At 66.0% G+C, this 91149-nt stretch carries 65 protein-coding genes, 5 tRNA genes and 1 pseudogene; 19 read left to right on the top strand and 52 right to left on the bottom strand.

What is annotated here, in order from left to right; translation table 11 throughout:
- Positions 1-185 precede the first annotated feature (185 nt).
- The 10 genes from ligA to smc all read right to left on the bottom strand — a co-directional run bounded on the left by ligA (position 186) and on the right by smc (position 10721).
- On the bottom strand, positions 186-2543 hold the full coding sequence (gene ligA, locus CYU89_RS11560) for an NAD-dependent DNA ligase LigA (protein ID WP_296281174.1): 2358 nt from the start codon (positions 2541-2543) through the stop codon (positions 186-188).
- Between the two features lie 454 nt (positions 2544-2997).
- Complete coding sequence (locus CYU89_RS11565; protein ID WP_296281176.1) at positions 2998-3540, bottom strand: hypothetical protein; 543 nt, start codon at positions 3538-3540, stop codon at positions 2998-3000.
- Between the two features lie 23 nt (positions 3541-3563).
- Positions 3564-3926, bottom strand: a complete 363-nt coding sequence (locus tag CYU89_RS11570) for a GFA family protein (protein WP_296281177.1) — start codon at positions 3924-3926, stop codon at positions 3564-3566.
- Positions 3927-3967: 41 nt separating this feature from the next.
- Positions 3968-4396: a hypothetical protein gene (locus CYU89_RS11575; protein ID WP_296281179.1), complete on the bottom strand. Its 429-nt coding sequence runs from the start codon at positions 4394-4396 to the stop codon at positions 3968-3970.
- Positions 4397-4494: 98 nt separating this feature from the next.
- Positions 4495-4785, bottom strand: coding sequence for a hypothetical protein (locus CYU89_RS11580; RefSeq protein ID WP_296281181.1), 291 nt, complete (start codon positions 4783-4785; stop codon positions 4495-4497).
- Between the two features lie 40 nt (positions 4786-4825).
- Positions 4826-5158 (bottom strand): low molecular weight protein tyrosine phosphatase family protein, encoded by a 333-nt coding sequence (locus CYU89_RS11585; RefSeq protein WP_296281183.1) that lies wholly within the window; start codon positions 5156-5158, stop codon positions 4826-4828.
- A 149-nt stretch (positions 5159-5307) separates the two neighbouring features.
- Positions 5308-5661, bottom strand: coding sequence for a DUF2200 domain-containing protein (locus tag CYU89_RS11590; protein WP_296281185.1), 354 nt, complete (start codon positions 5659-5661; stop codon positions 5308-5310).
- 110 nt (positions 5662-5771) lie between these two features.
- Positions 5772-6344, bottom strand: coding sequence for a hypothetical protein (locus CYU89_RS11595; RefSeq protein ID WP_296281187.1), 573 nt, complete (start codon positions 6342-6344; stop codon positions 5772-5774).
- 107 nt (positions 6345-6451) lie between these two features.
- Positions 6452-7186: a cell division protein ZipA gene (zipA, locus tag CYU89_RS11600; RefSeq protein ID WP_296281188.1), complete on the bottom strand. Its 735-nt coding sequence runs from the start codon at positions 7184-7186 to the stop codon at positions 6452-6454.
- A 31-nt stretch (positions 7187-7217) separates the two neighbouring features.
- Entirely contained in the window at positions 7218-10721 is a 3504-nt protein-coding gene (gene smc, locus CYU89_RS11605) for a chromosome segregation protein SMC (RefSeq protein WP_296281190.1), read from the bottom strand.
- Positions 10722-10996: 275 nt separating this feature from the next.
- Between smc and CYU89_RS11610 the strand changes: the two genes are divergently transcribed.
- Complete coding sequence (locus CYU89_RS11610; protein ID WP_296281192.1) at positions 10997-12199, top strand: amino acid aminotransferase; 1203 nt, start codon at positions 10997-10999, stop codon at positions 12197-12199.
- Positions 12200-12268: 69 nt separating this feature from the next.
- Here the strand turns inward: CYU89_RS11610 and ugpC are convergent, their stop codons facing one another.
- Positions 12269-13351, bottom strand: a complete 1083-nt coding sequence (gene ugpC, locus CYU89_RS11615) for a sn-glycerol-3-phosphate ABC transporter ATP-binding protein UgpC (RefSeq protein WP_296281278.1) — start codon at positions 13349-13351, stop codon at positions 12269-12271.
- A 430-nt stretch (positions 13352-13781) separates the two neighbouring features.
- On the opposite strand from ugpC, the gene glk reads away from it, so the two are divergent.
- From glk to CYU89_RS11630, 3 genes are all read left to right on the top strand, one after another.
- Positions 13782-14789, top strand: a complete 1008-nt coding sequence (gene glk / locus CYU89_RS11620; RefSeq protein ID WP_296281193.1) for a glucokinase — start codon at positions 13782-13784, stop codon at positions 14787-14789.
- Between the two features lie 232 nt (positions 14790-15021).
- Entirely contained in the window at positions 15022-16932 is a 1911-nt protein-coding gene (gene edd, locus CYU89_RS11625) for a phosphogluconate dehydratase (protein WP_296281194.1), read from the top strand.
- A gap of 123 nt (positions 16933-17055) precedes the next feature.
- The gene (locus CYU89_RS11630; RefSeq protein ID WP_296281196.1) at positions 17056-17715 is read left to right on the top strand and encodes a bifunctional 4-hydroxy-2-oxoglutarate aldolase/2-dehydro-3-deoxy-phosphogluconate aldolase; all 660 of its coding nucleotides are present in this window, start codon (positions 17056-17058) and stop codon (positions 17713-17715) included.
- Between the two features lie 117 nt (positions 17716-17832).
- Here CYU89_RS11630 and CYU89_RS11635 read toward each other — a convergent pair whose 3' ends face one another.
- The 13 genes from CYU89_RS11635 to CYU89_RS11695 form a co-directional block, all read right to left on the bottom strand.
- Positions 17833-18495, bottom strand: a complete 663-nt coding sequence (locus CYU89_RS11635) for a hypothetical protein (protein ID WP_296281198.1) — start codon at positions 18493-18495, stop codon at positions 17833-17835.
- Positions 18496-18637: 142 nt separating this feature from the next.
- On the bottom strand, positions 18638-21772 hold the full coding sequence (locus CYU89_RS11640) for a discoidin domain-containing protein (protein ID WP_296281279.1): 3135 nt from the start codon (positions 21770-21772) through the stop codon (positions 18638-18640).
- Positions 21773-21871: 99 nt separating this feature from the next.
- Positions 21872-22693, bottom strand: a complete 822-nt coding sequence (locus CYU89_RS11645; RefSeq protein ID WP_296281199.1) for a carbohydrate ABC transporter permease — start codon at positions 22691-22693, stop codon at positions 21872-21874.
- On the bottom strand, positions 22690-23574 hold the full coding sequence (locus CYU89_RS11650) for a sugar ABC transporter permease (RefSeq protein ID WP_296281200.1): 885 nt from the start codon (positions 23572-23574) through the stop codon (positions 22690-22692). The genes CYU89_RS11645 and CYU89_RS11650 overlap by 4 nt, the downstream gene beginning before the upstream one ends.
- Entirely contained in the window at positions 23571-24851 is a 1281-nt protein-coding gene (locus tag CYU89_RS11655) for a sugar ABC transporter substrate-binding protein (RefSeq protein WP_296281201.1), read from the bottom strand. The genes CYU89_RS11650 and CYU89_RS11655 overlap by 4 nt, the downstream gene beginning before the upstream one ends.
- An 81-nt stretch (positions 24852-24932) precedes the next feature.
- Positions 24933-26546: a glucoamylase family protein gene (locus CYU89_RS11660; RefSeq protein ID WP_296281202.1), complete on the bottom strand. Its 1614-nt coding sequence runs from the start codon at positions 26544-26546 to the stop codon at positions 24933-24935.
- A gap of 120 nt (positions 26547-26666) precedes the next feature.
- Positions 26667-29669 (bottom strand): TonB-dependent receptor, encoded by a 3003-nt coding sequence (locus CYU89_RS11665; RefSeq protein WP_296281203.1) that lies wholly within the window; start codon positions 29667-29669, stop codon positions 26667-26669.
- A 487-nt stretch (positions 29670-30156) separates the two neighbouring features.
- Positions 30157-31680 carry a tryptophan halogenase family protein gene (locus CYU89_RS11670; protein ID WP_296281204.1) on the bottom strand — a complete coding sequence of 508 codons (1524 nt, stop codon included), beginning with the start codon at positions 31678-31680 and terminating at the stop codon, positions 30157-30159.
- A gap of 66 nt (positions 31681-31746) precedes the next feature.
- Positions 31747-34794, bottom strand: coding sequence for a TonB-dependent receptor (locus tag CYU89_RS11675; protein WP_296281205.1), 3048 nt, complete (start codon positions 34792-34794; stop codon positions 31747-31749).
- A gap of 96 nt (positions 34795-34890) precedes the next feature.
- A complete protein-coding gene (locus CYU89_RS11680) occupies positions 34891-35919 on the bottom strand; it encodes a LacI family DNA-binding transcriptional regulator (protein WP_296281206.1) in 1029 nt (342 codons plus the stop codon).
- A gap of 182 nt (positions 35920-36101) precedes the next feature.
- Positions 36102-38363 carry a glycoside hydrolase family 3 N-terminal domain-containing protein gene (locus tag CYU89_RS11685; protein ID WP_296281208.1) on the bottom strand — a complete coding sequence of 754 codons (2262 nt, stop codon included), beginning with the start codon at positions 38361-38363 and terminating at the stop codon, positions 36102-36104.
- Positions 38364-38450: 87 nt separating this feature from the next.
- Complete coding sequence (locus CYU89_RS11690; RefSeq protein ID WP_296281210.1) at positions 38451-38720, bottom strand: BolA family protein; 270 nt, start codon at positions 38718-38720, stop codon at positions 38451-38453.
- On the bottom strand, positions 38717-39016 hold the full coding sequence (locus tag CYU89_RS11695) for a YciI family protein (RefSeq protein ID WP_296281212.1): 300 nt from the start codon (positions 39014-39016) through the stop codon (positions 38717-38719). The genes CYU89_RS11690 and CYU89_RS11695 overlap by 4 nt, the downstream gene beginning before the upstream one ends.
- A gap of 373 nt (positions 39017-39389) precedes the next feature.
- Between CYU89_RS11695 and CYU89_RS11700 the strand changes: the two genes are divergently transcribed.
- The 5 genes from CYU89_RS11700 to CYU89_RS11720 all read left to right on the top strand — a co-directional run bounded on the left by CYU89_RS11700 (position 39390) and on the right by CYU89_RS11720 (position 44952).
- A complete protein-coding gene (locus tag CYU89_RS11700; RefSeq protein ID WP_296281214.1) occupies positions 39390-40295 on the top strand; it encodes a ScpA family protein in 906 nt (301 codons plus the stop codon).
- Positions 40296-40346: 51 nt separating this feature from the next.
- On the top strand, positions 40347-41177 hold the full coding sequence (scpB, locus tag CYU89_RS11705) for an SMC-Scp complex subunit ScpB (protein ID WP_296281216.1): 831 nt from the start codon (positions 40347-40349) through the stop codon (positions 41175-41177).
- Positions 41174-42853, top strand: a complete 1680-nt coding sequence (locus tag CYU89_RS11710) for a pseudouridine synthase (protein WP_296281218.1) — start codon at positions 41174-41176, stop codon at positions 42851-42853. The genes scpB and CYU89_RS11710 overlap by 4 nt, the downstream gene beginning before the upstream one ends.
- 138 nt (positions 42854-42991) lie before the next feature.
- Entirely contained in the window at positions 42992-44104 is a 1113-nt protein-coding gene (locus CYU89_RS11715) for an NAD(P)/FAD-dependent oxidoreductase (protein ID WP_296281220.1), read from the top strand.
- Positions 44105-44172: 68 nt separating this feature from the next.
- Positions 44173-44952, top strand: a complete 780-nt coding sequence (locus CYU89_RS11720) for a ferredoxin--NADP reductase (RefSeq protein ID WP_296281221.1) — start codon at positions 44173-44175, stop codon at positions 44950-44952.
- An 18-nt stretch (positions 44953-44970) separates the two neighbouring features.
- Here CYU89_RS11720 and CYU89_RS11725 read toward each other — a convergent pair whose 3' ends face one another.
- Complete coding sequence (locus tag CYU89_RS11725; RefSeq protein WP_296281224.1) at positions 44971-46038, bottom strand: hypothetical protein; 1068 nt, start codon at positions 46036-46038, stop codon at positions 44971-44973.
- A 142-nt stretch (positions 46039-46180) separates the two neighbouring features.
- Here CYU89_RS11725 and CYU89_RS11730 point away from each other — a divergent pair, with 142 nt between their 5' ends.
- Complete coding sequence (locus CYU89_RS11730) at positions 46181-46951, top strand: alpha/beta hydrolase (RefSeq protein WP_296281225.1); 771 nt, start codon at positions 46181-46183, stop codon at positions 46949-46951.
- On the opposite strand, the gene CYU89_RS11735 is transcribed toward CYU89_RS11730, so the two are convergent.
- The 3 genes from CYU89_RS11735 to CYU89_RS11745 form a co-directional block, all read right to left on the bottom strand.
- On the bottom strand, positions 46936-47331 hold the full coding sequence (locus CYU89_RS11735) for a hypothetical protein (protein ID WP_296281226.1): 396 nt from the start codon (positions 47329-47331) through the stop codon (positions 46936-46938). The genes CYU89_RS11730 and CYU89_RS11735 overlap by 16 nt on opposite strands.
- A gap of 10 nt (positions 47332-47341) precedes the next feature.
- Positions 47342-47824 carry a glutathione peroxidase gene (locus tag CYU89_RS11740; RefSeq protein ID WP_296281227.1) on the bottom strand — a complete coding sequence of 161 codons (483 nt, stop codon included), beginning with the start codon at positions 47822-47824 and terminating at the stop codon, positions 47342-47344.
- 307 nt (positions 47825-48131) lie between these two features.
- The gene (locus CYU89_RS11745; protein WP_296281229.1) at positions 48132-50165 is read right to left on the bottom strand and encodes an amidohydrolase family protein; all 2034 of its coding nucleotides are present in this window, start codon (positions 50163-50165) and stop codon (positions 48132-48134) included.
- 143 nt (positions 50166-50308) lie between these two features.
- On the opposite strand from CYU89_RS11745, the gene CYU89_RS11750 reads away from it, so the two are divergent.
- Positions 50309-52495, top strand: a complete 2187-nt coding sequence (locus tag CYU89_RS11750; RefSeq protein WP_296281231.1) for a M3 family metallopeptidase — start codon at positions 50309-50311, stop codon at positions 52493-52495.
- 334 nt (positions 52496-52829) lie between these two features.
- On the opposite strand, the gene CYU89_RS11755 is transcribed toward CYU89_RS11750, so the two are convergent.
- Positions 52830-53717: a DnaJ C-terminal domain-containing protein gene (locus tag CYU89_RS11755; protein ID WP_296281233.1), complete on the bottom strand. Its 888-nt coding sequence runs from the start codon at positions 53715-53717 to the stop codon at positions 52830-52832.
- Between the two features lie 130 nt (positions 53718-53847).
- Positions 53848-54291, bottom strand: a complete 444-nt coding sequence (locus CYU89_RS11760) for an Hsp20/alpha crystallin family protein (protein ID WP_296281235.1) — start codon at positions 54289-54291, stop codon at positions 53848-53850.
- Positions 54292-54437: 146 nt separating this feature from the next.
- Between CYU89_RS11760 and CYU89_RS11765 the strand changes: the two genes are divergently transcribed.
- Positions 54438-54917, top strand: coding sequence for a peroxiredoxin (locus CYU89_RS11765; RefSeq protein WP_296281236.1), 480 nt, complete (start codon positions 54438-54440; stop codon positions 54915-54917).
- A 78-nt stretch (positions 54918-54995) separates the two neighbouring features.
- The gene (locus CYU89_RS11770) at positions 54996-55670 is read left to right on the top strand and encodes a hypothetical protein (RefSeq protein ID WP_296281238.1); all 675 of its coding nucleotides are present in this window, start codon (positions 54996-54998) and stop codon (positions 55668-55670) included.
- A gap of 2 nt (positions 55671-55672) precedes the next feature.
- Here the strand turns inward: CYU89_RS11770 and pbpC are convergent, their stop codons facing one another.
- The 5 genes from pbpC to CYU89_RS11795 form a co-directional block, all read right to left on the bottom strand.
- Positions 55673-58024: a penicillin-binding protein 1C gene (gene pbpC, locus CYU89_RS11775; protein ID WP_296281239.1), complete on the bottom strand. Its 2352-nt coding sequence runs from the start codon at positions 58022-58024 to the stop codon at positions 55673-55675.
- Between the two features lie 142 nt (positions 58025-58166).
- The gene (locus CYU89_RS11780) at positions 58167-63062 is read right to left on the bottom strand and encodes an alpha-2-macroglobulin (protein WP_296281280.1); all 4896 of its coding nucleotides are present in this window, start codon (positions 63060-63062) and stop codon (positions 58167-58169) included.
- Between the two features lie 138 nt (positions 63063-63200).
- Positions 63201-65891 (bottom strand): DNA gyrase subunit A, encoded by a 2691-nt coding sequence (gene gyrA, locus CYU89_RS11785; protein WP_296281240.1) that lies wholly within the window; start codon positions 65889-65891, stop codon positions 63201-63203.
- A 289-nt stretch (positions 65892-66180) separates the two neighbouring features.
- Positions 66181-66255 (bottom strand) — tRNA-Val (locus tag CYU89_RS11790).
- Positions 66256-66315: 60 nt separating this feature from the next.
- Positions 66316-67938, bottom strand: a complete 1623-nt coding sequence (locus CYU89_RS11795) for a glutamate synthase-related protein (RefSeq protein ID WP_296281242.1) — start codon at positions 67936-67938, stop codon at positions 66316-66318.
- A gap of 143 nt (positions 67939-68081) precedes the next feature.
- On the opposite strand from CYU89_RS11795, the gene CYU89_RS11800 reads away from it, so the two are divergent.
- Positions 68082-68228, top strand: a complete 147-nt coding sequence (locus CYU89_RS11800) for a hypothetical protein (protein ID WP_296281243.1) — start codon at positions 68082-68084, stop codon at positions 68226-68228.
- A gap of 568 nt (positions 68229-68796) precedes the next feature.
- Here the strand turns inward: CYU89_RS11800 and CYU89_RS11805 are convergent.
- The 17 genes and pseudogenes from CYU89_RS11805 to CYU89_RS11885 all read right to left on the bottom strand — a co-directional run bounded on the left by CYU89_RS11805 (position 68797) and on the right by CYU89_RS11885 (position 87454).
- Positions 68797-69240 (bottom strand): hypothetical protein, encoded by a 444-nt coding sequence (locus tag CYU89_RS11805; protein WP_296281245.1) that lies wholly within the window; start codon positions 69238-69240, stop codon positions 68797-68799.
- The gene (locus CYU89_RS11810) at positions 69237-73946 is read right to left on the bottom strand and encodes an RHS repeat-associated core domain-containing protein (RefSeq protein WP_296281247.1); all 4710 of its coding nucleotides are present in this window, start codon (positions 73944-73946) and stop codon (positions 69237-69239) included. Before CYU89_RS11810 ends, CYU89_RS11805 begins: the two co-directional genes overlap by 4 nt.
- A 491-nt stretch (positions 73947-74437) precedes the next feature.
- Positions 74438-74524 (bottom strand) — tRNA-Leu (locus tag CYU89_RS11815).
- A 113-nt stretch (positions 74525-74637) separates the two neighbouring features.
- Positions 74638-74713, bottom strand: a tRNA-Gly gene (locus CYU89_RS11820).
- 29 nt (positions 74714-74742) lie between these two features.
- Positions 74743-74816, bottom strand: a tRNA-Cys gene (locus CYU89_RS11825).
- A 109-nt stretch (positions 74817-74925) separates the two neighbouring features.
- A tRNA-Gly gene (locus tag CYU89_RS11830) sits at positions 74926-75001 on the bottom strand.
- Positions 74992-75639, bottom strand: coding sequence for a CDP-diacylglycerol--glycerol-3-phosphate 3-phosphatidyltransferase (gene pgsA, locus CYU89_RS11835; RefSeq protein WP_296281249.1), 648 nt, complete (start codon positions 75637-75639; stop codon positions 74992-74994). The genes CYU89_RS11830 and pgsA overlap by 10 nt, the downstream gene beginning before the upstream one ends.
- A 7-nt stretch (positions 75640-75646) precedes the next feature.
- Positions 75647-77494: an excinuclease ABC subunit UvrC gene (uvrC, locus tag CYU89_RS11840; protein WP_296281251.1), complete on the bottom strand. Its 1848-nt coding sequence runs from the start codon at positions 77492-77494 to the stop codon at positions 75647-75649.
- The gene (locus tag CYU89_RS11845) at positions 77491-78915 is read right to left on the bottom strand and encodes a redoxin domain-containing protein (RefSeq protein WP_296281253.1); all 1425 of its coding nucleotides are present in this window, start codon (positions 78913-78915) and stop codon (positions 77491-77493) included. The genes uvrC and CYU89_RS11845 overlap by 4 nt, the downstream gene beginning before the upstream one ends.
- Positions 78916-78937: 22 nt before the next feature.
- Positions 78938-79402, bottom strand: a complete 465-nt coding sequence (locus CYU89_RS11850) for a low molecular weight protein-tyrosine-phosphatase (RefSeq protein ID WP_296281255.1) — start codon at positions 79400-79402, stop codon at positions 78938-78940.
- Positions 79399-80160, bottom strand: coding sequence for a 3-deoxy-manno-octulosonate cytidylyltransferase (gene kdsB / locus CYU89_RS11855; RefSeq protein WP_296281257.1), 762 nt, complete (start codon positions 80158-80160; stop codon positions 79399-79401). The genes CYU89_RS11850 and kdsB overlap by 4 nt, the downstream gene beginning before the upstream one ends.
- A gap of 30 nt (positions 80161-80190) precedes the next feature.
- Positions 80191-81207, bottom strand: coding sequence for a tetraacyldisaccharide 4'-kinase (lpxK, locus tag CYU89_RS11860; RefSeq protein ID WP_296281259.1), 1017 nt, complete (start codon positions 81205-81207; stop codon positions 80191-80193).
- A complete protein-coding gene (gene msbA / locus CYU89_RS11865) occupies positions 81204-82958 on the bottom strand; it encodes a lipid A export permease/ATP-binding protein MsbA (protein ID WP_296281260.1) in 1755 nt (584 codons plus the stop codon). Before msbA ends, lpxK begins: the two co-directional genes overlap by 4 nt.
- Complete coding sequence (locus tag CYU89_RS11870; RefSeq protein WP_296281261.1) at positions 82955-83377, bottom strand: biopolymer transporter ExbD; 423 nt, start codon at positions 83375-83377, stop codon at positions 82955-82957. The genes msbA and CYU89_RS11870 overlap by 4 nt, the downstream gene beginning before the upstream one ends.
- 9 nt (positions 83378-83386) lie before the next feature.
- Positions 83387-84052: a MotA/TolQ/ExbB proton channel family protein gene (locus tag CYU89_RS11875; protein ID WP_296281263.1), complete on the bottom strand. Its 666-nt coding sequence runs from the start codon at positions 84050-84052 to the stop codon at positions 83387-83389.
- Positions 84018-86448 (bottom strand): annotated as a pseudogene (locus tag CYU89_RS11880) (DNA internalization-related competence protein ComEC/Rec2); the annotation flags it as partial. The gene CYU89_RS11875 and the pseudogene CYU89_RS11880, both read right to left, overlap by 35 nt.
- A gap of 1 nt (position 86449) precedes the next feature.
- Positions 86450-87454, bottom strand: a complete 1005-nt coding sequence (locus tag CYU89_RS11885) for an integron integrase (protein WP_296281265.1) — start codon at positions 87452-87454, stop codon at positions 86450-86452.
- Positions 87455-88638: 1184 nt separating this feature from the next.
- Between CYU89_RS11885 and CYU89_RS11890 the strand changes: the two genes are divergently transcribed.
- The 5 genes from CYU89_RS11890 (at position 88639) to CYU89_RS11910 (ending at position 91032) form a co-directional block, all read left to right on the top strand.
- Positions 88639-88920 (top strand): hypothetical protein, encoded by a 282-nt coding sequence (locus tag CYU89_RS11890; protein WP_296281267.1) that lies wholly within the window; start codon positions 88639-88641, stop codon positions 88918-88920.
- A gap of 163 nt (positions 88921-89083) precedes the next feature.
- The gene (locus tag CYU89_RS11895; protein ID WP_296281269.1) at positions 89084-89359 is read left to right on the top strand and encodes a hypothetical protein; all 276 of its coding nucleotides are present in this window, start codon (positions 89084-89086) and stop codon (positions 89357-89359) included.
- 413 nt (positions 89360-89772) lie between these two features.
- On the top strand, positions 89773-90273 hold the full coding sequence (locus CYU89_RS11900) for a hypothetical protein (RefSeq protein WP_296281273.1): 501 nt from the start codon (positions 89773-89775) through the stop codon (positions 90271-90273).
- A gap of 66 nt (positions 90274-90339) precedes the next feature.
- Positions 90340-90720 carry a hypothetical protein gene (locus CYU89_RS11905; protein ID WP_296281275.1) on the top strand — a complete coding sequence of 127 codons (381 nt, stop codon included), beginning with the start codon at positions 90340-90342 and terminating at the stop codon, positions 90718-90720.
- Between the two features lie 75 nt (positions 90721-90795).
- The gene (locus CYU89_RS11910) at positions 90796-91032 is read left to right on the top strand and encodes a hypothetical protein (protein ID WP_142126313.1); all 237 of its coding nucleotides are present in this window, start codon (positions 90796-90798) and stop codon (positions 91030-91032) included.
- Positions 91033-91149: the final 117 nt, after the last annotated feature.

Here is a 91149-nt window from a genome sequence, read left to right on the forward strand (position 1 = left end):
GCAGCGCCTCCATCGAAGCGGACGGTTGCCAGCTCATCGCACGCCCACTGTAGGAGCGACGTAAGTCGCGACCGCACGCCAACAGCGTATGCGACCTTCGATAGATGCGTGTCGTACACGCTGCGCGAGCGCGGAATGCTTCCGGTCGCGACTCACGTCGCTCCCACAGAAAAGCATGCGGCTACTCATGCATGCTTCTCCAGAAACGCCAGCAACTGCGCCTCGTCCCAGATCTCGATGCCCAGCTCCTGCGCCTTGGCCAGCTTGGAGCCGGCGGCTTCGCCCGCGACGACCAGATGGGTTTTCTTCGACACGCTGCCGGCGACCTTGGCACCGAGGGCTTCGAGCTTCTCGCCGGCTTCGTCGCGGCTCATCGCCGCGAGGCCACCGGTGAGCACGACGGTCTTCCCGTCGAGCGGACCTGTGGCGGAGGCGATCTCCTCGGGCGTCAGCTGCAACAGGTCGTCCAGCGCCGCGCCGCTGCGCGACAGCAACTGCGCGTTGGCCTCGTCCTCCAGCCAGGCGGCGAAGGCGTTGGCCGAATCGCTGGGCAGGCCGGCGGTGACGAAGTTGTGTACCGGTGCATCCAGCAGCGCCTGCACCGACGGGAACGCGGAGGCCAGTTGTTCGGCGCGCACGCGGGTGACCTTGGGAATCTCCAGGTCAACCAGCAGCGTCGCCAGGTCCAGCGTCGCGCGCAGCTTGCCCGACGGCGGATGCGTATCGCCGATGACGACGCCACGCGCCAGCAGGTCATCGATGGCCTGCTGGTTGCCGGGCTGGTCGAGGAAGTGGCCCAGCGAACGCGCCACTTCACCGCCTATGTCCGGCACGCGCTTGAACAACGGCCACGGCAGGCGGCGGATCAGCTGCAGGTCGCCGAACCACTGCGCCAGCGCCTTGGCCGTGCTTTCGCCCACGTGCTGAATGCCCAGCCCGAACAGGAAACGCTCCAGCGTGGTCTGTCGGCTGCGGTCGATGGCCTCGATCAGGTTTTCGGCCCACTTCGTCGCCACCTTGCCGGCCTTGACCCCGCTCTTAGTAAGTGCGAGCGGGGTGGTGCCGTCGCGCTCATCCACGCGGCGTTTCATCTCGAGCAGGTCGTCGACGGTCAGCTTGTAGAGATCGGCCACGTTCTGCACGAAGTCGAGGTCGCTGAGGTCCTCGACGAAGCGCTCGCCCAGGCCCTCGATGTCCATCGCACGGCGCGAGGCGAAATGGATGATCGATTCCTTGCGCTGCGCCGGGCAGGTCAGCTCGCCGCTGCAGCGCCATACCGCTTCGCCTTCCTCGCGGACGATCTCCGAACCACACACCGGGCACTGGGTGGGCATCTGCCACGGCACGGTGCCGGCCGGGCGACGTTCCGGCACCACGCCGACCACTTCCGGGATCACATCGCCGGCACGGCGCACGATCACCGTGTCGCCGTTGCGCACGTCCAGGCGTGCGACCTGGTCGGCGTTGTGCAGGGTGGCGCGGGTGACGGTCACGCCACCGACATGCACCGGCTGCATCAGCGCCCACGGTGTCACCGCGCCAGTGCGGCCGACGTTGACCTCGATCGATTCCAGCACCGTCATCTGTTCCTGCGCCGGGAACTTGTGCGCGATCGCCCAGCGCGGCGCGCGCGAGACGAAGCCCATCTCGCGCTGCCCTTCCCCATCGTCCAGCTTGTAGACCACGCCGTCGATGTCGAACGGCAGACCGTCGCGCGCTTCGCCGATGCGCTGGTAGTAACCAAGCAGGCCGTCCACGCCTTCCACCACGTCGCTGAGGCTGCTGACCGGGAAGCCCCAGCCACGCAGTTGCTTCAGCGTGGCCGAATGCGAATCCGGCAGTTCGCCGCCCTCGACCAAGCCGGTGCCGTAGGCGAAGAACGCCAGCGGCCGCTGCGCGGTGATGCGCGGGTCGAGCTGGCGCAGCGAACCGGCCGCGCCGTTGCGCGGATTGGCCAGCACCTTGCCGCCGTGCTTGCGCGCGTGTTCGTTGTACTTCTCGAAGTCCGCGCGCGGCATGTAGACCTCGCCGCGCACCTCCAGCACGGCGGGCCAGCCGGTGCCACGCAGCGCCAACGGAATGGCCTTGATGGTGCGCAGGTTGAGGGTGACGTCCTCGCCGGTGGCGCCGTCGCCACGCGTCGCGCCCTGCACGAAGGCGCCGTTCTCGTAGCGCAGGCTGATGGCCAGGCCGTCGAGCTTGGGTTCGGCCGAGAAGCGCAACGCGGGGCGCTTGAGCTTGTCGGCGATGCGGCGGACGAAGTCCTGCACTTCCTCGTCGCTGAAGGCGTTGCCCAGCGACAGCATCGGGATGGCGTGGCGCACCTCGGCGAACTTGCCGGCCGGCGCATTGCCCACGCGCTGGGTGGGCGAGTCGGCGGTGACCAGTTCGGGGTGCGCGGCTTCCAGTTCGTCCAGCGCGCGCAGCAGGCGGTCGTACTCGGCGTCCGGGATGCTGGGCTCGTCGAGGACGTGGTAGCGGTAATTGGCGTCCTCCAGCTGGCGGCGGAGGTCGGCGATGCGGGCAGCGGGGGTCGGCGTCATGGGGGGAATTCTAATGCCGGCGACTGTGACAGGCGGCGCAGCGCCGGTCCTCTGGGGGCCGTGGTTGACCTCGGGCGCCTGCCGGCGGAAAGCAGATGGAGCCGGGAGCCCACTCTGCAAGGCTCGGAACTCCAGGCGCGGGGCCTGTGCGCTCCATCGATGGCACGTTTTGCCCGATCGATCGCCCTCGGAAAGCCATCGGTGGGTTTCCGAAAACGATCGATGGGATCCGGAAAGCGATCGATGGCTTTCGGAATGTGATCGCTGGGGCTCGGGTGCCCCATCGATGGGACCCGGAAAGCGATCGATGGGTCTTTGAGAGCCATCGATGGCTTTCGGAAACCCATCGATGGCATGCCCCTGCCCCATCGTTGGCGTTCAGAGCCTTGCAACTGGGGCTCAGAGCGCCATCGATGGCGCTCTGAGCACGATCTTCAGATGGATATGTGAGACCTCAGGCGTGGAACAGGTAGAGCACGTCATGTTCCATGCCGTGCAGCAGCGTGGCGCGATCCTCGTTGCGGCCGACCCGGCGACGCTCGCGGACCGTCACCTCTTCATCCTCGATGCCGCCACGGTAGAAATGCAGCAGCAGGCCCAGTTCGGCGACCTGCGAGGAGGCAAGGACGGCATCCACGAACGCGAGCCAGCGGGTCAGGTCATCGTCCGCGCGCCGGCGCCGGACACCATCCGTGGCCATCGCGTGTTCCGACCTCTGCGCCATCGCGCGTGCGATCTTGTTTTCGCTCCAGCCCTTGCGTACCAGCTTGCGGGCCATGCCCTCTCCCACGTCACGCATCCCGCGGAGCGCGCCGAGCGGTTCATCGCAATCGCAATGGCCAAGGGTGGTCACGAAGTACGCTTCGCCCGGCGCGAGCTGTCGCGTCACCCAGGGACTCGACAGCCTGAGAAACCGGCGACCGTGCGTACGCGCCAACGCATCCAGCGCCTCATGCGGCGCGGCGGCGGGAAGGACTGCGGTGATGAAGCGGCACATGGGGGCAGTCTATCCGTGCCGTGCTACTGCATGCCGGCGCCGACGGTCATCCGAACCGGGATGCCAGCGGGGTCGAAGCCATCCAGGCAATAGACGTTGATGCCGTAGTAGTCCGGGGTGACGCGCTTGCGGTGGAACGGATAGATGCCGCAGATCGTGCAGAAATGGTGGTGCGCGGTGTGCGTGTGGAACTGGTAGTCGGCGAGCACGTCGGCGCCGGCCAGCAGGCGGAACGCGCTTTCGTGCACCTTCACCATCAGCGCGTTCTTCTTGCGGCAGATCGAGCAGTCGCACTGCGTCAGCTCGGGAAAGTCGGTGTCGATCTCGAAGCGGACGGCGCCGCAGTGGCAGCGGCCGGCGCAGGTTTGGAGGGGGCGCGTGGACATGGGTCGCACGGTATCAGACGGACCCCGACGCGCGGCGGACCTCACTGCCCAATGGAGGCGTTCCGTACCAGGGGCTTACGCGAGGCAGCCAGCAAGAACCAGGCGCGCCCTCGCGGATTGTCGTACACCTCGATGCCCCGGAGGTTGTCCTTGCTGATGTGCAGGTAGTGGACATCTCCCGGGACGAAAGCCTTGAGGTCGCCTACGCCGTTCCACTCCGTCATCGGGAACTCGATGCAGCCGACGACGACCTCCAGCTGCGCACCCTGCAGGCCCGGCGGCCCGTACTGCACTTCGTAGAGCGCGCGGGAACCCACGAACAACATGCCGCAGCCGGGGCCGCGCTCGACAAGCAGCAGGCGTGCCTGCACGTAGGCATCGCGCTCATCCGGCGGCAACGGAAACTCTCCCAGCTTCGACCAAGGAAAGGTTTGCAGCAACATCACGAGGCCACAGGCCAACAACCTCATCGCACTGTCCTCCACTGAGCCCGCTGCAGCAGTACAGTCGGGTCCCGGACGGTGAGCTCCAGCGCGATCATGGGAACATGTCTCGCGGTCATGGGAGGCTACCGCGTGACGACATCGCGCCAGATCAGAAGGATTTCCGCCGCGCGCGCGGCCCGTTCCCGTGTCCCGGGCAATCCCATCGACACCTCTGCGATACCGACAAGATGGGCGATCAGCGTGTCCGCATCCGCTCCGCGCCACAGCAGCCCACAGACGCCACCCACGTAACCGTCGTATTCGTCGCGCGCTTCGGTTGTTCCCGCTACGCCGATGGGATCCCACAGGTAGTGGAGTACTTCGCTGACGGCGCGGTGGAGCGCGGCGACTTCCGGTCCCAAGGTCGAGGTCATGGCGAAATCTGGTGCACGGGAGCGCCAGCGTAACCGCAGATCAGACCGCCCGCAGGAACCGCGATACCTTCTGCTCGAGCAGGCGTACCAGCGCGGGGTCCATGTACGCGTAATCGTCCGGGATATCCAGGCAGATCACCCGCTTGCCGTTGAGGTGGCGCTTGAACTTCGCGGACAGGCGGCTGCGATGCGGTGGCTCCATCACGAAGATAAGGTCCGCCCACGCCAGCAGCTCGGGCGACACGGGGACTTCGGCGTCGTTGCCCAATCCTGCGGACGCCGTCTCCACGGCCGGCCAATCAGCGAACACCTGCTCGGCCGTCGGACTGCGCAGGCGGTTCTGGGTGCAGATGAAGAGGATGTTGCGGGGCATGGAAGGAGTGCGGGCGAAGGCATGACGGCGAGCCAAGGCTGCACGACGGCCGTAGGCTGGGTTGGAGCGCAGCGTAAACCCAGCAGAGCCGTCATCGCGCCTGATGCTGGGTTTCCGCTGCGCTCCAACCCAGCCTACGGTGCATTCCTCTATGTCGGAGACCGCAGGATCTTCTCCATCGCCTTCCCCTTTGCCAGTTCGTCCACCAGCTTGTCGAGGTAGCGGATCTTCTGCATCAGCGGATCGTCTACGACCTCCACGCGCACGCCGCAGACCACGCCCTTGATGAGCGAGGCATGTGGATGGAGCTGCGGGGCTTCGGCGAAAAAGGTCTCGAAATCCTTCTTCGCCTCGATCTGCCGCTCGAGTCCGGCCTGGTCGTAGCCGGTCAGCCAGCGGATGACCTCGTCCACCTCGGCTTTCGTCCGGCCTTTGCGCTCAGCCTTCTGCACGTACAGCGGGTACACGCTGGCGAAGGAGGTGGTGAAGATGCGGTGCGACATCGAAATCACTCCACGAATATGGCGTCGACAAGATCGCTATAGGTGAGGCCAGCTTCGCTCATTCCAACGCGTGCGCTGGGTTCGCGCTACGCTCCAACCCAGCCTACGGTCTACGATATCCACGTCGGCTCCGTGCCGATCACGCGCCAGACACCGTTTTTCAGACGAAGCGTCGATCTCCACCCGCTACCGCAGAGCGGTCCGCAGTGGATGCCGAAATCGACGGTGGCGGACAGGCCCTGCGCATCACTTCGATAGCGCGGCATCTCAAGCGACATCCAGGACGCCAGTCCCGGATAGGTTTCCTGAAGACATGGCAGCGGAGAGTGCAGTTGCTCACGCGCCATCCTGTCCAGGCAACGGTGGACGTTCGCGTCGAACCTCGCCTCATCCTCGAACCGCACGGAAGGACACCCGAGATCCTTGGGGAAAGCCAGCAGGCCCAGCTCACGGCGCCCATCCATCCGGTCGCGCGGTGGCGACGCGACGATGAAGAACTCGCGTTCCATCCGGCAGCGGCCATCCAGCGCAAGCCGCAATACATGCGCGTCGTATTCCATCGCGAACGCCGGCGTCAGTACGAACGGCGGGATTTCAGTCGGAGGTGGCGGCAACAGGGTTGGCCGCGCTTTCAGCAAGGGGAGCGCCAGCGCTACGGCAGACACGCCGAGCAGGAGCAGCATCCATGTCGCGATCCGTTTGCGTGTCATCGCCAGTCTCCCCTGCAAGCCATCCGAGCGAAGATACAGCCATGACCTGGGCCAGCCACTGCGGCCCTACGGTGCTCGGTTCACCACCGCGGCGCCTTCGTCAGCGGCGGCGCTTCATGCTGCCGGTCATACGCGCGCAGTTCTTCCCGGATGTGCTGGATGCGCTGGCGGCCGAGGGTGTTGCGGCTGTCGTCGAGGACCACGCCGCCCAGCAGTTCGGCCATGCGCTCGACGTTGGGCAGCAGTTTTTCCCAGGCTTCCAGCGCGGTCATCGGCGCGGGCAGTGTGAGGAAGAACGCGATGGCCGGGGTTTCCAGCGTGCGGATGGTGGCCATGTCGAAACTGCCGGGCTGCATGATGTTGGCCATGCTGAAGACCGGGCCGCGCTCGGGGTGGCCTTCCACCAGCCGGTGGAAGACGTTCATGTGGCCGAAGGTCAGGCCCGTCTTCTCGGCGGCGACCACGATGTCCTCGCCACGCAGCACCTGCCCGGCCTTGGCCGCGACGTACAGCGAGACGATCTTGTCGAAATCCTGGTTGGGCCGCTTGCCGAGGTCGCTTTCCGCGCCGGCGACCGGCGTGCCGCCGGGCAGGCCGAGTTCGGGCTGGCTGACGCGCTCGCCACTGTAGTCCTGCACCTGCTCGCTCGTGTCGTCGCCGGCAAGGCTGGGCTCGACGCGCGCGGTATCGCGTTCGGAGGGATCCAGCCGGCGGCCCTGGCTGGGTTTCTTGGGACGACCGAACAGGAAGATCGCGACCAGCAACAGGATGCCGGCGACGATGATTCCGATACGAAGCATGGCCATGTCGGACACAGGGGATTCTCCGGCAAGGTGGAATGAAGGGTCAGGCGGCGCCGGCCAGGCGGGCGGCCTCTTCCAGGTCCACCGACACCAGCCGGCTGACACCGGGTTCCCGCATGGTAACGCCACTGAGCTGGTGTGCGGCTTCCATCGTCGCCTTGTTGTGCGACACGAAGAGGAACTGCACCTTCTCGCTCATCTCCTTCACCATGTTGGTGAAGCGGCCGACGTTGGCCTCGTCGAGCGGTGCGTCGACTTCGTCCAGCAGGCAGAACGGCGCGGGGTTCAGCTGGAAGATGGCGAAGACCAAGGCCACCGCCGTCATTGCCTTTTCGCCACCGGACAGCAGCGAGATGTTGGACACGCGCTTGCCTGGCGGGCGCGCCATGATGGCCACGCCGGTGTCGAGCAGATCCTCGCCCGTCAGTTCCAGATAGGCGTGGCCGCCGCCGAACAGGCGCGGATACAGCTGCTGCACGCCCGCGTTGACGCGATCGAAGGTGTCCTTGAAGCGGCCGCGCGTCTCGCGGTCGATCTTGCGGATGGCTTCTTCCAGCGTCTCCAGCGCGGTGGTGAGGTCGACGTGCTGCGCATCCAGGTATTCCGAGCGCTGGCTGGCTTCGCCGTACTCGTGGATGGCGGCCAGGTTGACCGGCTCCAGCCGGCGCATGCGGCCATCGATCTGGGTGACGGCCTGTTCCCACTCGCGCACGTCGGCCACCTCGGGCAGCGTGTTGATGACGTCCTCGAGCACGAAACCACCGGCGACCACGCCTTCGGACAGCTGTTCGGCCTTCAACGCGAGCGCCTGCTGGTCGAGCTTGCGCTGCGAGATGCGCTCGCGCTGCGCCACAGCCTGTTCGTCGCGCTGCTGGCGGGTCTGTTCGTACTTGCGGAGTTCGTTGTCGATGCTTTCCAGCAGGGAGCGGGCCTCGGCAAGCTGGCGATCGGCGGTGACGCGATGCTCCAGCGCCGCCTGGCGCTGCGCTTCCAGTTCCTGCACCGGCGAATCGCCTTCGCTCAGCTGCAGCGTGAGTTCTTCCAGGCGCGAATCGAGGTGGCCACGCTGGCCGCCCATGCGATCCAGTGCCTGGCTCAACGACACGATCTGGGTGCGTTGCGACTCCAGCGTCAGCGCCAGCGCGTGCGCGGCGTCGCGCGAGGCGCGCGCGGCCTCGCGGGCCTGATCGCGCGCGTCGACCAGCTGGCGGCGCTCGCTTTCCAGCCCCTGGCGGGCGGATTCGAGGTCGCCCATGCGGGTCACGGCGTCTTCGAGCTTCGCGCGGGCTTCGCGGGCCTGCTCGCGGCTGGTATCGAGCGTGTCGACCAACTGCGCGATCTCGCCATCGATGCGCTCGAGGCGCGTGCGCGTAGCGTCCACCTTGCCCTGCTGGCTTTGCAGCTGGCCGGCCAGCTCGGACACCCCACGGTGCGCCATGTATAGCGTTCGCTGGGCGTCTTCGCGCTGCTGTTCGGCGGCGAGCAACGCATCGCGCAGCCCGGCCAAGCGTTCTTCCAGCTCCGCTTCGCGTGCCTGCAGGGTTTCGATCTCGGCGCGCAGCGACTGGATGTCGCGCTCTCGCAGCAGGGCGCCCTGCTTGGCCGCGCCGGAACGCAGCACGCGGACCCAGCCGACACCCAGGCGTTCGCCGTTGCGCGTGATGACGGAATCGCCCTCGCCCAGCTGAGACTGCAGACGGCGGGCTTCATTGAGGTCGTCGGCCACGTGCAGGCGGGCCAGCAGGCGGCGGATCGCGGCCGGGCCCTGCACCTTGGCCGCGAGGGACGTCGGCGCGAAGGCAACGTCGCTGCGGTCGTCCGACACCAGCGCGATGCGGCCATCGCCGAGTTCGCCCAAGGCATCGACCAGCGCTTCCGGTGCATCGACCAGCACGCCTTCGATCAGCTGGCCGAGCGCGCCTTCGACGGCGTTCTCCCAACCGGGCTCGACAGTCAGCTTCTCACCGACGCGCGAGGCATTGTCCAGGCCGCGTGCCTTCAGCCAGCTCATCGCGGCGCCCTGTTCCTGGCCCAGCGCAGCGTGCTGCAGGGTTTCCAGCGAGGACAGTCGACCGCGGGCTTCCTGCGCGCGCTTGCGCACGTCCGAGAGTTCGGCCTGAGTGGCGCGCTGCTGTTCCTGCACGTCGGCCGCGCCCTGCTTGCGCGCCTCGACCTGCTCGGTCAGCGACTCCAGCGACTCCTTCTGCGTGTCGTGCTGCAGCTGCAGCTGTTCGAACGCGGATGCCAGCGCATCGAGGTCGAGCCCGGCGCGTTCATTGGCCAGCGCTTCGCGACGGCGTTCGGCTTCCAGCGACTGCCGGTCGAGATAATCGACGCGCGTGCGCTCCACGTCGCCGGCCCGGGAGGCCTCGGCGGAGTCGCGGCTGTGGGTTTCCCAACGCTGCTGCCAGTCGGCCAGCCGGGCTTCGGCCTCGCGCAGCGCATCCTGCCTGAACACGTCCTCCTCGCGCAGCTGCTCGAGCTGCGGTTCGGCATCGGCGACCGATTCACGCAACACGTCGAGGCGGGTCTGGTCGCCGCTGATGTGCTGGCCGAGTTCCTGCAGCGCGTTGTGGGCCTCGTCGCGGGCCCGCTTCAGGCGGTCGGCGAGTTCGCGCTGGTGCTGGATCTGCTGTTCGACGCGGGCCAGCGTGCTGCCGACCTGGTAGACCTCGCCCTGCGCCTTGTTGAGGCCGTCGGCAGCCTCCTCGCGGCGCACGCGGTCGGTTTCCAGCAGGCGTTCGGCTTCGCGCTGCTCGGCGATCAGCTGCTGCAGTTTCGTCTCTTCCTGGGACAACGCCTCGCGCAGGCCCTGCAGCTTGCCGTCCAGGCCGCGGTATTCCAGCGCCTTCCACTCGGCGTCCTTGACCCGGCGCTCTTCCTGCAGCGCCTTGTACTGCTCGGCCTGCTTGGCCTGCCGCTTGAGGTGCTCGAGCTGCTTGCCGATCTCCTCGCGCAGGTCGTTGAGGCGGTCCAGGTTTTCGCGGGTGTGGCGGATGCGGGTCTCGGTTTCCTTGCGGCGTTCCTTGTACTTGGAGATGCCGGCGGCTTCTTCCAGGTACACGCGCAGGTCTTCCGGGCGGGCCTCGATGATCTGGCTGATCATGCCCTGCTCGATGATCGAGTAGCTGCGCGGTCCCAGGCCGGTGCCGAGGAACAGGTCGGTGATGTCGCGGCGACGGCACTTGGTGCCGTTGAGGTAATAGTTGCTCTGACCGTCACGGCTGACCAGGCGCCGGACCGAGATCTCGTTGAACGCGGCGAACTCGCCGCTGATGGTGTGGTCGCTGTTGTCGAAGATCAGTTCGACCGAAGCCTGCGACACCGGCTTGCGCGCCGCCGATCCGGAGAAGATGACGTCGGTCAGCGAGTCACCGCGCAGGCGGCTGGCGGAACTCTCGCCCATGACCCAGCGCACGGCGTCGATGATGTTCGACTTGCCGCACCCGTTCGGGCCGACCACGCCGGTCATGTTGGTCGGCAGGTGGAGCACGGTGGGATCGACGAACGACTTGAAACCGGACAGCTTGATGGTGGAAAGGCGCATGCGGCGGTGTCTTCCGGGCACCGCGACCGGACCGGTCCGACGCGCTGCCGCAAGTATGAAATGGGATCAGCTTCGACTGCCAAGGTCTTGATTCCACGGCAATCCGGCCTGCCTGCTGGCACGCCAACGGATGAGTATAGCCGCCCCCGCCACCGTATGCCCGGGCCTGCCAGGCCCGTACGCCCCTGCGCCGTCCGCGTACGGCGCAAGCGCCCGCCTGTTAGGATCGCGGGCGGCTTCACCCCCCTCCCTCATCCACCAACGGTCCCCACTCCGTGTCTCTTTTTGCATCCGTAGAACTCGTACCCGGCGATCCCATCCTGGGGTTGACCGAGGCGTACAACGCCGATCCCCGCACCCAGAAAGTCAATCTCGGCGTCGGCATCTATTACGACGAACAGGGGCGCATTCCCCTGCTCGACTGCGTCCGCCAGGTGGAGCAGGCGCTGGCCGCCGAGGGCAAACCGCGCGGCTACCTGCCGATCGACGGCCTGGCCGCCTATGACGCCGCCACCCGCGAACTGGTGTTCGGCAAGGACTCCGGCCTGGTCGCTGCCGGCCGCGTCGCCACGACCCAGACCGTGGGCGGCAGCGGTGCGCTGCGCGTGGGTGCGGACCTGCTGAAGAAGCTGCTGCCGCACGCGACCATCGCGATCAGCAACCCGAGCTGGGAAAACCATCGCGCGGTGTTCGGCGCGGCGGGTTTCGACATCGTCGACTACACCTACTTCGACGCCGCCACGCATGGGCTGGACTTTGCCGGCATGCTCGCCGACCTGGGCAAGCTGGAGCCCGGTACCGTCGTGCTGCTGCATGCCTGCTGCCACAACCCCACCGGCGCCGACCTGACGGTCGCTCAATGGACCCAGGTCGCGGCGCTGATGAAGGACCGCGGACTGTTCCCCTTCATCGACATGGCCTACCAGGGCTTCGACAAGGGCATCGCCGAGGATGGCGCAGCCGTGCGCATCGTCGCCGAGGCCGGCATCGACAGCTTCATCGTCGCAAACTCGTACTCCAAGTCGTTTTCGCTGTACGGCGAGCGCGTCGGCGCACTCTCGGTGGTCGGCCCGGACGCCCATGCGACCAAGGCCGTGCAGTCGCAGGTCAAGCGCATCATCCGCACCATTTATTCGAGCCCGTCGACGCATGGCGCGGCGCTTGTCGCGGGCGTACTCGCGAGCAGCGAACTGCGCGCGCTGTGGGAAAGCGAGCTGGGCGGCATGCGCGAGCGCATCCACGCGCTGCGTGCCGGTCTGGTGGACAAGCTGGCCGCCCTCGGCGCGCCGGAGTTCGCCTTCATCCAGCAGCAGGCCGGCATGTTTTCCTACTCCGGCCTGAGCAAGGCCCAGGTGGACCGGCTGCGCGACGAGTTCGGCATCTATGCGGTCGGTACCGGACGCATCTGCGTGGCCGCGCTGAACCAGCAGAACCTGGCATACGTGGCGGAAGCGGTGCGCACGGTCAGCCGCGGCTGACCGATACCGTCGGCGGGCACGGAAAAAGGAGGCCATGGCCTCCTTTTTTCCTTGCTGCGGTGGACGACCTCAGCCCAAGCGCAGGCCGCTGTCCGGATCGAAGCAGTGCAGCGGCGCGTTCTCGACCGTGACCCGCAGGCCCTGCCCCGGCTCCGGCAACACCTGCGGCGGCATGCGCGCCACCAGTGGCTGGCCGACGAAGCGAAGGTTGACGAACACTTCGTTACCCACCGGCTCGATCAGATCGACATGGGCCTCGAACGCGGGCTTGCCGATACCCGCCGGCTGCAGGTGCTCAGGGCGGATGCCGAGCGCGATGCGCCGTCCGATCCAGGCACCGGCGACGGCCGCATGGCCCAGGGAAATCTGGCCACCGCCGTCCAGCGCCAGCTGCAAACCATCTTCCTGCTGCAGCGTGCCATGCAGTACGTTCATCGCCGGGCTACCGAGGAAGCCGGCGACGAACAGGTTGGCCGGCTTCTCATAAAGCGCCATCGGCGTGTCGATCTGCTGGATCTCGCCATCCTTCAGCACCACGATGCGCTGGCCCAGCGTCATGGCTTCCACCTGGTCATGGGTGACGTAGATCATCGTCGCGCCGAGCTGCCGGTGCAGGCGGCCGATTTCGGTACGCACGGAATGGCGCAGCTTGGCATCGAGGTTCGACAGGGGTTCGTCGAGCAGGAACACCGAGGGCTCGCGCACCAGCGCGCGCCCCAGCGCCACGCGTTGCCGCTGGCCGCCCGACATTTCACGCGGCAGCTTGCCCAGCATGTGGGTCATGCCCAGGGTCTGCGCGGCATCGTGCACGCGGCGTTCGATCTCGGCGCGTGGCGTGCCGCGTAGCTTCAACCCGAAGGCGAGGTTCTCGGCCACCGTCATGTGCGGGTACAGCGCGTAGCTCTGGAAGACCATCGCGATATCGCGGTCCTTCGGCGCCACGTCGTTGACGCGGCGGCCGCCGATCGACAGGGTGCCGTCCGAAATCTCTTCCAGGCCGGCGATCATGCGCAACAGCGTGGACTTGCCGCAGCCCGAGGGACCGACCAGCACCATGAGTTCGCCGTCGGCGATCTCGAAACTGGCCCCGTGCACGGCCACCTGGCCGTTGTCGTACACCTTGCGCACGCGGTCGAGTTGGACACTGGCCATCATTGCTCCGGTCGGGCGGCGCCCGTGCTGGTTCGCTGCGTCCCGGCCCTCCCGGGTGCAGGCATGCCTTCACAGGCGATGCGCTCGGCTTCCCGTTCCGTGGGCGGGGAAGGTGCGCTATTCTGCCATGTAACCGTTTTCACGGCGCAAGCGGCATCGCCGCGAAGAACCTGGAGTCTTCACCTCACGTGCCGCCGACCCTGCATTCCCCTCGCCCCTGCACGCGTCCCGCCGCGCACGCGCATGCCGGTACCGCGCATACGTATACGCATCGCGCGGACAGGTTCGCCGCCGTCTTCCCACGATGCGGGTGCGCGCTATCATTCGCCGCCCACACAGCGTGGCCCTCCCACGGCAGCACAGGATCGACCAGGCGAATGCAGCGGACCCGTTTTGGAAGCCACCCCGCCTCGAACAGGATGTTGGCCGCATGAGCAGCGCCGATCGTGTCCTTCTCGCCGATATCGGCGGCACCAATGCGCGCTTCGCGCTGGCCGATACGTCGGCGTCCGTGCCGCTCATCGATGACAGCGTGCGTGAATTCGTCGTCGCCGATTTTCCCTCGCTCGCCGACGCCGCCCAGCATTACCTGGACGAGACCGGCGCCACCGCCCAGAACGGCGTGTTTGCGGTCGCCGGACGGGTCGACGGCGATGAAGCACGCATCACCAATCATCCGTGGGTCATCTCGGTGAACCGCACGCGCCAGGCGCTGGGCTTCCAGGGCCTGAAACTGGTCAACGATTTCGCCGCGCAGGCGATGGCTGTGTCGCTGCTCACGCCGCGCGACGTGGTCGCCATCGGGGGCGCGCGCTGGGCGCCCGCGCCGCTGTCGGTGCCGCGCACGTACGCCGTGATCGGCCCGGGCACGGGCCTGGGCGTCGCCGCATTGGTGATCCGCGACGGACGCGCCTATCCGCTGGAAACCGAAGGCGGCCACGTCAGCTTCCCGCCCGGTACGCCGGAAGAAATCCGCATTCTCGACATCCTCTCGGCACAGTTCGGCCGCGTGTCCAACGAGCGCCTGATCTGCGGCCCTGGCCTGGTGAACCTGTATCGCGCACTCAGCGAAATCGCAGGCGAGGATCCGGGAGGTCCGCTGGAGCCGAAGGACGTCACCGCGCGCGCCGCTGCAGGCGATCCGCGCTGCGTGCGCACGCTGGATGTGTTCTGCGCCGTGTTCGGCGCGATTGCCGGCGATCTCGTGCTGACCACCGGCGCCTGGGATGGCGTATTCCTCACCGGTGGCCTGGTGCCGAAACTGCTCACGTCGCTGCAGCATTCCGGCTTCCGCCAGCGTTTCGAACACAAGGGCCGCTTCTCGCCCGCGATGGGACGCGTGCCCACGCTCGCCAACATGCATCCGCGTCCCGGCCTGCTCGGCGCGGCCGCGTATGCGGTCGAACTGTTCGGACCGAAAACGCCCGCGCACGCCTGAGGTTTTGCGCAGATGCGCGCTGCAACGCAGCACGCGCAGCGCGACCTCACGCAGACTGGTCTGCCTTTGGTCGCTTTCGCGCCTGCGGCAAAGGCGGTAGAAAGCAGCATGCCGTCGCCGTCGTTCGTCGCCCTTCCCCTCCACGCGCTGGAGCTGCAGGAAGGCCGCTCCGCACGGCCCTTTTCCGCCATGCCATGCAGAATGCATCCGTCTGCAGCCTAGTCCTACGCCCATGAGCCTGCACCCCCGCATCCAGGAAGTCACCGAACGCATCCGCCAGCGCAGCGCCCCGTTGCGCCGTGCCTACCTCGACGGCATCGACGCCGCCCACCGCGACGGCCCGCAACGCGCGCGCCTGAGCTGCGGCAACCTGGCGCACGCTTTCGCTGCCTGCGGCCCCACCGACAAGGGTCGCCTGCGCGCGGACGTGACGCCGAACCTCGGCATCATCAATGCTTACAACGACATGCTGTCGGCGCACCAGCCGTTCGAGCATTACCCGGAGATGATCCGCCAGGCCGCGCGCGACCTCGGTGCGACCGCGCAGGTCGCCGGCGGCGTGCCGGCGATGTGCGACGGCGTGACGCAGGGTCGCCCGGGCATGGAGCTGTCGCTGTTCTCGCGCGACGTGATCGCGCAGGCCACGGCGATCTCGCTGAGCCACGACATGTTCGATGCCGCGCTGTACCTGGGCGTCTGCGACAAGATCGTCCCCGGCCTGCTGATGGGCGCGCTGGCGTTCGGCCACCTGCCGGCGGTGTTCGTGCCGGCCGGCCCGATGTCGCCCGGCATCCCCAACAAGGAAAAGGCCGCGGTACGCGAGCGTTATGCCGCGGGCGAAGCCACGCGCGAGGAACTCCTGGAAGCCGAAGCCGCGAGCTACCACGCGGCGGGCACCTGCACCTTCTACGGCACCGCCAATTCCAACCAGGTGCTGCTGGAGGCGATGGGCCTGCAGTTGCCGGGCACCTCGTTCGTCAATCCCGACCAGCCGCTGCGCGATGTACTGACGCGCGCGGCCGCAGAGCGCGCGCTGGCGATCACCGCGCTGGGCGACGACTACCGACCGATCGGACGCCTGATCGACGAACGCGCCATCGTCAACGCCATGGCCGCACTGATGGCGACCGGCGGTTCCACCAACCACACGATCCACTGGATCGCCGTGGCACGGTCGGCCGGCATCGTGCTGACGTGGGACGACATGGACGTGATCGCACAGACCGTGCCCTTGCTGGCGCGCGTGTATCCGAACGGCGAAGCCGACGTGAACCGGTTCGCCGCGGCGGGCGGCACCCAGTTGGTGTTCCGCGAGTTGCTCGACGCCGGCCTGATGCACGACATCACCACCATCGTGCCGGGAGGCCTGCGCGCCTTCTGCGATGAACCCCGCCTGCAGGACGGCAAGCTGGCCTACGCGCCGGGCATCGCCCAGAGCGCGGACGAAGAGGTGGTGCGCCCGGTCTCGCGGGCGTTCGAGGGACAGGGTGGCCTGCGCCTGCTGCGCGGCAACCTGGGCCGTTCGCTCATCAAGACCTCGGCCGTGAAGGCGGAATACCGCTTCATCGAAGCGCCGGCCGTTGTCGTCGACGATCCGCGTGCGCTCAACAAGCTGCACGCCGCCGGTGTACTGCCGCAGGACTTCGTCGCGGTGGTCCGCTATCAGGGCCCGCGCGCGAACGGCATGCCGGAACTGCATTCGCTGGCGCCGTTGCTCGGCCTGCTACAGAACCAGGGCCGCCGCGTGGCCCTGGTGACGGACGGCCGGCTGTCCGGTGCTTCCGGCAAGATTCCCGCCGCGATCCACCTGACCCCGGAAGCCGCGCGCGGCGGTCCGCTGGCCAAGCTGCGCGAAGGCGACATCATCCGGCTCGATGCCGAAGCCGGCACGCTGGAAGCGCTGGTCGACGCCGCGGAATGGGCGGCACGCGAGATCGCACCGAACACGTCGCCCGCGGCGCTGGACCTGGGCCGCAACCTCTTCGCGGTCAGCCGCGACGTGGTCACGCCGGCCGACCGCGGCGCGATGTCGATCTCCTGTGGCCTGCCGTACCACGATGGCACCTGGGAATACGACGCTGAGTACGAACTGGGCGACGCCGCGCACGCCGCGGAGGCACCCCACGAAGCCAAGGATGCGTGACGTCGAATCAGGCTCTTCTTCCGGACATCATTTCCGTGGGAGCGACGTAAGTCGCGAAGCTTCCACCTGACGTCGATCGCGACTCACGTCGCTCCCACAACACGAATCGCCACACTTGCCCCCATGACCATCGAAGCCCGCCAGCAGAAAGCCGAATCCCTCCTCCGCGCCGCCGGCATCCTGCCGGTCGTCACCGTCCACACCCTGGATGAAGCGCGCAAGGTGTCCGAAGCGCTGTTGAAGGGCGGCCTGCCCGCGATCGAGCTGACGCTGCGCACGCCGGTGGCGATGGACGCGCTGGCGATGTTGAAGAAGGAACTTCCGGACATCGTGATCGGTGCCGGCACGGTGCTGACGACCGAGCAGATGCAGCAGTCCATCGATGCGGGCGCCGACTTCCTGGTCACGCCGGGTACGCCGCCGGCGCTCGCCGATGCGCTGGCCGCCGCCGACATTCCGGTGGTCCCGGGCGCGGCCACGCCCACCGAGCTGCTGGCCCTGATGGCGCGCGGCTTCCGCGTCTGCAAGCTCTTCCCGGCCACCGCGGTCGGCGGCCTGGCCATGCTGAAGGGTCTGGCCGGACCGCTGTCGGAGCTGAAGATGTGCCCCACCGGCGGCATCACCGAGGACACCGCGGCCGACTACCTGTCGCAGCCGAACGTCGTCTGCATCGGCGGCTCGTGGATGGTGCCGAAGGGCTGGCTGGACAACGGCGAGTGGGACAAGGTCACCGAGAGCTCGGCGAAGGCGGCCGGTATCGTACAGCGGGTTCGGGGCGGCTGAATTTTTCCGTGGGAGCGACGCAAGTCGCGACCGCAGAAGTGAAGTGCCGTGAGACGCGTGCGCCGTCACGCCATCGCTGCCGGAAACATACTGATGCCGCTCCTGCATCGGATCGCGTCATGTCAGCTCCAGCGCCAGGCCTTGCCGTTTCCAGCCGTATGCCAGCACCGCATGCCAGCCGACCATCAGCAGCCCCAGCCACCACTCAAAAATGTTCTCCCAGCGGTCCTTGGCTGACGGATCATCGACCACCACCCCGGCCACGACGTTCGCCACGCCCAATCCGAGCATCGCGATCGAGATCCACGACATCGCCACGACGATGCCCGCAGGCAGTGCTTTCGTCGCGGCCGCACGCCGCATCAACGCCAGCTGCGCCAGGTAGCCGAATCCGAAGTACACCACCACGCCGTAGCGCCGCAGGAAGCGATACGCCTCGCCTTCGGTGCCGAGGAAGGTCGCGTACACCGCCAGTGCAATGGCCGACATCACGCCCAGCACCACCATGGCGCGACCGCCACGCAGCCAATGCCTGGCCAGCCACCACGCCAGCGCGTGCAGCACCGCGCAGGGGATCACCAGCAACTGGAACAGGTGATTGCCCCAACCGTGCCGTGCAGCGCGACTGATCGACACACAGCCGTCGATGTACGGCACGCATGCCGGGACATGGCCGCCCTGGATCGACAGCAGGTAGGCGACGTGCGCCGCCATCACGAACAGCAACGTCAACAGCAGCGGCAAGGGCCAGAGCGGGATGCGCGGGCTGTCGGCGACCATCGCGGCGAGAGGGGAAGGAACGTGCCGCGCAATGTACTCCGTCCCGCGCCATGACGTAGAGCGGGGCTGGCCCGGCGATGGAAGACCGGTCCGCGTTCAGGGCACGCCGGATCAGCGGAGCAAGCTCCGCTCTACGAGACGGTCAGCGCGTGCGGATGCTGACCTTCGCCGGCAGCGTGGTGATGCGGAGCTCGCCGTCCTTCCACTGCGCGGGCTTGCCGTTGATGCGCGTCTCGCCAGGCGCGGCTTCGTAAGGCCAGGGCAGTACCAGGCCGCCGGCCGGAAGCTTCAGCCCGGCCTTCGCATCGAGGACGACCTCATCCCCCTGCTTGCGCAGCGCGTAGCCAAGTACACCGCTGGGCGTGCGCAGGCCATCGATGGCGATGCCCTCGCCGTCCAGCCAGCCCGTGGGCACGCCGGCCGCCAGCACCAGGCTGTCGTCTGCTTCGCGGGTGTAGGCGAACATGTCCAGCGCCGAGCGCACGAAATCCGACGCCACCCAGGCATGCGGCAGGTCGCCGACGAAGAATGGTTTGCGCGGCGTACGCGACACCACCTCCGCCCACTGGTTCCACGCCTGCGGCGCACGGTCCTTGAAGAAGAAGTCCAGCACGTCCCATGCGCGTTCGCGCCAGCCCAACCGGACGAAAGCCGCCACGTTGCGCCATTCGTACGGCGTGTAGTCCTTCCATTCGCGCTTGCCGTCCCGGCGCTGCACGAACTCGGTCCAGTAGCGCTCGAACGTGCCGTGCAGCAGATCCGCCGGCAGCGCGTCCTGCTCCCCACCCGGCGCCAACGCGATGGTCGTGGATGTCGGGTCGAAGTCGCCGATCTCCGCCGCACCCGGCAGATACGCGATGCCGTGCAGGGCGGTCGCCGCCCGCAGCGAGGCGTAGAGATCGTCGCGGAACTGGTCGCGCGAGGCGGCCATGCGCCGCGAGGCCGCGCTGTCGCCCAGCGCATCGGCGATCTCGACGGCATCCTTGTAGCCGCGGAGGGCCCAGAAATTGTCCCAGTACGAATGCATCGGCTTGGCCGAGTAGCCTTCGTGGCTGATCGAGGCCGGCATCATCCCGTAGAACGCCGCATTCACCGCACGGTTGGCCTCGGTCCGCTCGCTTAGACGCAGCTCTTCCATGTAGGCGAAAGCGCCCTGCACGTGCGGCCACATCTTCTTCAGGAACACCTTGTCGCCGGTATAGCGGTAGTACTCGGCGATGTTGAAGATCAGCTCGCCGTGGCTGTCGTTCTCGGGTACGGGATCGCTGCCACGGTCGTCCACGCAGCACGGCACCTTGCCGTTATCGAACTGGTAGGGCGCGTAGTACTCGACGTACTCCTTCACCACTTCCGGGCGGCCCAGGCGCAGCAGGCCCTCGGAAATCATCGCGCCATCGCGGATCCAGCTGCGCGAGTACGATCGCGTACCCGGCTGCAGGCGCGGACCGATGCGCGAAATCAGCATGTGGGCCAGCGCGGTGCGCAGGGTGTCGGCGATGGCCTGGCCTTCGGCCGGGACCTGCAGCTTCATTTCATCCAGCTTGCCGCGCCATACGGTCGCCATGGCCTGCTGGTCGCGTTCCGCGTCGATCCGGGCGGGTAGCGTGCCTTCGAGCGGAGCGACCCACGCGACATCGCGGCTTTCGCCCGGCGCCAAGGTGATCCGGTACAACACCGCGGCGGAGGCGAGTCCGGTCGATTCTCCTGCCACCTGCGCATCAAGGCCGCTGGCTAAGCCTGCGTCCATCGATGCCAGACGTTCGCGCACCAACCCTTCATCGAACCGCGAGGCCAGCGCCGCATCCGGCTTGGCGAAGCGCAGGCTGGCGCGCCCGTTCACGCTGACCACGCCATCGCGGATCGCGAGATCGTTGATGGGACTGAAGCCGCCGGTCGTGTTGAGGAACTGGCTGGGCGGATTGACCTGCCACGGCTGCACGGCGAGCGCCAGCACATAGTCGCGAGGGGCTTTGCCGGTATTGGTCAGGCGATGGCGCGCGACCAGACGCGCGTCGCCGGGCGTGCCGGCAGCGAATGCCGTGGTCGACAGCGCGAAGTCCGCGTGTTGCCAGGCGACCGTCGGGATCGGCAGGTAACCGTCCTGCAGCGACGGCGTCGCCTGTACGTCCGACCAGCCGACCCAGCGCCCATCGACCCGCACGAACGGCTCGACACTCAGGCCGCCCTTCGCGATCTCGATGGCACCGTCTTCGCCGATCAGGCCCTGCTCGCGTCCGCCATCCAGTCCGACGATGGTCCAGTACGGCTGTTCGCCACTGAAGCCGCGCGGGAACCAGCCCTTCGGGGAGTCGGCCGCCATCGCCTTGATCAGGTCGTTCGGATGCGCGGCGAAAGCCAGCGGCTTCACTTCCACCTCGGCGAGTGCGAACGAGCGGCCGGGCCCATCGCCCACGGTGAGCCGCACGTAGCGCGCTTCGGACTCGGGCAGCGCGAGGTAATCGCGGCCGCCATTGCCGCCGACCACGGTGCGGACATCGCGCCAGTCCACGCCATCGTCCGACAGTTGCACCAGATAATCCGAAGCGTGCTGGTCGGGCTTCCACCGCAGCACCACGCCCCCGAACTCGCGCAGTGTGCCGAGGTCGAGCGTCAGCTGGGGGTCCTCTTGTCCGTGCAGGTCCGCAGACCAGGCGGTATCCGCCTTGCCATCGACGGCCAGCGCCGCAGCGCCGGCCGGAAACGCAACGGAGGCGCTGGCCTTGCCTGTCAACGGAGCACCGTCATCCACCGGCAATGGCCGGAACGTCAGCTGGTCGAAGCAGACCGATCCCTTGCCGCCGACGTTGTTGTAGACGGTGAATTCGAGCGTCTCGCTCCGGCGCAGCACGCGGTCCGGATCCGGACCCCACGCCTTGTCGATGTGGCGCTGCTTGTAACGCACGGGTGTCCACGCTGTCGGGTAGTCGTACTTCGGCCGGTTGACCCACCAGACGTTGTCGCCACTGGCATCGACCACCTTGAACTGCAGGTCGTTTCGCGGTGAATCGCCGCGCAATTGGAAATCGAACCGGTAGTTCTGCGGATACGCGATCGACAGGTCGCGCTGGATACCGGCATGTCCCGATACCCCGTTGAAATCGTAGTCGAGGCACAGGGCCTTGCCTTCCGCGCCGTCGACCTGCCGCAGCGCGCCGCTGACCTGGTTGGACGTCACCACGCGCCACGTCGACGGATCGCTGAAGTCGTCGAGGACGCGCACGCCGTCCGGCGCGGCGAGGACAGGCGTGGCGCCTGCGAGCAGGACGCTACACGCCATTGCCGCGCGGCAGAAAGCGACATCACGGGATTCCCGCTTGCGCGGAAACGACGGTTCGATGTTCATAGTGATTCAAGCTCCACAATGACCCGCTTCGGATCAGCCTTTGACACTGCCCAGCAACAGGCCCTGTATGTAGTAACGCTGCAAAGCGAGGAACAGCAGCAGCACCGGCAGGATGGTCACGACGGAGCCGGCCATCATCAGTTCGTAATCCATCACGTGCTCGCGCGACAGGCCGGCCAGCGCGACCGGCAGCGTCTGCAGGGCATCGTCGCTCAGGACGATCAACGGCCACATGAAGTCGTTCCATGCGCCCAGGAAACTGAAGATCGCCAGCGTCACCAGGATCGGCTTCAGTCCGGGCAGGACGATCTGGAAGAAGATGCGCGCCTCGCCTGCTCCGTCGATGCGGGCCGCTTCGAGCAGCTCATCCGGAATGGAGCGTGCGTACTGACGGACCAGGAAAATGCCGAAGATCGCCGCCATGCCCGGGACGATGGCGCCCGCGTAGGTATTCACCAGGCCCATCTGCTTGAGCAGCAGGAACAGCGGCATCATCGCCACCTGCGCCGGTATCACCAGCGCCGCCAGCAGCGCACGGAAGGTACGGTCCCTACCCTTGAAGCGCAGCTTCGCGAACGCGTAGCCGGCCATCGTGTTGAACAGCAGCGACAGCAGCATGACGCTGGTCGACACGATGAAGCTGTTGAGCAGGTAGCGGCCCATGCCCGCGCGCACGAACAGCTCGCGGTAATTGTCGAGCGTCGGCGCCGACGGCAGCAGCGGCGGCGGGAAGTGCCCCGCCTCGCCGGTCTGCATGAAGGACACCGACAGCATCCACAGCAGTGGACCGATGCTGAGGATCGCCAGCGCGACCAGCAGCGCGTTGACGGTGACGGCGGCAACGCGCTGGTTCATTCGACACCCCGCCTGCGCGCGAACCACAGCAGCCCGCTGGTCACCGCCGTCATCAGCAGGAACAGCAGGAACGCCACCGCGGACGCGTTGCCCAGGTTCCACCACTTGAAGCCTTCTTCGTACATCAGGTACAGCACGCTCTTGGTGCTCTCCAACGGCCCGCCCTGCGTCATCACGTAGGGCTCGGCGAACAACTGGAAATACCCGGCCATGGTCAGGATGCCGACGAGCAGCAGCACCGGCCCCAGCTGCGGCAGGGTGACGTGGCGGAACTGCGCCCAGCGCGAGGCACCGTCGATGCGCGCGGCTTCGTACAGGTCTTCCGGAATGCTCTGCAGGCCGGCGAGGAAGATGATCATGTTGTAGCCGAAGTTCTTCCACACGGCGAACAGGATGATGGTCGGCATAGCCCAGGTGGGATCGCCGAGCCAGTCGATCGGATCGATGCCCACCCACGACAGCCCCCAGTTCACCAGGCCGTACTTGGTGTGGAAGAGATAGCGCCAGATCACCGCGACCGCGACCACGGTGGTGACCACCGGTGCGAAGAACGCAGTCCGGAAGAAGCCCTTGAAGCGGCCGAGCTTCGAGTGCAGCAACAGCGCGGCGCCGAGCGACAGCGCCACGGATAGCGGAACGCCGACCACCACGAAGTACACCGTATTGCCCAGCGACTTCCAGAACATCGGGTTCTGCAGCAGGCCCACGTAATTGTCGAAACCGACGAAGCGGAGGTTGCCGATGTCGGCCAGCGCATAGATGTCGAAGTCGGTGAGACTGAGCGCCAGCGCCGCCAGCACCGGCAGGCCGAAGAACACGACGATGACCGTCAGCGCGGGGGCGGCAAAGAGCCAGCCGGCCAGTGAGTGCGTGGACCTCATGGCGCAGCCCCCGGCTTGCCCGCCTGGTCCAGCATCCAGCGGCGCTTCTCGAGGATGCGGTCGGCGCGTCGGTCGAGTTCTTCCGCGGCCTGGTCGACGGTCAGCCGGCCGTTGGCGACCTGCTCGCCCACCAGGCGCATCTCCGTGGCGATGCGCTCCCACTCCGGCACCTTCGGCGTGGACACGGCACGCTCCAGCTGCTCGCGGAACGCTTTCGCATAGGGATCATCGGCCAGTGCGGGCGTGAGCCACGGCGAACGACGCGGCGGCAGGTCGCCGGTCAGCGCGTGGAACTCGGCCTGCACGTCCGGCGACGACAACCACGCGATCAGCGTCCACGCCGCGTCCTTGTTCGGCGAGTCCCTGAACACGACGAAGCTGGTGCCATTGGCCAGCGATGCGCCCGGGCCACGGGGCCCCGGCAGCGGCATCGTCCCCCAGTCCGCCTGCTGCGCGGCGGGCAGGCGCTCCTTGAACTTGGCGATGTTCCAGGGACCGGAGATGTAGAACGAGTAGAACCCCTTGCCGAACTCGTCCCAGACGTTGGAGATCTGGTTGTTGGTGACGACCGGCGCCCACTGCTGGTCGAACATTTCCTTGTAGAACCCGAGCGACTGCCTGAATCCTTCGCTGCGGAAATTGCCGTAGCGTCCATCGTCGCGCAGCAAGGGCTCGGGCTGCTGGATGGCAAGGCTGAGCAGTGGCTCGAACTCGTTGAGCGGCAGCAGGATCGAATAGTTGCCCTGCCCTGCGACCTGCTTGACCTGCCGCATCGCGACGCGCCATTCGTCCCAACTGGCGGGTAACGTCCGCACGCCGGCCTTAGCCAGCATGTCGCGACGGTAGAACGGCAGGCGCGTCTCGACGTACCAGGGCACGGCATACGCGCGTCCGTCGATCACGCCCGTATCCCACACACCCGGAAAGAAGTCCGGCTGGTCGAAGCCAGGCGTCGCCGCGATCTCGTCGTCGAGCGGCTCGAGCGCGCCGAGCGCCGCGAATTCGGGAATCCAGGTGTTGCCGATGGGGCTGACGTCGGGCAGCGACTCGCCCGCGAACGCGGTCAGGAGTTTCTCGTGCGCCGACAGCCAGGGCACGATCTGCAGGTCGACGTCGATATCCGGGTGCTGGCGTTCGAACTCGGGCAGCAGCCGTGCGACGACTTCGCCTTCATACCCCATCACCCAGAAGCGCACGACGGTGCGGTCGTCGTTCGTGCGCGCACAACCCGCAATCGCCAGCGCGCACAGCAGCATCACGAAAGAACAGCAGCGCACCAGGGCCCTCCTTCCACCGGAGAAGGCCCTGATGCGTGCTGGAGAGACCTTTGCTGGCGCACGCCGATCCATGCGAGCAGCTTACTCCGGCTGCTGCGGACGCGCCGCCTCGGGCTGTGCGGCCTGGTTGGCGCGCGATTCCGCCGTCCCCAGTGCGCGTGCCGCCGCGGCATCGAGATCGGGGGGAGCGGTCGGCGCGGTCGCGGCGCTGGCCGCGGCCTGCTCGGTCTTCGCATCGAGCCAGCCCCCTTCGAAGCCGGCCTTCTTCAGGCCATCGCGGATGTAGGGGTTCTTCTTCATCACGCTCCAGACGAAGTCGTTCCGGTAGTTCGCGATCATCGCCAGGATGGGGCCCTGGTCGATGCCGATGTAGTCGCTGGCCACCCAGCCCTTGCCCGGGACGATACGCCCCGTCTTCAGCGGGATGTCGTAGTCGAAGCTCGGATTGAACGAATCCAGGAAGCCGTAGCTGGAGTACAGGTAGTCGCCGTAGCGACGATGCATTTCCTCGGTCGCGGGAATGACGATCTCCGGGGCGAACGGCAACGAGGCGATCGCCGCGGTCGGCGCAATGGTGCCGTCGTCGAAATTCTCGCGGAAGCCGGCGCCACGGGCAGAGTAATGGCGGAACGAGCGCTGCTCGCCACGGTACTCCTGCTGTGTCTGCTGCGGGCCATCGGACGCGGTCAGGCCCCACACGTTCTCGCCGTAGTCCTTCCACTTCATCGGGTTTTCGATGGCGTAAGCGCGCTGTGCGTACGTGGCGCGGCGGCTGTTCTCGAAATAGTCCATGCCACGCTCGCGCATGTAGTCGTCCTGGATGCCGCGGAAGTCGATCCAGACGTGGCTGTACTGGTGGCCGAAGTGCGGCGCGAACGTCAGGTATTCCTGGCCCTGGAAAACGCCCCACAGCTCGCTGTAGCTGCGCGTCCACACTTCCCAAGCCTCGGGACCGACCGGATGCGTCGGCGATGCCATCGCCAGCACGTACACCATCATCGCCTCGTTGTAGCCCTTCCAGTCATGCGGAATGACGCCGCTCTCGGGGAACCACCCCATCGAGATCAGCGGCTTGTTGTTCTGCAGGAAGGTCCAGTCGACGCGCTTGTAGATCGTGTCGGCGATGTCGCGTATTTCCTTCTCGCGCGCGTCGTCGCGGTCGTAGTAGGACTGCGCGAACAGCACGCCCATCAGCAGCAGCGAGGTGTCGACGCTGGACAGTTCCACCCAGGTGTTGAAGCGCTCGCCGGTGTTCATGTCGAGGAAGTGGTAGTAGAAGCCCTTGTGGCCGCCCTTCCCTTCCTTCTGCGGCCCCTGCGGCACGTCGCGCAGGAACTTCAGCGTCGTCAGCGTGCGGTCCACCGCCTGGGTACGGCTGACCCAGCCGTTTTCGATGCCGATCGGATACGCGGTCAGCGCATAGCCGATGGACGCGATGCTGGCGAACGGGCGCGACGGGTAACGGTCGGGCGTGAGGCCGTTCACCTCGTTGGTGGTGTCCCAGAAGAACTGGAAGGTGCGGCGTTCGATGTCGCGGAAGAGCGGCGGCAATTCCGGCTTTGCCGGAGGCTCGGGCTTGGCCGCCACAGCAGGCACGGCCGGCTTCGCCGCCGGTGCAGGCGCAGCCTTGTCTTCTGGCGCTTTCTGGCAACCGGCGATCAACAGAGTCAGCGCGACGCCGATGAACCAGGACATGCGCGGGGCTGGGGTGATCTTGTTCAAAGCGATTTCCCGTTGTAACCGTTTACAGACGTGTGTGGAAGAAACCCGCCGGTCAGGCGACGCCCGAAGACGTCGCCCGAGGGCGGGTGGGTATTACCAGTCGAAGCCGAAGGAGAGCTTGAAGGTGCGGGTGGGTTCGAAAATCTCGATGCCCGTGCGGTTACCCAGGTTCGGATTGACCGGGCCGCGCCCACCGTTGCCCGTACCGTACGCGCCGTCGTACTGATTCCAGTTCCTCCAGTTGAACGCGTTGATCAGATCGACCCGGACCTTGAAGCTCAGGTCCGTGCCGGTATGCCACCGCTTCTCGGCTGCAAAGTCGAACTGCTTGAAGCCGATGGTGCCATTGGGCGTATACGGATCGTAGAAGCACAAATAATTGGCTGCAGGCGCAGGCAGCGAATTCAGGCAGTTCGTACCGGATTTCGGAATCGGTGTTGCCAGCACCAGTTTGCCGCTGAACACGACATCCCAGCCCGGCGAGTAGATGCCGCTCAGGACAAGGCGATGCTTCGGCACGCCGGTCGAGGTGTACATCTGGTCATTCGCGAAGGCGTAGTCGAAGAGATAGGTCTCGCCAGTCGATGCGTTCGGGCGATTCTCTTCCGCATCGCTGTAGGTATATGCCGCATTGAAGCCCCACGGCGATTCCGCCGTATACGGCTTGTCGATGGAAAGCAGCAGCGAATTCAGGTTGTACTCGAAGCCGTTGTCTCCGAGGATCAGACTGCCGTAACCGGGGATGGCGAAGCCGAACGGCACCCCACCCCATGTCTGGCCCAGCGCCTCGAACTCATGGAACGTTCCATTCGGACGCCTGTTGCCCAAATGGGAGTAAATGCCGTCGCGACTGCGGATATGGGACAGCGTGACCGACGTATTCCAGTCGAGACCCCAGAGCGAGACGATGTTGCGCATGCCCAGGCTGAACTGGTCGGAATACGGGGTCTTGAGATCGTTATTGAGCAGATTGACCTCGCCGCCCGCCGTCGGATTGGCGGCGCTGTACGCGTCCAGGCCTGCCTGTGTCAGCAACGCGGTATTGAAAGGAATGCAACTGGCGCTGGCGGCACAGGGATGCAGTGGCGTCGGGAAACGGATGCTGTAAGTGGTGAACGCACCGCCGTAGTATTCGCGCGCCATGTAGTCGAACAGATTGCGGTCGTACGCGCGGCCTGCACCACCGAAGATCACATGACGCTGATCGCCGGTCAGGTCATAGGAGAAGCCCAGGCGTGGCTGGATGGCCCCCTTGAAGTCCTTGCGATTGCTGCCATCGCTGATGTAATCCTCGATGTCGTAGTCGGTATCGCGGATGTTGGTCCAGCCACGCAACGCGGTGGCGATGCGGGGATCGAGGCGATAGTCGGTGTAACTCGGGATTTCTTCGTAGTCCCAGCGCACGCCGAGGTTGAGTGTCAGCTTGTCGGTGACGGCCCAGTCGTCCTGCAGGTAGATGCCGAACTGCTTGTTGGCGGACTCCACGAACGGGTCACGACCGAGACGCGCTGTCGTGAACTCGATGCGGTATGGCTGCGTCAGGCTTTCGTTGACGTCGTACCAGTAGCGCGGATAGGGCGGGAACTGCTGGAACGCCGTCAGGTCGACCCGCTTGTACTTGATGCCGGCCTTGAGGGTGTGTCCCTCCCACCCGTAGAACGTGAAGTCATTCTGCAGCGACCAGCCTTTCTGGCCTTTGTCCTGGAAATTGGGTCCGCCGCCGGCATTCAGCACGACCAGGTCCAATTGGCTCGGATTACGCGGGTTGACGATGGTGTAACGGCTGCTGGGCGCATTCACCAGCGGAGAGGGGTTGTAGGACGATTCCTCGAAGGTGATGTGCGCGTCATTCATCCAGCGCTCGGCCGAGTAGACCGATCGAAGGTCGTAACGCGTCTCATCGTTGACCAGGCCGGTACCGGCCTCGGGCAGGTTGACGCCACCGATGCCCGAAACACCGACTTCGTCGCGCCGGCGTGCCGAGAACTCCACCAGGTGATTGTCGCTTGCCTGCCAGCTCAACTTTCCGAAGTAGGTATCCTGGTTGAAGGGACGGCTGTAGAGATTGTCGTACGGCGCAAGGATCTGCGACGGCAGGTTGGCGCCGGCAGCGTCCGTGGGCAGCAGCATGAGCGCAGGGCGGAGGATGTCCTTCGCCTCGTAAGTAACGAAGAAATGCAGCTTGTCGCGAATCAGGGGGCCACCGACCGAAAGCCCATACTGCTCCACACGCTCGATGGCTTCGGCCCCCAAACGCTTCTCTTGGGGCGTCGGACTTTGCCATTTCTCGCTGGTGCGATCCCAGAAGAAACTTCCACTGAACTCGTTGGTGCCTGACTTCGTAACGGCAGTGACCGCCGCACTGCTGATCTGGTCGTACTCGGCCTTGTAGTTCGACGTGATGACCTTGTACTCGCCGATGGCGAGTTGCGGGAACGGATTGCCTTCACTGTCGTCCTGTCCGGTGATGCCACCCGGGGTGACGTAGTTCTTCTGGCCCACGCCGTCGATGTAGACATTGATGTTGCTGGCGCCTTGCGCGCCACTGCGAAGTTGGCTCTCCTGCCCGCTCGGCGGCGTGGTGAAGAGCATGCCCGGCACGGTGTCCGCAAACGCGAGGAAATTGCGCGAATTCTGCGGCAGCAGTTCGATCTGCTTGTTGGACACGTAGGTCGCGACCTCCGACGTCTTTGTCTCCACCAGCATCGGCGCGGTCACGCGAACCGTATCGAGCGTGGTGGCGTCGCCGGCGGGCGCCTGGGCGGCGGATCCCTCAAGATTCAAGGTTGCCGTCTGGCCGACCGCCAACGTCACCGCACGGCTGCTGGTCTGCCCGCCGGCCGTCACCTCGATGCGGTACGCACCGGGCGGCAAACCACCGATGTTGTAGCTGCCATTGGTCGCCTTCGCACTGCGGGTGAGACCGGTATCCACGTTGATCACGGTGACGGTGGCATCGCTGGCAACCGCGCCTCGCAGCGTGGCGGACGTCGACTGCGCAAGCGCATGGGGTGCCGCCATCGCCAGGCAACTCGCCAGTGCGCAGGACAACAGTTTGCGATTGAGTTGGAACGTGTTGCGGCCGTGATGCTTCATGCGGTCTCCCCTCCAGGATGGGTACAGCGTTTGCGACACTCATGCCGCGTGTAATCGATTACATCTCTCGCACCAAAAAAGCGGCATCGCTGCCGTGTACCGTGACGCTCCCCGCGCCCGTCCGTCTGATGGATGTGCCGAATACGCCCGAAGGCGTACCACTTCGTGGCGTTGTCGCGTGCCAGAGAAAATCCACGGGATGGGCCATGCGTTGACGGCTCGATGACCAGGCAGGACGTCGCGTCATGACCTGCCACCCTTTGCGCACCTCGCAGGTGAGCCACCCGTGCGTCACGTCCGCCCTCCACGGCTGACCTTCACTGGACGCAATGTAACCGTTTTCAGCAGGGGTGGCAAAAGCGTTTTCGCGATCCCCGTCACGCCGTGCAGGCCGCGGACAAAAAGGGGAAATTCCAGCCGTTCTCTGCTGCATCGCAACGTAGATTCGTGGCGTGTCCAGCGCCCAGCGCTCGCCCCACGCCCGCCCTCACGACACCGTCGCAGGGGCCCGGCAATGACGGTCGATGAAGGCCTGATGCTTGGGCATGGCCTGCACGCATCGCTGGAGCGTCTCGCGGACACTGGCCACCAACCGAACCACATCCTCCTCCGGCATGCGATCCACAAGGGGCGAATACGCATGCGGCACGATCCGCTGCCCCAACATCACCTGCACCCAGCTCTGCAGCGCGAAGAATTCCTCGCCGTCACGGTAAAAGCGCCCGGTAGCGCGGAACAGGTCCAGGTTCGCCTGCAACGTATCGGGAATCGGCATGTCCCGGCATCGCCGCCAGAAAGGCTCGTCGCGTTCGACGGCCTTGTAATGCAGTATCAGGAAGTCGCGGATATGGTCGTATTCGAAGTGGGTACGCGCGTTGTAGCGCGCCACCAGCCCCGGATCCATGTCGCGATGCGGGAACATGTCCAGCAGGCGCAGGATGCCGGTCTGGATAAGCAGCAGGCTGGTGGATTCCAGCGGCTCCATGAACCCGCTGGCCAACCCGATGGCGACGACATTGCGGTTCCAGAACTGCTTACGCTTGCCGGTGACGAAGCGCAGCGGCCGCGGCTCTGCCTGCGGTTTTCCGTCGAGGTTGCCCAGCAGCGTTCCAATCGCCTCGTCTTCGCTCATGAAATCGCTGCAGTAGACCATGCCGTTGCCGGTACGGTGCTGCAACGGAATCCGCCACTGCCAGCCGGCGGTACGCGCGGTGGATCTTGTGTAGGGCGTGGGATCGCCGACGCGATCGCAGGGAACGGCGACCGCACGGTCGCAGGGCAGCCAGTGGCTCCAGTCCTCGTAACCGGTCTGGAGCGCCTGTTCGATCAACAGCCCGCGGAAGCCGGAGCAATCGATGAAGAGGTCGCCGGTGACGCGGCGACCGTCTTCCATTACCACAGCGCTCACGAATCCCGTTTCCGGCACCCGTTCCACGTCGACCACCTTGCCTTCCACCCGCTCGACTCCCAAGCGTTCGGCGAATGCGCGAAGGTAGCGGGCGTACAGCGTCGCATCGAAGTGATAGGCATACGCAACGTTGGCGAGCGGCGACGTCGGCGGTACGTCGTTGGCACCGGGCAGGAACCGGTCTTCGCGCGACGCGAGCGTCTGCAACTGATAGGAGCCGATATCGCCTACGTCCTTGCCTGCCAGCAGCAGCCGCAGCCAGTAGTGATGGAACGCGGCGGGGCCGGGATCGTGGCCGACCGTTCCGAAGCCGTGCATATAGCGGTCGCCGATGCGCGCCCAGTCGCGGAACTCGATGCCGAGCTTGAAGGTGCCCTGCGTGGCACGCACGAACTCGGCCTCATCCAGCCCGAGTGCCTGCGCGTTGAAAGTCCGGATGTGCGGCACGGTCGCTTCGCCGACGCCGACGATGCCGATCTCGTCCGACTCCACCAGCCGCACCTTGCAGCTTCTTTCCAGATGCCGGACCAGTGCCGACGCCGCCATCCAGCCGGCGGAGCCACCGCCCACCACGACGACCTCGCGAATCGCATTCCCGTCCATCTCTCCTCCCCCATATGACGGGACCCGCTTGCGCGGGTCCCGAACATGACCGATGACGCCGTCCTGTTACCAGGTCAGACGTGCACTGACGAACAGCGTACGCGGCGGCGTGTAGCTGGTGACGCCGTTGCCGGTGCTTACCACGCTGGTCTCCGGATCGTATACGCCACCAGAACCCCAGACCGTGCGATACGAGCTGTAGTTCTTCGCGTTGGTGACGTTGATCATGTCCGCACGCACTTCGAATGCCATGTCTTCGGCGATGTCGAAGCGCTTGGACAACGACAGGTCCAATTGCTTCGTGCCGAAGGTACCGGGCGTGTCGGTCGAGACGATGAGCGGCGGGGCGGCGGTGATGCTACCGTAGTCACGCCAGCCGACGACCGCATTAAGCGGGGGCGGCGTTGCAAGCGTGACCTTTGCCGATGCAGTGAAGCCCCACGGCAAATCGTAGATGCCGGTCATCACCAAGCGGTGGCGAGGTACGGCCTTCAAGTCGATGAAGGGATAGCCATCGATGGTGGCGGCATCGAACGAGTAATGCTCATCGCCGCCGCGGTTACCCTTGGCGCGCGAGAACGTATACGCCGCCGTGAAACCCCAGCCCGACTCTTCCGTGTACGGCTTTTCCGTGGACAGCAGCAACTGGGTGGTCTTGGTCTCTATCCCGTTGTCGCCCAAGATGAGCGCACCGAAGCCCGGCGGCTGGTGCTCCCACGGCTGTGCCAGATCTGCCGCATCCCAGGACGGCGCGTCATAGAAGTTGCCATTCGGATAGCGGTTACCCAGAGTGAAGACGAAGCCCTCCTTGCTATGGACGTACGCGACGGTGGCCGACGAATTCCATTCTCCGATGGTGCCGCGAATGCCCAACGAGTACTGGTCCGAGTAAGGCGTCACCAGATCGTTGTTCATCAAGTCGATTTCGCCGTTGCGACGGCGCGTGTCGATCAGCGAGTAGAGCTCATCGATACCGTTGAGGAAGCGCGGGTCCCAGTTGACGCAGGTGCCAGGGGCCGGCGTGCAACCCGAGCTCTCAACGAAACTGATGTCGTAAGTCGCCAAGGCGGCCTTGACTTGTTCCAGGCCCAGATAGTCGTAGAGATTTCGGTCGTAGCTGCGGCCTGCGCCACCGAACAACACCCAGCGTTCGTCGCCAGCCAGATCGTACGAGAAGCCCAGGCGCGGCGCCCAGTTGTTCTTGTCGGACTTGCGGTTGTTGCCCGTGCTGATGTAGTCCTCGATATTGACGCCGCCCGCGCGCAGCTGGTCGGCATAGATGCCGCCCGAATTGCTGCCCGTGCCCGGACCGTACAGGGCGTCGACGACTTCTTGAGGCGTACGGAAATCCACGTAGGACGGGATTTCCTCGTAGTCCCAGCGCAGGCCGAGGTTCAGCTGGAGCCGATCGGTGACATCCCAATCATCCTGGATGTAGATGCCGTACTGCTTGGCGGTGGTTTCTACGATGGGCGAGGCACCCTCGAAGGGCGCATTGAAGCTCACCATGTAGGGAATGCTGTTGGTGCCCACCGGAGAATACGGCGTGACGGCGAGCGAACCGTCGTTGACGGAGTACCGGAATGTCGGGTTGATAGCCGAATTCTCGCTCTGGGTCAGTTCGACCGACTTGTACTTGACACCCATCTTAACGACGTGGTCGCCCATCCACTCAAACGAGTTGAAGGTAAGGTCGTTCTGGAACGCTGGCCCCTTCTGCCCCTTGCGCTGGATCGACAAGGCGCTTGTCGAATCGGCGGTGATCAGTACGTCGTTTCGATTCGGACCGCGGGTGTAGACCGACTGGTTGCCAATCGTGAAAGCCGCCGGATTGAACAGTGAATCCTCGTAGGTAACGCGCGCTTCGTTGAGGAATGTTTCGCCGTAATGCATCCAACGTAGGTCATAGCGCTTGTCGGTGTTGAAGTTGACCTTGGCCGCACTGTCCGTGGTGGTGCCGCCCGCACCGCTGACGCCCTCTTCGTCGCGATACTTGGCTGACAGTTCAAGCCTGTCATTGTCGCCGACATCCCAGCTCAACTTACCGAAGTACAGGTCCTCATTGAAAGGCTGCGTCGTCGGCCCAAGCTGCGCGCGCACGCCCGCAGGCAGGAAGTCCTCGAACGACTCCCACTGACGTTCCGTAGCGACCGGATTGACATTCAGCACGAAATCCTTGGCTTCGTAGCTGAAGAAGAAGTGCATCTTGTCCTGGATGATAGGGCCGCCCAACGCAAAGCCATACTCGTTCTGCTTCGTCTGGGACTTGTCTTCACCCTTGGCCTCTTCGCCGACCGTCGGCTGGCGCATGGAGGTATTGGTGTACCGGGTGAAGAGTTCACCCTTGAACTCGTTCGTTCCCGACTTGGTCTGCGCGATGATCGCCGCAGAACCCACCTGGTCGAACTCGGCCTTGTAGTTCGAGGTAACGACCTTGTATTCGCCGATGGCCAGCTGCGGGAACGGGTTGCCCGCGCTCTGGTCCTGACCTGCTACGCCGCCCGTCAACACGTAGTTCTTCTGGCCGACGCCGTCGATGTAGACGTTGATGGCGCTCGTCTTCTGCGCGCCGCCACGCAGCTTGGACTGGCCGCTGCTCTGGTCTGTCTCGAACTGCATGCCCGGGACCGTGTCGGCGAACTCGAGGAAGTTGCGCGTCAGCTGCGGGACGGTGTTGATCTGTTTGAGCGAGACATTGGTACCGACTTCGGACGTCTTGACCTCCTGCAGCGGCGGTGCGGACACGCGCACGGTGTCGAGCGTGGTCGCGTCACCCGCCGGCGCGGCAGGCGCACCACCCACCAGGTCCAGACTGACCGACGTCGCTACCTGCAGGGTGACGGTGCGTTCGGTGCCGCCCGACGACACCGTATAGGTGCCCGGCGGCAAACCGGCCAGCGCGTAACTTCCGTCGGCATTCGCGGTGACCTGACGCTTGCTGCCAGTAGCGGTGTTGACCGCCGTGACCTGCGCGCCAGCGTCAGCCTTGCCGCGCAGCGTGGCGTTGGACGACTGGGCGATCGCGTGGCCGCTCGCCACGACCAGCACGCTGGCCAGTGCGCACGTCAGCAGTTTGCGCTTGGGTTGGAACATGTTCCGGTTGCGCTGTTTCATTGGCTCTCCCTCCAAAGATTGATGTGGTGCATATCGGCTTGATGCCGCTTGTAATCGATTACATCCCCGCCCAAAAAAAAGCGGTCCTGTCTCTACCTAAGTCTTTGCGTGGCGGCCCTCTCCCACACTCGAAGCCCGGACGATCAGTTCTGGAATCAGCATGGCGGACGGCGCGACGCGCGCGCCGTCGGAATCGATCGCATCCAGCAGGCGGCTCATCGCCTGTCCACCCAGCTCCGCGATACTGACGCGCATCGTGGTCAAGGTCGGGTGAACGAAACGCGCCAGCGGAATGTCGTCGAAACCGGCCAGCGCCACATCCTGCGGGACGCGCACGCCGGCCTCGTTGAAGGCGTACAGGCAGCCCAGTGCCGTCATGTCGTTGGCGGCGAAGACGGCCTGCGGCCGGTCCGCCGACTGCGCCATGCGCTTGCCGGCCTCATAGCCCGAAGACTCACTGAAGTCGCCGGCGAATTCCTGCGGTGGCGTCCCCGGCACGAAACGCGCCATGGCATCGCGGTAACCGCGCAGGCGTTCGCGCGCATCGAAGTTGCCCTCGGGGCCACCGATGAAGGCGATGCGGCGGTGCCCGGCGTTCGCCAGGTGTTCCACCATTGCCACGGCAGCGCCGTAGTTGTCGATGGTCAATGCAGGATAGGACGCATCCTGCACGTCGGTATTGATCAGCACGACCGGCAGGGAGGACGGCAGGTTGTCGACGAGGAAGCCAGGACGGTCGCTGTACGGGGACAGCACCAGCAATCCGTCGACGCGGCCCCGCATCGCACGCAGCGCCTCGCCCTGCTCTTCCGGGTGACCGTGGTAACTGGAGACCAGCAGATGTTGGCGACGCGCGCGGGCGACCTGGTCGATGCCGCGCACCAGTTCCGAGAAGAACTCGCCGTACAGATCGGGCAGGACCACGCCAATGGTCTGCGTGCGCCGGCTGCTCAGGCTGCGCGCAGCGGCGTGTGGCTGGTAGCGGAGGCGGTCGGCGGTGGCGAGCACCTGCTGGCGGACGGACTCGGCGACATTCTCGTGGCCATTCAACGCACGCGACACGGTGGCGACGGAAACCCGCGCCTCACGTGCGACGTCCTTGATGGTGACCGAGGTTCGCGCCATTCCCCGCCCCTCCGCGGTGATGACTGCTGCAAGTGGCGCGGACTGTAACCGTTTTCACGGAAACGTGTAAAGCCCGCGTTATTCGACACGCAAACCCTCGGAAATTCATGCACTTGCATGAACCTCCGAGCGACCGGGAACATTTTGCATTGCAGCATGATCCGCTGCTGCAATTCCCACTTTTACTTCGGCACGACCTCGAATGCGGCATCGCGCGTGCGATCAGAACTGCCACCGACGAAGACCGTGAACGTGCCGGGTTCCACCACCCGCTGCATGCGATCGTCGTACATCGCCAGATCCTCGAAGCCGAGCTCGAACGTGACCACCTTCGACTCGCCCGGCGCCAATGCCACCCGCTGGAAACCCCGCAGCTGCTTCACCGGACGGGTGATGCTGGCAACGTCGTCGCGCACGTAGAGCTGCACCACCTCTTCACCTGCGCGCTTGCCGGTGTTGCTGACGCGCACGCTGACGCGTTGCCGCAGATCGCCGAGCTTCAGCGTCGGCGATGCCACGCTGGGCGCGTCGTAGCGGAACGTCGTATAGCTGAGGCCATGGCCGAACGCGTAGAGCGGCGTCCACGGGACGTCGAGATACTTGCTGGTGTACTTCTCTTCCTCGCGCGGCGGACGGCCGGTGTTCTTGTGCGCGTAGTAGATCGGCACCTGGCCGACGTTGTGCGGGAACGTCACCGGCAGCTTGGCGGACGGATTGACGTCGCCGACCAGCACGTCGGTAATCGCATGGCCGCCCTCCACGCCCGGGAACCAGGCTTCGAGGATGGCCGGCACCTTGCCCTTCAGGCGACCGATCGACAGCGGCCTGCCGTTCAACAGCACCACCACCACCGGTTTGCCGGTCGCTGCCACCGCCAGGGCGAGCTGTTCCTGGACACCCGGCAGGTCCAGCGTCGTGCGGTTGTTCGCCTCGGCACTCATGTCAGGATGTTCGCCGAGGAACATCACCACCGCGTCGGCATTCTGCGCCGCCGCCACCGCGGCGGCGAAGCCGGACGTATCCTGGCCGTCGATCTCGGCGCCCTTCGCCACGGTGATGCGGGTGCCATTGCCGAGCGCGGCCTTCAGGCCTTCCAGCGGCGTGACGGCATCTTCTTCCTTGCCCGCCACCGCCCAGTTGCCCAGCATCGCGCGGCGGTGATCGGCCAGCGGCCCGATCACCGCCAGCGTGCGCACGGACTTGGACAGCGGCAGCACGTCGTTGTCGTTCTCCAGCAGCACCAGCGACTTCTGCGCCATCCGGCGAGCATCGGCGCGATGCGCAGGGGTCAGTGTCATCGCGCGCTCGTGGGAGCCATCCGGCGTGCAGGAGCGGTAGGGATCGTCGAACAGGCCCAGCCGGTACTTCGCGTTGAGCACGCGACGCACGGATGCATCCACTTGCGCCATCGGCACCCTGCCCGCCTTAACTTCGGCGGGAAGATCCTTCACGTAGATCTGGCTGACCATGTCGACATCCACGCCGGCCCGCAAGCCCAGCGCACCGGCCTGCTTGCGGTCCGCGGCGATGCCGTGCGGCATCAGCTCCATCACACCGGTGTAGTCGCTGACCAGCAACCCATCCCAGCCCCACTCCTTGCGCAGCAGGTCCTCGATCAGCGGCCGGTGCGCATGCATCGGGACGCCGGCGATCTCGTTGAAGGCCGCCATGATCGATTGCGCACCCGCATCCACGGCCGCCTTGAACGGCGGCAGGTAGAGCTCGTGCAGCGTGCGCTCGGAGATGTCGGCGACGTTGTAGTCGCGCCCCGCCTCGGCCGCGCCATAGGCGACGAAATGCTTGGCAGTGGCGAGCACCGCATCCGGCTTGCGCAGGTCGTCGCCCTGGAAACCGCGCACGCGCGCGGCCGCCAGCACCGAACCCAGGTAAGGGTCCTCGCCTGCGCCCTCGACCACCCGGCCCCAGCGCGGATCGCGCGAGATGTCGACCATCGGCGCATAGGTCCAGTGGATGCCATGCGCCGATGCTTCGATCGCGGCGACGCGGGCGGCATGCTGCACTTCCGCGGGGTCGAAGCTGGCCGATTCGCCCAGTGGCACCGGGAACACGGTGCGGTGGCCGTGGATGACGTCGTAACCGAACAGCAGCGGAATGCCGAGCCGGGACTCTTCGACGGCGATCTTCTGCAGGCGGCAGGTCAACGCCGCGCCTTGGGTTCCGAGGTACGAGCCGATCTCGCCACGCCGGATCTGGTCCTCGTTGCCGGCCATGGCCGCCGGGCCCGTGTTGTTGCCGACGCCCGGCGGCTGGTTAAGCTGGCCCAGCTTCTCCTCCACCGTCATCTTCGCCAGCAGGGCGTCGACGAACGCCTTCTCTTCGGGCGTGGCATAGACCGGAGGCGTGGCAATGGCGGGCGCCGACAAGAGCGCGGCGAACATCCCGATCAGCAGGGGTCGCGGCGAAACGAGGGGTTTCAGGTTCATGGGGGCCCTCCCGGCCTATCGGAGGGGGGCGAATGTAAACGTTTTCATCGCGCCCTGCATGTCGCGCTGCCAGATGCAGGCAGCCCCTCAGCGCGATTCGTCGGGCGTGCGGGCCTCGATGGCCAGGGCGTGGATGTCGGTCTGCATCATGTCGCCGAGGGCTGCGTAGACGGCACGGTGGCGGGCGAGCGGCAGCTTGCCGGCGAAGGCCTCGCTGGTGATCCGCACCGTGAAATGCCCACGCCCATCGCGGGCGCCCTCATGGCCAGCGTGCTTGTGGCTGTCGTCGTCGACCTCCAGCGCGAGCGGCCGCAGGGCGGATTCGAGAGCTGCCCGGATGCGCTCCACCCGATTCACGGCAGGACCTTGCGGAACGGCCGGACATCGACGCGGGCATAGACGCCTGCGGCTACGTAGGGATCGGCATCGGCCCAGGCCTTCGCGTCTTCCAGCGAATCGAATTCGGCGATGACGATGCTGCCGCTGAAACCGGCCGGACCCGGATCCTCGGCATCGATCGCCGGGCAGGGACCGGCGAGCAGCAGGCGCCCTTCGTCGCGCAGGTCGGTCAGGCGCGCCAGGTGCGCCGGTCGCGAGGCCAAGCGCAACGGAAGTACATCGGTCCCGTCATGGCCTTCAATGGCATACCACATGGTGTTCACTCCCAGGGCGAAGACTGAATTGTACGTGCGCCCCGCGCGGTGGGTGCTGGACACGGTCAGGGCCAACGCTTACCCTGTCCTCCATTGCACGGCCGGAAGCAGCGGCCCGTCCAGGGGAAAACCCGGCCACGCCGGCCTCCCTGCCCTGTCGAGGGACCTCCTGGACGTTCGATTCGCTGCCCCCCTCCGCCCGCGCCCGACGACCTCGCTGTTCGCTCCCCGCATTCCTGCGGTGTGCTTTGCCGGTTGCTGTAAGGGAAGCGTTCGCCCTGCGACGCGTAGATGATGGTTGGTGCATTGCCGGTGCCGCGCCGTCCTGCCTCGGGCAGGCCCGCAGGGTGACCCGCACGATGGCTGTTCCTTGATGAGCCCAGAACTCGCGTCCGACGCGAACCCACAACCCCCGACCACGCGCCCCCAGCAGCAGGAAATGCCGCTGGCGGTGGTGCATGGCCAGCCTGTGCTGCAGATTCCCCAGGACCTGTACATCCCGCCGGATGCGCTGGAAGTCATCCTGGATGCGTTCGAAGGTCCGCTGGACCTGTTGCTTTACCTGATCCGGCGGCAGAACCTGGACATTCTGGACATCCCCGTCGCCGAGATCACCCGGCAGTACGTGGACTACATCAACGTGATGCAGGAACTGCGGTTCGAACTCGCCGCCGAGTACCTGCTGATGGCCGCCATCCTGGCCGAGATCAAGTCGCGCATGCTGTTGCCGCGGCCGGTCAGCGAGGAAGGCGAGGAAGGCGACCCGCGCGCCGAACTGGTCCGCCGCCTGCAGGAATACGAGCGTTTCAAGCAGGCCGCCGAGGACCTGGACGCCCTGCCCCGCCAGGACCGCGACACCACGCCGGTGCACGCCGACGTGCCGGATCGCGCCGCGGTCAAGCTGCCGCCGCCGGTGGAACTGAAGGAAATGCTGCTGGCGCTGCACGACGTGCTCAAGCGCGCCGAGCTGTTCACCGGCCACGCGATCAAGCGCGAGGCGCTCAGCGTGCGCCAGCGCATGGGCGACGTGCTGACGCGGCTGGAGGACGGCAAGTTCCATCGCTTCGAAAGCATGTTCACGCCCGAGGAAGGCAAGCTGGGCGTGCTGGTGACCTTCCTGGCCATGCTGGAACTGGCCAAGGAGCAGCTGCTCGACATCGTGCAGGAAGCTCCGCTCGCCCCGATCTACATCAAGTCGCTGGCACTGAACAACACCAACGAACCGCTGCAGTTCTCCAGCGAATTCGACGACAGCGACGCCGCCAACGACAGCCAGTGAACCCGGCCGGGGCCACGAACGCCCCGCCGCACTTCCGAACGACAGGACCGCATGGATCAATCGCTCATCAACCGCATCGTGGAAGCCACCCTGCTGGCGGCCACCCAGCCCCTGACGCTGGCGCAGCTGCATGGCCTGTTCCCCGAGGACGAGCCGGCGCCGGAAGGCAGCGTCGAGCAGGCCCTCGAGGATCTGGCCGCCGGCTGCGCCGACCGCGGCGTCGAACTGGTGGAGGTCGCCTCGGGCTACCGCTACCAGGTCAAGGCCGACGTGCATCCGTGGGTCGCGCGCCTGTGGACCGAGCGCAAAACCAAGTACACGCGCGCCACGCTGGAGACCCTGGCCCTGATCGCGTACCGCCAGCCGATCACCCGCGGCGAGATCGAACAGGTTCGCGGCGTGGCGGTCAGCAGCAACATCATCCAGGCGCTGGAAGAGCGCGAGTGGATCCGCGTTGTCGGCCACCGCGACGTGCCCGGCAAGCCGGCGCTGTTCGGCACGACCAAGGTTTTCCTGGACTATTTCGGCCTGAAGCGGCTGGACGAACTGCCGCCGCTGTCCGAGCTGAAGGACATCGGCGAACTGGAACCGCAGCTGCCGCTGGATGGCGCGCCGCTGCCGGTCAGCATCGCCAGCGGCGATGCCGTCGACGACGCCGGGCTTGAAAGCCCGCAGGACGCGGACGCGGACGCAGACGTGGGCGACCACGGCGACAAGGACGACGAACAGCAGGACATCCCGGCATCTGTCGATGCCGACGAAGACACCCCCTCGGATGAAACCGGCGACGACGCCGGGGACGACGAAGCACCTCAACCCGAAGATGACGACGCCGCTGCTTCCGAGCAGGAAGACCAGGCACCGTCGGAGCAGAAACAATGAGCAACACCCCCCCGAAGAAAGCCCCCCTGGGCAAGCTGTCGCTGAAGCGCGGCGAAGGCGCCGAGACGCCGGAAACCACCCGCCTGGAGGAACGCCTGCACAAGGTGCTGGCCCAGGCCGGCCTGGGCTCGCGCCGCGCGCTCGAACAGCGCATCGCCGACGGCCTGGTCAAGGTCAATGGCGAAACCGCGCAGACCGGCATGTCGGTCAAGGGCGGCGACCGCGTCGAGCTGGACGGCAAGACGTTCGTCGCCAGCGCGCTGACCGAACCCTCGCGCGTCCTGATCTACAACAAGCCGGAAGGCGAAGTCACCACCCGTGAAGATCCCGAAGGCCGCCCGACGATCTTCGAAGCGCTGCCCGCACTGAAGGGCGCGCGCTGGATCGCCATCGGCCGCCTGGACATCAACACCACCGGCCTGCTGGTGCTGACCACCGATGGCGAACTCGCCAACGCGATGATGCACCCGTCCTACGAGGTCGAGCGCGAATACGTCGTGCGCGTGCGTGCGCCGGAAGGCCAGGAAAGCGTGCCGGACAACATCGTCGACCGCCTGCGCCGCGGCGTGGCGCTGGACGACGGCCCGGCCAAGTTCGACGAGATCGAACGCATCGGCGGCACCGACTCGCACGACTGGTTCCGCGTGGTGGTCAAGGAGGGCCGCAACCGCGAAGTGCGTCGCCTGTGGGAATCCCAGGGATGCCAGGTCAGCCGCCTGAAGCGCGTGCGCTACGGCAAGGTCAGCCTGCCGCAGCCGCTGCTGCGCGGCCAGACGCAGGAACTGCCGGATGCGCAGGTCGAAGCGCTGCGCAAGGACCTGGGACTGGATGTCGGCACCCCCGCCGCCCTGACGCTGCAGCCGGTGATCGGCCAGCGCAAGGCCGCCAAGTCGACCGTGCACGTCGGCGGCGGCCGCAGCGGCAGCGCCTACGTCAACGGCCACAACAGCGCCGACGAAGGCCGCGAGCTGCGACGCTTCGACCACGTGCGCGAAGACCGCGGTCGTGGCGGTCGCGGCAAGAAGCCGCACGGCGGCCTGACCGTCAGCGGCGAGCAGGCGGCCAAGCAGTCGCAGCGCCCGTTCAAGCAGCGCACGCCCAAGGGCCCGAAACCGTTGCCCGATGGCAATCCGGCCGCCTTCCGCAGCTGGTACGTGCCGGACGGCGTGGACACCGGTCCTGCCGGGCATCGCAACGCCGGTCCCGGCGGCCCGAAGAAGCCCTACGGCGGCAAGCCCGGCGGACGTCCCGGTGCCGGTGGCAAGCCCGGTGGCGGCGCTGGCAAGCGTGGCCCGGGCGGCGGCCCGGGCGGCTTCGGCGGCGACCGCTTCGGCAACGAACGCGGCCCCGGATTCGGCGCCGAACGTGGACCGCGTGGCGGCCAGGGCGCCGGCAAGCCTCAGCGTGCGGCGCGTCCGTACGGCCACCCGGCCAGCGCGCCGAGCTTTCCCTCCGACCATGCCAACCCCGGTTTCAATCCGTACGGCCAGCAGCCGCGCGGCCCGCGTCCGCAGGGACGGCCTGGCGGCGGCAATCGCCCGCAGCAGGCCGGTCCGCGTCCAGGGCCGGGCGGTCGTCCTGCGGGCGGCCGTGGTCCTGGCGGTCGACCGGGTGGGGGTGGTGGAAGGCCCGGCGGTGGCGGCCAGCGCGGCCCCCGCGGCGGTGGCCACGGCTGAAGCGACACCAAGAAGGCGCCCACGGGCGCCTTCTTCGCATGTGCGGATCGGAGGCGCGGACTTCATGGCGACTTCATCGCCGCTCCGCGAACGGCCTGCACGCTGCACGCCTTTCCGTGATGGAGCGCGTGCCAGATCATGCAGGATTGCCGTTATGACGTGATCGTCGTGGGGGCCGGCTTCGCCGGCCTCGCCTGCGCACGGGAACTTGCCATGCATGGCCTGCGGGTCTGCGTGATCGACCGCAAGCAGGACCTCGGCGAACGCATGCACACCACCGGCATCCTGGTACAGGAAGCCTGCGATGCGCCGCTGCTGGCCGGCTTGCCGCCGGCACTCGTGCGTGCCGTGCCGCACGTGCGCCTGTACGCCCCCAACCTGCGCAGCGTGCGGCTCGGCGCTGAGGGCTATCGCTTCTACACCACCGATACACCGGCGCTGCTGCGCTGGATGGGCCAGCGCGCCGAAGCCTGCGGCGTCGAGCTGAAACGTGGCCTTGCCTTCCGTGGCGCCACCCGCACGGCAACCGGATGGCGGCTGGACGGCATGGGCGAGGCCCGCGTGCTCGTCGGCGCCGACGGCGCACGCTCGCGGGTCGCGGAGAAGCTGGGGCTGGGTCGTGTGGACCAGTATCTCCATGGCGTGGAATACGAGTTCGACGGCGTCGCCCTGCGCGAACCCGATGCCCTGCACTGCTTCATCAGCAAGCGCTTCGCGCCGGGCTACCTGGGCTGGGTAGCACAGACACCGACCGGCGTGCAGGCCGGTCTCGCCCGGCGATACCGCTCCGGCGGCACGCATGTGCCGGACATGGCAGGCTTCCTGCAGCACGTCGCGCCGATGACCGGACTGTCCGTCACGCGACGACCCGACAGCATCCGCGCGGGGCTGATTCCCTGTGGCGGTCCGGTCCGGCCGATGCAGCGCGACGACGTCGTGCTGATCGGCGATGCGGCCGGCATGGTGTCGCCGCTGACCGCAGGCGGCATCCATGCCGGACTGAGGCACGGTGCGATGGCGGGACGCAGCCTGGCCCGCTCCCTGTCGGGACGCGCCGGGCCGGATGTGGCGTCGCCGCCGCCGGTCCCGGGGTTTGCGTTCAAGCGCGCCCTGCGATGGGCCTTCGACCACGCGCAGTTCGATGTTCCGGTGAATCTGCTGCTGGCGGCACGTCCGATGCGACGCGTCGTCGAGCAACTCTGCTTCCACCGGCGCGGCGATCCGCCCCCTGCCCCGGCGGCGGGCGATTGAGCAGGATCAAGGCCGTCGAATGCGGGTCGGCTACAATGGCGCGTCGCTTCACTCGCCTGACTTCCCCCATGTCCTCTGCGTTCGGCACCGAGACGGTGCTCGACGTCCGTCACTGGACGGACGCCTACTTCAGCTTCACCACCACCCGCGACGACGGTTTCCGCTTCGAGAACGGCCAGTTCGTCATGATCGGACTGGAAGTCGACGGCAAGCCGCTGCTGCGCGCCTATTCGATCGCCAGCGCCAACTGGGAAGAACAGCTCGAGTTCTTCAGCATCAAGGTGCAGGACGGCCCGCTGACCTCGCGCCTGCAGCACATCAAGCCCGGCGACACCGTGCTGATCGGGCGCAAGCCGACCGGCACGCTGCTGATCAGCGACCTGCATCCCGGCCGCAACCTCTATCTCCTGGGCACCGGCACCGGCCTGGCGCCCTGGCTGTCGGTGATCAAGGACCCGGAGACCTACGAGCGGTTCGACAAGGTCATCCTGACCCATGGCGTGCGCCATGCCGAGGACCTCGCCTATCGCGACTATTTCGAGAAGGAACTGCCGCAGCACGAGTTCCTCGGCGAGACCATCCGCGAGAAGCTGCTGTACTACCCGGCGGTGACGCGCGAGGACTTCGTTCACCAGGGGCGCCTGACCGACCTGATGGCCAGCGGCGCGATGATGGACAGCCTGGGCATTGCGCCGCTGGATGCGGAACACGACCGCGCGATGATCTGCGGCAGCCCGCAGATGCTGGCCGATTTCCGAGCCCTGCTCGATGGCCGCGGGTTCACCGCCGCGCCACGCATCGGCACGCCGGGGCAGTACGTGTTCGAGCGCGCTTTCGTCGAAAAGTAAGCGCGACCCGGTGGCGACTCACCGAGCTCTGCAGGTCTCGCTGCCGCGCAGTACATCGCCGCCCAGGCGTGAAGCCAACTCCTGGGACGTGATGGGCGTGATGCCGGCGCCGAAGCGCCGGTTCACCACGTGCACGAGCGCTTTCGCCCACAAGGCGTTCCAGACCGTGCCGGCGTGCCCGTCCGACAGGATCGCGTGGCAGGGCGCATCGCCCTGCGTGTTGGTGACGACCAGGTCCTCGCCGATGCGGACGGCCTTGTATGCGGGGCGAGCCGTCGCGTCGCGGCCACCCCACAGCGCTGCGAACCAGGCCCGGTCGTCGAAGAAGGCGATGCGGGGATCCCGCACCGCCATGGCCTTCAGCGCGGCGTCGTAGCGATCCAGTGCGCGGGTGATGTTGGCCTGTTCGCGTGCTGACGACCAGCGTCGTACGTTCTCGCCGATGTTGGCGTTGTCGAAGATGCCGACCAGCACCACCCGCGTATCGGGATGGTGGCGATGGAGGTACGACACCGCCGCGCGTACATCGTCGATGCATCCATCGATCTCCGCTGCCACGGCAGGATCGTCGGCGGAGGCGGCCAGCCGGTCGAGGTGCTCACGCTGGCCGAAGCTGTTCACGCCGATGCGGACGACGACGATGCCTCCCCGCCACGCGGCGGGTGCTTCGTCCATCTGCTGCACGAGGTGGGGCACCTGGCGCTGTATATTCATCAGGTCGTTGCAGACCGCGCCGGACACGGCGAAGTTGTAGGCGAAGTCCTCCTTCTCCGGCGTCCGCGCCGGCAGGCCCAGTGCCTCCTCCACCATCGCAACGATCCGTCGGCTGCCGGAACGGCCCCAGTGCCCCTGGTCGACTTCGCCGCCGCGCAGGCGATGCAGCCACTCGGTCCATTGCCATGTCGTGTCGTGGAAGGCGCCACCGCGCGTGCCGTCCTCACCCGTGAACTGCGTGCGGTCGTGGTAAGCGTGACTGTCCGAGTCGCCCACCACGGCCAGCGGCACCGGCGCCGCGAACGATGCGTCCGCACACATGCTGGCCCACGCCAGCAACGCGAACGCCCACGCCTTCTTGACCACCGTCATCTCCCGGAAACTTGTTTCCCGCATGACGCATAGAACGCCAAGCCCGTCGCGGTCGGGACATGGCGCTGCGTCCAGCCCCGCGTGCACGCGCGCGTCGCCTGGCCGATGCTAGTCTCCGTGCATCGCACGCGGGGAGCACGGCATGGCAGGCACGGGGAAACGGTGGGTCGTGATCGTGATGGCGCTGGCGCTCGCGGGCTGCCTGCCGGCGATCGATACCAGGGCGCCCGTGCCGCAGGCGCTGGTGCCGGCGGCGTCACCACCCACGCGTCTGGTGGTGGTGCTGCCCGGACGCGGCGACGACGTGCAGGCGCTCCGCGAAAGCGGCATCGCGCCGGCCATCCAGTCGGCGTGGCCCGATGCGGATGTCGTGCTCACCGGGCTTGGCTTCGCCTACTACATGCAGGGACGCGCGCCGCAGCGGCTGCACGATGAAGTGATCGTGCCCGCCCGTGCCCGCGGTTATCGCGAGGTCTGGCTGATCGGAGCCTCCATGGGAGGCATGGGCACGCTCATGTACGACCGCGCCTATCCCGGCGACGCCGATGGCCTGGTGCTGCTGGCGCCCTATCTGGGCGACCGCTCGCTGGTGAAGGACATCCGCACGCGGGGCCTGCGGCAGTGGGACGCGGGCCCCGTACCGGCCGAGGTGGATGCGGGCAACTACCAGCGCGAACTGTGGCGCCACCTGCAGGGCTGGCAAGCCGATCCGGCACGTACGCGCTCCGTCTGGCTGGGCTATGGCGCGGAGGACCGGCTGGCCGACGCCATGCCGCCGCTGGCCGGACTGTTGCCGGCGGACCACGTGGTCGTGGCAGAGGGCGGCCATGCGTGGAAGGTGTGGTCTCCCCTCGCCCGGCGCATGCTCACGGACGCCGGCCCTGCACGCCTGGACGCTCAGCGTTCGCCGTAACGCAGCCAGCGGATCGCCGCGGCTTCGTCCGCGAATACACGCGCGTCGAAGCCGTTCTCGTTGGCCAGCAGGCCGGCGAACTCCACCTCGGGCAGCTGTTCGGCGTGCTTCTCCACGTAAGCGATGCGGACGGCCTCCATCCCCTGCCCCTGCATGGCCTGCACGAACTGCAGCAACTGCGCGGGCGGAGGCGGCAAGCCTTCCATGTCGTCCACCACCAGCAGAGACGGCGGCGTGAGCCGACGCACTTCCTCCGCGATGGCCTGCCAGTACGCCAGCGTCGTTTCCAGCGTGCCGTTCGTACCGGTCACCCACGCGCGCAGTCCGTAGTCGGTGGTACCGAACGCGATATGGAACGACGGGGCATGCACACCGCTCATGCCGTCGCGCTCAACCCAGTGCGGCGCGGATGTCGCCCGCCAGCGATTCCGGCGTATCGGTAGGCGCATAGCGCTTGATGACCCGTCCGTCGCGCCCGACCAGGAACTTGCTGAAATTCCATTTGATGGCGCTGATGCCCAGCAGGCCGCCCTTCTCTTTCTTCAGCCATTTCCAGAGCGGATGCGCACCGTCGCCGTTGACGTCGATCTTGGCGAACATCGGAAAGGTCACATCGTAGTTCAGCGAGCAGAAATTCCGGATCTCGGCCTCGTCGCCCGGCTCCTGGTGGCCGAACTGGTCGCACGGGAATCCCAGCACGACCAGACCCTGCGGACCGAACTCGCGCCACAGGGCTTCCAGGCCGGTGTACTGCGGCGTGAAGCCGCACTTGGAGGCCACGTTGACGATCAGCAGGGCCTTGCCCTGGTATTCGGACAGCGAGCGTTCGCGACCGTCGAGGTCCTGGGCGGAGAAATCGTAGGCGGTGGTCATGGGGTGATTGGCTCCGGGAAAGGCGCTATCAGACACCCGGCGCGTCCGCCGGGCAAGCCGCCGGGGAGCATGCCGATCCACGGGAACGGGGTCCCGATTCGGCTACCGTGTCGATACGGACCCACGACACCGCCATGCACGACCCCGACCCCGCCTGCCATGCCAGCCTGTGCATCCTGTCGTGGCTCTGGCGGCGCTGCGAAATGCTGGTGTGATTGACTGCTGTTGTGGGAGCGACGTCAGTCGCGAACGAAACGCAGCGGCAGTCTGATCGCGACTGACGTCGCTCCCACAACGTCATTTCGGCTTACCGAGCCGGCTGGACCTTGATGGCTGGCGCGAACGGCGTGATCCCCAGCGCTTCGTGGATCTCCGCCGGGTAATACGCCCGGCCATCCTTGATGACCAGCGCCAGCTTGCGGATGTCCGCGATGTTGGCGGTGGGGTCCCCATCCACCAGCACCAGGTCCGCGCGCTTGCCCGGCGTGATGGAGCCGGCATCGTCCAGCGTGCGGCTGTACTTCGCACCGTTCCAGGTCGCTACCTGCAGGGCCTGCGACGGGCTCAGTCCGGCCTGCACATAGAGTTCCAGTTCGCGCTGCAGGGTGAAGCCCGGCAGTTCGTCGGTCCCGGCGACCAGCGGGACACCCGCGCGGTACATGCGGCCGGTGAACTCCACAAGCTTGTCGAAGCTGCGCTTGTAGCGCGCGCCGGTTTCATCGTCCTTGATGTCCATCTCGGCCGCACGCCGGCTGCGCTGCACGTCCGGCGGCAGGTGGTCGGCCACGTCGGCGACGATCGGCGACAGCTGTCCTTCGCGCTGGTGGATGAACTCGAACGTCGCCAGCGTCGGGTCGATGACGATCTGCTTCTTGGCCAGCTCCGCGATGAAGTCCTGCACCGGCTTGCTGTCGAAGTCCAGGCCATCGGTCCTGTCGGCGACCAGGTAGAAGCGCGCCAGCGTGCGCGTGTCGGTTTCCGGCGTGACGAAGAAGTTCAGCATCACCTGGTTGATGTGCTGGATCTCGTCGTAGCCCTGCTCGACCACGTCCTGCGCGCGGAGGAACGCCGGTACGTGCCCGCTGACCCGCAAGCCGCGCTGGTGGGCGTAGGCCGTCGTGTCGCGCAGAATCTCCTTCGGGAACGAGTTGTAGATCTTGATCTGCGGATAATGGTGGTCGGCGTACCAGTCGATGGCCTGCTTCGCGCCGGCCAGGTCCTTCACCACGAAGCCGCCCTGCGACGAGTGCGGACTCTGTCCTTCGATGTAACCCGCGGGAATCACCCGCGGATGCATCAGCGTGCCGGCCTTCTCTTCCGCCATCAGCTGCTGCAGCGTCGCGTTGTCGTTGCCCATGTCGCGCGTGCTGGTGACACCGGCCGCAAGATGCAGTCCGCCTTCCCAGCTGCCCGCATGCACGTGCATGTCGTAGAGGCCGGGCAGCAGCACGCGATTGCCGGCGTCGATCACGATGTCGGCCGCGACCCTCGATTGCCCGACCGGCGACACCGACAGGATCTTGCCATCCCGCACGACGACGTCCGCGGCGGCGCCAAGGACCGCATTCTCGCTGTCGAACACGCGCGCGTTGCGGATCAGCGTGGTGCCCGGCAACGGATGCGCCAGGCGTTGCTGCAGCGCTACCAGCGCTTCACGCTCGGCGACCTTCTGTCGCGCTTCCAGTGCGTTGGCGCTGCCCTGCCAACCGTCCTCGATCAACTGCAGGAACCCGGGATAGATGTAGGCGAACATGCGCGGCACGGCGTCGCGCGTCACCCACACGAAACTCGGCGTGAACCCGATGCCGGTCAGCGCCACCAGGTCGACCTTCCGGGTCTTTCCGCCGCTGGCGATCTGCATCGAGGCAACCTTGCGCTGCGTCAGCGTACCGCTGGGCACCAGCGGCAGCTTCCCGTCGGGACGCTTGGCCAGTGCGGCCAGCGCGACCGACGTCGCCGCAGGCGTGCCGCCCAGCGGCGTATACAGCGCGGTGCCGGTGTAGGCATGGGTGCCGCTGTCCGACGTACTTTTCCAGGTACCGGTGTCGCCCGTGCGCGTGAACGTTTCGTCCACCGGCGCGCCGAACGTGGACGCGCCCTTGACCTGGTAGCGATCGAAGGTGCCGTCATCGCGCAGGCGGAATTCCTCCTTCAGTTCCGGACCGCGCCCGTTGTCCTTGAAGATGAAGTCGACGCGCGTCACGCCATCGTCGCCCACCGTGACCGTCTGCTCGCCGGCTTTCTTTCCGCCATCGACCAGGGCGACGTACTTCAGCGTCTCGGCAGCCAGCGCCGACGGCGCCAGCAACAATGCACAGCAGAAGGCAAGGACAGGCTTCACAGGACTCTCCGTCGGGGGCGCTCGGCGCATTCTGCCGCAGCGTGAAGGCACGCCGGCCCGACGGCCCATGCCTTTCGTCATGGGTCCGGCCCATTTCGCTGGGTTACCCTTGGGAATCCACCTTTGTAAGGACGTCGCGCTTCATGACCACCCGCCTCGCCCTCGCGCTCGCCGCGACCCTCGGACTCGCCATGCCCGCCTACAGCCAGGCCGCCACGCCGGCCACCCAGGCCGCCCAAGCCGCCAACCCCTTCTTCGCGGAAAGCCCGCTGCCGCTGCACTACCCGCAGTTCGACAAGATCAAGGACAGCGACTTCGCACCCGCCTTCGACGCCGGCATGGCCGAGCAGTTGAAGGAAATGGATGCCATCGCCAACAACCCGGCCGCCCCGACCTTCGAGAACACCATCATCGCGATGGAAAAGAGCGGACAGGTGCTGGACCGCGCCACCACGGTGTTCTTCAACCTCGTGGGCACCGACACCAACGACGCGCGCAACAAGTTGCGTGCCGACTATTCCGCCAGGTTCGCCGCCCACGGCGATGCCATCAGCCTGAACCCGAAGCTGTTCGCGCGCATCAAGGCGCTGTTCGACAAGCGCAACGAACTGGGGCTGGATGCGGAAGGCGTTCGCCTCATCGAGCGTTACCACACCAGCTTCGTGCGGTCGGGCGCCAATCTCAACGACGCCGACAAGGCGACGCTCAAGAAGATGAACGGCGAACTGGCCTCGCTGGGCACCACCTTCAGCGACAACGTGCTGAAGGAAGTGAACGCGTCGGCGGTCGTGGTCGACGACGTGAAGCAGCTCGACGGCCTGACCGAAGGCCAGATCGCCACCGCAGCCGACGTGGCCAAGAAGCGCGGCCTGGAAGGCAAGTACGTGCTGACCCTGCTCAATACCACCGGCCAGCCGCCGGAGTCGCAGCTGACCAATCGGGCCCTGCGCCAGCGCCTGCACGAAGCTTCGGTCGCGCGCGGCAGCCGCGGCGGCGAATTCGACCCCACCGCGCTGGTCTCGCGCATCATGAAGCTGCGCGCCGACCGCGCGAAGCTGTTGGGCTACCCGAACCACGCCGCTTACGGCCTGGAAGACCAGACCGCACGCACGCCCGAAGCCGTCAACGCGATGCTGGGCAAGCTGGCGCCGGCCGCGGTGGCCAACGCCAAGCGCGAAGCCGCCGACCTGCAGGCGATGATCGACCAGGAGCAGAAGTCCAAGGGCGAACCGACGTTCAAGCTCGAGCCGTGGGACTGGGCGTTCTACACCGAGAAGGTGCGCGCCGCGAAGTACAACTTCGACGAATCGCAGCTCAAGCCGTACTTCGAGATGAAGAACGTGCTGGAGAACGGCGTGTTCTTCGCCGCCACCCAGCTGTACGGCCTGACGTTCAAGGAACGCACCGACCTGCCGAAGTACCACGCCGACACGTGGACCTACGACGTGTTCAACGCCGACGGGTCGCAGCTGGCGATCTTCATCTTCGACCCGTATGCGCGCGACTCCAAGCGCGGCGGCGCATGGATGAACTCGTACGTGTCGCAGTCCGGCCTGACCGGCGACCAGCCGGTGGTCGCCAACCACCTGAACGTGCCCAAGCCACCGGCCGGCGAACCCACGCTGATGACGTGGGATGAAGTGACCACCACGTTCCACGAGTTCGGCCATGCGCTGCACGGCATGTTCTCCGACGTGAAGTACCCGTACTTCAGCGGCACCAGCGTGCCGCGCGATTTCGTCGAGTACCCGTCGCAGGTCAACGAGATGTGGGCCGACTGGCCGTCGATCCTGGCGAACTACGCCAAGCACCACAAGTCCGGCGAAGCGATGCCGCAGGCGCTGCTGGACAAAGTGATCGCAGCGTCCAAATTCAACCAGGGCTTCGCGACGACCGAGTATCTGGGCGCCGCGATGCTCGACCAGCGCTGGCACCAGATCACCGCCGACCAGGTGCCTGCCGCCAGCGGCGTGATGAAGTTCGAGGCCGATGCGCTGACCGCCGACGGCATCAACTACAGGCCGGTGCCGCCGCGCTACAAGACGCCGTACTTCAGCCACATCATGGGCGGCTATTCGGCCGGCTACTACGCCTACATCTGGTCGGAAGTGCTGGACGCCAACAGCGTGGAATGGTTCAAGAACAACGGCGGCCTGAAGCGCGAGAACGGCGACCACTTCCGCAAGACCCTGCTGTCGCAGGGCGGTAGCCAGGATGCGATGAAGCTGTTCCGCGACTTCGCCGGCCACGATCCGAAGATCGAGCCGCTGCTGGAGAAGCGCGGCCTGACCGCGCCGTCCAGCGCACCGGCGGGCAAGCCCGTCAAGTAAGCACTCGACGCATCCCGACGCGTTCCATCACGCCACCTTCGGGTGGCGTGATGCTTTCAGGGCCGGGAACGTCCATCGCCGGTCGCGCGGTTCTCCACAGCGGGTGTGGATGACGCGTGCACGAAACTGTGGATAACCGCGCGACGGCCTTGCGCGACGGGCCTGTCAAGATGGATGGCGAAATTTTCGCCATGCTCCGGCACGCGTGACGGCGGGAGATGTCGCAACCCCCCCGAACTTTGTAGGAGCGGGCCATGCCCGCGATGCTTATCATGAATCCGGTTCACGAGCATCGCGGGCATGGCCCGCTCCTACAACGAGGGCATGCGCTGCCTCACGCGTGTCCGAACGCTTTCGCCAGCTTGCTATAGGCCTTGCGCTGCTCGTCCGTCTCCGCACGCGGCGCGGTGACTTCCAGCTCGACGATCTGGTCGCCGGGCGGCGTGCCGGGCAGGCCGCGGCCGCGCAGGCGCAGTTTGCGGCCCGTGTCCGAATCCTGCGGAATCTTCAGTTCGACCTCGCCCCCCAGCGTCGGCACGCTGACGGTCGCGCCCAGTGCCGCCTGCCACGGCGTCAACGCCAGCACGTGGATGATGTTGCGGCCGTCCACGTCGAACTGCGGATGCGGTGCGTATTCGACTTCCAGCAACAGGTTGCCGCCCTGGCTGCCCTGCCCGCCCAGCCGGATCACCTGGCCCGGCTTGACGCCCTTGGGTACCTTCACGTCCAACTGCTTGTTGTTGACGTTCACGCGCACGCTGCCCCCGTCATGGACCGCCTGCAGCGGCACGGCCAGCTTGGCGCGCGAATCGCGCGACGGCTGCGGCCCACGCGGCGCACCGTGTTCGGCGCGGGCACGGCGGCCGAACAGGCCTTCGAAGAAATCGCTGAACCCCCCGCTTCCGCCGCCGGCACCGCCGAAGATCTCCTCGTAGTCGAACTCCTGCGATCCCGCCCCACCACGCCCGAAGTCCGGTGGCGGACGGAACTCTTCGCCGGGCCGGTAGCCGCGCGCCCGCAACTGGTCGTAGGCCGCGCGCTTCTGCGGGTCGCGCAACGCCTCGTAGGCCTCGTTGACGGCCTTGAACTGGTCCTCGGCGCCAGGCTCCTTGCTGACGTCCGGATGGTACTTGCGGGCGAGCCGGCGGTACGCGGTCTTGATCTCCGCGTCGCCGGCGCTGGGTTCCACGCCCAGTACCGCGTAATAGTCCTTGAACTGCATGGAATCTCCGCAGACGGATGCCGCGCGACCGCACGGCATCGGAAAAAGAACGGCCCGCGACGCGGGCGCCACGGGCCGATTCTATCGCTACGCCCGTGGCCCTGCCGGGGTGCGGCAGGGACCCGGCGGATCACTGCACCTGGATGCGGCGCGGCGTGGTCTCCGGCTTCTTCGGAATGTCGATCTGCAGCACCCCGTGCCGGCCGGTGGCGGTAATGCCGTCGGGGTTGGCGCTGTCCGGCAGCGAAAACCGGCGGTAGAAGGTGCCGTGCACGCGCTCCATCCGCGAATAGCGGCTTCCCTCGTCCTTCTTCTCGGACGCGCGTTCGCCGCGCAGGGTCAGGATGCCCTTGTCCATGTGGATCTCGATGTCCTGCGGATCCACGCCCGGAATGTCGGCCAGGATCACGAACCGGTCGGCATCCTCGCGGATGTCCACGCGCGGCGCCCACTGGCTCGTCACGACGTTGGACTGGTCGGCGTCGGCTTCGCCCAGGAAGCGGTCGAAGACCTGCTTGATCTCGTCCTGCAGGCCGCGGGCGTTGCCCCAGGGGTTGTACTGCACGATGCTCATGTCGATGTCTCCTCGAAAAGGGCGCCATCACGGCGGCGCCGATGTCGGGGAAAATAGGCGCGCGCCCGCTGCTTTCAAGCCCGTGACGATCCGACCACGCGGGCACGCTACACTGGATTCAGTTTCCGTCCAGACAAGGCAATCCCATGAGCATCCAGGTAGGCCAGCGCATCCCCGAAGTCACCCTCAAGCGCATCCGCGAAGGCGTCGAGACTGTCGATACCGCCGCGCTGTTCGAAGGCCGCAAGGCTGTGTTGTTCGCCGTGCCGGGCGCGTTCACGCCGACCTGTTCGGAGAAGCACCTGCCCAGTTACGTGCAGCACTTCGACGACTTCCGCAGCCGCGGCATCGAGGTGTTCTGCGTATCCGTCAACGACCCCTTCGTCATGCAGGCATGGGGCAAGACCCAGCACGTGCCGGACGGGCTGCAGATGCTGGCCGACGGCAACGCCGACCTGGCCAAGGCCCTCGGCCTCGAGATGGATGCCAGCGCCTACGGCATGGGCATCCGCGCCAAGCGTTTCGCGCTGTACGCGGAGGACGGAGTGGTGAAGAACGTGTTCGTCGAGGCACCGGGCGAATACAAGGTCTCCGGCGCCGAGCATGTGCTGGAACAGATCGGCTGACGCATGGGTCGCCGTGGCGCCTCGGACGCTGCCTTGAGGGGATTGATCGCGGCACAGGTCAGCGTGCCGCGTCTGCAGATGAGCCTGCTGGTGCTGCTGACGGCTGCCAGCGGGTTCCTTGCATCCGTCGTGTTTTCCGCGGTCGGCATGGATGCGCTGTGGCTGCGTTATCCGGTCTGCGTGCTGGTCGCGTACGGCGTATTTTTGGCGCTCATCTGGTCGTGGCGTCGTCACCGTGAATGGGACCTCGGCAACCTTCCCTCCGGCGACGGCGCATCACCGTCGCCATCCGGCGGGAAGCACGAGTGGCAGGGTGGAGGTGGCCATTCCGGCGGTGGGGGCGCCAGCGCATCGTTCGACGCACCGGCCTCGCCACCCTCGCTGGCTTCCATTGATACCGTCCCGACGTCCGTAGAACTTCCCTCCCTCGACAACAGCCTTGATGCCGACGAGGCGCTGCCTGTCGTCGTGGTGATGGTGGTGCTGGGAGGCGCCCTGCTTGCGATAGGCTGGGTGATCTGGATTGCACCGGTGTTGATGGCCGAGCTTGCACTGGATGCCGTGCTGTCGGCTGGCCTCTACCGTCGCCTGAAACACCCGGGCACCGACGATCACTGGCTCTCCACCACGCTGCGGCATACCGGAAAGCCCTTCGCAGCGGCGATGCTGTCCCTCCTCGTTGCAGGCGCCGTGATGAATCTGCTGGTACCGAATGCCGCCTCACTCGGTGAATTCATCGCGCATTACCGCTGAGATCACTGCAACACGTTGAACCGCACCCTCGCCCACGCACCGCTGTCGGCCAGCGCGGTGAGCTGGTGCTGGCCAGGTTCGCCGAAGTCCTGCTGGAATGCCTGCGCGCCGTGCGTTTCGGCCATCCAGCGGCCGTCGAGCAGCCACTGCACACGGGTATCGGTACCGAGCGCGCGCAGTTGCAGGCGCACGCCATGCGGGCTGCCTGGCGCACGCGCAAGGGTGGCGAGGTCGTTGAGCCCGTCGATGCGCAGTTCCTCGCCCGCGTCGCGGCCGTCGGGCTGGCAGTCGGGCGACAGCCTCGGCAAGCGCGCGGCGTCGCGCTCGCGGGCCGGCAGCCACGGCGATGCCAGCGCGGGCCAGCGCGCGATCTCCGCGGGCCTTGCCTCATGCGCGCGGGCGCACTCGCCGGACAGCCGCAAGCCGGTGCGCGCGTCCACCTCGAACCGTTCGCGTCCGGCATTCCACAGCCGCGCGTCGCGCTCGGGGAAGGTGGGCGGCACGTTGCCGCCCAGTGTCCATGCATCGCGCTTGCGGTGGCACAGCAGCGTCGACTCCGCGTCCGCCAGCGTTCCCAAGGGCCAGCAGATCGCCTGTTCGACCACGCCGGCTGGGGGCGGCGTCGGCCCGGCATCCCCCGGCGAACGCGGCAGGCTGTCGATCACTTCGAACATCAATGGCAGGGCCGTCACCGCGCCGTACTGGCCGGGTAGCGGGGTGCCGTCGGGTCGGCCCACCCACACGCCGACGGTATAGCGGCGCGTGCTCCCCAGTGCCCATGCGTCGCGGAAGCCGTAGCTGGTGCCTGTCTTCCACGCCACGCGCGGTCTGTTGCCGGTATCGAGCAGCCCGCTGCCGTACCCCGGGCGCGGATGCGCCTCCAGCACTTCGCGGATGATCCATGCCGCCCCGGGCGACAGCAGGCGTCGATCGGAGGCGGGATCCTCGTCCGTGTAACGCACGCGGCCGGACAGCCCACCCCGGTTCAGTCCGGCGTACGCGCCCACCAGGTCTTCCAGACGCGCTCCCGTGCCACCGAGGATCAGCGACAGGTTGGGCTGCGCACCGCGCGGATAGCGCAGCACCAGACCGTTGTTCGCCAGCCGCGCGGAGAAGCGCGCCGGACCCACGCGATCCAGCAGGTCCACCGCCGGCACGTTGAGCGACAGGCGCAGCGCATCGGCCGCGCTGACGGGGCCGTTGAAGGCGGCGTCGAAGTTGCCGGGCCGATATCCGCCGAAGGACTGCGGCGCATCGACCAGCAGGCTCTCGGAATGGATCAGCCCATCGTCCAGCGCCAGCCCGTACAGGAATGGCTTGAGGGTGGAACCTGGAGAGCGCCAGGCCTGCACCATGTCCACGTGTCCCAGCCGTTCGCGATCGCCGAAGGCGACCGATCCCACGTAGGCACGGGCCTGCATCGTCGCGTTGTCGACCACCAGCAGGGCGGCCGACGTGCGCGCCGGCAAGGTGGAGAAGTAGCTGTGGACGCGCTCTTCCAGGGTCCGTTGCAGGCTGGCGTCGAGCGTGGAGACGATGCGCGATGCGCGCGGTTGCTGCCGACGCAGACGCTCGGCCAGCAACGCGGCGCTCAACGGGGCCTGCAGGGTGCGTGCGACGACGGGCTCGATGCGGGCATCGTCGACATCGGCCTTCGACCAGACGCCGAGATCGACCATCCGCTGCAGCACTTTGTCGCGCGCGATGCGCGCGGCGTCGGGATGGCGGTCCGGGCGCAAGCGGCTCGGCGACTGGGGGAGCACGGCGAGCAGCGCGGCTTCGGCATGCGACAGGCGCGCGGCCGGCTTGCCGAGGTAAGCCCAGCTGGCCGCGTCCACGCCCTCGATGGTGCCACCGAACGGCGCACGCTCCAGATAGAGCGTGAGGATCTCGCGCTTGGAGAGATGGGCTTCCAGCTGCACGGCGCGCAGCATCTGCTTGGCCTTGCCCCAGGGTGTGTGCGAGTGCCGGTCCAGCATGCGCGCCACCTGCATGGTCAGCGTCGATCCACCGGACACGACGCGCCCATGGCGGACGAACTGCCCGGCGGCGCGCACCAGCGCCCACGGGTTAACGCCGGGATGCCGCCAGAACCAGCGGTCTTCGTAGTTCAGCAGGGCCTGCAGGTAGAGCGGCGATACCTTCTCGGGCGTCGCGGGATAGCGCCAGACACCCTCGCGGTCGGCGAAGGCACGCAGTGGTGTGCCGTCACGCGCGACGACCAGGGTGCTGGTGTCGCGGGTCTTCGGGAGCGGTGGCGGGAATGCGAGGTCGAGAAGCAGCAGTCCCACGAGCCCGGCGACAGTCGCCCAGCGCAGACAGCTCAAGAGCCTGGGAAAACGCCGCTTTCGCATGGAGGCTCGTAGCGCCGTGTATGACCGTGGGAGCGACGTCAGTCGCGAATAGGCTCCTTCGGTCATCTGTCGCGACTTACATCGCTCCCACGGCGAACAGGTGTGCGGACCCTTCTCCCCGCATGTGTGGAGAAGAAATGCCTCACGGCTGCACCACCGTGATCGTCGCCGGCGAAGCCCTGCCGACACCGCGGATGTCGGGACGGTACATGTCTTCCACCAGCGACGGGGGGACGGTGTACGTGCCCGGCGTCACCGCGCGGACCAGATAGAAGAGCTTGGCGGTATCGCGGCGCTCCAGCTTCAGCGCCGCCACGTAGCGGTCATCCCGGAACTCCTCGTGCTTGACGTCGGCGGCGCTGCCGCGATCGCTGATCGCGATGCCGTCCACGACCACCTCGGCCCATTGCTTGGCGTCGCCCAGGTTGAAGTTTTCGATCTCCAGGCCTGCCGGCAACAGGTCGGTGAACAGTGCATCCGGCATGGCGACGTTGGCGGTGATGCCCACGCGCACGATCAGCGCTTCGCCTTCCTTCAGTGACCCGCCCTTCCACTCCTGCCCGTCCGTCGTGTAATAACGGCGCTCGATGCCGATCTGGCGATCGTCGGGTGCCGGCGCATTGCGCGGAATGCCTGCCACGTCCAGCGAGGCGTACAGCGGCGGCGAGCCTTCCGGGGCGAAACGCACGCCACGTGCCAGCGTCGCGTAGTCGACGCTGCGGCCGAACAGGCGTACCGGCGCGATCACCTCGGCGTCCCCACCGATGCTCCACTGGCCGGAGACCAGCTTCTTCTGGTCCACCATCAGCGCCTTGCCCAACCTTGCCAGCGCCACCTGCTCCTGCGTGCTCAGCCACATCCAGCCACTGTTGCGGCGCGCATCCAGTTCACGGCCCAGCGAGATCGCCCGGCGGTCGTACTCCGGCTTGGCGAGCTTGCGCTCGTGCACCAGCGCGATCATCAACGCATCATCGCGCAGCTTCGTGCCGTAGTCGCCCAGGTACTCAGGCCGGTCGCCGGTCTTGGCGAATCCCTCGGCGATCGCCTTCGCGCCACGCGCCTTGTCGCCCTGCAGCGTCAACGCGATGCCCAGGTGCACCAGCGGCAGGCCGGTGAGCGTCTTGCCGCGCTCGTTGTCGTACAGCGCGCGCAGCGTGCCCAGCGGTGCGCGGTTGACGCGTGCGAGCACGTAGCCGGCATAGGCCTGGTTGGCGAACTTGAGGTGGTCGCGCCGATCGTAACCGTAGAACTGCGCGCCACCGGCCAGCAGGTCTTCGTTGAGGCGGGTCAGCGCCTTCTGCAGGATCGTGTCCGGCACCGCGAATCCACCCTCGCGCGCATCCAGCAGGAACTCGGCGATGTACGGCGTCAGGCCCGGATTGACGTAGTCGTCGTCGCCCCACATCGAGAAGTGGCCGTTCGCTACCTGCATCGACGCCAGCCGCCCGAATGCGCCCTCCATGCGCTCGCGGCGCTTCTTCGCCTCCAGTCCATCGATGCCCAGCAGCTTGGCGGTGGCGTCGTCCAGTTCCAGCGCCGCATAGCCCTTGCTGGTGGTCTGCTCCGCACAGCCGTACGGATACTCCAACGCGCCCTTCAACGCACTGGCGAACGGAATCGGTGGCAGCGCGGAGACGGTCATGCGCGCGGTCACCGAGCCGGGCATCAGCCCGTCGGCGAAGCCCGCGCCCATGTCCACCGGCACGAGGCTGTCCAGCACCTGCGTGCGCGAACGCAGCACCGCCGGCCAGCCCGCCCGCACCGGCACGTCGTAGCGGCGGTCGACCTTGAAGCCGTTGCCTTCGACGCGCACGCGTACCTGCGCGGTGGTATAGCCCTCGCCCGCCGTGATCGGGAACGTCAGCGTGCGTTTGGCGTCGACGGACAGATCCGCGCTCTTGCTGCCTTCACCAATGTTGAGCGGACCTTCGCCGTTCACCAGCACCTTGAACGCGCCCGCTTTGCCGGTGAAGTTCTGCACGTCCAACGTCACCGTGCTCCTGTCGCCCGGTGCCAGTACGCGTGGCAGGCTGGCTTCGGCCACGATCGGCGCGCGCACCACCGTCTCGCGGTCGCGGTTGCCGTAGCGCGTGTCCGAATAGACCAGCGCCGACACGCGCAGTGTGCCGTTGAAATCGGGCACCTTCAGCGCCACGCGTGCATTGCCCTTGCCGTCCAGCTTCACCGGCCCGGAGAACAGGTCCACTGTCTGCACGCGCGCGGTCGGCCGCTTGGCCTGGGGCAACGCCGACAGCGCCATGTCGCCGCCGAAGCGCATCTTCGCGCTGCCGCCTTCGAAGCTCTCGATCACGCGTCCGTAGATGTCGTACGCATCCACCCCCAGCCGGCGCTGCGCGAAGAACTGCGCGTTGGCGTCCGGCACGGGGAAGCGGGTGATGTTGAGGATGCCCACGTCCACCGCAGAGACGGTGACATGGGCGGTCTGGCCTGCGAGTTCCGGCACGCTGACGGTGACCGGCAGGTTCTGCTCGGGACGCATCTGCTTGGGCACGGACAGGCCCACCGCCACGCGGCGGTCGCGGCGATCCATCGGCACATGCGCCACGCCGACCGCACGCGCCGGCGTGATCTTGCTGGGCGCCGAGCCGCCACGGAACACCAGCGCGGTGACGTAGACATCGTGGCGTTCCCATTCCTTGGTCACGGGAATCGAGAACGTGCTGCCCGGCTTGGCGTCGATCGCCTGCACGTACAGCATGCGGTCGCTCTCAACCATCAGCAGGCCCTTGCCGGCGTGCGGCGGCGTGACGCTGACCTTCAAGGTGTCGCCGGCCTTGTAGCCGGTCTTGTCCAGCGCCAGCTTGACCTTGTCGGGGCGCGCATCGAGGCCGCGGTTCTGGTCGTCCCAGCTCCAGCCGGCACGGAACGGGTAACGCGTGGTCAGGCCGGTCGCCGGGTCGAACACATCCAGCCGGTACTCGCCCCACTCCACCGGGAAATCGATCTTCGACGCTCCCGTGCCAACGTCCAGCGCGCGCGTGTCCTTGTTCTCGAAGCGACGGGTGAAGTCGTAGTCCCAGCCGCCGTCTTCGTCGTAGTTCCAGTGGTAGTCGCGCAACTCGCGCACCAACGTCGCCTTCAGGCCCCTGCCGGGTCGCGGCTTGCCGGCCGCATCCACGCGCACCAGTTCGAAGCCCGCGTTGCCGTTCGCGTCCGCGCCGTCCTTGTCGTCGAACAGCGGGCGGATGCCGACCAGTGCGTCGGCGGGCCACAACACGCGCTTGAGCGTGCGGTTCACCGTGCGTCCGCCGGTCTCGTACACGCTGCCGGACACCAGCGCGGCGATGGTGCTGCGCGGCTTGGCTTCCGTCGGCAGCGCGATGTCTTCCTGCAGCACGCCGCTGTCGGGCAGCGCGGTGTCGATGACATCCTTCGCTTCCTTGGGCAGCTCCATCGTGGGGTCGCCGAAGAAGTAGCCCGGCAATTGTTCCAGCGGGTGCTGCTCCACGGACACGGCCAGTTTGGCGGTGAAGCGGTTGCCGCCGGCCGGCGCGCCATACAGGTAGGCCGCTGTCGCCTTGAGCTTCAGCGGCTGGCCCGGCTTCAGCACCGGCGCCGCGTCCAGGTCCAGCTTCATGCGCTCGGGCAGGAACTCCTCGATGCGCAGCGTCATGCCCTGCACCGCCTCCTTGCTGGCCGGATCGGTGCGGAACTCCACCTGCCAGCGACCCGTCGGCGCTTCCACCGGGATCGCCTGCTCGAAGCTGAAATAGCCCTGCGCGCCCGGTTGCAGGCGCGTTTCGCGGAAGACCTTGCCGTCGGGCTGCTTGAGGCGCAGGAAGACGGGCTGTCCGCCCCCCTGCTTGGGTGCCGGCACGGGCTTGCCGTCGTTGTCGCGCAGCAGGGCGGAGATGCGCACGGTCTCGCCGGGACGGTACAGATCGCGTCCCGACCACGCGAACACGTCGAACCAGGCCTGCTCGCGACCGGCGACGGCGAACTCGGACAGATCGAGCGCCGGCTGGTTGAACGGCAGCATCGATACGTCCTTGCCGCGCGTTGCCACCAGCACGTGGCCGGCGTCAAGCGTGTAGTTCAGCAGCGCATTGCCGTTGCCGTCGGTCTCGCCGGCCAAGATGGCTTCGCCGCGCGGGTCCAGCACTTTCAGTTCCACGCTGCCGGTCGCCGAGCCGTCCTGCAGCGAGGCGGTATGGACGAACAGTTTGTCCTTGTACGCGCGCGTGTGCAGGCCGATGTCGCTGACGGTGAAGAATGCGGTCTCGAATTCGCCGGCGAACTTGCCGGTACGCTTCATCACCGCGAAATAGAGGCCGGGATCCTGAAGCTCGCGGATATCCTGGATCGGCAGGTAGGTCAGCACGCGCTCGTTCGGCTTGCCACCCAGTACGAAGCGGTTGAGGTACACGGGTTCGGCCAGCTTGCCCAACGGCGTGCTGTCGCCGTACTCGCTGTCCAGGTCCCAGCTGCCGCGGCGGCCGCCGCGCTGGTATTCGGCGAAGAACTTCGGCAGCTGCTTTTCGGTGACGCGCAGGAATTCCACGTCCACTTCCGGCACGTTGATCGACACTACGGGCAGTCCGCGGCTCTCGCGCGCCGGCAGCACGCTGCCCTGCGACGCAAAGCCGACCGCCGGGTCGAGTTCGCCGGTATGCACCTTGCGGGTGTCGTCCTTGCCCAGGCGCGTGCCGTCGGCAGCGGACATGCCAGCCTTCAGCGTGACCTCGTAATCCTTCGCCGCTTCGACCGACGGGAAGCGCAGGATCATGCCCTTGTCGTCGAGCACCCAGCTGCCCTTCACCACCGCGCCATTGGCATCCTTGACCACCAGCAGCGTGTCGAAGTCCTGGGAACTGACCAGGGGCTGGCTGAACTCGAGCGCGATGGCGAGGTCGCCATCGTGCTGGTCCGGATAGACCCCCACGAGCGCGAAGCCCTCGACTTTCGCGGCCTGCGCCTTGATCGGCTCGCCAGTGGCTTCGGGCAGCTGCCCGGATTCGTTGCGCTTGCAGCCGGCGAGCGACGCCGCTGCGATCAGGCCAATAAAAAACGCGCGCATCCAGCGGCTGCGCGCGCTACGGGTGTTGCGAATTGCCGATCCCATGTGCCATTCCCTGCCGTGGTCGTACCGGCAGTATAGAACGCAGGAATGACAGTGGCGGGGTCAAGCCCCGCGCACTTTCATCTCACGCGGCGATCAGGCCTCCGGCGGCGCATCGGTGGCCTCCGGCACGGGGGTGCCTGCCGCCACCACGCCGTCGACCGCCTCGTCCTCATCCAGCGAGGCGTCGAGGCGCTCCACCGCCTGCAACGTCTCTCCATCGGACAGGCGGATCAGGGTGACGCCCTGGGTATTGCGGCCCACCTGCGAAATCTCCGCGGCGCGCGTGCGTACCAGAGTGCCGCCATCGGAGATCAGCAGGACCTCGTGGTGGTCGGACAACTGGATGGCACCGACCAGGCGGCCGTTGCGCTCCGTCGTCTTCAACGCGATCACGCCACGGGTGCCACGCCCCTTGCGCGGATAGTCGATCACCGGGGTGCGCTTGCCGTAACCGCGTTCGCTGGCGGTCAGGATGTCGCCATCGCCGTCGATGACGACCAGGCTGACCACTTCGGAGCCGGTCTCGGCGCTGACGGTACCGACGTCGCCATCGGCTGCTTCGCCTTCGTCCAGCTCGCCCTCGACGTCCGTATCGGCGCCTTCCGCCAGGCGCATGCCGCGCACGCCGGTCGCGGTACGGCCCATGGCGCGCACCAGCGCTTCGGAGAAGCGGACCGCGCGCCCGTTGGAGGCGAACAGCATGATGTCGCGCTCGCCATCGGTCAGCGCCACGCCCACCAGCGCATCGCCTTCGTCCAGGTTGATGGCGATCTTGCCGCGCGCCAGCTTGAATGCGAACTCGGTGAGCGGCGTCTTCTTGACCGTGCCATTCCTTGTGGCGAAGAAGACGAACTTGCCTTCCTCGTAGTCGCGTACCGGCACCACGGCCTGGACCTTCTCGCCGGGTTCCAGCGGGATCCAGTTGATGATCGGGCGGCCGCGCGCATTGGAACCGGCTTCCGGCAGCTGGTAGACCGGCAGCCAGAACACCTTGCCGCTGCTGGTGAAGGTCAGCAGCGTGTCGTGCGTGTTGACCAGCCACAGCTGGTCGATGAAATCCTCTTCCTTGGTCGCCGCCGCACTGCGGCCGCGACCGCCGCGCTTCTGCGCCCGATAGGCGCTGGCCGGCTGGCGCTTGGCGTAGCCCGCGTGCGACAGCGTGACCACCATGTCTTCGGGCGCGATCAGGTCGAGGATGTCGAGATCCTCTTCGCTGTGGCGGATCTCGCTGCGACGCTCGTCGCCGAACTCGGCCTTGACGTTCAGCAACTCGTCGCGGATCACCTGCAGCAGCACGTCCGGGTTCTCGAGGATGCGGATCAGGCCGGCGATGGTCTCCAGCAGCTGGCGGTATTCCTCGGTCAGCTTCTCCTGCTCCAGGCCGGTCAGGCGGTGCAGGCGCATTTCCAGGATCTGCGTGGCCTGGGCCTCGCTCAGCTGGTAGCGGCCGTCGACGAAACCGATCGCGGCGGGCAGGTCCTCCGGACGCGAGGCTTCAGCGCCGGCGGCGGCGAGCAGCGCGCCCACCAGGCCCGGCTCCCAGGTCTTGGCCAGCATGCGCTCGCGCGCTTCCTGCGGGTTGGCCGACGTCTTGATCAGCTCGATCATCTCATCGATGTTCGCAAGCGCGACCGTCAGGCCTTCCAGGATGTGGGCGCGGTTGCGCGCCTTGCGCAGTTCGAAGATGGTCCGGCGGGTCACCACTTCGCGACGGTGGCGGACGAAGGCTTCCAGCATCTGCTTCAGGTTGAGCAGCTGCGGACGGCCGTCGACCAGCGCGACCATGTTGATGCCGAACACCGATTCCATCGGCGTCTGCAGGTACAGGTTGTTGAGGACGACCTCGGCCGATTCGCCGCGCTTGACCTCGATGTAGATGCGCATGCCGTCCTTGTCGGACTCGTCGCGCAGCTCGCTGATGCCTTCGAGCTTCTTTTCCTTCACCAGCTCGGCGATCTTCTCAATCAGCCGCGCCTTGTTCACCTGGTACGGGATCTCGGTGACGATGATCGACTCGCGGCCGTTGTCTTCGTTGACCTCGATGTCGGCCTTGGCGCGCATGCGCACGCGGCCGCGGCCGGTGCGGTAGCCGGCGATGATGCCGGCGGTGCCGTTGATGATGCCGCCGGTGGGGAAATCCGGGCCGGGGATGTACTGCATCAGGCCGTCGACATCCAGCTCAGGATTGTCGATCAGCGCGATCAGGCCGTTGACCACTTCCGACAGGTTGTGCGGCGGGATGTTGGTGGCCATGCCCACCGCGATGCCGGCCGAACCGTTGACCAGCAGGTTCGGGAAGCGCGTCGGCAGGACGGTCGGTTCCTGTTCCTTCTCGTCGTAGTTGGGCTGGAAATCAACGGTTTCCTTGTCGATGTCCGCCAGCAGCTCATGGGTGAGCTTCGCCATGCGGGCTTCCGTGTAACGCATGGCGGCGGCGGAGTCGCCATCGACCGAACCGAAGTTGCCCTGGCCATCGACCAGCATGTAGCGCAGCGAGAACGGCTGCGCCATGCGCACCAGCGTGTCGTAGACGGACTGGTCGCCGTGCGGGTGGTACTTACCGATCACGTCACCGACGATGCGGGCGGACTTCACGTGCGGCTTGTTGGCGTGGTTGCCCAGTTCGTTCATTGCGAACAGGACGCGCCGGTGGACGGGCTTCAGTCCGTCGCGGACATCCGGAAGCGCGCGCCCCACGATCACGCTCATCGCGTAATCGAGATAGCTGCGACGCATCTCGTCTTCGAGGTTGACGGGGATGATTTCCTTGGCGGTCTCGGCCATTCGGGTTCCGTGTTTCTCTGGTTGTCTCGGGCCCGAATCCGGGCCAAAACACGCCTAGCCGACGAAGGTCGGCGAGGCAGCGACAGGCGGGGATTCCGGCGGGTTCTGCAACCGGTGGAGTGTACCACAGCAGGCGCGCCAGACCGACGGTTTCAGTCGGGGAAACAAGCACTTATGCGCCTGCTCGCCCTACCCGGTAAGCGGTGGCCGACGCGGCCGCCCATCCACTCCCGCGCAGCTCCGTTCGGGAACGAAAAAGCCCGGCCGAGGCCGGGCTTTTCGCTGGAACTGGTGGGCGGTACAAGTTTCGAACTTGTGACCCCTGCCGTGTGAAAGCAGTGCTCTACCGCTGAGCTAACCGCCCGAAATCATCGGGGCGCGAATGATAGCCGTCGACCGGGGGGGCGGTCAACGCACCCGCCGGTCAGCGGTCCTTGGTGTCGCACAGTGCACTGACCCGCCGTGGAGGCGCGAAACAGTCGCTGCGCGCGTCCAGCCAGAAGTCGCGGAACACCGCGTGCGTGGGGACCCCCGCCAGCAGCTCGCCCGGCGCCAGGAACTTGTACAGCGCTGCCAGTGAACGCACTTCGATGGGCGACACCCGCCGCAGGATGTGCTCGGGCCCCAGCTGCTGCGGATGCTCCAGGCCGGCCGCGCACAGCATGTCGCGCAGGGCCTTCAGCGTGTTGTCGTGGAACTGCTGCACGCGCACGGACTTGTCGGACACATCCAGGTGCTTCCAGCGCTTCGGGTCCTGGGTGGCGACACCGGTCGGGCAACGGTCGTTGTGGCAGCTCTGCGCCTGGATGCAGCCCAGCGCGAACATGAACCCTCGCCCGGCGTTGCACCAGTCCGCCCCCATAGCCATGGTCCGGGCGATGTCGAAGCCACTGATGATCCTGCCTGCCGCACCGATCCGGATGCGGTCGCGCAGGTTCAGGCCGACCAGCGTGTTGTGGACCAGCAGCAACGCCTCGTGCATCGGCACGCCGACATGGTCGATAAATTCAGCGGGCGCGGCGCCCGTACCGCCTTCCGCCCCGTCCACCACGATGAAGTCCGGCAGCAGCCCGGTCTCGTGCATCGCCTTGGCGATGCCAAACCACTCCCAGGGGTGCCCGATCGCCAGCTTGAAGCCGGCGGGCTTGCCACCCGACAGCTCGCGCAGGCGAGCGATGAACTGCAGCAGCTCCTCCGGCGTGGAGAACGCGGAGTGCTTCGCCGGCGAGACGCAGTCGTGCCCCATCGGCACCCCGCGCGTGGCGGCAATCTCCGCGCTGACCTTGGCGGCCGGCAGCACACCGCCGTGGCCGGGCTTGGCGCCCTGCGACAGCTTCACCTCGATCATCTTCACCTGCGGCGACCGCGCGTTCTCGGTGAAGCGTCGTTCGTCGAATCGCCCCTGGTCGTCACGGCAACCGAAGTACCCGGAGCCGATTTCCCATACCAGGTCCCCGCCCTTCTCGCGGTGATACGCAGAGATCGAGCCTTCGCCGGTGTCATGGTAGAAATTGCCGCGTCGCGCGCCTTCGTTCAGTGCACGCACCGCGTTGGCGGACAGCGAGCCGAAGCTCATCGCCGAGATGTTGAACACGCTCGCCGAATACGGCTGCGCCGTACCCGCGCCGATGACGACGCGGAAGTCGTGCGAGTCCACGCTCGCGGGTGCCATCGAATGGTTGATCCATTCGTAATCCACGCCATAGACATCCTGCTGGCTGCCGAACGGGACCACGTCGCTGACACCCTTGGCACGCTGGTAGACGAGCGCGCGCTGCTGCCGCGAGAACGGCACCTCGGCGGTATCGCCATCGATGAAATACTGGCGGATCTCGGGACCGACCGATTCCAGTCCGTAGCGGAAATGCGCCAGCACCGGATAGTTGCGGCGCAGCGTGCTGCGCGTCTGCAGCACGTCCCAGGTACCGAGCAGCGCCAAGGCACCGAAGACGGCGACACCCCACCACGCGACCGGCCAGGCCAGCGCGAGTGCCAGCGAAACGAAGGCCAGCACGAGGCTGGCGGCATAGGCGAGGTAACGCTGCATCGGCAGTCTCCCGAGGGCCAGCGTCGATTCTATGCCATGCCCTGCGACGGCATGCCGCAGGCGTCCCGCACAGTTGATCCGGATCAATGCCCGTCCCCATGCGCAGTGCGAGGTTGACATCACCACAACCGGGAGAGCACGACATGCATCCGATCCTGCGCGAAATCCTGATGGAACCCGTCGGCTGGCTGGCCATCGGGGGCAGCATCGTCATGGTGGGAATCAGCGTCTTCGTGGCGCTGTTCGTCCGGCGCAAGGTGCGCGAAGAAGAGAAGAAGCGGCAGCGCTGAGGCGATAACGCGTGCGTGGTGCCCGGAGCCTCAACCGAAAAAACGCCCTAACCTATTGATTCAATAGGTATGTGACTGATCTTGAATGGGTTTTGACTCATGATCTGACACACTTTCGGTGAGTCCTCCCCGCGGCACACCTTACTAATGGAACGGGATCTGGGAGCCTGGGCGCTTGGCCACTCCCAAGATCGCGGGGTGAGTCGCTCTGATCATCGGGGCCGGGCCCCTGCTGGCGACAGTCACCCCGCCCCCCATCGCACGCTCAGGCACTCACGTGTACCGACTCGGAAATGTGGCGCCTCTCTCCGTCCTGTTCTCTACGGCGCCCCCCGTTCCACCCTGTTCTTAGGAGGATTGAGGCGATTTCTTTCCTCCAATTTTTTCGCCCGCCGCTCTATCCACATCCAATTTTGACCGCCAATCCCGGGCAGCGAGATGAAGTCGAATCGTAAAGAGCACACCAGAAGCAACAAAAGATGTGACCGCTATCGTCGCAATGTCCAAGGGCGCCGAATGGTTATGGGGCGGCGCCAGTGCGTTCCTGCCGGGCGTGCTAACAATCTACCTATTCGGCTAAGTGAAACGCATACAGGTCGCGATCGCCGGATATCAGCTCGCTAAATCCCTTCGACACATCGTCCAGATGCGAATAGTTCACCGATAGCCTCGCAGAACAAGAGAACCTCGTAGGATCTTCCGGATTTTCGGTACTAGGTTCGGCCACGAATACACTTAGGCGCAGAGCCCCGAGTTTAGAACACGGCTCAATGATGATACCAACATGCTCTTGAGCAACCTTCTCCTCTTTCGCGTCCCAGTAGCCGCCCGAGAGCCGAGGCAGGTCACCCTCCGATAGGGGGTACTGAGCTAGCGCGGCGATGAATTTTTCCAGCTGGGAGCGAGAGAACCAAGCGCAACCCGATCCAGAAAAATCGCCGACAGAGATGCGAACTCGCAACTCGATTGCACCCTCGTCCTCTTTCGATTCAAATGTAAGAGTGCTCTTCATGGGCTTTTGAATTTTAGCTCGACGTTCTGACCACGAGCATTTGAAAAGTAGTGGATTACCAGCTTCCGCCCCCCCGAACACATATGTGTGTGTTGCATCTTTATCCATGGCCCAGGTCCATAGTGTGCAACCAATCGAGGCGCATCCGCCATACCGTCCATAATCGGAACTCCTGCACCGGCTTTTGCCTCTGCGAGAGCCATTTGTTCGCAGAAGTCGTTCGGCTTAGCATCCTCGATGGCAGGCTTGCAGACTTCCCCCATGCTACCAACTGCGGGAGTGGTGCCGTCGGTAGGATTATCATTGTTCATCCACAAAATGGCGCCAGCTCCTGCCGCCAAGATGCCGTATCCAACCCACTTGGGAAGAGCTGCGTCCGTCGGCTCTGGGATGGCAACATCCGTAGCCATCCAGCTAAGAACACCTCTCGCACCCCATACCAGCGTGTTTAAGCCCAATGGATCAACAAATTGGGATGGACTTGAATTCGCGTAAGCATACGTACTTAAGCCTCCCTCGAGCCCAATCGGATCGCTCTCGATGTACCTGCCCGTGTCTGCTTCGTAGTCACGGAAGTAGTTATAGCTCAGACCCGTCGCGGCATCATGGCGCTGCCCGAGAAAGCGCATGCTGACCGTCAACGGATATCCCTCACCATCTGCGTCTTGCTCCGGAGAAGTGCCGCCGAACACTTCGCCTTTTGAGTTCCAAGTCCATACCGCCACGTTGCGTGCCGGATCGATGACCACTCTTGGCGTTCCAAGGTGATCTGCCTGGATGTACAGAAGCTGCCCACCGTCCAACATGCCGACAGGCATGTCATCCATCCAGATCTTCTGTTGCACCACCACACCCGAACTGCCGTAGTCGCCGAGCCAGCGGCCTGCCTCGTCGTAAAGTGCCTGAGTCTCAGACGCGCCCAGGTGCTTGCGAACCTGCTCGCCGCGCCCGTTGTACGCATACTCCATGGCGAGAACGCCGCCATTGCGGACCTGGCTCATTCGCCCGGCATCGTTGTAGTCGAATACACGGTTAGTGCCGATCGAGAGCGTATTACCCGCCGCATCGTAGGTGCGGTTCTCGCCCGCCACCGAATTCAGGCGATGACTGGTGGACGGATACGCGTAGGCCTTCGTACCGAGTGAGTCGGTGTAGCTGGTGCGGTTGCCCGTCTTGTCGTATGTGTACTGGTCGATGATCGCCTGCGTGGGGGCATCGCGGGTTTCGGTCAGCCGGCCCAGTGCGTCGTAGTCATACTCCATCGGCGGTGGACTGCCGCTGGCCAGACTGGTCAGGTTGCCGACCGCGTCGTAACTGTAGGTCAGGTCCAGACCGCCGGTTCCGCCTTGGATCGAGGTGGGACGGTAGTCCAGGTCCACATTGCGCTGCATGGTGCGGCCATTGCCGTACACCCAACCAGCAATCGGGCCGAACGGGTGGTAAGTAGCCTGATGCAGCAGCACCTCTCTCGCCTGTCCTGGCCGGGTGACACCCACCCCGACGACCTGGCCCTGCATATTCCGGACATAGTCCGCCAACGTGCCATCGGGATAAGTCATGGCCTGCAGCTGGCCACCCTTGGTGTAGGCGTACTGCAGTGTCAGCGCCACGCCATTGGCGGTCTGCACCTTGCGCACCAGCTGGCCGAAACGGTCATGGCAGTACTGGGTCGAGCCGCTGCCATCGACCATCAGCGTCAGCCTCCCGACCGAGAACGTCTCTCCCGCCTGGCAGACCGGCTGCGTGACATCGTACGTGTAGGACACGTTGAGGCTGGTGGTGGGATAGCCCACCTGGGTCAACCGGTTCAGTGCGTCGTACTGGTAAGTGGTGGTGATACCTCGGGCATCGGTCTGGCTGGCGCGGTTGCCGGCGCTGTCGTAGGTGAAGCTGGTGATGCCAGTGTCCGGGCTGCTCAGCTGCACTTGGTCGCCGAACCCGTTATAGGTGTAGGTAGTATCCAACCCCTTGGGGTCGGTGACCTTGATCAGATTGTCGTTGGCGTCGTATGCGAACTTCGTCTCCGCCTCGATCCCGCCCACGTCCTGCAGGGTGCGCTTGAGCCGGTTCAGCGGGTCGTAGTCGTTGCTGGTGACGTGCCCCAGCGCATCGGTGACGGTCTTGCCGTTGCCGCTGGCGTCGTAGGTGAACTCGGTCGGGTTGGCTTGCGCATCGGCCTGCGTGACCAACTGGCCCAGCGTGTTGTAGACGCGTGAAAGCGTGCGCTTGAGCGTGCCGCCAGCGCCCTTGGTCGCCTCGCCGATTCGGTTGCCTGCGCCGTCCAGGGTGTATTCAATTCGGTTGCCGGCGCCGTCGGCGATAGCGGTCAGTCGCTGGGCGTTGTCGTACTCGTAGCTCGTATACACCCCATCCGGGTCGGTGATCTTCTTGACGAGCCCGGTCGGCCAGTACTCATACGAGGTAATACGGTCGTCAACCGACGTCACCCCGCTGACCGTCACCGTCGCCACCCAGCCGCGCGGGTAGTACAGCGTTTCGGTGATCACGCCATTGGAGTCCTTGACCGCCAGCGGACGCCCAGTCGCGTCGTAAGCCAGGACCTCCGTGACGCGGCCCAGCGCGTTAGTGACCTTCCATAGATCGCCCGGACGATAGCCGCAGCCTGACAGCGTGCTGCTGCAGGCCGCACCGATAGTGCCGTAGTAGGTATACGCCGTGGCGTCGGACACGTCAGTGCGTGGCCCATCGACGGACTTAAGCAGTCCAACTCGGGGGCATGCACCCACATCCACATCCGACTGCTCGCAGTAAGCGCGTGTGGTGGTGCGGGTCGCGGTCGTCCCCGGATCGGTGGCGATGGTGGTCAGCAACTGGCCGGTGGCGCTGTAGGTGAGGTCGGTCTGCGAAACGACTTGGCCTGCCGCGTTCAACTTGCGCTGCTGGGCGGGAAGCGCCAGAGTTGGGTGCCAAACGGTCTCCGCGGTGCGCTTGTCGGTGGTACCGAAAGCAGAAGCAACAGAGGTCAACTTGCCGTTGGTATATGTGTAGCGATCTTGGATACCGTTCGGGCCAGTCCGAGTGAGTGTGCGGCCGTAACTATCATAGGTAAACGAGGTGGAGCCCGATGGATCTGAGATCGTCAGAGGCTTCCTGTTTGCATCGCTGTTGTAAACGTACGTGCGCGTTGCGCCGCCATTGGTAAGTACCTGAGCCGTATTGGATGCTGTGTAACTAATCCGTGTGGTATCTACGTTCTGCCCGCTTCCAGCATGTAACGTACTAAGCACAGCGCGCCCGTGCATGTCGTAACCAAAGCTAGCATACCGAGCACCACTCTCGTCGCTAATTCCAGTCAACAGGCCCATATCCCCATTTGTCGCCAGACCAACTTCACCGTAGTGATACAGCCTTTCACTACCGCTCGATGATCTTACTGAGATCAAGTTTCTGCTCTCATCGTATTGATACTGCACGACCTGATCGGGCAACAAAATCTTAGCGAGGAGCCCGCTGGGCGAGTACGTCAGAACTGCCTCGCGACCAGAGGAGTCAACGATCTTCGCCAGTCGAGACGAACTGTCATATTCGAGCGAGACATCCCTCGATGGATGGCTAACGTCTCGCATGGCGGTTAGCAATCCGGTAGAACTATAGAAGGCCGTGTCACCACTTGCGTACGTCAACTTCCACGTTCCATCCGACTGCTTATCGAAGGCGGCGTCACCTAGAGACGGAACCACATACTTGTTGCTACTCACATACACAATCGGAGCGAGCGTACCATCTGGCGCCCAGAGGCTTCTCGTACGCACAAAGGCGCTTGAGAAATTGTGACTCCACCCATTTCCAAGGCGCCCTGTCCTGGGGATGAATTCACGAAGCGAATGATAGTTGCGAACGAAGGGACGCCCTGCGAATACAAAGTCCTGCTCGCTTCTAGACTTGTCGCCAGTTGATGGGTGGCATGGATTCGCATTCGCAGGACACGAAGCGTATTGCTTGGGCTTCTTGACGGTAATAGATCGATTTATATTTATGCGTCTGCACAGCAGTGGATAAATACTCTTATCCAAAGTATCGAAGGATTCCATGCCAGCCGGGCATGTATACTTTGTAAAACGCATGATTGGAATTGATCTAACATACGACTGCCCGCTAGAAAACTGAAAGTTATCCCACTTCAGTACTTGCGGCGTCGATCCTCCATACATGTCTTCACGCATTAGCCCGTACGAATAAGATCCGTTGGCGAAGTGGAATGGCTCATCGTGATCGCCCTCGAGTCGCGGATTGCTATTCACCTGCTGCGTCCAACCTGAACCAGTCACGACACCAGGCTTGACTGCCGAGACGATGTAGTTTTCCACCATCTCATTCTTGTCGGAACACCTATATTCGATCGCCGAGCCTGGGCAATACTGAGTTACATCGTAGCCATTCCAGAGCTGATAGGTTGGAGGGAAGATAGTACTGGGCGGCTGATTTCTTACGTTGTAGATCGCTTGGTAGCCAGCACTATTCTCGGAAAAAAAGTCCAGGAATAGAAATGCTCCAACATCTGGAGTAGCCGCTCTAAGGGCATCCTCGGCTGCTTTCCAGCTTGAGTAGCAGCCGCCAGTATTCGGGCAGTAGACCGCCTCTGGCGTCACCCCTCCTGTCGGATCCTCCACCGTAATCGCTTGCGCGCGAGCTGCGCCCACTACACCCAACATCGCGATTACCGCGACATGAAAGAGTCCTTTCAAGATCCTTCCCCCAAGCCCAATGGCTTTGTATGTCAAAGCGCGCGACACCCAACCACGCACAACGGATTCAACGCTACACGCTGAAGCGCCGATCTGGAATACGGTGGCCCATGTAAGTATGTTTACGTGAGTTCTCGCAATCGCGCGTCAGCCGGCGCAAGCGGATCGGGACTTACGACGCAGCGGACTTCTACCCTGCCACCTTGCCGCATAGCGCTAAGTTCGCATTCACCGATGACAAGTGGCTTGCAACTACCGCAGTATCGAGTAAGCCATTTCCCAGCGCTCCACCAGCACTCTCCGTGAATCTCCGTCACCCTGCTCAGAGTACGCGCACGACGCGGCCGAGCGAGCGAATTAGCTAAGGCTTGACCTTCTGGCGCGCCTTTGATTCAGCAAAAGCCATCGTCTTGGAGAATGCGCATAGAAGCGCTGAGCAGTGATAAATCCCCTTGTCCAAGACGAACTCTGGACATCGAGGGAGCGCATTGTGGTGCCCGGAGCCGGAATCGAACCGGCATGGCCTTGCGGCCGGCGGATTTTAAGTCCGATGCGTCTACCAGTTTCGCCATCCGGGCCCGGGGATAGCCTGCCTCACTGAGGCCGCCTTGGAAAGCGGCGTGCATGCGAATGCCAGGAACGACGAAGCCCCGCGGGCGGGGCTTCGTGCGTGCTCGACGAGGAGCATGTATGGAGCGGGAAAAGGGACTCGAACCCTCGACCCCGACCTTGGCAAGGTCGTGCTCTACCAACTGAGCTATTCCCGCATCGAAAGACCATCGCGGTCCTTCTGGTTTGGAGGCCTGGGTCGGAATTGAACCGGCGTACGCGGATTTGCAGTCCGCTGCATGACCACTCTGCCACCAGGCCGATGGCGACCGCGCCAGACTGGCGCAATCAAGGCACGTTTTCAAGGCGCCCTACAACACAAAACCCCGCGAACGGGGTTTTGTGGACCGTCCCTCTCAGGACGAAAAACTGGAGCGGGAAAAGGGACTCGAACCCTCGACCCCGACCTTGGCAAGGTCGTGCTCTACCAACTGAGCTATTCCCGCGTCGAGAGAGACGAAATTGTAGCGTCTTGTTCCGGCATGTCAACAGGCTTCCTGTCGCCGTCGCGAAGGATCGGCCATGCCGCGATCAGGTACTGGATGCCCGACCACAGCGTCAGCAACGCAGCGATGGCCAGCAGCCAGTCGCCCAGCAGGAACACCCAGCGCCCCATCCAGATCTCGGCCAGCACCTGCTTGCCCGGCGTCGAGGCGTACAGCAGGCAGGACAATGCCACCATCTGCACGATGGTCTTGATCTTGCCCAGCGCGGCGACCTTCACCGTGGCGCGCTGGCCCAGTTCCGCCATCCATTCGCGCAACGCGGACACCGCGATCTCCCGACCCACGATGACCGCGGCCCAGATGGCCATCCACATGGTCGGGGTGTCCTGCACGATCAGGAACAGCGACACCGCCACCATCAGCTTGTCGGCCACCGGGTCCAGGAAGGCGCCGAAGGCGGAATACAGGTGGTAACGCCGGGCGATCCAGCCATCCAGCCAGTCGGTGACCGCCGCGAGCACGAAGATGAAGGCCGCCGCGAAGTTGGTCCACGAGTACGGCAGGTAGAACACCAGCACGAGCACGGGGATCAGCACGATCCGCAGCAACGTGAGCCAGGTGGGAACAGTCAACTTCATCGCAGGCTTACTCGTTTCCTGCCTCGGGGGACGGCAGCCCGTGCAGGTTAGCGTAGATTCGCTCGGCCAGTGCGGCGTTCACCCCGTCGACGCGGGCGATCTCGTCGGCACCGGCGGCCTTCAGCCCTGCCAGCCCGCCGAAGTGCTTGAGCAGGCTCGCGCGCCGGCGCGGACCGATGCCGGGAATGTCCTCCAGCTTGCTGGTCATGCGCGCCTTCTGCCGCTTGCCACGATGCCCGGTGATGGCGAACCGGTGCGCCTCGTCGCGCACTTGCTGGATCAGCTGCAGGGCCGGCGACGCGGCACCCGGCCGCAATTCGCGGCCATCGGGCAGGACCAGCGCCTCGTGCCCCGCACGCCGTTCGACTCCCTTGGCCACACCGACAAGCGTGACGCCATCCACGCCCAGGTCCGCGAGCGCGGACTGCGCCTGCGCGAGTTGTCCCGCGCCACCGTCGATCAGCAGCACGTCCGGCAACACGCCGCCTTCTTCCACCGCGCGCCGGAAGCGCCGCTCGATGGCCTGGTGCATGGCGGCGAAATCGTCGCCGGGCGTGATCCCGGTGATGTTGTAGCGACGATACTGCGAACGTACCGCGCCGGCGGCGTCGAACACGACGCAGGACGCGACCGTCGCTTCGCCCATGGTGTGGCTGATGTCGAAGCACTCGATGCGCTTGGCGACCTCGGGCAGTCCCAGCAGTTCCTTCAGCGCCTCGCTGCGTGCGGTCTGCGCGTTCCGGCTGCCGAGTTCGGTCACCAGCGCGATCTCCGCATTGCGCCGCGCCAGGTCCAGGTAGCCCGCGCGTTCGCTGCGGACGCTCCACTTCAGCTGCACCTTGCGACCGGCCGCGGCCGCCAGTGCATGTTCGATCAGCTCCGCCTCGGGGATCTCGCGGTCCAGCACGATCTCCTGCGGTGCCGGCTGCTCGGCGTAGTACTGCGACACGAAGGCACCCAGCACTTCGGCGGCGGAGTCCTCGCCGTTGGTCTTCGGGAAGAACGTGCGCGTGCCGAGGTTGCGACCATCGCGGAAGGCCAGCAACAGCACGCACGCCTGGCTGCCCTGCATCGCACAGGCCAGCACGTCGAGGTCGGCGGCGTGTCCGTCCACGTACTGGCGCGCCTGCAGCGTGCGGATCGAAGCCACCAGATCGCGCAGCCGCGCCGCCTGCTCGAACTCCAGGTTCGCGCTGGCCTGCTCCATCGCGCTGCCCAGTTCGCGCGTCAGTTCGTCGCTGCGGCCGTCGAGGAACAACGTCGCGCGCCGCGCCGCTTCCGCGTAGTCCGCCTCCTCCACCAGTCCGACGCACGGCGCGCTGCAGCGGCCGATCTGGTACTGCAGGCAAGGCCGCGACCGGTTGCGGAAGACGCTGTCCTCGCAATTGCGGATGCGGAACAGCTTCTGCATCAGGTTCAGGGTTTCGCGAACCGCGCCGGCGCTGGGATACGGACCGAAGTAGCGCCCGGGCACTGCGCGCGCGCCACGATGGAATGCGATGCGCGGCCACGCCTCGCGCGTGAGCAGCACGTACGGATAGCTCTTGTCGTCGCGCAGCAGCACGTTGTAGCGCGGCGTCAGCGACTTGATCAGCTGGTTCTCCAGCAGCAGCGCCTCCGCTTCGGTGCGCGTGACCGTCACGTCCATGCGCGCGACCTGGGTCAGCATGGACAGGGTCCGCGGCGACTTGGGCGAGTTGCTGAAATAGCTGGCCACGCGCTTGCGCAGCGCGCCGGCCTTGCCGACGTAGAGCAGCGTATCGTCGGCCGCGTACATGCGGTACACGCCGGGTGCCGTGCTCAAGCCGGCGGCGAATGCCTTGCCGTCGAATTCCGCCTGGGGACTGCCGCTCATTCGTCGATCGGGACGTGGCTCAGTTCGCCGGTGGCGATATCGTAACGGAGCACCGCGTGGGCATCGGTTTCCGCGATCCACACGGCACCTGCCGCCACCGACAGGCCGGCCGGTCCCTGCAGGCGTCGTGGCAGCGAGACCGTGGTCAGTTCGCCGCCGCCCAATCGCAGCGTACGCAGCGTGCCGTTGCCGCTGTCGGCGATCCACATGACCGGCGCATCGGGGCTCAGCGCCACCGCCTGCGGGTGCTGCAGGCGGGCGCGGTCGCGCGGACCGTCCTCGTCGCCGAAGCTCCAGGCGCCCTGGCCGACCAGCGTCTGCACGGTATCGCCACGCAGCTGCAGGGAGCGCACGGCCGAACCCAGGGCATCGCAGACGTACAGGGTCTGCAGGACCGCGGCCAGTCCCACGGGCTGCGCGAACGCCGCCATCGGACCGCTGCCATCGCGGACATCCAGTTGGCCCGACCCGGCGCGCGCGCGGATCTCGCGCGTTCCCAGGTCGTAGCTCCAAATCCGGTTGTCGCCGGCCATGGCCAGGAAGATCTGGTTGTTGTTCACCACCAGCGCCTGCGGCTGGTTGAGCGCCACGTCCCGCGCGGCGCCGACCACGCCCTCGGTCGGATCGCCCGCGCGGCCGTTGCCGCACAGCGTGTCCACCGTGCTGGTCGGCAGGTTGATGCGGCGGAGCGCGTGGTTGCCGGTATCCGCGACGTAAAGCGACTCGCGCACCAGCGCCAGGCCCTGCGGGCGACGGAATGCGGCGTGGTTCAACTCGCCATCGGCGAAGTCCGGCGTACCCATGCCGAACTGGCGGATGACCCGACCATGATGGTTGCACTCCAGCACCCGGTGGTGGCCGCTGTCGGCGACGAACAGCCGGTCCGGCGTGGCCACCACTCCGGTCGGAAAGCACAACGGCATCCGGGGCTCGGGGTGGGCGTCCCGGAACACCCGCAGGTCATCGTCCGGCGGCACATGCAGGCCATCGCACAGGCGTGCGATCTGCCGCTCCAGGTCCGCCAGCCCTTCTGCCCCCATCGCACGGTGGCGCACGTGGCCTTCGCCATCGATCAGCAGCACCGTTGGCCAGGCGTCGACGCCATAGCGCTGCCAGGCGACCCAATCCGCGTCGTGCGCCACCGGCAGCGAAACACCGTGGCGGCGCAGGCGCTTCACCGCGCTCTGCGGGTCCCGCTCGCTATCGAAACGGGGTACGTTGATCGCCAAGGCCTGCAGCCGCCCCAGGTAACGCGCCTGCAGGACCGCCAGGTCGTTGAGCCGTTGCGCGCACCAGGCGGAGGCACTGTTGACGAACGCGAGGGCCACGATGCGGCCGCGCTGCTCGTGCAGCGAGGTCGCGGGCGCGTTCAGCCATTGCAGGCCTCGCGGCAGTTCGGGAGCCAGGGTGGTGTCGTTCATCCGCTTCGATTATGCCCCAGTCTCAGTTGGCGGCGAGTCGGGCCACGACCGCCTGTGCCGCCGAATCGACCAGTCGCCAGACCTGCTGGAAGTCTTCCGGCCCGCCCGTGTAGGGATCGGGCACCTCGCCTGCGGCTTCCAGGCCGGCCCACTCCAGCAGCAGCACGACGCGTCCCCGGGCCGCGGCCGGGGCCATGCGCAGGACATCGCGGAGATTGGCCCGGTCGGCGCACAGGATCCAGTCGAAGGTGTCGAAGTCGTCCGCCGTCACCTGGCGTGCCCGCTGTCCGCCGATGTCGACGCCGTGTCCGCGTGCGCAGGCGATCGCGCGCCGATCGGGGGGCTCGCCGGCATGCCAGCCGCCGGTGCCCGCGGAATCGACCCGCACGCGCCCGGCCAGCGCGGAGGCCTCAAGACGCGCGCGCAACGCTCCTTCGGCCATCGGTGACCGGCAGATGTTGCCCAGGCACACGACCAGCAGGTTCACGCCTGCGCCTGCAGGATGGCCTCGGCACGCGCGAGATCTTCGGGTGTGTCGACGCCGGGTGGAAAGGGTTCCGGCGTCAGCGCGACGGCGATGCGGTGCCCCGCCTCCAGCACCCGCAACTGTTCCAGCGACTCGACCTGCTCGAGCCGGCCCGGCGGCATTGCCGAGAAGCGACGCAGGAATCCCGCGCGGTAGGCGTAGATGCCGATGTGCCGCAGCCATGCGCCCGGCGGCAGCACGTCGCGCGACCGGGCGAACGCGTCGCGGTCCCACGGAATGGGCGCGCGGCTGAAATACAAAGCATCGCCATTGGCTGCGCGCACCAGCTTGACCGCATTCGGGTCGAACAGCGTCGCCGCATCGTCGACGGGCACGGCCAGCGTCGCCATGTCCGCGCCGCTCGTAGCCAGCGCATCGGCCACGGCACGGATGCCGGCCGGTGGCGCGAACGGTTCGTCGCCCTGCAGGTTAACCACCAGCGCATCATCGGCCCAGCCGGCGATGTCGGCGCACTCGGCGAGCCGGTCGCTGCCCGACGCGTGGCGCTCGGACGTCATCGCGACCAGAACCTCGGTGCCCTGCAACGCCTCGCGTATGCGGGCGTCATCGGTGGCTACCCACACCTCGCGCGCGCCGGCGGCCAGCGCACGACGGGCGACATGCACGACCAGCGGCGTGCCGCCTAGCAGTCGCAAGGGTTTTCCCGGCAGCCGTGAGGCCGCATAGCGAGCGGGAATGGCGACGATGAAATCGGTCATCGGAATCCGGAGCGGGTCGGGAGAGGACTTCTATTCTGCGGCCGCATTGGCAGCGGGCGCGAGTCGTTCCAGCAGGGCTATCCAGAACGCCTCCGGCAGTTTCGCAACGACCGGCACGCTGTAGAACCATGCGTTGGCGAACGTCGCGCACTTCACGGCGTCCTTTTCGGTCATCAGCACCGGCAGTTCGCTGCCGAACGAGAAATCCTCGGCCTGGTACGCATGGTGGTCCGCGAACGCATGCGGCACCACGCCCAGGCCTTTCGCGCGCAGCATGGCGAAGAAACGGCCTGGATTGCCGATGCCGGCCACCGCATGCACGCGCTGGCCGACGAAGGCAGACAACGGCTTCGGCCGGCCACCGCGCAAGGGCAGCGCATCGTCCGCCTGCAAATGCATGGGCCATTCGCCGAAAGCGGCACCCGACTGTGCATCGGGAAGGTTGACGACGCGGAACGCGCACGCCGCCGCGCGCTCGACCGGCTCGCGCAACGGACCGGCAGGCATCAGGCGGCCGTTGCCGTAGCGGCGCGCGCCGTCGATCACTTCGATCTCCACGTCACGCTGCAGGCGATAGTGCTGCAGACCGTCGTCGCAGATGACCAGGTCGCAGCCCGCGGCCACCAGTGCCCTGGCGGCGGCGACGCGATCACGATCCACGCGCACGCGGGTACCGGTATGTCGGGCGATGAGGACGGGTTCGTCGCCGCCGTCGGCCGGCGGCGTGGCGGCGTCGACCCACCGGGCCTGGCCGTCGTCGTCGCGGCCGTAGCCGCGGCTGGCCACACCCGGCCTGAACCCGGCCGCGCGCAGCCGCTCGACCAGCGCGATGGTCAGGGGTGTCTTGCCAGTGCCGCCGGCCGTGATGTTGCCCACCACGATGACCGGAACGCCGACGCGGTGCCGGCGCAACACGCCCAGCCCGTACAGGCGTGCCCGCGCCGCGACCAGCGCGCCGTAGACGGCCGCCAGTGCACGCGCCCACAGCGGCACCGTGCCGTCGCCGAACCAGTACGCGGGAGGTTGCGGCATCGCGCGCCTGCTCACCCCGCCTCGCCCTCGCGGAACTGCATCTGGTAGAGGTGAGCGTACAGGCCGCCATGCGCGAGCAGTTCGGCATGGGTGCCCTGCTCCACCAGACGCCCCTGGTCCAGCACCAACACCTGGTCTGCATGCTCGATGGTCGACAGGCGGTGCGCGATGACGAGCGTGGTGCGGTCCGGCATCAGCTTCTGCAGCGCGTTCTGCACCAGGCGCTCGGACTCGTTGTCGAGCGCTGCGGTCGCTTCGTCGAGGATGAGGATCGGCGCGTCCTTCAGCATCGCGCGTGCGATCGCCAGGCGCTGGCGCTGCCCGCCCGACAGGCGTCCGCCCTTGTTGCCGATCGGCGCCTGCATGCCTTCGGGCAGCTCGTGCACGAACTCCATCGCGTTGGCGCCGCGCACAGCATCCTCCATCGCCGCGGCATCCGCGCCCTGCAGTTCGCCATAGGCGACGTTCGCGGCCACCGTGCCATCGAACAGCATCACCTGCTGGCCGACGAGCGCGATCTGACGGCGCAGGTCGGCCAGCCGGTAGTCCTGCAGGGGATGGCCATCGAGCAGGATCTGGCCGGACTCGGCCTCGTAGAACCGCGGGATCAGCTTGATGAGGGTCGACTTCCCGCTGCCGGAGCGTCCCACGATGGCGGTCACCGTGCCAGGGCGCGCAGTGAAGCTGATGCCCTCCAGCGCAGGCCGGCTCTGGCCCGGATAGCGGGTGGTGATGTCGCGGAACTCGACCACGCCGCTGGCACGGTCCAGCGGACGCCGGCCATGGTCCTGTTCGTCCTCGGCATCGAGCACGGCGAACAGGCGCTGTGCGGAGGCCACGCCCCGCTGCAGCATGTTCTGCACGTTGGTCAGCTGCTTCAGCGCCGGGATGATGGCCATCATCGACACCATCAGCGAAACGAAGCCGCCCGCCGTCAGGCGTCCCGCCATCGCCTCGCGCCCGGCGAAGAACAGCAGCAGCGCCAGTCCCACCGCACCCATCAGCTGCACCATGGCCGACGAGATGCTGCGGGTCGCCTCCACCTTCATGGCCAGCCGCAGGTTGGTGTCCGCCAGCCCGGCATAGCGCGCCAGTTCGTTCTGCTGGGCGCCGTAGATCTTCACTTCCTGCTGGTTGGACAGCGTCTGGTCGGCGGCCTGCATCATCTGCGCACCGCTTTCCTGGATGCGGTGGCTGATGCGGCGATACCGCTTGGCCACCGTATCCATCATCCAGGCCAGCGGCGGCGCCATCAGCAGGATGGCGATCGTCACCTGCCAACTGGTGTACAGCATCACCGCTAGCATGGCGATGACCTGCAACGACTGCTGCACCATCACCTTCATCGCATCTACGGCGGCCTGGGCCACCTGGTCGCTGTCCGATCCCAGGCGGACCAGCATCGAGGGCACCGGTTCGGTGTCGAAGCGCAGGCCCGGCAGGCGCAGGTACTTGCCCAGGACATCGACCCGGAAATCGCGGGCGATGCTACGCGCCGCCTTGCCCATGCCCATGTCGGTGATGTAGCCCGCCAGCCCGCGGATCACGAACAGACCCACGATGTAGGCCGGCAACAGCAGGCTTTTCGCCTCGTCGCGCTTGATGAAGGTCTCGTCGACCACGCTCTCCATCAGCTTGGCGAACGCGCCGCCGGCACCGGCTTCCAGCAGCATGCCGATCGCCGCCAGCAGCAGTAGGCCCCGATAGGGAGTGGCGAAGCCGAGCAGCCGCTTGTAGACCTGCCAGGGCGAATCGGTTCCGCTCACTTCTGCGCCTCCGGCGCACTGGCGATGTTGATCCGGCGGAAGCCCAGCTGGCCGAGCGCGTCCAGTGCGGTCACCACCGCCTGGTGCGGCGTGCGTGCGTCGGCACGCAACAGCACGGGGCGGCTGCGGTCGCTGCCGGCCACCTGCTGCAGGGTCTGCTTGAGCGCGTCGATGTCGGGACGGATGACCTCGTGCTCGTCGACGAAATAGCGTCCGTCGGCGTTGACCAGCACGCTGAGGGCCTTCACCTGTGCGGCGACCGGTTCGCCCGCCGCGCTAGGCAACTGCAGTTGCAGCATCGAGCGGGCATCGAAGGTGGTGGTGATGACGAAGAAGATGATCAGCACCAGGATCACGTCGATCAACGGCACCAGGTTGATCTCGGGCTCTTCCTGCGAGCGGTCGTCGCGGATGCGCATGCGCGGGCCTCAGGCGCTCGTCGGTGCTGTGGCCGGCGCGACCGCGCCGCCCGACCGGACGACCGCGCGCGGGTGGCGCGCCTCCAGCGCATCGACCAGGGCGGTGGCCTCCTTCTCCATCTCGATCACGTAGCCGGTGACCTTGCCCCGGAAATAGCGATGGAACAGCAGCGCAGGGATGGCGACGATCATGCCGGCCGCCGCGCACACGAGCGCCTTGCCGATACCGCCCGCCAGCGCATTGACATCGCCGACGCCGCTGTCCTGGATGCCGAGGAACATCTGGATCATGCCGACCACCGTTCCCAGCAGGCCGAGCAGCGGGCCTGCGGACGCAATGCTGCCGAGCGCGTTGAGGAACTTCTCCATCCGGTGGACCACGTGGCGGCCGGTGTCCTCGATCCGCTCGCGGATCTGGTCGCGCGGCTTGCTGCGCACGTCCAGCGCCGCCGCCAGCAGTTCACCCAGCGGGGAGTTGCGCCGAAGCGATTCCACGTGCGCGGCCTCGAGCTGGCCCCGCGCGGCCCAGGCACGGACTTCCTCGCCCAGTCCGGGCGGCAGGATCTCCTTGCGGCGCAACGACCAGAAGCGCTCCACCACTATGGCCAGGGCCAGCACGCCGAGCAGCAGCAGCGGGATCATCGGCCAACCGCCGGCCTTCACCAGTTCCAGCACGTTCAGTCCTCCGGCGCATCCGGCCGTCCTTCTTCCAGCCGATAGGATAGCCCACCGGCCTGCCGCCGCCGTACGGCGTCCCACCAGCGTGGTCGCGCGTGACGCCGTTCACGCAGCTGCAGCCCGCCCTTGCCCAGCCACACGCGCAGGGCTCCGCCCGTCTGGGTATCGACGACCTCCGCCCCCTGGGTGCGCCAGCGCGCCACCACCCCGGCCCGCGGGTGGCCGAACCGATTGCCGGCCCCACTGGCATTCAGTGCAAGCCGCGGCGAGGTGGCGGCGATGAAGGCCGGATCCGACGACCCCGCGCTGCCATGGTGCGGCAGCACGACGACGTCGGCGCGCAATCCGGCGGCATCGCGATGGACCAGGCTCCGCTCGACGATGGCGCCGATATCGCCCGGCAGCAGCGCGCTCCCGTGCGCGGTCTCCACCTTCAGCACGCAACTCGATTCATTGCCCAGATAAGGGAAATGCAGACCCGGGTGCAGGAAGCGGAAATGCACGCCGTCCCACGTCCACGACGCGCCGGCGAGACAGGCCGCGCTGGCGTCCACGCCGCTGCCAGGAGGCGCCAGCACGACGTTTACCGGCAGGCTGTCGCGCACGGCGTCGACCCCTCCGGCATGGTCGTTGTCCGCATGGCTGACCACCAGCGCATGCAGGCGCGGCACCCCCAGCGCTCGCAGGGCCGGCACCACCGCACGTTCGCCGGCATCGAATCCCTCCTCCACCGCCGGACCGGCATCGAACAGCAGCGCATGGTTCGCCGTGCGTACCAGCGCGGAGAGTCCCTGTCCCACGTCGATCACGACCAGCTCCACCTCGCCCGCGCCGGGCCGTTCGCTATCCGGCCACAGCAACGGCAGCCACAACAGCACCGCCAGCCATTTTCCCGGCACACCGCGGGGCAGTAACAACCAGAATCCGCCGATCAACGCCAGCCACAGCGTCCACGCGGGGCTTTCCGGCAACCACCACAACGCGCGGGGATGCGCGGCCACCCGCTCGAACCATCCCCAGCTCGGTTCGAAGCAGGTCGCCGCCAACCTCCAGGCCCATCCACCGGCACCCGCGTGCAGCACCTCCAGTGCCGTCCCGAGCAGGGCCAGCGGCACGACGACCAGACTCCACCAGGGAATCGCCAGGAGGTTCGCCAGCGGACCCGCGAGCGAGGCCTGGCCGAACAGCACGACGGTGAACGGCAACAGGCCGATCGTCGCGACGCCCTGTGCCGGCAGGAAGGCTTTCGCCCAGTGCATCGATGCCGGCAGGCACCAGGCCAGCCACGCAACGCCGCCGAAACTCAGCCAGAAGCCCGCCGCGAGCAGCGACAGCGGATCGCACAGCAGCACTGCCCACATCGCCAGCGCCAGCAAGTCGACGACCCGCACGTGGCGTCTTGCCACGCGCGCCAGCACCACTACGCCGATCATCAATACCGTGCGCACCGTCGGCAGGGCGAATCCGGCCACGGCGGCATACGCCAGCGCACCGGCCAATGCCGCCGCACCCGCGGCCTGTGGGCGCGGAACGCGACGGGCCAGCGCGGGAAACACCCACCACGCTCCTGCGGCCACCAGCGCGCAGGCGCCGGCCACCATGCCGACATGGAAGCCCGAGATCGCGATGAGATGCGTCAGCCCGGCAGCCCGCAGCACCTGCCAGTCGTGGTCATCCAGCCCCTGCGTGTCGCCCAGTGCCAGTGCCTGCACGAAACGCGCCATGCGGTCCGGCACGGCGGCAGCGATGCGCGCGGACATGCGGCTGCGCCAGGCATCGATGCCGCGCCCCGGCGACAGCCGACGCGCCGTACCGGGGTCGCGCACGTAGCCCATCGCGCTGATGCGCTGCGCCGCGGCGTAACGCTCGGTGTCCACCCCGCCCGGGTTCGCCAGCCCACGCGGCGCACGCACGCGGATCCGCAGATGCCAGCGTTCGCCAGCCCCCATCTGCATGCGCGCACCGGGTGCGGTGGCCCCGAAGTCGTCGTACCACGAAAGCCGCAACAGGCGACCCCGCAACGGGGCCGGTTGATGCGCATCGGCGTCGACCCGCAACAGGAAGCGGGTTCGTCGCGCGCCGGGCTCGGGCAGGCCCATGACCCGCCCGGAGACCTCCACCTCCCTGCCCTCCCACGCCACCGGGAGCTGCACACCCAGGCTCCACGTGGCATGCAGGCCCGCCCATGCCGCACCCGCGAGCAGCGCGCCCGCCCAGCGCCAGCGCCAGCGCCATGCGGCGCACCAGCCTGCGGCGCCTGCGGCGAGTCCCAGCCAGAGCATGGCCACCGCCGGCAGGGTCGGCTGCCACAGCATGCCCACCATGCCGAGCAGGAGCGCCGCCACGCATGCCAACCCGGCCGGCGCCGGAACGGGTGCGTCCGTCCGCCCCATCTCAGCGATCCAGCGGACTGAGCACCGCGCCCGCGCCGCGGTTGAGCACGTGCGTGTAGATCTGCGTGGTGGCGACATCCTTGTGCCCCAGCAGCTCCTGCACGGTGCGGATGTCGTAGCCGCTTTCGATCAGGTGGGTGGCGAACGAATGGCGCAGCGTATGCGCGCTCACCGGCTTGACGATGGCCGCCGCCACCCGCGCACGCTTCAGCGCACGCGACAGCATGGCCTCGTCGATGTGGTGCCGTCGCCAACGGCCATCGCGCGGATCCAGGCTGATGGCGCGCGCGGGAAACGCGTATTGCCAGCCGAGCTCGCGCGCCGCGTTCGGATACTTGCGCGACAACGCATGCGGCAGCCACACCTCGCCGGCGCCGCGCGCGAGATCCTGCGCATGCAGTGCCTGGACCCGCTCCACCTCCGCCTGCAATGCCGGCACCAGCGACGCCGGCAACACCGTCCGCCTGTCCTTGCCGCCCTTGCCCTCGCGCACGGTGATCTCGTTGCGGGCGAAGTCCACGTCCTTCACCCGCAAGCGAACCCCTTCCATCAGTCGCATGCCGCTGCCGTACAAAAGCCGCGCCAGCACCGCCATGCGGCCATCCATGTGCGCGAGCAAGGCACGCACCTCGGTTAGCGACAGTACGGTCGGCACCCGCTGCGGTCGCTTGGCGCGCACCACATCCTCCATCCACGCCAGCTTCAGCCCCAACACCTCGCGATAGAGGAACAGGACCGCCGACAGCGCCTGGTTCTGCGTACTCGCAGCCACATTGCCCTCGACCGCCAGCTGCGTCAGGAACGCCTCGACCTGCACCACCCCCAGCTCCCGCGGGTGACGCTTGCCATTGGCAGCAATGAACCGGCGTATCCACCCGACGTACGCCCGCTCCGTGCGTATGCTGTAGTGACCCACCCGAAGCCGGCGCTCCACCTCCTCCAACAAACCCCGCCGGGCCGCCGACGCCCCATCCGATACCGCCCCGTCCTCAGGCTGATATTCCATTGCGATCGCATTCCATGCGGATAACGCTGCCAGCGTCGCAGGCAGTTCGAATCGACACCATCAGCCAAGCCGTTGAACGGACGTAAGGAAAGCCTGATTGACGCTGTGTGGAGGAGCCTGAATACTCGGCGCTATTACCCCGGAATGGGGTCTACTAGGTGTTAGGCCAATGAAGAGACTCTTTCTTTACTTGACTCGGTTGGCCACGATCATCATGGCAATGGCGGCAGTTGTTCTGTCACTCCCTCCAATTGCGAGCCTGTACTTCATCCTGTTCGAGGGAGCCCAGCCCGGAGACAGTCTTTCTCCAGACGCCTTTGTGCTTCCGCTGCACCTGTCGCTAGCCTTGCTTGCTCTTTTCGTCGGCTTGCTCTGGGGTGCTTACGTGGCTGATCGCTTTGCGGTTTCAAGACTGCGAGCATTGGCCTAACAAATCATTCAAGCCGAACCCGCTTCGCGGGTCGGCTTAATTCTGGTGTTATGCGTGGGTTGGCGTATTGATGTTGTCGGCTTCGGGGACGCACTGAGTTCGGCTACATCCTGGGCTTCGGCGTTGGTCGCGCGTTGACTCATCCGGACCACTGGCGTTTCCGCACATCGCTTCACTCGGCTTCGGATACACCCCGTTCGCGCCGCTCGGCACAGGAGGACTTCATGGCTTACGGATTCGCGGCGCTGTCGGCTTCGGCCTCGGCTGGCCTCGACCTGCTCCGTGCTGGCGGATGCTTTGTCCGTGCTCCCCACTCGGCCCACCCCGTTGCGGGTCGCGGGCTTCGGGTTTACCTTGGCGCGCATAACAAGTCATTCAAGCCGAACCCGCTTCGCGGGTCGGCTTAATTCCGGTGTTAGGCCGCATGTCGAATGATTCGCTAATTCTCAGAATGGAGTCTGCGCTTTCTGCCGCTCGATCAAAGGACGGAGATCTCAATTCACTCGCCCAAGCCATTCGCGATAACGGTCGAGCCTTAGAGCGTATGCCGTATTCCCTAGTCACGGAGATGGAGCGTCTGGCCTCGAACTTGGAGATTGCGGCTTGGCAAGACGAGGATGGCTTTCAGTCGGAGGTTGGGCCTATCCTTGCTCAAGTTGACGACTGGCTGGGCAAGCTCCCACGGGATGCGGCCTAACAATTCATTCAAGCCGAACCCGCTTCGCGGGTCGGCTTAATTCCGGTGTTAGGCCGCATGGATACAAGTTCACAACCCTGGCAAATGATTCTGGATGGTGTGCGCTCCATGCCCGCATCGCAAACAGCGTTGGTCGTGCTTTTCTTTGCCTTCGTAATTCTTGCGGGCAATGGCGTGTTTGCACTTCATTACCGCCGCGTTGGCAAGCCAATCTTTAGGTCACTCATCAACCCAGCCAGCTTTCCAATCTCTGACTTCAACCTCCGAGAGTGGCTGCTGCTGGCGGCAGTCTTTGCCGTTTCTATGCTGCTGGCAGTACTGGCCGCACATGCTGCATAGTCGGCTGCGGCCTAACAATTCATTCAAGCCGAACCCGCTTCGCGGGTCGGCTTAATTCCGGTGTTAGGCCTCTCAAGATATGAACTCGTACCCGACAGAGATTGATCTCCTTGCGGCATTGGATCGCTCTGATCATCTTGTGCGTGAGTGCGCTGCAGGACACATGTCGTTTGCTGACTTCTGCGCTGAGTACGACAACTTCTATTGGTCGTTCGCCTTAGATGGCCACGAGTCGGATCAGGCAGGTCAGATCTTGCTAGCCAAGTACGCTGCGCGCGTCGCGCTCCATCAGACAGTGGCGGTGACCATTCTTGCCAAGGCCTGCTCGGACGCGGACGCGGCAAAAGAGAGCTATCGCGCGGCCGGCCGCTTCGGCTCCACAGAGGCGGTCTCAAGGCTTAAGCTTGTGGTGGCGGGCCTTCCCGGCGGAGAGGCCTAACAATTCATTCAAGCCGAACCCGCTTCGCGGGTCGGCTTAATTCTGGTGTTAGGCCGCAGGGGATAAATGTGCGGGATATCGACGTAATCATTGCTCAGCTGCATCTTGCACATCCGGACATGTCGGCAGCGCAACTGGCCGTCTTACATCCTGGGGCTGACGACGATGGCTTGTGGCTCTTCCGCCATCCGACTACTGACATTGAGGTGCAAATTGAGTCTAGTACCGGTAACTGTCCGTTCTTGCTGGAAAGCTCAGGGTCGTCTGGTCAGCTCACCGCGAGCAGTGTTGAGCAGGCCGTTGCATTGGTGGTCGCTGGGCTTGGCATTTCCGGGCCAGCGGCCTAACAATTCATTCAAGCCGAACCCGCTTCGCGGGTCGGCTTAACTCCGGTGTTAGGCATTGCATCAACTATGACCGCGAGCTTTGAAGAATGGAGAGCGGAGCTTCTGCACGTAGGCAACATCGTGCAGGACGGAGATGACTCGATTGGATGGAGCGAAAGACAAGCTCGTTTCAATCGCTACGTTGAGATGCTCGATGCACTCAAGGGATCGGAAGGATTTGAGTATGTCCTCGCAGTGTTTGAATCGTTAAAGGCAGAGAATGACTACGGCGCTTACCAAATAGCCGACCGAGCCGCGTGGCGGTTTGGTGAAATTTCGTACTGCACAGCCCTAATCAACGAGCTTCCTCGACTAATTGAGGGCCTGCCGGATCGTGCCGGAGATCTCGTTGGCTCAATCGCCAACGCGTACGGCACAAAAGATGAGTCGATAATCCGAGTCTTCAACCAGCTTCTTTCAGAGGTTTCCCCTGCTGACAAGCACGATATCGATGGATTCATTCGACAAGAAGAGGGGCCTACCGGCTGGCTACGCGATCGAGCTGGCGTCCTAGGCAGCAATGCCTAACAATTCATTCAAGCCGAACCCGCTTCGCGGGTCGGCTTAATTCTGGTGTTAGGCCGCAGGAGCAGCATGTACCGGCTCACAAAGCTTTGGTTCGCCTTCTCTGATTTGCTCGCGTGGGCTCTGCTCGCTTTCTCTCTGGTTGGCGCCATCGTTTTCCCGTTCGTCGGCCCCATCTACGCGCGCATGGCCCAGCAGTCCATCACAACTTTCACCATCATTGGCACCTGTGCCATCTGGTTGATCGTAGCTGCAGGCGCTTACGCCATCACGCGCCGCAAAGCGCTAGGGCTGGTCCTCGTTTTGGCGCCTGCCATTGTTTCAGCCATCTCGGGCCAGATAGCGTTTGCTCTAGCGTTTGCTGTAGCGTGGGCGGTAGCGTTTGTAACCCCTTTTCTTCTCGCATTCTTTCAAGCTCGTTTGGCGGCAACATCCAAGCCAGCGGCCTAACAAATCATTCAAGCCGAACCCGCTTCGCGGGTCGGCTTAATTCCGGTGTTAGGCGTCATGGAGAAGCAGCCTCGCATGCGTAAGCTTAGCGACCCGGAGTTTCAGCGTACCCTCACTCTAGAACAGGCGTACATGCTGCTTATTCAATTTGTCGAGCAATACAATGCTCGCGGCGAGAGCAGCACGCTGGACTTGCTTGGAGACCTTTCTTTGACCGTCTGGGGCGATGGCGGTAGCGGGGATCCAGCTCAACTTTCGGACTTCCTTAGTGTTGCAGAGCGGGTGTTGGGGCCGGTCGGCCATGACGCCTAACAATTCATTCAAGCCGAACCGGTAGTTCCTACGGTTTAGTGGACACCTTGACCTAACCCTCAGGAGTGTCCCCATGCCAAAGCCGGGCCCCAGAACCACCCATCGCTACAGCAATGC

Origin of the sequence: Pseudoxanthomonas sp. (assembly GCF_002863005.1) — a bacterium.
Lineage (GTDB): Bacteria > Pseudomonadota > Gammaproteobacteria > Xanthomonadales > Xanthomonadaceae > Pseudoxanthomonas_A.

Coding starts and splice junctions, on each gene's coding strand:
- CYU89_RS11660 (WP_296281202.1), bottom strand. CDS start 26,546: ATGTCCTGGTTCATCGGCGTCGCGCTGACTCTGTTGATCGCCGGTTGC.
- CYU89_RS11665 (WP_296281203.1), bottom strand. CDS start 29,669: ATGAAGCATCACGGCCGCAACACGTTCCAACTCAATCGCAAACTGTTG.
- CYU89_RS11570 (WP_296281177.1), bottom strand. CDS start 3,926: ATGTCCACGCGCCCCCTCCAAACCTGCGCCGGCCGCTGCCACTGCGGC.
- CYU89_RS11890 (WP_296281267.1), top strand. CDS start 88,639: ATGGATACAAGTTCACAACCCTGGCAAATGATTCTGGATGGTGTGCGC.
- CYU89_RS11710 (WP_296281218.1), top strand. CDS start 41,174: ATGAGCAACACCCCCCCGAAGAAAGCCCCCCTGGGCAAGCTGTCGCTG.
- CYU89_RS11695 (WP_296281212.1), bottom strand. CDS start 39,016: ATGTGGTATGCCATTGAAGGCCATGACGGGACCGATGTACTTCCGTTG.
- CYU89_RS11640 (WP_296281279.1), bottom strand. CDS start 21,772: ATGGCGTGTAGCGTCCTGCTCGCAGGCGCCACGCCTGTCCTCGCCGCG.
- CYU89_RS11845 (WP_296281253.1), bottom strand. CDS start 78,915: ATGAACGACACCACCCTGGCTCCCGAACTGCCGCGAGGCCTGCAATGG.
- CYU89_RS11685 (WP_296281208.1), bottom strand. CDS start 38,363: ATGAACCTGAAACCCCTCGTTTCGCCGCGACCCCTGCTGATCGGGATG.
- CYU89_RS11740 (WP_296281227.1), bottom strand. CDS start 47,824: ATGACCACCGCCTACGATTTCTCCGCCCAGGACCTCGACGGTCGCGAA.
- CYU89_RS11645 (WP_296281199.1), bottom strand. CDS start 22,693: ATGAACCAGCGCGTTGCCGCCGTCACCGTCAACGCGCTGCTGGTCGCG.
- pbpC (WP_296281239.1), bottom strand. CDS start 58,024: ATGCGAAAGCGGCGTTTTCCCAGGCTCTTGAGCTGTCTGCGCTGGGCG.
- uvrC (WP_296281251.1), bottom strand. CDS start 77,494: ATGAGCGGCAGTCCCCAGGCGGAATTCGACGGCAAGGCATTCGCCGCC.
- CYU89_RS11595 (WP_296281187.1), bottom strand. CDS start 6,344: ATGCTGCTCCTGCTCGGCGTGTCTGCCGTAGCGCTGGCGCTCCCCTTG.
- CYU89_RS11580 (WP_296281181.1), bottom strand. CDS start 4,785: ATGACCTCGACCTTGGGACCGGAAGTCGCCGCGCTCCACCGCGCCGTC.
- CYU89_RS11630 (WP_296281196.1), top strand. CDS start 17,056: ATGACCATCGAAGCCCGCCAGCAGAAAGCCGAATCCCTCCTCCGCGCC.
- CYU89_RS11680 (WP_296281206.1), bottom strand. CDS start 35,919: ATGGCGCGAACCTCGGTCACCATCAAGGACGTCGCACGTGAGGCGCGG.
- CYU89_RS11895 (WP_296281269.1), top strand. CDS start 89,084: ATGTCGTTTGCTGACTTCTGCGCTGAGTACGACAACTTCTATTGGTCG.
- smc (WP_296281190.1), bottom strand. CDS start 10,721: ATGCGCCTTTCCACCATCAAGCTGTCCGGTTTCAAGTCGTTCGTCGAT.
- scpB (WP_296281216.1), top strand. CDS start 40,347: ATGGATCAATCGCTCATCAACCGCATCGTGGAAGCCACCCTGCTGGCG.
- pgsA (WP_296281249.1), bottom strand. CDS start 75,639: ATGAAGTTGACTGTTCCCACCTGGCTCACGTTGCTGCGGATCGTGCTG.
- CYU89_RS11675 (WP_296281205.1), bottom strand. CDS start 34,794: ATGAAACAGCGCAACCGGAACATGTTCCAACCCAAGCGCAAACTGCTG.
- CYU89_RS11870 (WP_296281261.1), bottom strand. CDS start 83,377: ATGCGCATCCGCGACGACCGCTCGCAGGAAGAGCCCGAGATCAACCTG.
- CYU89_RS11910 (WP_142126313.1), top strand. CDS start 90,796: ATGCGTAAGCTTAGCGACCCGGAGTTTCAGCGTACCCTCACTCTAGAA.
- ugpC (WP_296281278.1), bottom strand. CDS start 13,351: ATGGCCAGTGTCCAACTCGACCGCGTGCGCAAGGTGTACGACAACGGC.
- CYU89_RS11585 (WP_296281183.1), bottom strand. CDS start 5,158: ATGCCCCGCAACATCCTCTTCATCTGCACCCAGAACCGCCTGCGCAGT.
- CYU89_RS11575 (WP_296281179.1), bottom strand. CDS start 4,396: ATGAGGTTGTTGGCCTGTGGCCTCGTGATGTTGCTGCAAACCTTTCCT.
- CYU89_RS11700 (WP_296281214.1), top strand. CDS start 39,390: ATGAGCCCAGAACTCGCGTCCGACGCGAACCCACAACCCCCGACCACG.
- CYU89_RS11720 (WP_296281221.1), top strand. CDS start 44,173: ATGTCCTCTGCGTTCGGCACCGAGACGGTGCTCGACGTCCGTCACTGG.
- CYU89_RS11725 (WP_296281224.1), bottom strand. CDS start 46,038: ATGACGGTGGTCAAGAAGGCGTGGGCGTTCGCGTTGCTGGCGTGGGCC.
- CYU89_RS11765 (WP_296281236.1), top strand. CDS start 54,438: ATGAGCATCCAGGTAGGCCAGCGCATCCCCGAAGTCACCCTCAAGCGC.
- CYU89_RS11735 (WP_296281226.1), bottom strand. CDS start 47,331: ATGAGCGGTGTGCATGCCCCGTCGTTCCATATCGCGTTCGGTACCACC.
- CYU89_RS11805 (WP_296281245.1), bottom strand. CDS start 69,240: ATGAAGAGCACTCTTACATTTGAATCGAAAGAGGACGAGGGTGCAATC.
- CYU89_RS11730 (WP_296281225.1), top strand. CDS start 46,181: ATGGCAGGCACGGGGAAACGGTGGGTCGTGATCGTGATGGCGCTGGCG.
- gyrA (WP_296281240.1), bottom strand. CDS start 65,891: ATGGCCGAGACCGCCAAGGAAATCATCCCCGTCAACCTCGAAGACGAG.
- CYU89_RS11885 (WP_296281265.1), bottom strand. CDS start 87,454: ATGGAATATCAGCCTGAGGACGGGGCGGTATCGGATGGGGCGTCGGCG.
- CYU89_RS11800 (WP_296281243.1), top strand. CDS start 68,082: ATGCATCCGATCCTGCGCGAAATCCTGATGGAACCCGTCGGCTGGCTG.
- glk (WP_296281193.1), top strand. CDS start 13,782: ATGAGCAGCGCCGATCGTGTCCTTCTCGCCGATATCGGCGGCACCAAT.
- kdsB (WP_296281257.1), bottom strand. CDS start 80,160: ATGACCGATTTCATCGTCGCCATTCCCGCTCGCTATGCGGCCTCACGG.
- CYU89_RS11900 (WP_296281273.1), top strand. CDS start 89,773: ATGACCGCGAGCTTTGAAGAATGGAGAGCGGAGCTTCTGCACGTAGGC.
- CYU89_RS11635 (WP_296281198.1), bottom strand. CDS start 18,495: ATGGTCGCCGACAGCCCGCGCATCCCGCTCTGGCCCTTGCCGCTGCTG.
- CYU89_RS11795 (WP_296281242.1), bottom strand. CDS start 67,938: ATGCAGCGTTACCTCGCCTATGCCGCCAGCCTCGTGCTGGCCTTCGTT.
- ligA (WP_296281174.1), bottom strand. CDS start 2,543: ATGACGCCGACCCCCGCTGCCCGCATCGCCGACCTCCGCCGCCAGCTG.
- edd (WP_296281194.1), top strand. CDS start 15,022: ATGAGCCTGCACCCCCGCATCCAGGAAGTCACCGAACGCATCCGCCAG.
- CYU89_RS11780 (WP_296281280.1), bottom strand. CDS start 63,062: ATGCGCGCGTTTTTTATTGGCCTGATCGCAGCGGCGTCGCTCGCCGGC.
- CYU89_RS11715 (WP_296281220.1), top strand. CDS start 42,992: ATGCAGGATTGCCGTTATGACGTGATCGTCGTGGGGGCCGGCTTCGCC.
- CYU89_RS11760 (WP_296281235.1), bottom strand. CDS start 54,291: ATGAGCATCGTGCAGTACAACCCCTGGGGCAACGCCCGCGGCCTGCAG.
- CYU89_RS11650 (WP_296281200.1), bottom strand. CDS start 23,574: ATGAGGTCCACGCACTCACTGGCCGGCTGGCTCTTTGCCGCCCCCGCG.
- CYU89_RS11755 (WP_296281233.1), bottom strand. CDS start 53,717: ATGCAGTTCAAGGACTATTACGCGGTACTGGGCGTGGAACCCAGCGCC.
- CYU89_RS11670 (WP_296281204.1), bottom strand. CDS start 31,680: ATGGACGGGAATGCGATTCGCGAGGTCGTCGTGGTGGGCGGTGGCTCC.
- CYU89_RS11750 (WP_296281231.1), top strand. CDS start 50,309: ATGACCACCCGCCTCGCCCTCGCGCTCGCCGCGACCCTCGGACTCGCC.
- CYU89_RS11770 (WP_296281238.1), top strand. CDS start 54,996: ATGAGCCTGCTGGTGCTGCTGACGGCTGCCAGCGGGTTCCTTGCATCC.
- CYU89_RS11565 (WP_296281176.1), bottom strand. CDS start 3,540: ATGTGCCGCTTCATCACCGCAGTCCTTCCCGCCGCCGCGCCGCATGAG.
- CYU89_RS11905 (WP_296281275.1), top strand. CDS start 90,340: ATGTACCGGCTCACAAAGCTTTGGTTCGCCTTCTCTGATTTGCTCGCG.
- CYU89_RS11590 (WP_296281185.1), bottom strand. CDS start 5,661: ATGTCGCACCGCATCTTCACCACCTCCTTCGCCAGCGTGTACCCGCTG.